At 68.3% G+C, this 82363-nt stretch carries 79 protein-coding genes and 1 tRNA gene (1 of these 80 cut by a window edge); 40 read left to right on the top strand and 40 right to left on the bottom strand.

The genetic code is table 11. From position 1 onward, the window contains the following. From GH681_RS24120 to GH681_RS10270, 3 genes are all read right to left on the bottom strand, one after another. Window positions 1-149, bottom strand: a 149-nt coding sequence (locus GH681_RS24120; protein ID WP_153161380.1) for a transposase, incomplete at its 3' end; no start/stop codon positions are given. A 44-nt stretch (window positions 150-193) separates the two neighbouring features. Then, a complete protein-coding gene (locus GH681_RS10275) occupies window positions 194-466 on the bottom strand; it encodes a rhodanese-like domain-containing protein (protein WP_153161379.1) in 273 nt (90 codons plus the stop codon). A 136-nt stretch (window positions 467-602) separates the two neighbouring features. Continuing rightward, window positions 603-1163: a flavodoxin gene (locus GH681_RS10270; RefSeq protein ID WP_153161378.1), complete on the bottom strand. Its 561-nt coding sequence runs from the start codon at window positions 1161-1163 to the stop codon at window positions 603-605. 124 nt (window positions 1164-1287) lie between these two features. Between GH681_RS10270 and GH681_RS10265 the strand changes: the two genes are divergently transcribed. After that, window positions 1288-1542 carry a hypothetical protein gene (locus GH681_RS10265; protein ID WP_153161377.1) on the top strand — a complete coding sequence of 85 codons (255 nt, stop codon included), beginning with the start codon at window positions 1288-1290 and terminating at the stop codon, window positions 1540-1542. Between the two features lie 56 nt (window positions 1543-1598). On the opposite strand, the gene GH681_RS10260 is transcribed toward GH681_RS10265, so the two are convergent. Then, window positions 1599-2333, bottom strand: a complete 735-nt coding sequence (locus GH681_RS10260; RefSeq protein WP_153161376.1) for a dinitrogenase iron-molybdenum cofactor biosynthesis protein — start codon at window positions 2331-2333, stop codon at window positions 1599-1601. Window positions 2334-2501: 168 nt separating this feature from the next. Between GH681_RS10260 and GH681_RS10255 the strand changes: the two genes are divergently transcribed. The 9 genes from GH681_RS10255 to GH681_RS10215 all read left to right on the top strand — a co-directional run bounded on the left by GH681_RS10255 (window position 2502) and on the right by GH681_RS10215 (window position 8472). Beyond that, window positions 2502-4145, top strand: coding sequence for a SagB/ThcOx family dehydrogenase (locus GH681_RS10255; RefSeq protein ID WP_228111858.1), 1644 nt, complete (start codon window positions 2502-2504; stop codon window positions 4143-4145). Further along, the gene (locus tag GH681_RS10250) at window positions 4142-4579 is read left to right on the top strand and encodes an ankyrin repeat domain-containing protein (protein ID WP_153161375.1); all 438 of its coding nucleotides are present in this window, start codon (window positions 4142-4144) and stop codon (window positions 4577-4579) included. The genes GH681_RS10255 and GH681_RS10250 overlap by 4 nt, the downstream gene beginning before the upstream one ends. Window positions 4580-4660: 81 nt before the next feature. Further along, a complete protein-coding gene (locus GH681_RS10245; RefSeq protein WP_153161374.1) occupies window positions 4661-5050 on the top strand; it encodes an ArsC family reductase in 390 nt (129 codons plus the stop codon). Continuing rightward, entirely contained in the window at window positions 5047-5922 is an 876-nt protein-coding gene (locus GH681_RS10240; RefSeq protein ID WP_153161373.1) for an Hsp33 family molecular chaperone HslO, read from the top strand. Before GH681_RS10245 ends, GH681_RS10240 begins: the two co-directional genes overlap by 4 nt. Before the next feature lie 90 nt (window positions 5923-6012). Next, complete coding sequence (gene minC, locus GH681_RS10235; RefSeq protein ID WP_153161372.1) at window positions 6013-6831, top strand: septum site-determining protein MinC; 819 nt, start codon at window positions 6013-6015, stop codon at window positions 6829-6831. Between the two features lie 26 nt (window positions 6832-6857). Beyond that, window positions 6858-7673 carry a septum site-determining protein MinD gene (gene minD, locus GH681_RS10230; protein ID WP_153161371.1) on the top strand — a complete coding sequence of 272 codons (816 nt, stop codon included), beginning with the start codon at window positions 6858-6860 and terminating at the stop codon, window positions 7671-7673. A 1-nt stretch (window position 7674) separates the two neighbouring features. Further along, entirely contained in the window at window positions 7675-7938 is a 264-nt protein-coding gene (minE, locus tag GH681_RS10225) for a cell division topological specificity factor MinE (protein ID WP_153161370.1), read from the top strand. A 10-nt stretch (window positions 7939-7948) separates the two neighbouring features. Continuing rightward, window positions 7949-8033, top strand: a tRNA-Leu gene (locus GH681_RS10220). 19 nt (window positions 8034-8052) lie between these two features. Continuing rightward, window positions 8053-8472 carry a DUF1178 family protein gene (locus GH681_RS10215; RefSeq protein ID WP_153161369.1) on the top strand — a complete coding sequence of 140 codons (420 nt, stop codon included), beginning with the start codon at window positions 8053-8055 and terminating at the stop codon, window positions 8470-8472. 79 nt (window positions 8473-8551) lie between these two features. On the opposite strand, the gene GH681_RS10210 is transcribed toward GH681_RS10215, so the two are convergent. After that, window positions 8552-9106, bottom strand: a complete 555-nt coding sequence (locus tag GH681_RS10210) for a flavodoxin family protein (RefSeq protein WP_153161368.1) — start codon at window positions 9104-9106, stop codon at window positions 8552-8554. A 43-nt stretch (window positions 9107-9149) separates the two neighbouring features. Next, the gene (locus GH681_RS10205; RefSeq protein WP_153161367.1) at window positions 9150-9851 is read right to left on the bottom strand and encodes a pirin family protein; all 702 of its coding nucleotides are present in this window, start codon (window positions 9849-9851) and stop codon (window positions 9150-9152) included. A gap of 104 nt (window positions 9852-9955) precedes the next feature. Between GH681_RS10205 and GH681_RS10200 the strand changes: the two genes are divergently transcribed. The 4 genes from GH681_RS10200 (at window position 9956) to GH681_RS10185 (ending at window position 15624) form a co-directional block, all read left to right on the top strand. Then, window positions 9956-10903, top strand: coding sequence for a LysR family transcriptional regulator (locus tag GH681_RS10200; RefSeq protein WP_153161366.1), 948 nt, complete (start codon window positions 9956-9958; stop codon window positions 10901-10903). Further along, window positions 10900-11712, top strand: a complete 813-nt coding sequence (locus GH681_RS10195) for a helix-turn-helix domain-containing protein (protein WP_153161365.1) — start codon at window positions 10900-10902, stop codon at window positions 11710-11712. The genes GH681_RS10200 and GH681_RS10195 overlap by 4 nt, the downstream gene beginning before the upstream one ends. Before the next feature lie 104 nt (window positions 11713-11816). Beyond that, window positions 11817-13577 (top strand): arylsulfatase, encoded by a 1761-nt coding sequence (locus GH681_RS10190; RefSeq protein WP_153161364.1) that lies wholly within the window; start codon window positions 11817-11819, stop codon window positions 13575-13577. Window positions 13578-13587: 10 nt separating this feature from the next. Further along, entirely contained in the window at window positions 13588-15624 is a 2037-nt protein-coding gene (locus GH681_RS10185) for a cytochrome c3 family protein (RefSeq protein ID WP_153161363.1), read from the top strand. A gap of 111 nt (window positions 15625-15735) precedes the next feature. Here the strand turns inward: GH681_RS10185 and GH681_RS10180 are convergent, their stop codons facing one another. The 13 genes from GH681_RS10180 to GH681_RS10120 all read right to left on the bottom strand — a co-directional run bounded on the left by GH681_RS10180 (window position 15736) and on the right by GH681_RS10120 (window position 32656). After that, window positions 15736-16599: a RimK family alpha-L-glutamate ligase gene (locus GH681_RS10180; protein ID WP_194271198.1), complete on the bottom strand. Its 864-nt coding sequence runs from the start codon at window positions 16597-16599 to the stop codon at window positions 15736-15738. A gap of 75 nt (window positions 16600-16674) precedes the next feature. Then, window positions 16675-17556: a hypothetical protein gene (locus tag GH681_RS10175; protein WP_153161362.1), complete on the bottom strand. Its 882-nt coding sequence runs from the start codon at window positions 17554-17556 to the stop codon at window positions 16675-16677. A 70-nt stretch (window positions 17557-17626) separates the two neighbouring features. Further along, window positions 17627-18640, bottom strand: a complete 1014-nt coding sequence (locus GH681_RS10170) for a dihydroorotate dehydrogenase-like protein (protein ID WP_153161361.1) — start codon at window positions 18638-18640, stop codon at window positions 17627-17629. 1 nt (window position 18641) lies between these two features. Further along, complete coding sequence (gene nifJ, locus GH681_RS10165) at window positions 18642-22214, bottom strand: pyruvate:ferredoxin (flavodoxin) oxidoreductase (RefSeq protein ID WP_153161360.1); 3573 nt, start codon at window positions 22212-22214, stop codon at window positions 18642-18644. A 425-nt stretch (window positions 22215-22639) separates the two neighbouring features. After that, window positions 22640-24019: a sigma-54 dependent transcriptional regulator gene (locus GH681_RS10160; RefSeq protein WP_153161359.1), complete on the bottom strand. Its 1380-nt coding sequence runs from the start codon at window positions 24017-24019 to the stop codon at window positions 22640-22642. Further along, complete coding sequence (locus GH681_RS10155; protein WP_153161358.1) at window positions 24016-25887, bottom strand: PAS domain-containing sensor histidine kinase; 1872 nt, start codon at window positions 25885-25887, stop codon at window positions 24016-24018. The genes GH681_RS10160 and GH681_RS10155 overlap by 4 nt, the downstream gene beginning before the upstream one ends. A 26-nt stretch (window positions 25888-25913) precedes the next feature. After that, complete coding sequence (locus tag GH681_RS10150) at window positions 25914-26882, bottom strand: 4Fe-4S binding protein (RefSeq protein ID WP_153161357.1); 969 nt, start codon at window positions 26880-26882, stop codon at window positions 25914-25916. 51 nt (window positions 26883-26933) lie between these two features. Continuing rightward, on the bottom strand, window positions 26934-27578 hold the full coding sequence (locus tag GH681_RS10145; protein ID WP_153161356.1) for a molecular chaperone: 645 nt from the start codon (window positions 27576-27578) through the stop codon (window positions 26934-26936). Continuing rightward, window positions 27578-28267, bottom strand: a complete 690-nt coding sequence (locus GH681_RS10140) for a 4Fe-4S dicluster domain-containing protein (protein ID WP_153161355.1) — start codon at window positions 28265-28267, stop codon at window positions 27578-27580. The genes GH681_RS10145 and GH681_RS10140 overlap by 1 nt, the downstream gene beginning before the upstream one ends. Before the next feature lie 25 nt (window positions 28268-28292). Next, window positions 28293-30866, bottom strand: a complete 2574-nt coding sequence (locus GH681_RS10135; RefSeq protein ID WP_153161354.1) for a molybdopterin-dependent oxidoreductase — start codon at window positions 30864-30866, stop codon at window positions 28293-28295. Continuing rightward, complete coding sequence (locus GH681_RS10130; protein ID WP_153161353.1) at window positions 30863-31711, bottom strand: hypothetical protein; 849 nt, start codon at window positions 31709-31711, stop codon at window positions 30863-30865. Before GH681_RS10130 ends, GH681_RS10135 begins: the two co-directional genes overlap by 4 nt. A 60-nt stretch (window positions 31712-31771) precedes the next feature. Next, entirely contained in the window at window positions 31772-32242 is a 471-nt protein-coding gene (locus tag GH681_RS10125; protein WP_153161352.1) for a hypothetical protein, read from the bottom strand. Between the two features lie 123 nt (window positions 32243-32365). Beyond that, complete coding sequence (locus tag GH681_RS10120) at window positions 32366-32656, bottom strand: hypothetical protein (protein ID WP_153161351.1); 291 nt, start codon at window positions 32654-32656, stop codon at window positions 32366-32368. A 217-nt stretch (window positions 32657-32873) separates the two neighbouring features. Here GH681_RS10120 and GH681_RS10115 point away from each other — a divergent pair, with 217 nt between their 5' ends. The 18 genes from GH681_RS10115 to GH681_RS10030 all read left to right on the top strand — a co-directional run bounded on the left by GH681_RS10115 (window position 32874) and on the right by GH681_RS10030 (window position 49737). Further along, complete coding sequence (locus GH681_RS10115) at window positions 32874-33374, top strand: flavodoxin family protein (RefSeq protein WP_153161350.1); 501 nt, start codon at window positions 32874-32876, stop codon at window positions 33372-33374. Between the two features lie 275 nt (window positions 33375-33649). Further along, on the top strand, window positions 33650-34765 hold the full coding sequence (locus tag GH681_RS10110) for an amidase (RefSeq protein WP_153161349.1): 1116 nt from the start codon (window positions 33650-33652) through the stop codon (window positions 34763-34765). A gap of 78 nt (window positions 34766-34843) precedes the next feature. Further along, window positions 34844-35950, top strand: coding sequence for an acyl-CoA dehydrogenase family protein (locus GH681_RS10105; RefSeq protein ID WP_228111857.1), 1107 nt, complete (start codon window positions 34844-34846; stop codon window positions 35948-35950). A 28-nt stretch (window positions 35951-35978) separates the two neighbouring features. Continuing rightward, on the top strand, window positions 35979-36338 hold the full coding sequence (locus tag GH681_RS10100) for an IacB protein (RefSeq protein WP_153161347.1): 360 nt from the start codon (window positions 35979-35981) through the stop codon (window positions 36336-36338). A gap of 31 nt (window positions 36339-36369) precedes the next feature. Then, window positions 36370-36897 carry a nuclear transport factor 2 family protein gene (locus GH681_RS10095; protein ID WP_153161346.1) on the top strand — a complete coding sequence of 176 codons (528 nt, stop codon included), beginning with the start codon at window positions 36370-36372 and terminating at the stop codon, window positions 36895-36897. A 48-nt stretch (window positions 36898-36945) separates the two neighbouring features. Then, on the top strand, window positions 36946-38220 hold the full coding sequence (locus tag GH681_RS10090) for an aromatic ring-hydroxylating dioxygenase subunit alpha (protein ID WP_153161345.1): 1275 nt from the start codon (window positions 36946-36948) through the stop codon (window positions 38218-38220). Between the two features lie 18 nt (window positions 38221-38238). Then, on the top strand, window positions 38239-38715 hold the full coding sequence (locus GH681_RS10085) for an aromatic-ring-hydroxylating dioxygenase subunit beta (RefSeq protein ID WP_153161344.1): 477 nt from the start codon (window positions 38239-38241) through the stop codon (window positions 38713-38715). 12 nt (window positions 38716-38727) lie between these two features. Continuing rightward, window positions 38728-39468 carry an SDR family NAD(P)-dependent oxidoreductase gene (locus tag GH681_RS10080; RefSeq protein ID WP_153161343.1) on the top strand — a complete coding sequence of 247 codons (741 nt, stop codon included), beginning with the start codon at window positions 38728-38730 and terminating at the stop codon, window positions 39466-39468. A gap of 41 nt (window positions 39469-39509) precedes the next feature. Next, window positions 39510-40469, top strand: coding sequence for a PDR/VanB family oxidoreductase (locus GH681_RS10075; RefSeq protein WP_153161342.1), 960 nt, complete (start codon window positions 39510-39512; stop codon window positions 40467-40469). 34 nt (window positions 40470-40503) lie between these two features. Continuing rightward, window positions 40504-41007: a flavin reductase gene (locus tag GH681_RS10070; protein WP_153161341.1), complete on the top strand. Its 504-nt coding sequence runs from the start codon at window positions 40504-40506 to the stop codon at window positions 41005-41007. A gap of 10 nt (window positions 41008-41017) precedes the next feature. After that, window positions 41018-41404, top strand: a complete 387-nt coding sequence (locus GH681_RS10065; protein ID WP_153161340.1) for a tautomerase family protein — start codon at window positions 41018-41020, stop codon at window positions 41402-41404. A 162-nt stretch (window positions 41405-41566) separates the two neighbouring features. Continuing rightward, window positions 41567-42712 (top strand): ABC transporter substrate-binding protein, encoded by a 1146-nt coding sequence (locus GH681_RS10060; protein ID WP_153161339.1) that lies wholly within the window; start codon window positions 41567-41569, stop codon window positions 42710-42712. Between the two features lie 85 nt (window positions 42713-42797). Further along, window positions 42798-43835 (top strand): branched-chain amino acid ABC transporter permease, encoded by a 1038-nt coding sequence (locus tag GH681_RS10055; RefSeq protein ID WP_153161338.1) that lies wholly within the window; start codon window positions 42798-42800, stop codon window positions 43833-43835. Further along, complete coding sequence (locus tag GH681_RS10050) at window positions 43832-45622, top strand: ATP-binding cassette domain-containing protein (RefSeq protein ID WP_153161337.1); 1791 nt, start codon at window positions 43832-43834, stop codon at window positions 45620-45622. The genes GH681_RS10055 and GH681_RS10050 overlap by 4 nt, the downstream gene beginning before the upstream one ends. 81 nt (window positions 45623-45703) lie before the next feature. Then, window positions 45704-46465, top strand: coding sequence for an ABC transporter ATP-binding protein (locus tag GH681_RS10045; RefSeq protein ID WP_153161336.1), 762 nt, complete (start codon window positions 45704-45706; stop codon window positions 46463-46465). 23 nt (window positions 46466-46488) lie between these two features. Beyond that, complete coding sequence (locus GH681_RS10040; protein WP_153161335.1) at window positions 46489-47088, top strand: hemerythrin domain-containing protein; 600 nt, start codon at window positions 46489-46491, stop codon at window positions 47086-47088. Window positions 47089-47207: 119 nt separating this feature from the next. Continuing rightward, window positions 47208-47681, top strand: a complete 474-nt coding sequence (locus GH681_RS10035; RefSeq protein WP_153161334.1) for a MarR family winged helix-turn-helix transcriptional regulator — start codon at window positions 47208-47210, stop codon at window positions 47679-47681. A 352-nt stretch (window positions 47682-48033) separates the two neighbouring features. Next, window positions 48034-49737 carry a cation:proton antiporter gene (locus GH681_RS10030; RefSeq protein ID WP_153161333.1) on the top strand — a complete coding sequence of 568 codons (1704 nt, stop codon included), beginning with the start codon at window positions 48034-48036 and terminating at the stop codon, window positions 49735-49737. 408 nt (window positions 49738-50145) lie between these two features. Here GH681_RS10030 and GH681_RS10025 read toward each other — a convergent pair whose 3' ends face one another. Further along, window positions 50146-50625, bottom strand: coding sequence for a cupin domain-containing protein (locus tag GH681_RS10025; RefSeq protein WP_153161332.1), 480 nt, complete (start codon window positions 50623-50625; stop codon window positions 50146-50148). 228 nt (window positions 50626-50853) lie between these two features. On the opposite strand from GH681_RS10025, the gene GH681_RS10020 reads away from it, so the two are divergent. From GH681_RS10020 to GH681_RS10010, 3 genes are all read left to right on the top strand, one after another. Beyond that, window positions 50854-51321, top strand: a complete 468-nt coding sequence (locus tag GH681_RS10020; protein WP_153161331.1) for a hypothetical protein — start codon at window positions 50854-50856, stop codon at window positions 51319-51321. Between the two features lie 663 nt (window positions 51322-51984). Further along, window positions 51985-53127: an ISAs1 family transposase gene (locus tag GH681_RS10015; protein WP_153161330.1), complete on the top strand. Its 1143-nt coding sequence runs from the start codon at window positions 51985-51987 to the stop codon at window positions 53125-53127. A 72-nt stretch (window positions 53128-53199) separates the two neighbouring features. Further along, on the top strand, window positions 53200-53745 hold the full coding sequence (locus GH681_RS10010; RefSeq protein ID WP_153161329.1) for a hypothetical protein: 546 nt from the start codon (window positions 53200-53202) through the stop codon (window positions 53743-53745). A 94-nt stretch (window positions 53746-53839) separates the two neighbouring features. Here GH681_RS10010 and GH681_RS10005 read toward each other — a convergent pair whose 3' ends face one another. From GH681_RS10005 to clpB, 13 genes are all read right to left on the bottom strand, one after another. Next, window positions 53840-55096, bottom strand: a complete 1257-nt coding sequence (locus GH681_RS10005) for an HD domain-containing phosphohydrolase (protein WP_153161328.1) — start codon at window positions 55094-55096, stop codon at window positions 53840-53842. 226 nt (window positions 55097-55322) lie between these two features. Then, window positions 55323-55763, bottom strand: coding sequence for a potassium channel family protein (locus GH681_RS10000; protein WP_153161327.1), 441 nt, complete (start codon window positions 55761-55763; stop codon window positions 55323-55325). A gap of 15 nt (window positions 55764-55778) precedes the next feature. After that, entirely contained in the window at window positions 55779-56849 is a 1071-nt protein-coding gene (locus GH681_RS09995) for an acyltransferase (RefSeq protein WP_194271197.1), read from the bottom strand. A gap of 38 nt (window positions 56850-56887) precedes the next feature. Beyond that, window positions 56888-57574 carry a GDSL-type esterase/lipase family protein gene (locus GH681_RS09990; RefSeq protein ID WP_153161325.1) on the bottom strand — a complete coding sequence of 229 codons (687 nt, stop codon included), beginning with the start codon at window positions 57572-57574 and terminating at the stop codon, window positions 56888-56890. Window positions 57575-57589: 15 nt separating this feature from the next. Further along, window positions 57590-59020: an aldehyde dehydrogenase family protein gene (locus GH681_RS09985; RefSeq protein WP_153161324.1), complete on the bottom strand. Its 1431-nt coding sequence runs from the start codon at window positions 59018-59020 to the stop codon at window positions 57590-57592. 414 nt (window positions 59021-59434) lie between these two features. Next, window positions 59435-60322, bottom strand: coding sequence for a transglycosylase SLT domain-containing protein (locus tag GH681_RS09980; RefSeq protein ID WP_153161323.1), 888 nt, complete (start codon window positions 60320-60322; stop codon window positions 59435-59437). A 136-nt stretch (window positions 60323-60458) separates the two neighbouring features. Then, window positions 60459-60887, bottom strand: a complete 429-nt coding sequence (locus GH681_RS09975) for a DUF934 domain-containing protein (RefSeq protein WP_153161322.1) — start codon at window positions 60885-60887, stop codon at window positions 60459-60461. Beyond that, the gene (locus tag GH681_RS09970) at window positions 60871-62526 is read right to left on the bottom strand and encodes a nitrite/sulfite reductase (RefSeq protein WP_153161321.1); all 1656 of its coding nucleotides are present in this window, start codon (window positions 62524-62526) and stop codon (window positions 60871-60873) included. The genes GH681_RS09975 and GH681_RS09970 overlap by 17 nt, the downstream gene beginning before the upstream one ends. A gap of 9 nt (window positions 62527-62535) precedes the next feature. Then, the gene (ccoG, locus tag GH681_RS09965; protein WP_153161320.1) at window positions 62536-63906 is read right to left on the bottom strand and encodes a cytochrome c oxidase accessory protein CcoG; all 1371 of its coding nucleotides are present in this window, start codon (window positions 63904-63906) and stop codon (window positions 62536-62538) included. Window positions 63907-64009: 103 nt separating this feature from the next. After that, window positions 64010-65422 carry a PLP-dependent aminotransferase family protein gene (locus tag GH681_RS09960; protein WP_153161319.1) on the bottom strand — a complete coding sequence of 471 codons (1413 nt, stop codon included), beginning with the start codon at window positions 65420-65422 and terminating at the stop codon, window positions 64010-64012. A gap of 97 nt (window positions 65423-65519) precedes the next feature. Beyond that, complete coding sequence (locus GH681_RS09955; protein WP_153161318.1) at window positions 65520-66002, bottom strand: OmpA family protein; 483 nt, start codon at window positions 66000-66002, stop codon at window positions 65520-65522. Between the two features lie 125 nt (window positions 66003-66127). Then, window positions 66128-66760 carry a hypothetical protein gene (locus GH681_RS09950; protein WP_153161317.1) on the bottom strand — a complete coding sequence of 211 codons (633 nt, stop codon included), beginning with the start codon at window positions 66758-66760 and terminating at the stop codon, window positions 66128-66130. 144 nt (window positions 66761-66904) lie between these two features. Further along, a complete protein-coding gene (clpB, locus tag GH681_RS09945) occupies window positions 66905-69484 on the bottom strand; it encodes an ATP-dependent chaperone ClpB (protein WP_153161316.1) in 2580 nt (859 codons plus the stop codon). A 233-nt stretch (window positions 69485-69717) separates the two neighbouring features. On the opposite strand from clpB, the gene GH681_RS09940 reads away from it, so the two are divergent. Next, on the top strand, window positions 69718-70764 hold the full coding sequence (locus GH681_RS09940) for a DUF4325 domain-containing protein (protein ID WP_153161315.1): 1047 nt from the start codon (window positions 69718-69720) through the stop codon (window positions 70762-70764). A gap of 39 nt (window positions 70765-70803) precedes the next feature. On the opposite strand, the gene GH681_RS09935 is transcribed toward GH681_RS09940, so the two are convergent. From GH681_RS09935 to GH681_RS09925, 3 genes are all read right to left on the bottom strand, one after another. After that, window positions 70804-71907 (bottom strand): lipocalin-like domain-containing protein, encoded by a 1104-nt coding sequence (locus GH681_RS09935; protein ID WP_228111856.1) that lies wholly within the window; start codon window positions 71905-71907, stop codon window positions 70804-70806. A 367-nt stretch (window positions 71908-72274) separates the two neighbouring features. Next, window positions 72275-74776 carry an FtsX-like permease family protein gene (locus GH681_RS09930; RefSeq protein WP_153161314.1) on the bottom strand — a complete coding sequence of 834 codons (2502 nt, stop codon included), beginning with the start codon at window positions 74774-74776 and terminating at the stop codon, window positions 72275-72277. Further along, window positions 74773-75426 (bottom strand): ABC transporter ATP-binding protein, encoded by a 654-nt coding sequence (locus GH681_RS09925; protein ID WP_153161393.1) that lies wholly within the window; start codon window positions 75424-75426, stop codon window positions 74773-74775. The genes GH681_RS09930 and GH681_RS09925 overlap by 4 nt, the downstream gene beginning before the upstream one ends. A gap of 178 nt (window positions 75427-75604) precedes the next feature. On the opposite strand from GH681_RS09925, the gene hpnC reads away from it, so the two are divergent. The 3 genes from hpnC to hpnE are packed head-to-tail and all read left to right on the top strand — an operon-like array spanning window position 75605 to window position 78611. Continuing rightward, complete coding sequence (gene hpnC / locus GH681_RS09920; protein WP_153161313.1) at window positions 75605-76426, top strand: squalene synthase HpnC; 822 nt, start codon at window positions 75605-75607, stop codon at window positions 76424-76426. 6 nt (window positions 76427-76432) lie between these two features. Then, window positions 76433-77269: a presqualene diphosphate synthase HpnD gene (hpnD, locus tag GH681_RS09915; protein ID WP_153161312.1), complete on the top strand. Its 837-nt coding sequence runs from the start codon at window positions 76433-76435 to the stop codon at window positions 77267-77269. A 13-nt stretch (window positions 77270-77282) separates the two neighbouring features. Beyond that, window positions 77283-78611 (top strand): hydroxysqualene dehydroxylase HpnE, encoded by a 1329-nt coding sequence (hpnE, locus tag GH681_RS09910; protein WP_153161311.1) that lies wholly within the window; start codon window positions 77283-77285, stop codon window positions 78609-78611. A 92-nt stretch (window positions 78612-78703) separates the two neighbouring features. Here the strand turns inward: hpnE and GH681_RS09905 are convergent, their stop codons facing one another. Further along, on the bottom strand, window positions 78704-79435 hold the full coding sequence (locus GH681_RS09905; protein WP_153161310.1) for an ABC transporter ATP-binding protein: 732 nt from the start codon (window positions 79433-79435) through the stop codon (window positions 78704-78706). A 135-nt stretch (window positions 79436-79570) separates the two neighbouring features. Next, window positions 79571-81031, bottom strand: coding sequence for an IMP dehydrogenase (gene guaB / locus GH681_RS09900; RefSeq protein ID WP_153161309.1), 1461 nt, complete (start codon window positions 81029-81031; stop codon window positions 79571-79573). 81 nt (window positions 81032-81112) lie between these two features. Here guaB and GH681_RS09895 point away from each other — a divergent pair, with 81 nt between their 5' ends. Then, the gene (locus GH681_RS09895) at window positions 81113-81601 is read left to right on the top strand and encodes a DUF4124 domain-containing protein (protein ID WP_153161308.1); all 489 of its coding nucleotides are present in this window, start codon (window positions 81113-81115) and stop codon (window positions 81599-81601) included. A 13-nt stretch (window positions 81602-81614) separates the two neighbouring features. Here the strand turns inward: GH681_RS09895 and GH681_RS09890 are convergent, their stop codons facing one another. Continuing rightward, window positions 81615-81956, bottom strand: a complete 342-nt coding sequence (locus GH681_RS09890) for an RnfH family protein (protein ID WP_153161307.1) — start codon at window positions 81954-81956, stop codon at window positions 81615-81617. Between the two features lie 2 nt (window positions 81957-81958). Further along, on the bottom strand, window positions 81959-82363 hold the 3' portion of the coding sequence (locus GH681_RS09885; protein WP_153161306.1) for a type II toxin-antitoxin system RatA family toxin. Its footprint extends 33 nt past the window's final position; the window shows 405 of its 438 coding nt (coding positions 34-438); its start codon lies off the right edge, out of view; its stop codon occupies window positions 81959-81961.

Below are 82363 nucleotides of genomic sequence, written 5' to 3'. Positions count from 1 at the left end.
AGGTTGGCATTGAGGCCGTTGGCCAGCGCAACCGCAGCCGTTGAAACGCCGGGTGCCTTGCACGCGGCCACGATCTCTGCCTTAAAGGTGTCGCTGTACCGACCACGACGCCGACCGGCGGTGGGAAGATTGACTGTTGAAGCGTCCATGTGTCCTCCAGAAGATGGTGTTGGAGGACATGATCGTCAGGGGATTACGAGCGACTGAGGAGATGACTTGGCTGGACGCTTACAAACATCTGGGCGTAGGTCTTGCTGGCGTTGCCGTGGTAGCAGTAGATGAGCACCGGCGCGGCCTTGTCGAGGCGGCGCGTCCAGGCAAAGAAGCGGTCTTCGGCCAGATGGGCGGCGCCGTCGATGTGGCCGCGCTGGTAGCTCGCCATGTCGCGCACGTCGATGAGCGCAACGCCCGGTTCGCTGCGGATCAGCGCCACGGCGTCGGCGGCGGGGATGCAGTGGTAGGTCATGGGTGGTTCCTCTTGCGAGTTCATCGGGAATAGTTGGAAAGCAAAGGCCGGGTTGGTCTGTAGGTCGGACTTCAGTCCGACAAGAGCACCCCCGAACCGGCCGTGTTGTCGGACTGAAGTCCGACCTACAGGGTGTTCAGGCGGCCGCGGTGGTCTTCTCCAGAAGCAGGGGCTTGACCTGCGCCAGCCAGGTGTCGATGCGCTCGTCGGTGAACATGCCTTGCGTGCGCTGGTCGATGACGAGGCCGACGAAGCGGCCATCCACCACCGCCGCCGAGTGGGCGAAGGTGTAGCCGTCGGTCGGCCAGTCGCCGACGATCTCGGCGCCCCAATCCTTGAAGACCTTGTAGAGCGCGAAGAGCGAGCTGCAGAAGCGCTCGGAGTAGCGCTCCTGGGCGCCGAGGCCGAAGAAGGCGACGCGCTTGCCGGTGAGATCCGGCGCGGTGTCGAACTGAGCGAGAAACTCCTCCCAGTTGGGCTCGAAGCAGCCGGACGCGCCCTTGCCGGGGATGTCGCCCTCGCCGTAGCTGGGCGTGCCGAGGATCAGCGCGTCGTACTGCAGCATCTCGGCGGGGGTGATGCGGTTGACATTGATCGGCTTGTCGCAGATGTCCTCGCCGATCTTCTTGTGCAGCTTCTTGGCCACCAGGCGGGTGGTGCCGGTTTCGGTGCCGAAGAAAAGGCCAATCTTGTTCATGTTCGCTCCCGAGCTTCGATCAGACGGGGTGGCACGCCGATTGCACGCCACCGTTCAAAACCCCGGCGGCTGTCGCTTTGCCGACATCGCCAGGCACATTCAAGCCAACCCCACGGAGCCAGCCATGCCAGCCACCACCATCGACCACAAGGGCACGCCCGTCGCCATTGGCGATCCGGTCCGCGTCCTCGAAATCAACCTCGACCCCGATCTGGACGAGGACGAGCTGATCATGTTCGAGGACATGATCGGCGCCGTCTGCGAGGTCGAACGCATCGACCCGGACGGCACCGCCTGGGTAGCCCTGTGGTGGAACGGCGACGAAGGCACGCTCACCACGCAGGTGGGGCTGTCGCCGGCGCAGATGGCGCGGGTGTAAAGCCGAGGCTGCTGGCCGGGCCAACACCCGGCCGGTGCCGCAAAGCGCCGGAGGGCTCATTCCTCTTCCTGGGCGCTGTAGTTCTTCAGGCGCTTTTCTGCCGCCACGCCCAGCACCTTGAGCAGCCAGGGCGGGGGGGAATCGACCATCGCCTTCTGGAACTGGGAGACGATCTCCAGCGCCGGGCCGCCGTCGGCGATCTTGATGGGGTAGATGTCGGCGCGGATCACCTTGGCCGCCGCCGGGCCGCCAATGGACACCACGTAGCACACGTGGCAATCGCCGATGAGCTGGGCGCGCCACAGGTTCTTGTCCTCGGCCAGGTCGGCGTCCATCGTGTCGCGGATGTCCACCAGGCGGATCTCGTCGGGCGACACCTGGTACACCAGAAAGCGCAGGCACGATCCGAAGTGGCCGGAGAGCGTGTCACCCTTGTCGGAGGCCACCGCCACCCGCACCGAGCCAGGCATGTCGCCTTCGTCGTAGGGTTCGATCTTGGGCAGCGAGTCGTCGCCCTGGGTGTCGCCCCACAGGATGCGCACCGCCAGCTTCATGGCTTCAAGGCCGATCCCGATGTCCTCGCCGTCCTCCTCGCCATCCGCGCTGGCGAAACCGGTCTTGAGCATCGTCACCGTGACCTGACGGAGCATCTCCTCGTCGATCTCGTCGCCCAGCCGACGCTGCAGCAGCTCGATCAGGCTCGACAAGGACGCGTTGGGCATGGCCCGGGCCGCCAGGGCGATGCGCAGGGCGGCTTCCCGGGTCACCGGGGGTTTGCTTCTGGTATCCATGGTTGGGTCTCTGCGAAGTGGGGGTTGTTGGGTGTTGTGGGTGTTTTCCCCTTCCCCTTGCAGAGATGGTGCCAGCCGCGCGCCAGCGCCCGCGCGTCGCTAACTGCTTGATTTCTCGCAGGCATGGCCTTTGCTAAAAGAAGCCCAAACCCACCGGAAACGCCAATCGTGTCGGATATCCCACAAAACCCCGTCGCCCCCGACAACCCCCTCGCCGCCTACCACGCCCGCACCCGCCACCGCTTCGAGGCCTTCGCCGAAGGCCCCGGTCAGCTCGACTGGGACGCCCAGCCCGCCGCCTTCCGGCACTACGCCGGTGCACCGGTTTCGCTGCTGCCGCTGGCTGCCGACCGCTTCGAGCGGCCCTTCGGCGATCTGGATGCGCCGCCGGCAACGCCCATCCCGGCGGACGCGACCAGCCTTGGCGCGCTGCTGGAGCTGGCCTTCGGCCTCTCCGCGTGGAAGAGCTGGGGCCCCAGCCGCTGGGCGCTGCGCTGCAACCCGTCGTCGGGCAACCTGCATCCGGTCGAGGCTTACGTATTGGCGTCGGGGGTGGAAGGGGTGGCCGACGGGCTGCATCACTACGACCCCGAGGAACACGCCCTCGAAGGCCGCGCGCTCGTCGCCCCTGATGGCGGCCGCTGGTTGGCGGTGGGGCTTTCCAGCGTGATGTGGCGCGAAGCATGGAAGTACGGCGAGCGGGCCTTCCGCTACTGCCAGCTCGACGTGGGCCACGCGGTAGCGGCGCTGGCCTACGCCGCGGCGCTGCTCGGCTGGAAGGTCGCGCCGCTGACGCTCCCCTCCGGCACCCTCGCCCGGCTGCTGGGGCTGGATCGGGAGGAGGACTTCCCCACCGGCCGCTTCTCTTTCACCGAAGACGAAGAGCCCGAGATCCTGCTGGCGATCCGCGCCCCCGGCATCCACGCCCTGCCCACCGGGCCGGCGCTGCTGGACTGGATCGCCCCCGCTAGCTGGCACGGCCGCCCGAGCGCCATCGACCCGTCGCCGGGCTACCGCTGGCCGATCGTCGACAAGGCCGCCCGCTTCAGCCGCCGCCCGGAGGATGCACTGCCGGCGCTGCACCCGGTGTTTCCGCCGCTGCCCGCGCTGCCGCCGCACCCGGCCATGATCGGCGCCTCAAGGCTGATCCGCCAGCGCCGCAGCGGCCAGCGCTTCGACCCGCGCCAGACCCTGCACCGGGCAGACTTCTACCGGATGCTCGACGCCCTGCTGCCCCGCCCCCGCGCACCCTTCACCGCCCAGGAGGCCGACCCGGCGATTCACCTGCTGCTCTTCGTGATGCGCGTGGACGGCCTGCCGACCGGCCTCTACCTGCTGCCCCGCACGCCGGACGCGGCGATCCCTGCCGACCTGGGCACGCCGCGCGCGGCGGCGGACTTCGCGCCGGATTGCCCGCCCCACCTGGGCCTCGTCCAGTTGGCGGCGCTGGGGCTGCAGGAAGTCCAGCGCCTCGCTCGATCCCTGTCGTGCCATCAGGACATCGCCTCCACCAGCGCCTTCTCGCTGGGCATGGTGGCGGATTTCGCCCGCCTGGGCAGCGACGGCCACGCCTACCGCAGCCTGCTCCGCGAGGCCGGCATCGTCGGGCAGGTGCTGTACCTCGAAGCCGAAGCCGCCGGCGTGCGCGGCACCGGCATCGGCTGCTTCTTCGACGAGCCGGTGCATCAGGCCTTCGGCCTCGCCGGCACCCGCTGGCAGAGCGTCTATCACTTCACCGTGGGCACGCCGGTGACGGATGCGCGCATCGAGACCAGCCCACCCTATCCTCAACGACAACAGGACAATTCATGACCCCAGCCCTCGCCGAATACTTCGCCACCCACGGCTTCGACCCCGCCAGGCCTTCGGCCCTGCAGCCGGACCGGCGCTTCACGCCGCTGATGCGCGCCGCCAAGGAAGGCCGGCTCGACGTGGTGGATGAGCTCCTCACCTGGGGCGTGGATGTGGCCGTGTCCAACGCCGACGGCTGCAACGCCCTGTGGCTGGCCTGCTACAACGGCAGCCACGCGATCATCGACCGCCTGCTCCAGGCCGGCATCGACATCGACCGCCAGAACGACACCGGCGCCACCTGCCTGATGTACGTGGCCTCCAACAGCAAGCCCGATCTGGTGCAGCTGCTGCTGGAGCGCGGCGCCAACCCACGGCTCGCCAACCACGACGACTTCACCGCGCTAGATCTGGCCGCGTCGCTGCCCTGCCTCAGGCTGCTCCAGGCCGCGTGAGGGGCGAGATTTGGGTCTGGCCCGGCTGTCGCTTAAACTAGCCGTCTTTGATTTACCTCCCGGCCGAACCCGGCCCGCTCCATGCAAGACAGCCTCCCCACGCCCGCCGTCACCTGCTACGGCATCAAGAACTGCGACACCATGAAGAAGGCCCTCGCCTGGCTCGACGAGCACGGCGTCGCCTACCAGTTCCACGACTACAAGAAATCCGGCATCGACTCCGGCCGGCTCCACGCCTGGAGCAAGGCCATCGGCTGGAAGACCCTCATCAACACCCGCGGCACCACCTGGCGCAAGCTCACCCCCGAACAGCAGGCCATCGACACCCAGAGCGCGGCCGTGCAGCTGATGCAGGCCAACCCCAGCCTGATCCGCCGCCCGGTGCTCGAAACCGCTGGCGGCCAGCTGCTGGTCGGCTTCGACCCCGCCCTCTACGCCAGCCTCGTCACCCCCGCCGGAGCCTCCGAATGAGCGAATCCCGCAGCTACGTCCAACGCTTCCTCCTCGACGACCTCGACATCCGCGGCGCCATCGTGCTGCTCGACGACGTCTGGCAGGACATGCAGCTCAACCGCGACTACCCCACCGCCGTACGCAACCTGCTCGGCGAGATGAGCGCCATTGGCTGCGTGATCGGCGGCAACCTCAAGCAGCCCGGCCGGCTCACCATGCAGCTGCAGGGCCACGGCCCGGTCAATCTGCTGGTGGTGGACATCACCGAAACCCTCAACCTGCGCGGGCACGCCAAGTCGTCCGACGAGGCCGTCGGCAAGACCGGCGTCGGCGAGCTGATCGGTGACGGCCAGCTCCTGCTGTCCCTCGACATGCCCGAACTGCGCCACCCCTACCAGAGCTACGTACCCATCGAAGGCGACACCATCGCCGCGATCTTCGAGCACTACCTCACCCAATCCGAACAGCAGCCCGCCGTGCTGCACACCGCCTGCTCCGGCAACCGCGCCGCCTGCCTCTTCCTGCAGAAGCTGCCCGACGCCGACAACAAAGACCCGGACGGCTGGGACCGGGTCACCCGCCTCGCCGCCACCCTGCGCAGCGACGAGCTGCTGGGCCTCGCCCCCGAGGAGATCCTCACCCGCCTGTTCCACCAGGAAACCGTGCGCCTGTTCGAAGCCCGCGAGGTCACCCACCACTGGCCGCTCGACTGGGAGAAGGTGCGCTCGATGCTGCGTTCCCTCGGCCGGGCCGAACTCGACGCCGTGCTCGCCGACCACGGCACGGTGCTGATCCACGACGACCTTTCCAACCACGAATACCGTCTCGACGCCGAAGACGTGGCCGCCCTGTTCGCCGAGGAGCCCGCCGAACCCCGCACCCTGCATTGATTCCGGGCCCGCGGCCCGGCGGACTTGCCCTAAACCTGTGTCAAAAGTAGACTTGGGCGGTTTTAGTCCGCGCATCCGCACCCAAAATCCATGGCCGAAGCATCATCCCTGCAGGGCAAACTGATCGAGTTCAAGGGCGCCAGCCTGGCAGTGATGACCGCCTACGTCCGTGACACGGACCCGGTGCGTCTCGCCGACGCCCTGCACATGATGCTTGGCGGCATGCCCGACTTCTTCGCCGGCGAACCGGCGATCCTCGATCTGGGCCAGCTCGCCGCCGATCCCGACCGCATCGACTGGACCGGCCTGCTGAGTCTGCTGCGCCGCTACCAGCTCCAGCCGGTGGGCGTGCGCCACCTGCCCGAGCACCTCTATGAAGGCGCCCGCCGCGCCGGCCTGGCGGTGCTCGGCAACGAAGGCTTCTCGGCCGAACGCACGGTCACCCCGCCGCCGCCGGCCCCTGTCGCGGCCCCCGCGCCTGCCCCCGAACCCGCGCCGGCGCCGGCCCCTGATGCCGAACCCGCGCCCCAGACCGCCGCCGGCAGCGAACCCGCCCACGCGCCCACCCTGGTGGTCGATCGCCCGCTGCGCTCCGGCCAGCAGGTTTACGCCAAGGGTGGCGACCTGGTGCTGCTCGCCGGCATGAGCCCCGGCTCCGAGATCATCGCCGACGGCAGCATCCACTGCTACGGCCCGCTGCGTGGCCGCGCCCTGGCCGGCGCCCGCGGCGACACCTCGGCGCGCATCTTCAGCACCAATTTCGGTCCCGAGCTCGTCTCCATCGCCGGCGTCTATCGCACCTTCGATCGCGGCATCCCGCAAGCCGTGGCCGGGCGTGGCGCCCAGGTCCGGCTGACCGGCTCGGACAATCTGCATACTCTCGAAATCAATCCGCTCCAGTACGACTGAAGCGAATCAACACCGAAGGGAACATCGTGGCACGCGTCATCGTAGTAACGTCCGGCAAGGGCGGCGTCGGCAAGACCACCACCAGCGCGAGCATCTCCAGCGGCCTGGCCCTGCGCGGCTACAAGACCGCCGTGATCGACTTCGACGTCGGCCTGCGCAACCTCGACCTCATCATGGGCTGCGAGCGCCGCGTGGTGTACGACCTCATCAACGTGGTCAATGGCGAAGCCAACCTGCACCAGGCCCTCATCAAGGACAAGCACTGCGAGAACCTCTTCATCCTTCCCGCGTCCCAGACCCGCGACAAGGATGCGCTGACCGAAGAAGGCGTCGAGAAGGTGCTCAAGGATCTCGAGCACATGGGCTTCGACTACGTGGTGTGCGATTCTCCCGCCGGCATCGAGCGTGGCGCCGTGATGGCCCTCACCTTCGCCGACGAAGCCATCGTCGTCACCAACCCGGAAGTCTCCTCGGTGCGTGACTCCGACCGCATCCTGGGCATCCTGCAAAGCAAGAGCCGCCGAGCCATCGAAGGCCGCGAGGCGGTGAAGGAGCACCTGCTCGTCACCCGCTACTCGCCCAAGCGCGTCGAAGACGGCGAGATGCTGTCCTACAAGGACGTGCAGGAGCTCCTGCGCATCCCGCTGATCGGCGCCATCCCCGAATCCGACGACGTGCTGCAGGCCTCCAACCAGGGCACGCCGGCCATCCACCTGAAGGACAGCGACGTCGCCACCGCGTATCAGGACGTGGTCGCGCGCTTCCTCGGCGAAGATCGCCCCCTGCGCTTCGTCGCCTACGAAAAACCGGGCCTGCTCAAGCGTCTGTTCGGAGGCAAGTGAGATGTCCCTCCTCTCCTACTTTTTCGGTTCCAAGCCCAAGACCGCCTCGGTGGCCAAGGAGCGTCTGTCGCTGCTCATCGCCCACGAGCGCAGCGCCAACCAGCCGACGCCGGATTTCCTCCCGGCCCTGCAGCGCGAGCTGATCGAGGTCATCTCCAAGTATGTCAACGTCTCCGCCGACGACATCAAGGTCCAGCTCGGCAAGCGCGACAACTACGAGATCCTCGAAGTGGACATCACGCTGCCCGAACAACAGCCCAAGTAAGCCGGCTGCCGCCCGGATGGTGAAATTGGTAAACACTGCGGACTTAAAATCCGCCGCCGTAAGGCTTACGGGTTCAAGTCCCGTTCCGGGCACCACTTACTGAAGGCAATTTTCGTGATCGTCCTCGACCTCATCTGCGACCAGGAGCACCGTTTCGAGGCGTGGTTCGCCTCGGGCGACGCCTTCGAGAAGCAGCGGGCCGCCGGGCTCGTCAACTGCCCCCACTGCGATTCCCGCGAAGTGCGCCGGCTGCCGTCGGCCCCCTACGTGCAGACCAGCGCCCATTCGGCGCCGGTGCTGCCCGAACCCGATCCGGCCGCCATCGCCGCGCGGCTGGTCGAAGCCCTGCGCAGCGCCGCCAGCCAGTCGGAAGACGTGGGCGAGCGCTTCCCCGAGGAAGCCCGCCGCATCCACCGGGGCGACGCCGAAGAGCGCGCGATCCGCGGCAAGGCCAACCGCAGCGACCTGCTCGAGCTGATGGACGAAGGCATCCCCGTGCTGCCGGTTCCGCCGGATAAAGAAGACCTGCACTGAGGCACGCTGCCGCACCCGGCAGAAAGCCGCCCGACTGGCATGGCCAGGGGCGGCTTTTTTGTTGCTCGCCGCGGCGCGATCAGCGCTTGAAGCGCTCCGTCACCTCGGCGACGCGCTGGCCGAACAGGCGGGCGGTTTCCAGATCGCCGGCGGGCATCTCGTCGGGGCTGGCGTCGGCCGGGGTCTGGGCCATCGCGCCGGCGAAGGAGCCCAGCACGTTGATGTCGTCGCGCTGGGCGGCCTTGGTGTTGGACGGCATCATCCCGGTGCCCACCCAGACGCCGCCATGCTGCATGGCCAGCGTGAAGAAGGCGTGCAGGGTAGCCAGCTTGTCCCCGTTCATCGACGCGCTGTTGGTGAAGCCGGCAAACACCTTGTCCTTCCAGGCCTGGGTGAACCAGGCCTTGCTGGAGGCGTCGGCGAACTTCTTGAACTGCCAGCTCACGGTGCCCATGTAGGTCGGGCTGCCCATCACGATGGCGTCGGCGGCGTTGAGGCTGGCCCACGCGGCCTCGGGCAGGTTGCCTTCGGCGTCGATGGCGACGAGATCAGCGCCCGCGCCCTTGGCGACGGCCTCGGCGAGGCGCTGGGTGTGGCCGTAGCCGGAATGGAAGACGACGACGATCCTGGACATGGTGGGGTTCCTTTTCTCTGGGGTTGGGGTGTGCAGTGGGAAATCAGGGGGCGAGATCGAAGACCAGCACTTCGGCATCCTCGCCGCCGGTGAGGGCCAGGCTGGCCTCGCCGGAGAGCAGCGCGGCGTCGCCGCCGGCAAGCGCCTGGCCATTCACCGTCAGCCGGCCGCGCACCAGATGTACGTAGGCCTTGCGGGCCGGGTCGAGAGCCAGCGTGGCGGCCTCGGCGCCGTCGAACAGCCCGGCGTAGAGGCGCGCGTCGGCGTGGATCGTCACCGAGCCGTCGGCGCCGTCGGGCGAGGCCACCAGACGCAGGCGGCCGCGCTTGTCGGCGTCGGCGAAGCGCTTCTGCTCGTAGCCCGGGTCGATGCCGGTCTCGCTCGGCTCGATCCAGATCTGCAGGAAGTGGGTCTGGCGGTTGGCGGCGTGGTTGAACTCGCTATGCCGCACGCCCCGGCCGGCGCTCATGCGCTGGACTTCGCCGGGGGTGATCGCGGTGCCGTTGCCCATGCTGTCCTTGTGGGCGAGCTCGCCGTCGAGCACGTAGCTGATGATCTCCATGTCCCGGTGGCCGTGGGTGCCGAAACCGGTGCCCGGGGCGATGCGATCCTCGTTGATGACCAGCAGGTTGCCCCAGCCCGTCCACGCCGGGTCGAAGTAGCCGGCGAAGCTGAAGGAGTGGTGGCTGGTCAGCCAGCCGTGGTCGGCGTAGCCTCGATCGTGGGAGCGGCGGATGTTCAGCATGGCGTTGTCTCCTGTTGGTGAAGCCATTGTGGTCGCCGCCGATGCCTTCGCGGTGCAGGGGCTTTGATGGCATCATTCAAAATATCTGAACGATCAAGCCACTCATGCCCCAAAACTCACCCACCCCGCGGGACGTCCTCACCCCCGAGGCCTTCGCCCTGCTCCAGCGCATCGCCGACACCGGCAGCTTCGCCGCGGCGGCCCGCGCGGTGAGCATGGTGCCCAGCGCCCTCACCTACCGGGTGCGCCAGATCGAGGACGCGCTGGATGTGCTGCTGTTCGACCGCAGCTCGCGCCAGGCCCGGCTCACCGAGGCCGGCCACGAACTGCTGCGCGAAGGCGGCCGGCTGCTGGGCGAGATCGACGCGGTCGCCAACCGGGTGCGACGCGTGGCCACCGGCTGGGAGCCGCAGTTCACCGTGGCGGTGGACGGGGTGATCAACCGCAGCACGCTGCTGGAGCTGTGCGCGCGCTTTCTGGCGATGGCGCCGCCCACCCGCCTGCGCCTGCGCGACGAGGTGCTCTCCGGCACCCTGGAGGCGCTCACCTCCGGCCAGGCCGATCTGGCCCTCGGGCTGGTCGTCCCGGCGGCGCCGGCGCTGGATCTGCTTGCCCGCCCGATGGGCGAGCTGCGCTTCATCTTCGCGGTGGCGCCCCACCACCCGCTCGCCCAGTCGACCGAGCCCATCAGCGACGCGGCGCTGCGCGCCCATCGCGCCGTGGCGGTGGCCGATTCCACCCAGCGCGGCGGCGGCGTCACCTACGGCCTGCTGGAAGGGCAGGACGTATTCACCGTGCCTGATCTGCCCACCAAGCTCGACGCCCAGCTGCGCGGCCTTGGCGTCGGCTTCCTGCCCGAGTGCATGGCCCGCCCCTTCCTCGACAGCGGCCGGCTGGTGGAGCGCCCGGTCGAGCGCCAGACCCGCAACTTCCAGCTGAGCTACGCGTGGCGCAAGTCCAAGGCGCCAGGCAAGGCGATCCAGTGGTGGCTGGAGCAACTGGACAACCCCGTCACCCGGGAAGCCCTGCTCACCCGCGGGCGCAGCGCATGAAGACCATCGACGCCCTCGCCCGCGGGCTGGAGGTGCTGCGCAGCCTCGAAGAACGCCGCGGCCAGTCGCTGGCCGAGCTGCACCGGGCCACCGGCATCCCCAAGGCCAGCCTGCTGCGCATCCTCGACACCCTGGAGCAGGGCGGCTTTGCCTGGCGCGCCATCGGCGACGGGCGCTACCGGCGCCGGGTGTCGCTGATCTTCCGGCCGGGCATCGACGACGAGCTGCTGCGCATCGGCGAGATCGCCGCACCCTTCCTCGAAGCCCTGCGCCGCAAGGTGATCTGGCCGTCGGACGTGCTGGTGCATCGCAACTTCAAGATGGAGATCGTCGAGACCTCCCGCCGCCAGAGCCACCTCAACGTGGCGGTGTACGCCATCGGATTCCGGGTCGAGATGATCCTGTCGGCCCCCGGGCGGGCCTACCTCGCCTTCTGCAGCGACGCCGAGCGCGCCGCCGTGCTGGCCGACGCCGCGGCCAACCCACCGGTGCTGGTGCGCGCCCGCCAGGTGCTGGCCGGCGAGCTGCCGGCGATCCTCGACGAGACCCGGCGCCTGGGCTACGCCTCCCGCGATCCGCTCTTTGGCGGCGACGGCGACAAGGAGATGAACGTCGCCGACGACGGCATCGACGCCATCGCGGTGCCGGTGATTCACGACGGCAAGCTGCTCGCCACGATGAATCTCGTGTGGCCGCGCAAGTACCGGCTGAAGGCCCAGATCGTCCGCAACCACCTGGCCGACCTGCAGGACACCGCCGCCGCCATCGCCGCGGCCGCCGCCGAAACGGAGAAACGTTCCACTGAGTGAAACGGGCATCACCTGGAAATGCAAATCTCGAGATACCGTGCAAGTATCGCGATACCCGACGAGCCCCATCAGCCGCCGGCAAAACAACAGCCAGGAGACACCCGATGAAACCCCTTCCGCTGCTTCTGTCGAAGCTGTGCCTGCCCGCCCTCGCCCTGCCGCTGGCCTTCACCGCCAGCGCCGCCGAGCCGGCCAAGCGCCCCAACATCCTCCTCATCGTCGCCGACGACCTGGGCTACACCGACATCGGCCCCTTCGGCGCCGAGATCGCCACACCCAACCTGGACAAGCTCGCCAGCACCGGCGTGAAGATGACCAGCTTCTACGCCTCGCCCTTCTGCTCGCCCACCCGGGCGATGCTGATGTCCGGCAGCGACAACCATCTGGTGGGCTTTGGCGACATGGCCGAGCTCATCACGCCCGAACAAAAGGGCAAGCCCGGCTACGAGGGCAACCTCAACGAGCGCGTGGTGCCCATGGCCCAGGTGCTGAAGGACGCCGGCTACCGCACCGCGATGGCCGGCAAGTGGCACCTGGGCGTGGCCGAGCAGTTCAGCCCGGCGGCCCGGGGCTTCGAGCAGTCGTACGCCATGGTGATGGGCGGCGCCAGCCACTGGGGCGACCAGACTGGCATCGTGGCGATGGACCCGGCCAAGCCGCCCAAGGCCATCTACCGCGAGAACGGCAAGGCCATCGACATCCCCCGTGACGGCTTCTACTCGTCCGAAGCCTTCACCAACAAGCTGCTGGAATACATCAAGAACGGCGAAGGCTCCGGCAAGCCCTTCTTCGGCTACCTCGCCTTCACCGCGCCCCACTGGCCCCTGCACGCCCCGGACGCCGACATCGCCAAGTACGAAGGCCGCTACAAGGAAGGCTACGACAAGCTCCGCAAGGAGCGCATCGAGCGCATGAAGAAGCTCGGCCTGATCGCCGCCGACACCCCGGTGTATGAAGGCCACCCCAACTGGCCGAAGTGGGACAGCCTCACCCCCGCCCAGAAGGAATCCGAAGCCCGCCGGATGACGGTTTACTCGGCGATGGTCGAGAACATGGACCGCCAGATCGGCCGTGTGCTCGCCTACCTCAAGGAAAAGGGCGAGCTCGACAACACCTTCATCTTCTTCATGTCCGACAACGGCGCCGACGGCAACTCGGTGTACGACGTGGGCCGCACCCGCGAGTGGATCCACAAGGACATGGACAACAGCACCGCCAACATCGGCAAGCCCGGCTCCTTCATCGAGTACGGCCCCGGCTGGGCCCAGGTGGGGATGAGCCCGTTCAAGCTGTACAAGTCGTTCATGTACGAAGGCGGCATCTCGGTGCCGGCCATCGCCTGGGGCCCCGGCATCCGCGGCGGCAGCGTGAAGCGCGAGTTCGCCCACGTGATGGACGTCGCCCCGACGATCTTCGAACTGGCCGGCGCGAAGCACCCGGGCACCGAGTACAACGGCCGCGAAGTGTTGCCCCTGCGTGGCAAGTCGATGCTGCCCTACCTGCAGGGCAAGGCGAAGCAGGTGCGCGGCAAGGACGACGCGGTGGGCTGGGAACTCGGCGGGCGCAAGGCCCTGCGCAAGGGCGACTGGAAGATCGTCTATGCCAACCAGCCCTGGGGCACCGGCGACTGGGAGCTCTACAACATCGCCCGCGACCGCACCGAAAGCCGCAACCTCGCCGCCAGCCAGCCGGCCAAGCTGAAGGAGATGCTGGCCGAGTGGAAGCGCTACGTAGCCGAGACCGGCACCCTCGAGATCGACAACCTCGCCAACCGGCCCGGCTACAGCAACGGCGCCAAGTACTACGAGGATCTGGAGGTCGAGGTGAACATGAAGCCGCGCAACCCGGCGCCCACCACCAACTGAGCCTCCCCGAATGCGCGGCCTCCTGGGCACTCTGGTTACAGTCGCCGCCCTGGCCTCCCTCCCCTCCCTGGCGGGGGCGGCGACGCCCCCAGGAGAGCCGCGCGCCCACTACGTGGCCGACACCCGGTGCACCGCCTGCCACCCCCGGCAGGCGGCGGCCTGGAAGGGCTCCAAGCACGATCTGGCGATGCAGCCCGCCTCCCCCGCCGCAGTGCTGGGCGACTTCAACGATGCGCAATTCAGCGCCCCCGGCGAGACGGCCCGTTTCTTCCGCCGGGATTCGCGGCTCTTCATCAATACCATCGGCGACGACGGCAAGGCGACGGACTTTCCGGTCAGCCACGCCTTCGGCCTGCGCCCGCTCCAGCAGGTGCTGATCCCCCAGGCCGGCGGACGCCTGCAGGCCTTCACCGTCGCCTGGGACACCCAGCGGAAGCGCTGGTTTTCCCTCCACCCGGAAGGCGCCCTGCCGCCCGGATCGCCGCTCCACTGGACCGGCCGCTTCCAGAACTGGAACCTGATGTGCGGCGAGTGCCACACCACGGCTTTCCGCAAAGGCTACGACGACGCCACCGACCGCTACCGCAGCACCTGGGCCGCCGGCCACGTGGGCTGCCAGGCCTGCCACGGGCCGGCCAAGGCGCACGCCGACAGCGCCCGCCGGCCCGGAAAGAAACCGACACCCACGCCGATACCGACGCCCAACGGCGCCCTCGCCAGCGCCCACGGCCAGGTGGACCAATGCGCCAGCTGCCACGCCCGGCGCACCCGCCTCGTGGAAGAAGCCGCCCCCGGCAAGCCGCTTTTCGACAACTTCATCCCCGACACCCTGCGCGCCGGCCTCTACCACCCGGACGGCCAGCAGCTGGACGAGGTGTTCGAGTACGGCGGTTTCCGCCAGAGCCGCATGTACCAGGCCGGCGTGGCCTGCGCCGACTGCCATGAACCCCACGGCGGCAGCTTGCGCGCCAGCGGCAACGCCCTGTGCGTGCGCTGCCACAGCCCCGCGCCGGACCCACGCTTCCCCGGCCTGGAGGCCAAAAACTACGACGCGCCCGCCCACCACGGCCACGCCGCCGGCCAGCCCGGCAGCCAGTGCGTCGATTGCCACATGCCCAGCCGCGACTACATGGTCGTCCACGGCCGCCGCGACCACGCGATCCGCATCCCGCGGCCGGATCTCACTCGGCGCATCGGCACCCCCAACGCCTGCCAGGGCTGCCACGCCGACAAGCCGCCGGAATGGTTGGAGGCCGCCATCGACAAACAGCACGGCCACCGCGAACGCCCGCCCCATTACGGCGAAGTGATCGCCGCCGCCCGCGCCCACCAGCCCGGCTCAACCGCCCGACTCGCCGCGCTGATCGACGACACTTCCCAGCCCGCCATCGTCCGCGCCACCGCCATCGAAACCCTCGCCGACCTGGGCGCCCCGCCGCCCGCCAGCGCCTTTGCCGATCCCGACCCGGCCGTGCGCACCGCTGCCGCCGCGGCGCTCTCGATCAGCCCCGCCACCGAGCGCCTCGACCGCCTGCCGGCGCTGCTGGCCGACCCGCTGCGGGCCGTGCGCATCACCGCCGCCCGGGGGCTCGCCGACATTCCGGCGGACCGGCTCGACGCCGACCAGCGCCGGCTGCGCGAGCAAGGCATCGCCGGCTTCATCACCGCCCAACAGGCCATGGCCGACATGCCCAGCGCCCAGGTGAATCTTGCCCAGCTGTACCTCGACCTGGGCAAGCCGACAGACGCCGAGCGCCACTACCGCCGCGCCATTGCCCAGCTGCCGTCCGGCAACGACGCCCGCCTCGCGCTGGCCCGGCTGCTGGTGGATCAGGGCCGCGGCGCGCAGGCCACGCAGCTGCTGCAGGACGGCGTTCCGGCATCCAGCCAGCCCGGCCCCCTGCACTTCGCCCTCGGCCTCATCGCCGGCAAGGCCGGCCGCTGGGCCGAGGCCGCCGCCGAACTGGAACGCGCCGCCAGCCTGATGCCCGACGATGCCCGCGTCCGTCGCAACCTGGACGCGGTGCGCCAGCGCATGGCTCGGTAGGGCGCGAACGACGGAGAGCCTCCGTCCTGTAGGTCGGACTTCAGTCCGACACCACGGCTTGGTCATGCACGATTTGTCGGACTGAAGTCCGACCTGCAGGGGACATCCGGCCTAGCCGGCGCAGCGCAGCAGCACCTCGGCGAAGCGTGCGGGGGCCTCGGGGGCGACGCCGAGGAAGAGCTCGGGCTCGATGAGTTCCAGTTCCATCACCGCCGGGCGGCCATCGGGCAGACGCACCATGTCCACCCGGGCGTAGGTGGTCGGGGCCGGGGTGGCGGAGAGGGCCAGGGTCGCCAGTTCCACCTCGTCGGCGGCCGGCTGGTAGGGGTGGTTGGTGCCGCCGTACATGTCCTGCACCCGGTAGTCGCCGGCGGCCGGCTGCTTGCGGATGGCGTGGGAGAAGGCGCCGCCGAAGTAGATCAGCGACACCTCGCCCTGGGCGGCGACGCTCTCGATGAAGGGCTGCACCAGCACGTCGCCCTCGGCCAGCAACGCGGCCAGGTGGGCTTGGCAGGCCGGGTCGGCGGCGTGGGCCTTGAGGGCGCCGATGGCACCGATGGAGACGGCCGGCTTCACCACCACCTCGCCCCAGCTGGTGGCGGCGAGCCGGGCGGCGCCGTCCGCCGCGCCGCGATCCAGCCACAGGGTGGGCACGGTGGGGATGCCCTTGGCGGCCAGCTCGCGCAGGTAGGCCTTGTGGCTGTTCCATTCGATCACCGAGACTGGATTGACGAAGGCGGTGAGCTGGTGGGTAGCCGCGGCCCAGGCGAGGAACTCGGGCAGACGGCGGAAGTAATCCCACGGGGTGCGCACCACCACCAGCGGATAGGCGGCCCAGTCTTCCGGGCTGTCCCACGGGGCGACGACGGCCTCGACGCCGATCTCGGCCAGCGCGGCGACGAGCAGGTGGGTTTCCGGGTCCGGCTTGGCCATGGTGGCGCCGGTGACGAGGACGATGCGGGTGGAGGCTTCCATGGGCGGGTCAGGCTAAGAAAATTCAGCGCGCCATTTTATCGCGGCGCCGGGCCATCGCCGGCCCTCGCTGAAGCGTCAGCGCAGGCTGAACCACACCCGCTCGGCGTAGCGCCCGTCCTTGCCACGGGTGCCGGGGCCGGGCTCGCGGCGTACCGAATGCACCCACGGGGCGGTGGAGAGTTCGTCCATAAAGGCATCCACGCCGGCTTCCTCGCCGGAGCGGATACGGGCCACGAAGCCGGCGCCCTGGGCGTCGATGCCGTCAAGCACAGTGCCGGGCGGCAGCGCCGTGGATACGCGGCGCCGGAGCTCGGACGTGCCGATCGCAGGGCCGGAACGATCCGACGGCAGCGCACCCATCGCCGACAGCCGGTGCCAGCGCACTTGCTCGCTGCGGGTGAAGGGAATCCGGATGTACTTGCAGCCGTCGCCGCACCACACCGGAAACTCCAGGTAGGTGGCGGTGACCTGCCGGGCCACCAGATTGCCGGCGGAATCGCGGGCCACGTAGAGCTCCTTGTAGCCCTCGCCCTGCACGTCACGGTAAAGCGGATCGTCCCGCTCGATGAGCATGTACGGCCAGCTGAGCTGCAGCCAGCCATCGTGGCAGGCCTCGGCGGCGGGCTGCAGGCGGATGGTGCTCGCCCCTTCGCTGCCGGGCGCGCCGAGCTGCAGCTGCAGGCCCGCCTCGACGGCGCCGCTCAGGGTCACGTCGTACCACGGCTGGCGCCGGGCCTCGTCGGGGAGATGCTGGGTGACCAGCGCCAGAAAGATCAGCGGGTCGTCGTTGCGATATTGCCCGGCAAGCTGCGGGCAGCCCTTGCCCTTGGGGATGTCGAGGGGCGTCCAGTCGGCGGGGGTGCGCCCTTCGTCGCCACAGCCCGCCAGCAGCAGCGCCGCCAGCCCGGCGGCAAGGCGGGCACGGAGCGCGGGCGGGGCATCGGGGAAGATCGGCATGGGCAGGCTGAAAGATCGACGGCCGCCCATGCTTGCGGCGGCCGTCGGGATTGTCAATGCACCTGCGCGGTCAGCGCCACACCCCCGACCGCGGGGTGAAGCTGTCGAGCACCCGGATGTAGCTCTGCCGGGCCAGGGCGCTTGCGTCGCGCAGGTTGGCCTGGCACATGCTGCCCTTCAGCTGGGCCACCGATTCGTATTCCCGCTCCATCATCCAGGCGCGCAGGTCGTGGAGGATCTGGGTGAGCCGGGCCGGGCCGTGCTCCAGCAGGCAGGACGCCAGATGCACCACGTCGGCCCCGGCCAGCAGCAGCTTGAGGGCTTCCTGGTAGCCATACACGCCGCCGGTGGCGGCCAGGGTCATGCGCGTCTGGGCGCGCAGGATGGCGATCCAGCGGATGCGCAGCAGGGCTTCGTCGGGGCTGGAGAGCTCCAGCCGATCCACCATCTGCAGGTCATCGAGATCGATGTCCGGCTGGAAGAAGCGATTGAACAGCGACACCCCCGCCGCGCCACCGGCCTCCAGACGCCGCACGAAGTTGGGCAGCGACGCGAAGAAGGGCGGCAGCTTCATCACCACCGGCACCGCCACCACGCGCTTCAGCTCGGTGAGCAGCGCCAGATAGCGGGCTTCGACGGCGTCGCCGGTCTCATCGGGATCAGCGGCGATGTGATAGACGTTGAGTTCCAGCGCGTCGGCGCCAGCGGCTTCCATCTCGCGGCCCAGATCAACCCAGCCCGAGGGCGTGACGCCGTTGAGGCTGGCGATCACCGGAATGCCCACCCGCGCCTTCACCCGGCGCAGGTGTTCGAGGTAGCGGTCGATGGCGCTCTCGTAGCTGCCGTGGCCGGGCAGGAAGCCGGCGGATTCGCCGTCGTGAAGTTCGGCGTGGAGCAGGAAGCGGTCGGCCATCGCGTCTTCGGCGATCAGCTCTTCCTCGTAGAACGAATGCAGCACGATGGCCGCGGCGCCGGCGTCTTCCAGCTGCAGCACGGTATCCAGGTGCTTGCACAGGGGCGATGAGGACGGCACCAGCGGGTTCTTTAGCGGCAGGCCCAGGTAGGTCGTGGACAGGTCGATCATTTCAGCTCTCCTTGGGCGCGGCGGGCGCGTGGCCGGCGGCGAGATCCTGGTAGGTCTTGAAGCGGCGGTCGGCTTCCTTCTGGGCTTCGGCCATCAGGCGTTCGGCGGCCTCCGGGTGGCTGCGGGCGAGCATCGCGAAGCGGGTCTCGCTATCCATGAAGGTCTTGATGGGCTGGCTGGGCGGGGCCGAATCGAGCTTGAACGGGTTGCTGCCGGCGGCCTCGAGACGCGGGTCGTAGCGGAACAGCGGCCAGTGGCCGGACTTCACCGCCATGTCCTGCTGGCGCTGGTTGTAGAGCATGTCCACGCCGTGGGCAATGCACGGGCTGTAGGCGACGATCAGCGAGGGGCCGTCGTGGCTCTCGGCCTCGTGGAAGACCTTGAGGGTGTGCACGTCCTTGGCGCCGTAGGCCACCGTCGCCACATACACGTGGCCGTAGTCCGAGGCGATGCGGGCCAGATCCTTCTTGGCGGTGGCCTTGCCGCCCGCCGAGAACTTGGCCACCGCGCCCACCGGGGTGGCCTTGGAGGTCTGGCCGCCGGTGTTGGAATACACCTCGGTGTCGAGCACCAGGATGTTCACGTCGTAGGACAGCGCCAGCACGTGGTCGAGCCCGCCGTAGCCGATGTCGTAGGCCCAGCCGTCACCGCCGATGATCCACACCGAACGGCGGATCAGCCACTCGGCGAGAGACGCGAGCTCCGCCGCCCGCGGGTGGCTGCCGGCGGCGAGTCTGCTCAGCAACGCGGCAACCCGCTCCCGCTGGGTGCGGATGCCCGGCTCGGTGCGCTGGTCGGCATTGACGATGGCGCTGGCGAGATCGCCGCCGATGTCGGCTTCCATCTCCTTCACCAGCTGCATGCCGTAGGCCATCAGCTGGTCGGCGGCGAGGCGCATGCCCAGGCCGAACTCGGCGTTGTCCTCGAACAGCGAGTTGGACCACGCCGGGCCGCGGCCGGCGCCATTCACCGTCCAGGGCGTGCTGGGCAGGTTGGCGCCGTAGATCGACGAGCAGCCGGTGGCGTTGGCCACCAGCATGCGGTCGCCGAAGAGCTGGGTGGCGAGGCGGATGTACGGCGTCTCGCCACAACCGGCACAGGCACCGGAAAACTCGAACAGCGGGTCGAGCAGCATCGCGCCGGGGATGGTGCCGTGCTTGAGCAGGCTGCGGTCGAAGTCCGGCAGCTTGAGGAAGAACTCGAAGTTCTCGCGCTCCGGATCGCGCAGGGGGCCGATGGGCGCCATGTTCACCGCCAGCCGGCTGATGTTCGACTTGTCGTGGATCGGGCAGGCTTCCACGCAGTCGCCACAGCCGGTGCAGTCTTCCGGCGCCACCTGGTAGCTGATGTGGGTGCCGGCCGGGAAATCCTTGCTCTTGGCGGGCACGTGCTTGAAGGTCGGCGGCGCATCGGCGGCGGCCTCCACCGGAAAAGCCCGGGCGCGGATCGCCGAGTGGGGGCAGACGAACACGCACTTGCCGCACTGGGTGCACAGGTCGGCCTCCCACACCGGGATCTCCAGCCCGATGTTGCGCTTCTCGAACTTGGCGGTGCCGGTCGGGAAGGTGCCGTCGATGGGCATCGCCGACACCGGCAGGCGGTTGCCCTCGCCCCGGTAGATGGGCAGGGTGAAATCCCGGACGAAGGCCGGCTGGGCCGCATCCGGCGGCAGCACGATGGGCGCCGCGCCCTCGCTGGCAGCGCCGATGGGCACCGCGTGGAGGTTGGCGAGGGTCACGTCGATGGCGCGGTGGTTGAGGTCCGCCAGGCGCTTGCTCTTGCGGCCGTAGGTCTTGTCCACCGCCTTCTTGATGGCGGCGATGGCTTCATCCCGGGGCAGGATGCCCGAGATGGCGAAGAAGCAGGTCTGCATGATGGTGTTGATGCGCCGCCCCATGCCGGCCTCCTGGGCCACCTTGTAGGCGTCGATCACCCACAGCTTGAGGCCCTTGGCGGCGATGCCGGCGCGCATCGCGGCGGGCAGGCCGGCCCACACCGCGTCCGGCGCATCCGGCGTGTTGAGCAGGAAGACCCCGCCCGGGGCCGCATGGGCAAGCAGGTCGTAACGCTCGACGAACACCGTCTGGTGACAGGCCACGAAGCCGGCCATGCCCTCCTCCACCAGATAGCTGGAGCGGATCGGCGCGTCGCCAAAGCGCAGGTGCGACACCGTGACGGCGCCGGACTTCTTCGAGTCATACACGAAGTAGCCCTGGGCCTGCAGCGCGGTGGATTCGCCGACGATCTTGATGGAGTTCTTGTTGGCCGACACGGTGCCGTCGGCGCCCAGGCCCCAGAACACCGCATGCTGCAGGCGGCGCGAGGCATCCGAGCGAAAGGCCTCATCCCAGGCCAGCGACAGGTGCGTCACATCATCCACGATGCCCACGGTGAATTGGCGCTTCGGCTTGTCGGCTGCCAGTTCGGCAAACACCGCGGCGACCATGCCCGGGGTGAATTCCTTGCTCGCCAGCCCGTAGCGGCCGCCGATCACCCGCGGCATGGTGCGCAGGCCATCGGCGGCGGCTTCGGCCAGGGCGGTGATGACGTCCTTGTAGAGCGGCTCGCCGTCGGCGCCGGGCTCCTTGCAGCGGTCGAGCACGGCGATGGATCGGGCGCTCTCCGGGATCGCCGCCAGCAGCGCGCGGGTGTCCAGCGGGCGGAACAGGCGCAGCTTGAGGAGGCCGACCTTCTCGCCGCGGGCGACCAGGTGCTCGACGGTCTCCTCGACGGTTTCGGCAGCCGAGCCCATCACCACGATGACGCGCTCGGCGTCCGGCGCGCCCACGTAGTCGAACAGCTTGTAATGCCGGCCGGTGAGTTCGCCGAAGCGATCCATCGCCGCCTGCACGAGGGCCGGGAAGGCGTCGTAGAACGGGTTGGCGCGCTCGCGGGACTGGAAGAACACGTCGGGGTTCTGGGCCGTGCCGCGCAGCACCGGGTGCTCCGGCGACAGGGCGCGGGCGCGGTGGGCGGCCACCAGGCTGTCGTCGATCATCGCCCGAACCGTTTCGGGCTCGACCGCGACGATCTTGGCGACTTCATGGGAGGTGCGAAAGCCGTCGAAGAAGTGGATAACCGGAATCCGCCCGGCCAGGGTGGCGGCCTGGGCGATCAACGCCATGTCCTGGGCTTCCTGCACCGAGTTGCTGGCGAGGAGCGCACAGCCGGTGGCCCGGCAGGCCATCACGTCGGAGTGGTCGCCGAAGATCGACAGGGCGTGGGTGGCCAGCGCCCGGGCCGCCACGTGCAGCACGAAGGGCGTGAGCTCGCCGGCCATCTTGTAGAGGTTGGGGATGAACAGCAGCAGGCCCTGGCTGGCGGTGAAGCTGGTGCCCAGCGCGCCAGAAGTGAGCGCCCCGTGCAGCGCGCCGGCGGCGCCGCCTTCGGACTGCATCTCGATGATCTTGGGTACGACGCCCCACAGGTTGGGCTTGCCCTGGGCCGCCCATTCGTCGGCCCACTCGCCCATGTTCGAGGATGGGGTGATCGGATAGATGGCAATCACCTCGCTGCCGAGGTAGGCCATCCGTGCGGCGGCTTCGTTGCCGTCGAGATTGAGATACGTCGTCATTGCGACCCCCTGTTGGTACGACTGGCAGACGCGGGCCGCCCCCACGGGTGGGGCGCCGCGTCCATTGAAATTTGAAGAGCGTTGATCGCGCATCCCGGGGCGGCCCCGGAATGCGGAAGCCGGCGCCCGCAGCGCAGCATCGGAGCGACGTCCAGCAGCCGCGACCGCACCCCTTGCGGGTGGGTATTACTTCAGCTTTCCCGCCCCCGGCATGGCGGGCAGGTGGAACGGCATTCGGCTTTCATGGCGGCCCGACCTGGATTCGGGCGTGTGCAGCGCAACAATGGGGCCATCATAAGGCCCCGGTGCAACGCCGGATTTTGACGTGGCGCAAGCTTTTGCGCGGTCAGGGCGGAGATGTGACGCGGCGCACAACCAAATTCACGCCGGACAGTACGCCGGATGATCGGGCCGGATGACGGCGCTCAGCCCTCGCCGCCGTCGCCGCGGCCCTTGAAACCGTGGCGCTCGAGCATCCGGTAGGCGGTGCGCTCCGAGACGCCCATCGCCTCGGCCACCCGGCGCCGGTTGCCCTGATGGCGATCGAGCAGCTCGGCCAGGTAGTGGCGCTCGATCTCGTCGAGGGTGGGTTCGCCGTGGATGGTCACCGGGCCGCTGGCCGCAGGTGCGGCGTCGAAGCCCGGATCGCGCAGGGGCGGCAGGTGTTCGGGGCCGACGAGGCCGGTGCGGCTGGCGAGGATCAGCGCCCGCTCGACCACGTTGCGCAGCTCGCGCACATTGCCCGGCCAGTCGTAGCTGAGGAGGCGCGCCAGGGCCTCGTCGGAGAACTCGACCTGACGGCCGTTGCGGGCCCGGGCGCGGGCAAAGTGATCCACCAGCCGGGGGATGTCGTCGCGCCGGTCGCGCAGCGGCGGCACGGTGATCTCGAAGGCCGACAGGCGGTAGTACAGATCGGCCCGGAAGCGGCCTTCGCGCACCATCTGGGCGAGGTCGCGGTTGGTGGCGACCACCACCCGGGCGTTGGCGCGCAGGTCGGTGGTGGCGCCGACCCGCCGGAAACGCCCGGTCTCGAGGACGCGCAGCAGCTTGGCCTGGATCGACGGGCCGATCTCGCCGATCTCGTCGAGGAAAAGCGTGCCCTCGGTGGCGGCTTCGATGAGGCCGGGCTTGCGCCGATCGGCCCCGGTGAAGGCGCCCCGCTCGTGGCCGAAGAGTTCGGTCTCGAAGAGGGTTTCCTGCAGGGTGCAGCAATCCACCGCCACAAAGTGCCCGTCGCGCCGCTGGCCGGCGTCGTGCACCGCGCGGGCCACCAGCTCCTTGCCGGCGCCGCTTTCGCCGCGCACCAGCACGGTCACGTCGTCGTCGGCCACCGCCTCGATGAGGCTGCGCACCTGGCGCATGGGTTCACTTCCGCCCACCATCGGGTCGTCCACCAGGCCCCGCATGGCGGCCTTGAGGGCGTCGCCAGCGCGCAGCCTGGAGCCCTCCAGCGCCCGCTGGATGACCAGCTCCAGCTCGGCCAGGTTGACCGGCTTGACCAGGTAATCCACCGCCCCCAGGCGCATCGCCTCGACGGCCTGATTGATCGAGCCGTAGGCGGTGAGCATGATGACCGGGCGGGTCTGGGCGATGTCGGTGAGGGGCCCGAAATCCCGCGCGTCGGGCAGGTTCATGTCGAGCAGCACCAGATCCGGCGCCACCTCGTCGATGCGCGCCCGGGCCTCGGCCCAGGTCTGGGCGCTGTGCATGTCGAAGCCGCTGCGGGCGAGGGTCTTGAGGAGCAGGCGGTTGAGCACCGCGTCGTCCTCGATCACCAGGATCGAATGGGTGACCGGTGCGTTCATGGGTTTTCTCCGTCGGCACAAGCCAGGAAGACATGGAAGGTGCTGCCCTGCCCCGCCTGGCTCTCGACGCTGATCCGCCCGCCGTGGCGTTCGAGGATGGCCTTGCAGATGGCGAGGCCGAGGCCGGAGCCGCGGCGGCCATCGGCCCGGCGGCTGAAGAAGGGCATGAAGATCAGGGGCTGCTCCTCGACCGGAATGCCGACCCCGCTGTCACGCACGGTCAGGTGATGGAAATCGCCCTCGCGGCGCAGGCGGATGTCCAGCAGGCCGCCGTCGGGCATGGCGTGAAAGGCGTTCTGGAGCAGGTTGAGGGCCACCTGGCGCATCTCCGCCTCGTCGCCCCGCACCCGCGCGTCGGCGGGCTGGAGATCGAGATTCACCTTCACCCGGGCGCTGCGGGCCTCCTCGGCGAGCAGCGCCACCATGTCGTCGATGGCGGCCCCGACGAGCACCGGGCGGGTTGGCCCGGGCGGGTGGCTGAGGGTCATCAGGCGCTGGGTGATGAGCACGCAGCGGTCGATCTCGGCGTCCACCAGCTCGAGGTATTCGGTGACTTCGGCGGCGCCCATCGAGCCATCCCGCAGCCCGCGCAGGCTGGATTGCAGCGCCAGGCGGATCGACGCCAGCGGGTTGTGGATCTCGTGGGCCACGCCGTTGGCCAGCAGCCCCACCGCCGACAGCCGCTGCTCCTGGGAGAAGCGCACCTGATCGTCGAGGGAGCGGATCGCCTCGACCACCAGCCGGCGCCCGTCCGGCCCCACCAGGGGGGCGGCGTGGATCTCGACGCTCACCGGGCTGCCGTCGGGCCGCTTGAAGCTCATCACGGTGCGCAGGGCGTCCGGCCGGGCGCGCAGCTCGGCGAGCGGACAGGTGACCAGCGTGACCGGACAGGGCTCATCCAGCTGGCGGCCGATGCGGTGACACCGCTCGCCGCGGATCGCGTCGAGCGGCAGCTGGACGAGTTCGGAATAGGCCCGGTTGGCGAGCACGATGCGGTAGTCGTCGCCGATCACCACCATCGGGTCGGGCGCCGCGTCCACCAGCCCCTGCAGGAAGGCGCCCTGCTGGCCGGCCTGGTCGAGCATCTCGCCGAGGCGTCGGGTCATCGCGTCCACTTCGTCGCCCAGGCGGCCCAGTTCGCCGCCAGAGAGGCTGCCCACCCGCGCCGAGAGATCGCCATCGGCGAGCCGCCCGGCCACGCCGGCGAGCGTGCCCACCGGCGTAAGCACCTCCCGCCGCACCACCCACCAGATGGCCAAGGCCAGCAGGCACAGGGCCGCCAGCCCCAGGGGCAGCAGACGCTGCAACTGGGCCGCGCCGCTGCCTTCGGAGGGCGGCACGAACTCGACCACCAGCACGCCATTGACCGGATGGGTGTCGACGGCGCCGTGGCAGCCGCCGCAACGCGGCTGGTTGCGGATCGGGTAGGCAATGCGCAGCAGGCCGGCCTTGCCGGCATCCAGGGTATCCAGCCGCGGCGGCGACACCATGCAGCCCGCGGTGAGGCAGAGATCGCGCACCCATTCCGGGTGGAGACTGCCCTGATCGGCGTCGCGGGAGGCGAAGCGCACCTCGCCAGCCGGATTGAGCAGCGCCGCAAACTGCACGCCGGGCAGGCCGCCCAGCTGGACAAGGATCTCGGCCAGCCCCGACAGATCACGGCGCAGCATGGCCGATTGCAGGCTGGCTTCAAACAGGCCGGCGAGGCGGCGGGCGGAGCTTTCGTGCTCCACCTGCAGGGCCGTGCCCGAAATCCACAGGGCGCCCCCGACGAGCATGCCCGAGGCGCACAGCAGGGCCAGCATCAGGACCAGCATCAGGCGTCGCGCGAGGGGCGTGGCAAACCACAGTCGGGATAGCAGATTCATGCGTCAGGGGAAGTCAGCGGTAATTTTCAGTCTACCACCAGCCTGTCCGGGCGCCGGGCGCCTGTCCGGCAGACCGGGCACAGGGGCGGCGCCCGATGGCCGGCGGGATGGCGGAAGGTGGCGGAGCAGCGGCTACAGGTGGTGTCATGAAAGAACGCGACGACCACCCCGCCAGCGGCCCGCCCGGGCCGGAGGGCGCCCTGGTCGCAGGCGTCGACGCACAGGTTGCAGCCGGTACAGCGCTCCATGCGCAGGCGCAGCCCGGCCTCCGCACCCGCCTCCAGCCAGTCGATGGCGCCCTCGGGGCACAGCCGGGCGCACACCGCGCAGCCCGTGCAGCGGGCGACGTCCAGGCTCACCGCCCACGGGCCACCACCTCTGCCGATGGATGCCAGCAGCCGGAGCGCCGCCGGACGGGTATCGGGGCCGGCCGTGCGGGCTGCCGGACGCAGCAGGCCGAAGAAGCCGCGCCGCCGGGAGGGCGCGGCTTCGCCGGGCATCGCCGTCGGCAGCAGCTCGATTGCTGGCGCACCAGCCGCCCGCAGCGCGTCGTTCAAGGCGTCGAGCCGCTCCACCAGCGGCATGACACGGCCCCGCGGGCAGGTGGCGCAGGTGCCGCTCACCACCCCCAACCGGCGCAGCCCGGCCAGGTACAGGGCCAGCAGCCGCGCTTCGGAGATGGCATGCAGGCAGGGCACGCGGGTGAGCGGCCCGGCTGCCAGCGGGGCGTGCTCGCAGGCCAGGCTGAGGGTGTCGCCCGACAGCGGCAGGGCGGGCGGCGCGGCGAGCGCCAGCGCCCCCGGCGGACAGGCCGGCACGCACAGGCCGCAGCCGTCGCAGCGGGCCGGATCGAAATCGAGCCCGTCCGGCTGCATCGTCCAGGCGCCAGTGGGGCAGGCGTCCACGCAGGCGCGGCAGCGCGCCACGGCCGCGAGCCGGTGGACGCAGCGGGTTTCGTCGACGGTCAGCATGGCCAAGGCAAAAAGGCCGGGCATCCCCAGGGGATGTCCGGCAAGACGCACGAGGACCTTTGCCGCCGCCTCACGTCAGTGGATGGCCCGGAGCTGCCGGTGCAGGTTCTCGATGACATGCAGCGTGAGCGAGGCGAGGGCGGCGTAGAAGCGGGTGGAGGCGCGGGCCGTTACCCGTTCTGCAAAATCCGGGAGCCACTGCAGCAGGTGTTCCTCGATGAAGTGGCGGGCCTCCAGCCCCTCCCCGCGGGACAGCAGGTACGAAAGGAAGGCCAGCTCGTTGGAGACGTGGTCGTCGGCCGTGCGCCGCCAGTCGACCGCCATCAGCCCGTGGGCCCGGTAGCGCTCGCGCACCGCAAAGGCCGGGCCCTGCATCATCAGCTTCTCCTCGTCGCGCCAGACCGACTCGCAGGGCGAGGCGCGCAGGGCGTGGGTGAGATAGATGCCGGCGTAGTCGGCGGCGAGGTCGTCGGCCAGCGACGGGCGGTCGTGCTCGGGCACGCGGCCGATCACCCTGAGGGCGTCGCCCATCGCCACCCGGGGCTGGGCCTCGGGACCGGCCAGGGTGAGCCCGTCGGGAAAGCCGGCGGAGTGCAGCCGGATCAGGGTGTCCACGTCGCGCTCGGCTTCGTGGAGCCAGGCCAGCGCAGCCAGATCCTCGGCGGCGGCGCGCAGGCTCATGCGCGCGCCCATCGGAGTGCGGAATACGGCGTCACCCATCACTCAACCCTCCCCTTGGGATGCGCGATGAACACGATGGAGGGATTGGTCAGCTCGGGGCTGGTCATGTGCTGCACCTGCCGCACGGGCTGCTCGCCCTTGGCCATCGCCTTGGTGGGATAGGTGCCAGCGCGCAGCTGGTCGATGGGGCCCACGTCGAGCACACGCATCATGCAGGCCATCACGCAGTAGGGTTTGCGGCCGGCGTCGATCTCGTCCACGCACATGTTGCACTTCTTGACGAGGTTGTCGATCGGGTCGAACTGGGGCGCACCGTAGGGGCAGGCGGCCTCGCAGCGGCGGCAGCCGATGCACAGGGTGGAGTCGATGTCGACGATGCCGTTGTCGGCGCGCTTCCAGATGGCGCCGGTCGGGCAGGTGGGCAGGCAGGCGGGTTCGGCGCAGTGGTTGCACGACATGTTCACCTTGTAGGCGAACACCTCGGGAAACTGCCCGCCCTCCACGTACATCACGCGGCGGAAGCGCGGCCCGGGAGCGAGGCCGTTCTTGTCCTTGCAGGCGATCTCGCAGGCGCGGCAGCCGATGCAGTCCATGTTGTTGTGGATGAAGCCGAGCTGCTTCGCCGGCTTGACCGGCTCGTAGGTGGCGGCGTCGCGACGGGCCTGGGCGGCGGGCACTTCGGCGCGGGCCTCGGCGCCCAGCTTGCGGATGGTCTTCTTGTCAGCCATGGTGGTTCTCTCCTGGGGCCGGGCGTCAGTAGTCGCGCCGGAACACGCTGGAGCGTGCGGTGGCGAGCTGGTCCCAGCCAGGGCGGTGGGCGAGGTCCGTCTTCTGCACGTTGACGAGGGCGGTGTTGTAGGCAAAGGCACCGGCCGGGCTGGGCTCGTCGAGGGTCAGGAAATCCGGGTTGCCGGCCCGATCCACGCCCTTCTCGTCCAGATCCATCCACGCGCCTTCAAACAGCACCACCACGCCGGGCAGACAGCGCTCGGTGACGTAGGCCGGCACCACGCACTTGCCGCGACCGTTCCACACCTCGACGGTGTCGCCGGTCTGGATGCCGAGGCGGCGGGCGTCGGCGGCGTTGATGGTGAGCTCCTGGTCGTAGGTCTCGCGCAGCCACGGGATGTTGTGGAAGATCGAGTGGGTCCGCCAGCGCGGGTGGGGGCTGATGAGGTGGAAGGGGTAGTCCTTCGTCAGCGGGCTGTTGAGGGATTCGAAGGGCTCGATCCACTTGGGAATGGCGGGGATCGGGTAGCCGTACTGGGTCTTGGTCCAGTCGTCAATGCCGGCCAGATACGGCGAGAAGATCTCGATCTTGCCGGAGCCGGTCTCGAAGGGCTCGCCCTTCACGATCTGCTCGCGGAAGGCCACCAGCGGACGCTTGAAGGTGAACTTGTACACCCCGTGCCGCTTGAACTCGTCCCAGCTCATCGTCACGCCCTGATGGGGGCGCACCTTGCCGTTCCACCAGGCGGCCAGATAGGCCTCGTCCACCGGGTCGGGGTTGTGGAAGTAGTCGCGGGTGGCGCGGGGGTTGTAGCGCTTGCCGAAGTCCTTCACCGTCGGGTCGAGGGCCTCGAGGCGGTAGGCGAGCTCGGTGAAGATCTGGAAGTCGGAGCGCGATTCGCCGAGGGGCTGGATCACCTTCGGGCGGTGGATGTAGTAGTGGCCCTTGTACCAGGGCAACGCCACGTCGTGCCGCTCGAAATGGGTGGCCACCGGCAGCAGCACGTCGGCCCAGATGCCCGACGGGGTGATGGTCGAATCCAGGCACACCACCAGATCCAGCTTCTCGATGGCCTGGATTTCCTTGTTGATGTTGGTGAGCTGGTTGAACCAGTCCGAACCCTGCCAGAAGATGCCGCGAATGTTGGGAATCTGCCCGTCGGTCTCGTCTTCCCGCGGCCACAGGCCGACTTCCTCGCGCCGGAGGTTGGGGTAGTTGAGCACGCAGTGGGCCCAGCGGTCGGATTTGATCGACGCAAACCACACGTTGGCGAATTCGTCGTAGGGATAGGCCACCGATTCGGAATGCCAGGCCTTGCCCACGCCTTCGGCGCAGCCGCCGAGCTTACCGATGTTGCCGGTCATGGCCTGCACCGCGGCGGCCATCCGGTTGTACTGCTCGCCGTAGGCGGCGCGGCCGGGCGCCCAGGAGGCCTTGAGCGCGGCGGGCTTGGTGGTGGCGTAGAGGCGCGCGAGCTTGCGGATGTCGTCCGCCGAAACGCCGCAGATCGCCTCGGCCCACTCGGCCGTCTTGGGCGTGCCGTCGCGGGTGCCCATGATGTAGTCCTTGAAGCTCTCGGCGTCCTGGTAGTCGGCGGGCATGGTGCCCTTGTCCATGCCGAGCACGAAGCGGTCGATGAACTTCTGGTCGTGCAGGTTCTCGCTGAAGATCACGTGGGCCATGCCGGCCAGCATCGCCGCGTCGGTGTTGGGGCGGATGGGAATCCACCAGGCGTCGTAGGCGGCGGCCGAATCCGTGTATTGCGGGTCCACCAGCACGAACTTGCAGCCGCGCTGCTTGGCCATCCGCATGTAATAGAAGGTGTTGCCGCCGTGGAAGGTGTAGGCCGGGTTCCAGCCCCACATGATGATGAGCTTGCTGTGGGCGTAGGCGTCGTCCTCGTTGCCGTCCTCGATGGTGCCGAAGGTGATGCGGCTGGAGAACGTGGTGCCCTGGTAGCTGGGCACGCTCCAGCTGTTGGTGCGGCAGCCGAACATCCCCAGAAAACGCCCGAGCAGGCCTTCGATCTGGTCCGACTTGTGGAGCACGCCGTAAGACGCGCCGGCATAGCTCTGGTCGAGGAGCGCGGTGGGGCCGTAGGTCTTCTTCAGCTCGACCATCTTCTGGGCGACGAAATCCAGCGCCTCGTCCCACGACACGCGCTTGAACTTGCCCTCGCCGCGCTTGCCGACCCGCATCATCGGGTAGAGCAGACGCTCCGGCGAGTACAGCCGCGAGCGGTAGCTGCGCCCGCGCAGACAGGCCCGCAGCTGGGGCTCGTCGGTGGTGTCCTTGCCGAAGAAACCGCCCTTCTGGTAGCGGCCGTCGTCGGACGACAGGCGCACGATCACGTCGCCCTTCTTGTGGGCCACCAGCATGTGGCGCGAGCCGCAGTTGTGGGCGCAGGAGGTGACCACCGTGGTGAGCTGGTCGTCGGTGTAATACGGTTCGTAGGCGAAGGCCGAGGCCTCCTTCGGCGCCACCACCAGGCCACCCAGCCCGGCAAGGCCGGCGCCCACGCCCATCACCTTGAGGAAGTCCCGTCGCCCGGGTTCAGCCGGCGCGGCAGGCGTGCCGCCATCGAAGTCGATCTTCATTTTTCTTGTCCTTGTGCCGTCGTGCCGATCTGGAAGCGGGCTTCGGATTGGGTCGGACGACCCTTGGCCCAGTCAGGTGTCTCCTCCGCCATCCCCGGCCAGGCGTGGCGTGGGTAGGGGTAGGTGATGCGATACCAGGCCCGGCCGCCGTGGCAGCCGTAGCACACGTCACCGTTGCCCTTGCCGGCCGCTTCGATGGCGTCCGGCTTGAGGTAGCTCACCTGATGGCGGGTCGTGCGGATCGCCGCGTGGCAGGTGAGGCAGTCGTTCTGGAACATCTCGCGGGTTTCGCGCCACGGGCCGGGCAGGCCCATCACGGCGGTGTTCATCTGGCCATGGCACTTGAGGCAGGTGGTCTCGGGCACCACGCTCTTGCGCAGGCGGAAGCCGCCGTCGCGCTGGGATGTGACCGAACTCAGCGGATGCTCGTCGCGGGGATCATGGCCTTCGTGGCAGGTGGTACAGCTCAGTGCCATCACCGACTTGGCGAAATCGCTGGTCAGATGGCGCCGGTGGAAGGTGTCCTGGGTGCCGCTGTAGGTGCTGGTGCGCTGGTACCAGGCTTTCGCGTCGGCAGCCCGGACGCCGGCAGGCGAGGTTTCGCGCACGGAAGGCTTGAGCACCTCGGCGTGACAGGCGAGGCAGTCGGCGTCGGTCGCCTTGCTGATCGCGGGCTTGAAGTGCAGGGCGCTGTAGCGGGCGCGCTGGTAATCGGGAGTGGGAGTGGATTTCGGGTCGGCTGCATGCGCATCGGACAGCGCCGCACCAAACACCAGGGACAACAGGAGTGCTGCGTGGACACGTAGTTTTCTTGGAATGACCACCATGACAACCTCTCGGCTCATGCCAGACCGGCCGGACAGGCCAGTAAAAAGGCGGCCCCTTGCGGGGCCGCAAGGAAAGCCTTACTTGCCTTCCATACCCGACATGCCGGACATACCGGACATGCCGCTCATGCCTTGCTGCTTGGCCTTGTGCGCCTTCTTGGCCTTGTTGCCGGACATGCCCGACATGCCGCTCATGCCCTTCTGACCCTGCATGCCGCTCATGCCGGCCATACCCTTCTGGCCCTGCATGCCGGACATGCCAGCCATACCCTTCTGGCCTTCCATGCCGGACATGCCGGCCATACCCTTCTGGCCTTCCATGCCCGACATGCCGGCCATACCCTTCTGGCCTTCCATGCCCGACATGCCGGCCATACCCTTCTGGCCTTCCATGCCCGACATGCCGCTCATGCCCTTCTGGCCCTGCATGCCACTCATGCCACTCATGCCGGACATACCCTTCTGGTCATCCTTGGCGGCCGCGGGCAGTGCCGCACAGAGAGCCAGAGCGATGGCGGAACAGCTGACGAGCTTGCCGAAAGACTTCATAGAGTTTCTCCTTGATTGACAGACTTGCTGGTTGAAGCCGGGCGCCCTTCCCACGGAAGGCCACCCGGAGATTTCGTTGCGGCCAGCGCGAACGCATCGGCCACCACGAGGATTCATACGCGGCTAGCGAACGTGCAGGCCTCGCAGGTCGTAGGGCCCGGGCATCCCGGGCCGGAACATCGGGGAATACCAGTTGCCCTGGGCGGCGATCGTCTCCAGGTTGCCCGGCCAGGGCTTGTCGATGCCCTGCAGCCGTTGCAGCTTGAGCGACTCATCCACCGGCGTTGCGGCGACGGTTGGTGCCGACGCGGGCCGCCGATCAGGTTGCAGGCCAGCCACAAAGCCCTCGGCCATCCCCTGTGCGGGGATCTGCAGCAGCAGCGCCAGCCCCAGTGCCTTCATCCTTTGGCTCATCGGTGATTCCTCCTTGCCACTCACTCAGCAGGTTGCGTGCCTGCCTGGCAGGAGAAGACACACCTTTGTTTTGTTGATGTTTTTCCTGAAGCCGCCGCCCGATGAGAACGGGCTACCTGCCAGATTGACAGCTCAGCCAAGCCAATCTGGCAGGCGCCGAAATCCGGCGCCGGACACCTGGCCATGCACGCCGCCGCCGGCGTGCTAGGGTGAAGGCATGAACACCGCCAAGACCCTCCTCCTCGTCTATCAATCCACCACCGGCGCCACCGAGCAGATGATCCGCGCCGTGGCCCGGGGCGCCGCCGACGAGCCGGACGTCACCGTGCGCCTCCTCGCCGCCCGCGACGCCGGCCCCGACGACCTGCTCGCCGCCGACGGCTACGTGTTCGCCTGCCCCGAGAACCTCGCCGCCATCGCCGGACTGATGAAGGATTTCTTCGACCGCAGCTACTACGGCGCCCTCGACCACATCAACGGCCGGCCCTACGCCACCGTGGTGTGCGCCGGCAGCGACGGCAGCAACGCGGTGCGCCAGATCGCCCGCATCGCCACCGGCTGGCGCCTGCGGGAGATCGCCCCGCCGCTCATCGTGTGCACCCGCGCCCAGACCACCGAGGCGATCCTCGCCCCCAAGGTCGTGCCCGAGGCCGATCTTGAAAAGGGCGTCGAGCTGGGAGCCGCCTTCGCCGCCGGGCTGGCGATGGGCGCGTTCTGACGCGCCATCCGGGGTTCGTCCATCTACAGCAACAATCCGGCATCGATTGTTGCTGTAATTGAACAAATCGCCGCTCTACCGCCACCGCCAGCCCTCCCCCGCTGAAACCTTCGCCTCCACGCGCCGCCGCGGCCGATTTTTCATTCCATTTATCGCGTGAAAAATCAGTTGACTTTGCAAGTATTGAAATCTACATTTGAACCAACTTCAGCGGCTTTCCTTCCAGCCCGGACAGGCCAGCCGCCGCAACAGCAACCTCACCAGGAGACGGATCAATGAGCGTTTTCGTCGAGCCCCTCGACATCGGTGGCAACGGCCCGCAGGTCGGCATCAAGGACACCATCGACGTGGTCGGCGTGCGCACCCGCGCCGGCTGCCGGGCCCTCGAATCCGTCGCCGCCGCCCGCGCCAACGCCGACGTGGTCGAGGGCCTGCTGGCCGCCGGCTACCACCTCGCCGGCAAGACCAACCTGCACGAACTCGCCTTCGGCACCACCGGCATCAACCGCTGGACCGGCACCCCGACCAACCCGCAGTTCCCGGCCTATGTGCCCGGCGGCTCGTCGAGCGGCTCGGCGGTGGCGGTGGCCGAGGGCAGCGTGGACGTGGCGCTCGGCACCGACACCGGCGGCTCGATCCGCATCCCCGCCGCCTGCTGCGGCGTGTTCGGCCTCAAGCCCAGCTTCGGCCGGATCAGCCGCCGGGGCGTGATGCCCGCCCACACCAGCCTCGACTGCGTCGGCCCCTTCGTCCGCGACATGGACAGCCTCATCGCCGTGATGCGCGCCATCGACCCGAGCTTCGGCCCGCTGCCCGACATCGCCGGCGTACGCATCGGACTGGTGGATGCCCAAGCCACCCCGACGATCCTCGACGCCGTCACCGCTGCGGTGGCCGCCAGCGGCCTGCCCGCCGGCAACGTGACGCTGCCCGACTTCGGCGCCGCCTACGCCGCCGGGCTCACCGTGATCAACGCCGAAACCTGGGCCGCCTGTGGCGAGCTGGTGGGCACCGGGCTGGTGGGCGAGGACGTGGCCCGCCGCCTGCAGGCCGCCTCCCTCACCACGCCGGACGACGTGGCCGCCGCCAACCTCGTGCGCGAACGCTTCGCCGCCCAGGTGGATGCCGCCCTGCTGGATTTCCCCATCCTCGCCCTGCCGACCATGGCCGACGCCCCGCCGCGCCTCGAGGACGCCGCCGACACCAGCAAGCTCGTCGCGATGACCTCGCTGGTGCGCCCCTTCAACCTTTCCGGCCACCCGGCCATCGCCATTCCGCTGCCCGCCATCGACGGCTACCCCGTGAGCCTTCAGCTGGTGGCGGCCCGGCACGACGACGAGCGCCTGTGCGCCGTCGCCGCCCATTTCGCCCGTCACATCAATCGACCCTAACCTGGACTGGAGACACCGATGTTGGCTAATTTGCAGGAACCAAGGGCTGGCGCCGACGTAGCGCCGGAGGTCGCCGGAATGGACGCGCTGCTGCGCGACATCCGCCAGCGCCGCAAGGAATTCGAAGCCCAGAAATACATCTCGCCGGACATCATCGAGCGCTTCAAAGCGGTCGGCGTGTATCGCGCGCTGGTGGCCAAGCGCTTCGGCGGCGACGAGAAATCGCCCGCCGAGTTCTGCGAGCTGGTCGAGACCATCGCCCGCGCCGACGGCTCGGCCGGCTGGGTGGCGAGCTTCGGGATCGGCGGCGTCTATCTGGCCGCGCTGCCCGTCGAGACCCTCACCAAGCTCTACGCCAAGGGCCCGGATGTGGTGTTTGCCGGCGGCATCTTCCCGCCGCAGCCGGCCGAGCTGGTCGACGGCGGCTACCGCGTGAGTGGCCGCTGGAGCTGGGGCAGCGGCAGCATGGGCGCCGAGGTGATCGGCGCCGGCATCCTGCCCAAAAATGGCGACAACTCCGGCCTGCCGCGCATGGCGGTGATGCCCCGCGACAAGGTGCAGATCGAGCCCAACTGGGACGTGATGGGCCTGCTCGGCACCGGCAGCCACGACATCGTGGTGAGGGACGTGATCGTTCCGCCCGAATGGACCTTCGTCCGCGGCGGCGCCTCGTCCCTCGACACCCCGCTGTACCGTTACCCGACGTTGTCGTTCGCCGCCCAGGTGCTCACCGTCGTCGGCCTCGGCATCGCCCGGGCGGCCATCGACGAAGTGCTGGGCATGGCCGCCGGCCGGGCGTCCGTCACCGGCGCGCCCAACCTGGGCGAGCGCGTCTATGTGCAGCTGGAGATCGCCAAGATCGAAGCCGAGCTGCGCGCCGCCCGCGCCTGGTTCTACCAGGCCATCGACGACGTGTGGCAGGTGCTGCTGGCCGGCGACAAGCCCAGCGATCACCTGGTGAGCATGCTGCGCCTGTCCACCACCCACGCCTCCCGCGTCAGCGCCGACGTGACGCGCCGTGCCCAGATGGTCTCGGGCGGCACCGGCGTGTATGAATCCTGCCCCCTCGCCGCCCAGGTGCGCGACGTGCAGATGATCACCCAGCACGCCTTCATGGGCGACATCACCTACCAGAACGCCGGCGCCATGCTGTTCGGCCTCAAGCCCCTGCCGGGCTACCTCTGAACCCGCCAACCCCACGGAGATAAAAACGATGAGCGACAAGACCCCGCTGCGCGTGCTGTTCTGCATGGGCGTGAACCAGAACTTCATGGACGGCACCGCCGACGAGATGAAGGACGTCTGGGCCGCCTTCGTCTCGATGATGCAGGGCATCGCCCGCCTGCCCGGCGTACGCGTGCTGGGCAACCTGGACGACGACCGGATCATGGTCGGCCCGTCGGTGGCCTTCCCCTGGACGACCTATGTGCTGGCCGACGTGCCCGACTACGACACCGTCACCGCCGCCTGCAACCTGTTCCGCGTCACCCCGGTGGGCGACGGCACCTACAAGCTGTGGAAGTACATGCGCGTCGAGGCCCGCATCGGCCGCGAGCTGGTGATCCCCGACTGAGTCCCGACTGATCGCCGACCCAGAGCCAGCCATGCCCGCCTCCGCCCAACCCCGCCGCCAGCTCGAAGCCCGGCTCGCCCGCTTCGAGGCCGAACACGCCGTGCGCGCCTGCATGAACCGCTACATGGTGTTGTGCGACGCGCTCGACGCCAGCAGCCCGCTGGACGAGCTCGCCGGGCTCTTCACCCGCGACGCGGTGTGGGAAGGCATCGGCGAGAAGTACGCGGCGAGCTTCGGGCGCATCGAGGGGCGCAAGGCGATCCGGGCGATGTTCGCCAGGTACATGACCGAACCGGCCCACTTCGCGATCAACGTCCATTTCCTCACCTCCGAGCTCATCGACGTGACCGGCAGCAGCGCCGCCACCGGCAGCTGGGTGATGCTCCAGACCTCCACCTTCGCCACCGGCGCCTCGCACCTCAACGCGGCGCGGCTCTCCGTCGATTTCCGGCGCGGCAAGGCGGGCGTCTGGCGGATGGCCCACTTCCGCACCGAAAACCTCTTCAGCCGGCCGGTGGACGCCTGGAACAAGGCCGACCCGCTGCCCGTGCCGGACTGAGCCCCGACCCCATTCGAGAACACGCAGACCAAGCCAAAGGAATCAACCATGACGAGCAAGCACGACACCGCCGACCAGGCGCTCACCCTCGCCGACCGGGTCCAGGCCGACCGGGTGCACACCTCCCTCTACACCGACCCGGCCATCTTCGAGACCGAGATGGACAAGATCTTCGCCAGCACCTGGGTGTGGGTTGCCCACGCCAGCGAAGTGCCCGAGGCCGGCAGCTACAAGAACACCTACATCGGCCGCCAGCCGGTGATCGTGGTGCGCGACCGCAAGCAGAAGGTGCATGTGCTCCTCAACCGCTGCCGCCACCGCGCCGCCACCGTGTGCGAAGGCAAGAAGGGCAAGACCAACAGCTTCGTGTGCCCCTACCACGGCTGGAGCTACTCGCTGGACGGGGCGCTCCGCGGCGTGCCGCACCCCGAGAGCTACGCCGACCAGCTCGAGAAGGGCGAGCTGGGCCTTGTCAGCCTGCGCGTCGAGGAATACGCCGGGATGCTCTTCGCCACCTTCAAGGACGACATCGAGCCGCTGGTGGATTACCTCGGCCCCGCCAGGAAGTGGATGGATCTCTTCATGAAGCAGGGCGGCGGCTTCCCCATCAAGGTGGCCGGCGAGCACCGCTTCCGCTTCCCCGGCAACTGGAAGATCCAGCTCGAGAACACCACCGACGCCTATCACTTCCCCCTCGTCCATAAATCCTTCCTGTCGTCGGTGGATCAGCAGACCGTCGAGATGCTCGACTTCGTCGGCGGCCCCGGCTACGTGGAAGAGCTCGGCAACGGCCACAGCGTGATGGTGATGATTCCCCAGCTGATCGACCTGGAAGCCAACCTCGACGCGCCGATCCCCGAGCGCTTCGCCGAGCTTGCCCAGGCGCTGCGCGACGAGGGTTACGAGGATCTGGAAGTGCGCCGCATCGTGCGCGCCGTGGGTGGCTCGGGCTTCAACCTCAACATCTTCCCCAACATCGCCTGCTCGATGGCCTTCTTCCGCGTGCTGCAGCCGATCTCGGTGACCGAGACCGAGATCCACCACGCGGTGATCACCATGGACGGCGGCCCGGCCGTCGCCAACCAGGCCCGCCTGCGCATGCACGAGCACTTCCAGGGCCCGATGGGCTTCGGCACGCCGGACGACTCGGAAGCCTGGGAGCGCGTCCAGAAGGGCGCCAGCGCTGGCAAGGACCTGTGGATCATGCTCAACCGCGGCCTCGCCGGCGAGAAGCCGACCGCCGACGGCAAGGTGAGCGACGTGAGCGCCGAGACCGGCATGCGCGCCGCCTACCAGCAGTGGAAAAAACTGATGACCGCCTGACCCCGGAGACGACACCCCATGAACACCGCACTCATCACCCAAGTGGCCGCCTTCCTGTGGCAGGAGGCCGACATGCTCGACCACGGCGAATACCCCCAGTGGCTCGAATCCTGGACCACCGACGGCCTCTACATCGTGCCGATCAACCCGGACGAGACCGACTTCGAGAACACCCTCAACTACGCCTGCGACAACGCCGCGATGCGCGCCAAGCGCGTGGCCCGGCTGGGCAGCGGCGAATCCATCAGCACCTCGCCGGTGCCGCGCACCATCCGCTCGGTGTCGCGCTTCCGCGTGCTGGCCGACGACGGCGAGGTGGTCACGGTGCGCTGCGCCCAGAACCTGCGCGAGTTCCGCAAGGACGTGCAGAAGCACTACAGCGCCGACGTCACCTTCGAGCTGGTGCGCACCGCGGGCAGCTTCCTGATCCGCCGCAAGATCATCCGCCTCATCAACGCCACCGATACCCTCCAGGGCATCGGCTACATCCTGTAAGGAGCGCCGGCCATGTCGCAGGTCGCACTGGTCACCGGGGCCGCCCAGGGCCTTGGCCACATCATCGCCGGGCAGCTGCTGGCCGCCGGTTTCCGGGTGGCCGTCACGGATCGCACCGACGCCCTCGCCCTTGATGCCGCCGCCAGCCTCGGCGGTGGCGCCGACGTGCTGCCCCTCAAGCTCGACGTGAAGCACAAGGGCGACTTCGAGGCCGCCCTCGCCGCCACGCTCGACCGCTGGGGCGGCCTGCAGGTGGCGGTGAACAACGCCGCGATGACGCCCACCACGCCGGTCATGAAGATCACCCCGGAAGAGTTCGACGAAGTGATCGCGGTGAACCTGCGCGGCACGCTGTTCGGCTGCCAGGTGTTCGGCGCCCACATGGCGAAGGCCGGCTACGGGCGGATCATCAACCTGGCGTCGCTGGCCGGCCAGAACGGCGGCACGGCGTCGGGCGCCCACTACGCCTCGTCGAAGGGCGCGATCCTCACCCTCACCAAGATCTTCGCCCGGGAGCTGGCGGCGGCCGGCGTCACGGTGAACGCCGTCGCCCCCGGCCCGATGGAGCTGCCCTCGGTACGCGCCGCGGTGCCGCCGGAACGCCTTGAAAAGCTCATCAACGAGATGATCCCGGTGAAGCGCCTGGGCAACCCCAAGTTCGTCGCCGATCTGGTCGTCACCCTCGCCTCCCCGGACGCCGACTTCACCACCGGCGCCACCTGGGATGTGAACGGCGGCATCTTCATGCGCTGATCGCCCGACAACCCCAACCCCGAAGAACGCAGGCAGAGATCATGTCCGAAGAAACCCTCACCGTCGTCGTCCAGCGCCGCCAGGAACAAGGCAATGGCGTGCTGGTGCTCGATCTGGCCAGCGCCGACGGGCGCGCGCTGCCGCCCTTCGAGGCCGGCGCCCACGTGGATGTGCACCTCGCCGACGGGCTGGTGCGCCAGTATTCCCTGGCCGGCAGCCCGGCCGAGCGCGGCACCTACCGCCTCGGCATCCTGCGCGACCCGGCATCCCGCGGCGGCTCGGAGGCGGCCCACGCGCAGCTGCACGAAGGCACCACGCTCCGCATCGGCCTGCCGCGCAACCACTTCCCGCTCGCCATGGACGCCCGCCACACGGTGCTCCTGGGCGGCGGCATCGGCGTCACGCCGATGATCGCGATGGCCTGGGCGCTGTTCGGCGCCGGCAAGGATTTCGAGCTGCACTACTGCGGCCGCAGCCGCGGTGCCACCGCCTTCATCGACGAGCTCGCCGCCAGCCCCTTTGCCGACCGGGTGCACCTGCACTTCGACGACGAAGCGCCCGAGCAGCGCCTCGACCTCGCCACCGTACTGGGCGGGCCGAAGGCCGGCACCCACGTCTACACCTGCGGCCCGTCGGGCTTCATGGAGTGGGTGATCGGCGAGGCCAAGCGGCTCGGCGTGCCCGAGGCGCAGATCCACAAGGAGTATTTCCAGGCCACCACCGACACCGCCGGCGCCGCCTTCGAGGTGGTCGCCAAGAAGAGCGGCAAGACGGTTCAGGTGGCCGACGGCCAGAGCATCGTCGATGCCCTCGCCACGGTGGGCATCAAGGTCACCGTGTCCTGCGAGCAGGGCGTGTGCGGCACCTGCCTGTGCACCGTGCTGGAGGGCGAACCCGACCACCGGGACGTCTTCCTCACCGACGACGAAAAGGCCGACAACGACCAGATCCTGCTGTGCTGCTCCCGCGCCCGGAGCCACAAGCTGGTGCTGGACATCTGAGCCCCACCCCAAGACAGAGAACGAGGAGAACACCATGACCGACACCGCCGCCTTCCGCGATGGCATGGCCCTGCTGGCCGGCGCCGTCAACGTCATCACCACCGACGGCCCCAACGGCCGGGCCGGCTTCACCGCCACCGCGGTGTGCAGCGTCACCGACCAGCCGCCGACGCTGCTGGTGTGCATGAACCGCGGCTCCTGGGCCCACCCGGCCTTCGAGGGCAACGGCGTGCTGTGCGTCAATGTGCTGGGCGCCGCCCGGCAGGACGTCTCGGGCCTGTTTGCCGACCGCAACGTGACCATGGACGAGCGCTTCGCCCGGGTCGGCGCCCGCCGCCTCGCCACCGGCAGCCCGGTGATCGACGGCGCGCTGGTGAGCTTCGACTGCCGCATCGTCGACACCCACACCGTCGGCTCCCACAGCGTCTTCTACTGTCAGGTGGAAGATGTGGCGCGGGGCGAGGCCGCGCGCAGCGGGCTGGTGTATTTCAACCGCGGCTACCACGACGTCGGCGACGCTGTGGCCGCCCACGCCTGAGCGCCCCACGATGCCCAACCTCAACGTCTATGTGGTCGAAGGCTTTGCCGCCGAGCAGAAGACCGCGCTCCTCAAGGGGATGACCGACGCCGTCGTCGAGACCATCGGCGCCCCGCGGGAGAGCGTGCGCATCTTTCTCATCGAACTGGCCCGGGCCCACGTGTGCGTCGGCGGCACCCTGCTCAGCGAGGCCGAGCTGCCCGGCGGCCCGACAGTACATGCCCTGCTGATCGCCGGCCGCACCGATGCCCAGAAGGCGGCGCTGATCGCCGGGCTGACCCGTGTGATCGAGGAAACCCTGCAGGTGCCGGCTGCGCCGGTGCGCATCATGATCCTCGACGTGCCCAACACCGACTTTGGCCTGGGCGGCCTGACGGCCCTCGCCCGGGGCCGCTGAGAACACCCTAAACGACGTGAAAAAAATGGCTGGTATTCACGTCGCGCTGTGTGTATAAACGTGAACATTCACGTGAAAAACAAATTAAAACCAAAAAAAGAGATCCGCTTAAGCGGAGATTGCCTGATCCCATTTGGAGCAATTTTTCTGGAGGATACACCCATGAAACTCAAGCACGTGGCAGGTTCGTTGTTGATCGGAGCGTTGTCGCTGGGCGTCGCCCATGCAGACATCAAGATCGGGGTGGTGTCTTCCTCCACCGGCCCGATCGCCATGGTCGGCATCCCTCAGAAGAACACCGTCCCGCTGATGCCCACCAAGGCCGGCGGCCAGACCATCCGCTACATCCCCCTCGACGACGGCAGCGACCCCACCGCTTCCGTGGTGGCGGTGAAGAAGCTCATCAGCGAAGAGAAGGTGGACGCCATCATCGGCCCCTCCGGATCGCCCAACGCGATGGGCGTGATCCAGTTCGTCGCCGAGGCCGGCGTGCCGCTGCTGGCGCCGGTGGGCACCGCCGCGGTGGTGCTGCCGATGAACGACCAGAAGAAGTGGGTCTTCAAGACCACCCAGAACGACAGCCTGATCGCCACGGCGCTCCTCGACCACATGGCGAAGACCGGCATCAAGACCCTTGGCTTCATCGGCACCGCCGACCCGTATGGCGAGAACTGGGGCAAGGTCGTCGCCGACGGCGCCGCCAAGAAGGGCATCAAGATCGTCGCCGACGAGCGCTTCCAGCGTCAGGACACCTCGGTCACCGCCCAGGCCCTCAAGGTGATGGCGGCCCGCCCCGACGCGGTGCTGATCGCCGCCCCCGGCACCCCGGCCGTGCTGCCCCAGCTGGCGCTGGTGGATCGCGGCTACAAGGGCAAGTTCTACCAGACCCACGGCGCCGCGCTGCCTGATTTCCTCAAGCTCGGCGGCAAGAAGGTGGAAGGCACGATCCTCGCCGCCAGCCTGATGCTGGTGCTCGACCAGGTGCCCGACACCCACCCGTCCAAGAAGATCGCCAAGAACTACGTGGCGACCTACGAGAAGGCCTACGGCGCGGCCCCGGCCACCTTTGGCGGCAACATGTTCGACGCCGGCCTGCTGCTGGAGCGCGCAATCCCCACCGCGCTCGCCAAGGGCAAGCCGGGCACGCCGGAGTTCCGCTCGGCGCTGCGTGACGCCCTCGAGCAGACCCACGAGATGCCCGCCACCCAGGGCGTCTACAACATGACGCCAGCCGACCACAGCGGCTTCGACGAACGGGGCCGCGAGCTGATCACCGTCACCAACGGCACCTGGACCCTCCTGAAGTAAATCCGCACCGATCCGGGGCCGCAGCGCCCCGGATCCTTTGCAACTGCAAGTCGGCGGCCTTGCGCTGTCGCCGACGGGGAAACTCATGGACGTTCAGATTGCATTGATGCTCGCCCAGGACGGCCTGACCAACGGAGCGATCTACGCCCTGCTGGCCCTGGCCCTGGTGCTGGTGTTCGCGGTGACGCGGGTGATCTTCATCCCCCAGGGCGAGTTCGTGGCCTACGGCGCCCTTACCCTGGCGATGATGCAGGCCGGCACGGTGCCGGCCACGGTGTGGCTGCTCGCCGGCATGGGCGCCACCGCGGCGCTCATCGACGGCGGCCTCGCCCTGCGCGCCGGCCAGACGCGCCGGCTGGTGGGCGTGCTCGGCTGGAACCTCGGCTACCCGCTCGGCCTCGCCGCCCTACTCGCCGCGCTGCCGGTGAAGGACATGCCGCTCGCCGCCCAGGTGCTGCTGTCGCTCGCCGTGGTGGTGCCGATGGGCCCGCTGATGTATCGGCTGGTGTTCCAGCCCATCGCCGCGGCGCCGATCCTGATCCTGCTCATCGTGTCGGTGGCGGTGCATGTGGCGATGGTCGGCCTCGGCCTGCTGTTCTTCGGCGCCGAAGGCCAGCGCACCCCGGCCTTCAGCGACGCCAACCTGGAGCTCGGCCCGCTGATGGTCTCCGGCCAGACGATCTGGGTGGTGATGTCGTCGGTGGTGCTGATCGTCGCGCTCTACCAGTTCTTCGAGCGCACGCTGTACGGCAAGGCGCTGCGGGCCACCGCGATCAACCGGGCTGGCGCGCGGCTGATGGGCATCTCGCCGTCACTGGCGGGCAAGCTCACCTTCTTCCTGGCGGCGCTGATCGGCGCGCTCTCGGGCGTGCTGATCGCACCGATCACCACCATCTACTACGACACGGGCTTTCTCATCGGCCTCAAGGGCTTTGTCGCCGCCATCATCGGCGGGCTGGCGAGCTACCCGCTGGCCGCCGTGGGCGCGGTACTTGTGGGCCTGCTGGAATCCTTCTCATCCTTCTGGGCCAGCGCCTTCAAGGAAGTCATCGTGTTCACCCTGATCATCCCCGTGCTGCTGTGGCGCTCCCTCACCAGCCGCCACGTGGAGGAGGAAGAATGAGAACCGACCGTCTCGTGCAGGGCCTGTTCGTCGCCCTGCTGCTCGTCCTGCCGGCCGTGCTCGCGCCGTTCTATGTGACGCTGCTCAACTACATCGGGCTGTACGCGCTGGTGGCGCTGGGACTGGTGCTGCTCACCGGCGTGGGCGGGCTGACCAGCTTCGGCCAGGCCGCCTTCGTGGGGCTAGGCGCCTACACCACGGCGGTGCTCAGCACCACGCCGGAACTGCCGGGCTGGATCGCCTGGGCCGGCGCCTCGCCGTGGCTCACCCTGCTGGTGGGGCTGGTGTTCACCGCCACGGTGGCGGTGGTGGTCGGCTCGCTGACCCTCAAGCTGTCAGGCCACTTCCTGCCGCTGGGCACCATCGCCTGGGGGATCAGCCTGTACTTTCTGTTCGGCACGCTGGAGAGCCTGGGCGGCCACACAGGCATCACCGGCATCTCGCCGATCACCCTGTTCGGCGTGGTGCTGGATGCCGGCGAGAAGATCTACTACCTGATCTGGGCCTTCGTGATGGTGGCGGTGTTCACCACCCAGAACCTGCTCGATTCCCGCGAGGGCCGGGCGATCCGGGCGCTGAAGGGCGGCATGGTGATGGCCGAGGCGATGGGCGTGGATACCTCCCGCTCGCGGATGATCATCTTCGTGATCGCCGCGCTGCACGCCTGTGCGTCGGGCTGGCTGTACGCCCACATGCAGCGCTTCGTGAATCCCACGCCCTTCGGGCTGCACATCGGCATCGAATACCTGTTCATGGCGGTGATCGGCGGCGCCGGCCACGTGTGGGGCGCGCTGGTAGGCGCCGGGCTCATCACCGTGCTCAAGCAGTGGCTGCAGGACATCCTGCCCCGGCTGCTGGGTTCCGCCGGCAACTTCGAGGCCATCGTCTTCGGGGTCATGATGGTGCTGGTGCTCCAGCGCGCCCGCGAAGGCCTGTGGCCGGTGCTGAAGAAGCTGGTGCCGGTGAAGGCCCCGCAGAAGACCATCGACCCGGCCGCCGACACCCTGCCCCGCCGCGACCTGCCGACGGCCGGCGAGGTGATCCTCGAAGCCCGCAACGTGACCCGCAAGTTCGGCGGCCTTGTGGCCAACAACGACATGAACCTCACGGTGAAAGCCGGCGAGATCCTGGCGCTGATCGGCCCCAACGGCGCCGGCAAGAGCACGATGTTCAACCAGCTCTCGGGCGTGGATACGCCGACATCGGGCGAGGTGCTGTTCCTTGGCAAGCCGGTGGCCGGGCGCGACTCCCGCGAGATCGCCCGGATGGGCATGAGCCGCACCTTCCAGCACGTGCGCCTGCTGCCGACGATGACCGTGCTCGAGAACGTCGCCATCGGCGCCCACCTGCGCGGCGGCAAGGGCGTGTTCCACGCTGCCTGGCGTCAGGACCGCGCCGAGGAAGCCCGCCTGCTGAAGGAAGCCGCCCGCCAGATCGAGCGCGTCGGCCTTGGCAGCCACATGTACGAAGAAGCCGGCAGCCTCGCCCTGGGCCAGCAGCGCATCCTCGAGATCGCCCGCGCCCTGTGTTCCGACCCGTGCCTGCTGCTGCTCGATGAGCCCGCCGCCGGCCTGCGCCTCAAGGAAAAGGAAGCCCTCGGCGACCTGCTCCGCAAGCTGCGCGCCGAAGGCATGGCGATCCTGATCGTCGAGCACGACATGGACTTCGTGATGGGCCTGGTTGATCGCGTGGTGGTGATGGAGTTCGGCCAGAAGATCGCCGAAGGCCTGCCCGACGAAGTCCAGCGCGACCCGGCCGTGCTCGAAGCCTATCTGGGAGGAGTATGAGATGACCCCCACGCTCACTCTGTTCGCTGCCCCCCACGGGGGCGCAGGCCTCCCTTGGGGCGGCCCGGCAGGAGGCCTGTGATGACCAACCAAGCCAAGAACCCCGTACTCCAGATCGACCGCCTGTGCGTCTCCTACGGCAAGGTCGAGGCGCTTACCAACGCCAGCCTCACCGTGGGCGAAGGGCAGATCGTCACGGTGATCGGCCCCAACGGCGCCGGCAAGACCACCATGCTGTCGGCCATCATGGGCGTGCTCGGCTCGAAGGGCACGGTGCATTTCGACGGCAGCATCGAGGCCGTGCCGGAAGTCGAGCGCCTCGTCGCCCGGGGCATGAACCTCGTGCCCGAGAAGCGCGAGCTCTTCGGCGAGATGAGCGTCGAGGACAACCTCGTCCTCGGCGCCTTCCAGCGCTACCGCATGGGCCACCGCGACCACCCGAAGACGCTGGACGAGATCTACGACCTCTTCCCGCGCCTCAAGGAACGCCGCACCCAGCTGGCCGGCACGCTCTCCGGCGGCGAGCGCCAGATGCTCGCCGTGGGCCGCGCGCTGATGGCCAAGCCCAAGCTGCTGATGCTCGACGAACCCAGCCTGGGCCTCGCCCCGCTGATCGTGCGGGAGATCTTCCGCATCGTCACCGAGCTGCGCCGGCGCGGCGTGTCGATCCTGCTCGTCGAGCAGAACGCCCGCGCCGCCCTGCAGGTGGCCGACTACGCCTACGTGCTCGAAACCGGCCAGATCGCCATGCACGGCCCGGCCACCCAGCTTGCCGACGACCCGCGGGTCGTCGAGGCCTACCTGGGCCTGGGCGGCAAGCACCAGGCCATGCTGTCCACCTGAAACCCACTCAAGGAAACCACGTGATGGAAGCGATGCGCATCATCATGGACGAACACCAGTCGCTCGCCGCGATCATCCACGCCATCCGGCTGATGATCCACGAGATCGGCGCCGGCAAGCTGCAGCCCGACTTCAAGCTCTTCGCCGCGATGGTGAGATACCTGGACGCCTACCCCGAGAAGCGCCACCACCCCAAGGAAGACGCCTTCCTCTTCGCGCCCCTCAAGGCCCGTACGAATGAGGGCGACGAAGCGCTGGCCCGGCTGGAGGCCGAACACGCCCAGGCCGAAGGCCGCATCGCCACCCTGCAGGCCGCCCTCGCCCGCTACACCGACGGCGCGCCCGACGGCTTTGCCGGCTTCTCGGCGGCCTTCGACGCCTACGCCGACTTCTACCGCAACCACATGCTGCTGGAAGAGCGCGAGATCCTGCCGCTGGTGAAGAAGCACTTCACCGCCGAAGACTGGGCCGCCGCCGACGCCGGCTTCGCCGCCACGCCCGACCCGATGGGCGGCACCCGGACCACCGGCTCGGACGACGACTTCCGGCGAATCTTCTCGAAGCTCGTCGCCGCGGCGCCCGCGCCCATCGGCCTGGGCGCCGGGCCGTACCAGGACGACTGACGGACAGCCGCCGGCGGCCATCGCCGGTTCCTGAACGTCATCGCCGTCATGTATCCTTCCGCACCGGCTTTTCCGCGCCGCAACCAGCCGGCGCGCAGCCCGTTCACCTGTCCCAAGCCATGAGCACCACCAAGAAAACCAGCCGCTTCCTGCCCGAGCACGAAGAATTCAGCTACGAGGAGTTTCCCTTCTACTGGCTCGCCCGCGTCCACGCGATCTACTCGCTGGAAATGGAGAAAGTCCTCAAGAAGCTCGGCACCGACATCCCCACCCGGCGCGTGCTGCTGATGCTGCGCCTGCACGGCACGGTGAGCGTCTCGGAGCTCGCCACCCACGCCATCATCAAGCTGTCGACGCTCACCCGCATCGTCCAGCGCATGCGCGAGGAAGGCCTCGTCGAGACCCGCACCAACGCCGACGACGCCCGCATCACCGACGTGCTCGTCACCCCCAAGGGCGAGGAGCTCACCGACCGCATCCAGCAGGCCACCAAGAAGATCTACGTGAAGGGTTACGCCAACCTCACCGACGCCCAGCTCGCCAAGCTCACCCAGACCCTGCAGGTGATGTTCCACAACTTCAGCGACGGCTGAGCGGTACCTGCAACACCCGGGCGACATGCCGCAGCGCAGCTGGCGGCCCGGTTTTCCGCCTCTTCCCTGCCTCCTCCCCGGCACTGCCGCGGCACCAGCCCGGCAGGCCGCGCATCCCAAGCCTCCCCGCCTACAACTCGCCGACCGGGCTACCCACGGCCATCACGGCCGCCGCAATCGCTGAAACGCTTTTCAGCAGCGGATTTTCCAGTTAAAAGACCGGCCTCTGGCACGCCGCCGTCGAAATCCGCCGGCAATGCCCGGAAAAATTGCCGCGCAGGCGAACCCACCCCGGCGATTCGCGTCGAACAGTCTCAACCTGCCCACAACGTCACACAAACGCCCGCTTCCGATGCCTCACAACGTCTCCCTGATCGCCCTCATCGCCGCCGGTCTCGGCCTTGCCATGCTGCTCGGCCTCATCGCCTCCCGCCTGCGGGTGCCGCCGCTGGTCGGCTATCTGCTCGCCGGCGTGATGATCGGGCCGGGCACCCCCGGCTTCGTGGCCGACGTGGCGCTGGCCGGCCAGCTGGCCGAGATCGGAGTGATGCTGCTGATGTTCGGCGTCGGCCTGCACTTCTCGCTGGATGATCTGCTCGCCGTGCGCAAGATCGCCGCACCCGGCGCCGTGGTACAGATCGCGGCGGCCACCGTGCTGGGCGGGGCGGCGGCGGTGAGCTGGGGCTGGCCGGTGGGCGAGGCGGTGGTGTTCGGCCTCGCGCTGTCGGTGGCGAGCACGGTGGTGCTGCTGCGGGCGCTGGAATCCAAGGGCATCCTCGATTCCACCAACGGGCGCATCGCGGTGGGCTGGCTGGTGGTGGAAGACCTGGCGATGGTGCTGGTGCTGGTGCTGCTGCCGGCCCTCGCCCCGCTGCTGGGCGCGAAGGACGCCGCGCCGATGGCCGACGCCTCCACCCTCGCCCTCACCGTGGGGATCACCCTCGCCAAGGTGGCGGCCTTCATCGCCACCATGCTGGTGGTGGGCCGCCGGGCGTTTCCGCGCCTGCTGTGGCTGGTGGCCAAGACCGGCTCGCGGGAGCTGTTCACCCTCTGCGTGGTGGCCGCGGCGGTGGGCGTGGCCTATGCGTCGGCGCTGCTCTTCGACGTGTCCTTCGCGCTGGGCGCCTTTTTTGCCGGCATGATGATGCGCGAGTCGGAGTTCAGCCACCGGGCGGCCGAGGATTCGCTGCCGCTCCGCGATGCCTTCTCGGTGCTGTTCTTCGTGTCGGTGGGGATGCTGTTCGACCCGGCCGTGCTGATGGAATCGCCCCTCAAGGTGGTGGTGGTGGTGGCGATCATCCTGATCGGCAAGACGCTGGCCGCGGTGGCGCTGGTGCTGGCCTTTCGCTACCCCCTCAACACGGCCCTCACGGTGGGTGCGAGCCTTGCCCAGATCGGCGAGTTCTCGTTCATCCTGGCCGGGCTGGGGCAGGCCCTGGGGCTGATGAGCGCCGAGGGGCAGAACCTGATCCTCGCCGGGGCGATCATCACCATCGCCCTCAACGCCGCGCTGTTTGCCGCCATCGAGCCCGCCCAGGTGTGGGCGCGGGCCCATTCGGCGTGGGCGCGTCGGCTCGACCTGCGGGACGACCCGCTGGCCGCGCTGCCCATGACCACCGACCGCAAGCTGCTCTCGGGGCAGGTGGTGGTGGTGGGTTTCGGCCGCATCGGCAAGCACATTGCGTCGGTGCTGGAGGAGCGCCACATCCACTACATCATCGCCGACAGCAACCGCGAGGTGGTCGAGGCGGTGCGCCGCTCCGGCAAGCCGGCGGTGAGCGGCGACGCCTCCGACCCCATCGTGCTGGTGCAGGCCCACATCACCAAGGCCGCGATGCTGGTGGTCACCATCCCCGACCCCATCGCCAGCCGGCAGATGGTGGATATCGCCCGCAAGCTCAACCCGCACATCGAAACCGTGCTCCGCGCCGACACCGAAGACGGCGCCGAACTGCTGCGGCGCGACAAGATGGGCGAAGTCTTTGTGGGCGAGCAGGAACTCGCCCGCGGCATGGCCCGCTACATCTCCGGCCGGCTGGCGGTGCGCGAAGGCTGACGCCCCCCGCCCTGCAGGTCGGACTTGAGTCCAACATACCGCACCCGCTCAACCCATACGGTCGGACTCGTGCCCTGTAGGTCGGACTTCAGTCCGACAAACCCTGCCTGCTTGACCCACGCTGTCGGACTGAAGTCCGACCTACGGGGTGTGCGGTGATCGGCACGCCGCAGACAACATCCGGCCCCGATCGAACATCGCCTCAATCCTTGCGTGCCGGGCAGACCCCGCCGCGGAGACCATCGGCATGCACCACCCTGCACACCTCTCACGCCCCCAGCGAAGCCGCTACCTGTAGGTCGGACTTCAGTCCGACAAACCCTGCCCGCTCAACCCGCGCTGTCGGACTGAAGTCCGACCTACGGGGTGTGCGGTGATCGGCACGCCCGGCCGCCAACGCTCCGCCCTTCAATACGGACGGCCGTCCTTGTGCAGGAAGCGCCAGCCGCCCTCACCCATCACCGCCTGCAGGTCTTCGTCCGGGTAGCTCGCGCTGTCGCCCGGCGTGCGGTCACCCACTTCCAGATACACCGCTTCATCCGCGCCGTCGTTGCGCAGCTGGTGCGCGTCGCCCGTGCCGGCCTTGAAGCCGGCGCACATGCCCGGCGCCAGGCGCGTCTCGCCGGCATCGGTGACCAGCGTCGGGTTGCCTTCCAGCACCAGGATGAACTCATCCTGGCGGGTGTGGGCGTGGCGCAGGGCCGACACCGCCCCCGGCGCCAGCCGGGTGAGATTGACCCCGAAGTTGGTCAGCCCGAACAGATCGCCCAGCGGATGCTTCACCCGCCCCGCCATGCGCAAGGCGAAGGGCTCGGGATAGATCGACGGCCGGACGCGCGGCGGCGCCTCGGCGGCCACGATGGCGACGGGATGCGTGGGTTCGGTCATGGATGCCACCTGCGATGAAAAGGAAAACCCCGAGTGTCCGGACGCAAGCGGCCACGTCAAGGCCCGGCCCGCAGGCCACACGCCGCTACGCTCCGCGCAAGGACTCAGCGGCCAAACCAATGCCATAAGCACAATCTGAAGGTAATATCCGGATGTTGCCATGGGCATTTACGGAGAAGCAGCCCGTCACGCCCTGGCCACATCCCTTCCAACTTCAGGAGCCCATCCATGACCCAGAACCTCGTCTCCATCACCTTCGCCCCCGCCGATCTCGAGGCCATCGACGGCGCCCTCGCGGTGCTCGAAGCCAAGCTCGACGCTCTCATCACCCTCTCGGCCGAAGAGCGCCGCAAGGCCATCAAGATGGGCGACAGGTCCGAAGTCTTCTGCCACCAGACCGAGCTGGTGCTGCGCCAGAACCCCGGCATCGTCCCCGGCAACTTCGACCTCGCCGAATATCAGCAGGACATCGCCGCCCTGGACGCCCTGCGCCCCCGCCTGCAGCGCCTGCGCACGCTCACCGACCGGGCCGAGGACACCGAGCTCGCGCTGGGCAGCGACATCATGAGCGCCTCCTACGACGGCTACGCGCTGGCCAAGATCGGCGGCAAGGGCACCGCCCTGGAAACCCTCAAGAACGCCATGCAGACCCGCCTCTCCCGCAAGCCCCGTCGCAACGGCAAGCCGGAAACCTGAGCGCGCTCCCCGACAACCCGCCGGCCCGGCCTTTGCGGCCCTCCGGCGGCCTTCCGCCCCCCTGCCCCGCCCCGGCGACATCCCCTCGCCCACCGCCACGCCGCTGCACTCCAGCAATCTGACCCTGCGGACATTCCCGAAGGCCGCCCCGAGCACCACCGAAGCCCTCCCGACCCTCCGCGATCTCCTCGCGACGAGCTTTGCGAGTGTCCTGCCCTATCCCGGAGTCTCTCGCGAGCACCTCCGGGACACACCCTCCCTATCCCGCCGACACACCCGCCCTGTCCGCGAGCTCCTCGCGAGGAGCCCGGAGCTGCTCGCGAGCAGCTCGCGGATAGGGGTGGCCTGTCCGGGATACGGACCGAAGGAGCTCCGGGATAGGGCAGCCCTATCCGATTCGTTCAATCGAGGGCTTCCGGTATAGGACGGAGTACTTCGGAGGGGGTCGGGAGTTTCGTAGGTCGGGTTAGCGCAGCGTAACCCGACACCCCCCGCCCCAATCCCGTCACGAAACGCAGCCCGCCGCAGGCTGTGCTCACCAGGGCTGCCGCAGCTACCCTAATAGCATTGCCCGAGCCCAAATAACGTTCACGGTCAGCCACTTGCCGGCCCACTGTTCACAGCCCCCGCTTTTGTGTAGTTTTCTGCGTTTTTGGGCGAACGATGGAAGCGGGCAAGTTGATGGACATGGTCGAGGTTTTCGAAGGGCTCGAAGACTGGCGCAACGCGCAGCAGACACGGCATCGCCTGAGCGAACTGCTGACCATTGCGGTCTGCGCGGTGCTCAGTGGCGCGGACGACTTCGAGGACATCAGCCAATGGGGACGCATGAAGTTGTCGTGGCTGCGTGGTTTTCTGAGCCTGGACTATGGCATCGCCTCGCCCGACACGTTCGAACGCGTCTTCGCGGTGCTGGACCCGAAGAGCTTCGAGCGGGCGTTTCGTGAATGGGTGGCTGGGGTGATTCCGGCGCTGCGGCAGGAGCAGGTGGTCGCCATCGACGGCAAGACGAGCCGGCGCACGACGAGCAAGGCGGCCGCGGCGCCGCTGCACATGGTCAGTGCCTTTGCGGCCGAAGTGGGTCTGGTGCTCGGGCAGGTCGCCACCGATCAGAAATCCAACGAAATCACCGCTATTCCGCAGTTGTTGCGCACGCTGGACGTGGCCGGCTGCATCGTCACCATCGATGCGATGGGCACCCAGACGGCCATCGCCAGTGAGATTCGCGAGCGCGGTGCGGATTACGTCCTGTGCGTGAAGGACAACCATCCGAAGCTGCTCGATTCGATCCTGCTGGCTCAGGCCGGTGTGGGCGGTGCGCTGCAGGCAGTCTCGACCTGGGAGAGCCACAACCACGGGCATGGCCGGGACGAGTGGCGGCGCTGCTGGGCCTTCGAGGCCGGTGATCGGCTCTACAAGGGTGAGCAGTGGTGTGACCTGAAGAGTTTTGCCCTGGTCGAGCGCACCCGCACCGTCGGTGAGAAGACCAGCGTCGAGCGGCGTTACTACATCAGCAGCTTTGCCCCCGATGCCGAGAAATTCATGCACGCCGTGAGAAGCCATTGGGAAGTGGAAAACCGGCTTCACTGGTGCCTGGACGTTCAATTCGGCGACGACTATGCCCGTGCCCGCGCAGGCCATGTGGCCCACAACCTCGCACTGGTCCGCCACATCGCCCTGAACCTCATCCGGCTCAACACCTCCGTCAAGACCAGCATCAAGACCAAGCGCCTGCTGGCTGCCACCTCCGATGAGTTTCGGGCAACTCTGCTGGGGTTTGAAGTCAATGAGGATGATGACGATTGATGTCGATAGGGTAGCTGCGGGAGCCCTGCTGTGCTCACTCCACATCGGACGCCCGATTCACAAGGATCTTTCATGCACAGACTTGCCACCGCATTACTCGCGCTCACCCTCACGCCCGGCTTGTCCATTGCCAGCGAGGGAGAGGATCAGGCCAAATCGTTTGCCAACATCTACGCCTCGCTCTGCATGAGAAACCTGTCGGATCTCGAGGCGCTCAGGGAAAAGCTGAAGTCCTTGCCCAAGTTGCCGCCGGATAAGGCCGCGCATTTCCTGGCTGGCAACCCAGGGGACGCGTGGCCTGTTCCGAACAAGCACGGAACCTTCGTGCTCGCGCTTCCGAGTGGCAAGCATCTCTGCGCGGTGCATGGGCGCAAGGCAGACACCGAGGCGGCCAGAAAACTGTTTGCGGGGCTGGTTTCAAATGCACCGTCGCCGCTCGTCGCAAGGCAGGTGCGGAACGACCAGACGCAGACCACCGCGAGCGGCCAGACAAAGACGCTTGCCTACGAGTGGTCGGCGCCCAACGCGTCCCGCAAGATGTTGTTCACACTCACCACGGCGGCGTCGGAAAGCGCACCACTGCAGGTGCTTGCTTCGGCCGCAATCATCAGCCCGTGAAAGATGGCCGGCCGTCAGGCCGGTTTTTCATGCCTGCCCACCGCGTCTCCTCCCGGGCTCCCGACACGCGCGAGGGTTCGGCGGATCGCCTTCCTCACGCACCCAGGCTGGCCTCCGGCAGCTCATCCAACGCCGGACACGCCGCCAGCCGAGCCGCGGGCACATCCTCCAGCAGCACTTCGGCCACCCGGCTGTCGATGCGGCCGTCGTCGGCCATGCGGCGGATGAATGCGCTCACTTCGGCGTTGCCCAGCCCTTGCCGGTAGGGGCGCTCCTGGACCATGGCCTGGAAGATGTCGGCGACGCGCAGGATGGCGGCTTCGAAGGGCATCTCGGCGGCGGTGAGGTGGAAGGGGTAGCCGCTGCCGTCGGGTTCTTCGTGGTGGTAGGCGGCCCAGCGGGTGATCTCGTCGAAGCCGCGGATGCCGTGGAGGATCTGGAAGGTTTCGTAGCTGTGGGTGTTGATGATCTTGCGCTCGGCGGCGTCGAGGCGGCCGGGTTTGTCGAGGATCTCGTCGGGGATGCGCAGCTTGCCCAGGTCGTGGAGCATGCCGGCGATCTCTAGCTTGTCGCAGTTCTCGGGCGACACGCCAAGGCGCTCGGCCAGATGGCGGGCCAGGCGGGCGACGCCCAGGGAGTGCTCGGCGGTGAAGGGGCTCTTGGCGTCGACGATGCGGGCAAAGATGCCCGCCAGATGCTTGAGCTCGTCGGTGTTGGCCGGGTAGTCGCGGGCGGTGGCGAGGGATTCGACCATCCGGGCCTGGATGGAGCGGGGTTCGAGGTCGAGCCAGAAGGCTTCGGTGTGGGAGGCGTCGAGGAAGAGCTCGACCAGCTCGGGCGAAAAGAAGGTGCCGGCGTGCTCGGCGATGCGGGCGCGGATGTCGTCGGTGAACAGCAGCAGCGAGTTGTCGGCGTAGTGGCTGGCGGCGAGCGCATCGACGCGATCGACCAGGTAGATGAGATTGGCCGCGCGCAGGGTGTCGGGATCGACGTCGCCGGTGGGCAGCGCGTCCCAGCGGGTGTGGTGGTAGCGCACCGGCTCGGCCATGGCTTCGAGGGGGCCGAAGCCCTTGAGCAGCGCGTGGCCGACCTCGCAATGCACCTGGGAGCCGTCCCAGTCGAACTTCTCGACCAGATGGCAGTGGGCCCGGGTGGAGGAGACGCCGATGTCGTGGAGCATGCCCAGATCGAGCAGGAAGGCGGTTTCGGTTTCCGGCAGGCCGGCCACCCGGCCACACTCGGCGGCCATGATGCCCACCCGCTTGCCGTGGGCGACGTCATCCACGCCCACCAGGTCGAGGGCGTCGGAAAGCGCATAGATGACGTGGCGCAGGTCGGCGAACAGGGTCATGGCGGCGCCTCACGGGGTGACGGGGATGTGTGCTTTAACGTCGGACAGACGCCGGACTGAAGTGGTTCGCCCCTGATGCCCCTCAAGCTCACATCACGTGGCAGCGCCCCATCTGGCGCAGCATTGCCAACCGTGAACAAAAAAGGGGCCCCCGGATCGGTTGCCCCTTTCCTGCGCGGAAAGAACGATATCAGTGGAGCGTGGCGATGCAGGCCCGCCCCGTTCGTCAGTCGCTGCTTCGGGATGCCCCGTTCCAGAATCGCTCCATCGCGATGTAGGCGTAGGACGCCGACCAGCCGATGAGCAGCAGGCCGTTGAGCGCCTCGGCGCCCGCCAGCAGGCGCATGTCGCCGCTGGGCACCACGTCGCCGTAGCCAAGCGACGTAAAGGTCTCGGCCGAGAAATACAGCGCCACGTCGAAACCGAAGCGCGCCGGATCGCCCAGCATGCCAAGCCCGCCGACGCGCACCAGCACCACGATCGCCAGCGCGTAAAGGCCGATCTCCGCCACGTGGGCGAGGAAGGCGGCGATGATCACCACCACCAGCTTGGCCCGCGGCCGGATGCCCAGCGCCGGCAGGCCCGCGGAGAGCCAGCGCAGCACCTCGTAGTGCAGCACCGTGGTGAGCACCAGCAGGACGAGGCAGATGAGGGCGACGACGAGCATGGCGGGCGGCCGGGTTCAGCCGACCGACGACATCCGCGCTTCGAGCCGCGGGGTGTCGAGCAGGCGGCGCAGGCGCTTGCCCAGCGGGCGCTCGACGCCCACGTGGATCGCCCAGGCCAGCACCGCCACCGCCGCGACCACCAGCGCCATCGCCAGCGGCACGCTGCCGAGGGCCATGCGCAGCTGCTCGAAGAGCATCGCGCCGAAGAACTGGTGGATCACATACACCGGATAGGTGAGCGCGCCGGCGTAGAAGGTGATCGCCGAGGCGCGCATCGTGAAGCGCCCGGTGGCGATCATCCAGAACACGCCGAAGATCGCCGTCACCACCGCGCCCACCACCACCGGACGCAGCACCACGGCCTCGGGGCCGGTGCCCTGGGTGGCGGCGTCACCCAGGGCGTAGATCAGCGCCAGCACGAAGGACGCGGCCAGCAGCGCGTAGCGCCCGAGGGTCTCGCCCTGGGTGCGGATCAGGTAGAACACCCCGCCCGCCACGAAGAACGGCGCCCACTTGGCGTTGAGCCAGAACTGCAACGGCCACATGGGTTTGACCGCGTTGATGGCGCTGATCGCCAGCCAGCCCACCAGCAGCCACGGCAGGCGGTGCATCAGTCCCAGGCGCAGGGCCACCCACACGAAGATGTAGAAGTGCAGCTCGTAACCCAGCGACCAGTAGGCCCCATCCACGTAGGGCGCGTCGAACCAGTGGGCGAGCATGGTGAGGTTGATGAGCCAGTCGCGCATCGACACCATGAACTGCCCCTCGCCCAGCAGCCACGCCGTGCCGGCGGTGAGCGTGGCGCCCACCCACAGGGTCGGGTAGAGCCGCGCCACGCGGGACGCGACGAAGGCCCGGGGTGTGGCGTCGTGGGCCGACATGAGGATCACGAAGCCGCTGATCACGAAGAACAGATGCACCCCCAGGTAGCCGTAGCGGGCCACGAGCTCGATGGCCGGGTAATCCACGCCCTGCATCCACCCGGCCCGCGGCGCCCGCGAGAAATAGTGGAACACCAGCACCGCCAGACAGGCGATGCCGCGCAGGAAATCGATTTCGTTGAAGCGGAGGGATTGCGACTTCATGGGGTGAGGCGACGGGGCAACGGCGATTGGGTTGGACTTCAGGGCTGGGTGGCCGCGGCGATCAGCGCAGCCAGCTCGGCATAGCCGGCGGGATTGAGATGCACGCCGTCGGCGCTGGCAAAGCGGGCGTCGAGGGCACCGCTCGCGTCGGCCAGGGTTTCGGTGCTCACGAAGCGGCATCCGGGCCGCGCGGCGCAAACGTCAACCAGCAGACGGTTCGCTTCGCGGGTGGAGTGTACGGCATTGCCGCCAGAACGCACGGTAGGAATACCCAATAGGACTACGACAGTCCGTTGCGGGATGTAACCGAGAATCCGCCCGACCGCCGCCGCCACCGCCTCCGGCGCGCGCCCCTGAGCCAGATCGTTGCGCCCGGTGAGCAGCACCACCTGCCGCACCCGGAGCGGCGCGGTGTAGTCAGCCACCCGCTCGGCCAGATGGGCGGCTGTCTCGCCGCCGATCGAGAAGTTGACCGACCCCGGCAGCAGCGAGGTGGGAAAGCCGTGGAGGTGGCTGTCGCCCAGCAGCAGCGTGGCGTCGCTGCCGATCAGCGCATCGCCACGCCGGTAGAGCGTGTGCAGGGTGTCTTCGAGCCGGGTCTGGCCCGGCGCCGGGGTGCCCATCCGCCAGGCCACCCGATCCGCCAGCGAAAAATAACGGGCCGGATTGGCGGCGAGGAAGCCCGCCGCCAGCACCGCGCCCGCCAGAATCGCAGCCAGCCTCATGCCGCGCCCCGAGGCTCAGTCGGCGCCATGGCCGATGATCGCCTTGGTCTCGAGGTATTCCTCGATGCCCCAGGCGCCCCACTCCCGCCCGAGGCCCGACTGCTTGTAGCCGCCGAAGGGCGCCGTGGTATCCACCGGCGCGCCGTTGAGATGCACGTTGCCGGTGCGCAGGCGCCGGGCCACGCGGCGGGCGCGGGCGAGGTCCGACGACGACACGTAGCCCGACAGGCCATAGGGCGTGTCGTTGGCGATGCGCACCGCGTCGTCTTCGTCCTGGTAGGCGATGATCGACAACACCGGGCCGAAGATCTCCTCCCGGGCGATGGTCATCGCCGGCGTGACGCGGCTGAAGATCGTCGGCCGCACGAAGTAACCCCGGGCGATGCCTTCCGGCCGTCCCGGCCCGCCGGCCACCAGCTTGGCGCCCTCGGCGATGCCGCTGTCGATCATCTGCTGCACCCGGGCGAACTGGGCGCCGTTGGCCACCGGGCCAAGGGTGGTCGTGTCGTCAGAGGGATCACCCACCACCAGCTTGCCGAGGGTCGCCGCGGCGATGGCTTCGACCTCCTCCAGCCGGCTTTCGGGCACCAGCAGGCGCGAGGGGGCGTTGCAGTTCTGGCCGCTGTTGAGCATCAGGGTCAGCACGCCCTGCTTCACCGCGCGGGGGAAATCCGCGTCGTCCAGCAGAATGTTGGCGGACTTGCCGCCCAGCTCCAGCGCCACCTTCTTCACCGTATCGGCGGCGGTCTTCATCACCAGCTTGCCGGCGCGGGTGGAGCCCGTGAAGGACACCATGTCCACGTCCGGATGGGCTGTGAGCGGCGCGCCCACGCCTTCCCCGTCGCCCTGCACCAGGTTGAACACGCCCGGCGGCACGCCCGCGTCGTCGAGGATCTCGGCCAGCACCACGGCAGACAGGGGCGCCAGCTCGCTGGGTTTGAGCACCATCGTGCAGCCCGCCGCCAGCGCCGGGGCGATCTTGCAGGCCATCTGGTTGGCCGGCCAGTTCCAGGGGGTGATGAGGGCGCACACGCCGGCCGCCTCCTTCACGATCAGCGTGGAGCCCTGCAGGCGCTCGAACTCCATCTCCTTCAGCGCCGCCGCCACCGCCCGGAAGTGCCCGAGGCCCGACGCCGCCTGGGCGCCGCTGGCCAGCATCTTGAAGGGCGCGCCCATCTCGGCGGTGATGGCCTTCGCCATGTCGTCGAAGCGCTTCTTGTAGGCCACGCCGATGCGCGCGATGAGATCCAGCCGCTCCTCGCGGGTGGTGGCCGAGAACGCCGGAAAGGCCGCCTTCGCCGCCGCCACCGCGCGATCCACGTCGGCCGCCGCGCCCATGGCGATCATGCCGGCGGGCGCTTCGGTGGCGGGGTTGATGACCTCGCGCCGAGCGGCGGAGGAAGGTTCGACCCACTGGCCGCCAATGTAAAACTGCTGCTGATGCATGCTGTCCCCTGCTGTTGTTCTTTCGAGGAGCATAACTTAGCCGGGACTGGCCGGCATGGGAAGGGCGGGGGCAAAGCAGACGTAGGTCGGGATAGCGCAGCGTATCCCGACAGCCCGGCGGATCGTCGAGCGCGATCGGACGAGGCAACCGGCATTGACGTCGGGTTACGCTGCGCTAACCCGATCTACGCGAGCCGCGATCGTTCATGCAGCCCCCGTATTCCTTCAACACCCTGGTGAATATGATCTACAGGGCGTGCGATATCGAATACACGAGGGTGTAGATCGAATACACCCCGTGAACATCGATCTACACTCGGGTGTAGATCATCAACGCGCGCCTGTTGATGATCTACAGGGGCTGATAATCGATCTACACCCGCGCGTTGATGACCAACACCCCGTGTATATCGATCAACCGCGCAGGGTTTCGGCGTGGCGCGGGGCGCGGTAGAAGGCGAGGATGCGGCGGACGTATTCCTGGGTTTCGGCAAACGGGGGCACGCCCTTGTAGCGCATCACGTTGCCTTCGCCGGCGTTGTAGGCGGCGGCGGCCAGGGCCACGTCGCCCTTGAACTGGGACAGCAGCACGCGCAGGTAGGCGAGGCCGCCGCGGACGTTCTGCTCCGGGTCGAGGGCGTCGCGCACGCCGAAGCGTTCGGCGGTGTCGGGGATGAGCTGCATCAGGCCCAGGGCGTTCTTGGGCGAGCGGGCGGCGGCGTCGAAGTTGGATTCGGTGCGCACGATGGCCAGCGCGAGGCGCGGGTCCACCTTGAACCGCGGGGCGAGCTTCTGGATCAGCTGGGCGTGGCGGCGCTTGTCGGCGGGCAGCGCCTTCACAAAACGATCGACCACTTCCTGGGGCACCACTTCGTCGGCGGCAACGGCGGCCATCATCAGCGCCGGCGGCGCGCCGGTGACGAGGCAGTCGGGCAGGCGCTCGGCGCCGGGCAGCGGCACCACCAGGCTGCGGGCCTTCTCGTGGCCGCGCTGGGCGGCGATGGAGAGGAGCGTGGTGGCGATCTGGTTGTCGCGGGCGACGCCCTGCCCCATCAGGTAGAGCCGGCCGAGGCGGTACTGGCCCTCGACGCTGCCGTCGCGGGCGGCGGCGCAGTAGTGGGCGGCGGCCACGCCGGGCTGGCGCAGGCTCTCGGCCTTGAAGCCGCTCTCCAGCAACCGGGCGAGGGCCGGCGGCTCGTCGCTCCACTCGGGCGCCTCGTCCTGGACGGCCGCCGACGCGCCGAAGGCGGCGAGGCTGAACAGGGCGGACAAGGCGAAGCGGGCAAACTTGGCAGCGGACATCGGCAGGCAGTGGGTTGAAGCGGTGCGCGCATGATGCCGCCGGCAATGCTGCACCGCCGTGACCAACTTGGGCATGCCGCCCGGAAAGCCGCGCTAATGACCGGCGGTTGCGATGAAATTCACAAATCCGGCGGTTTCAGCGCTGCCCGAGGGGCTGCCAGCGGTAGTCGGCCAGGGCGTCCACCGCTTCGGCCGGCGGCTGGTCGGCGCGCAGGCTGAAGGCGTCGAAGCCGCAGGCGTGCAGAAAGTAGAGCTGATCCCGCAGTACGTCGCCAAAGGCGCGGAGCTCGCCCCGGTAGCCGTGGCGCTGGCGCAGCAGGCGGGCCAGGGAATAGCCGCGGCCGTCGGTGAATACCGGAAAGTGGATGGCGACGAGCGCGAGGCGGTCGAGATGCGGGAGCAGCGCGTCCGGGGTTTCGTCCGGCGCGAGCCACACCGCCGGGTGATCGGGGCGGGCCTGCCAGTCGGCGAGGGGAAGGATCACCCGCGCCGGGTTGGCGGGGGCGCTGGTGACGAGCGTCCAGTCGTCGGCGACGAGCAGGCCGTGCTTAATGACGTGGGGCATGGCTGTCTCCATAAACCGCCTGACGGAAGGGGTCGAGGCCGAGGCGCTCCACCGCGTCGATGAAGGGCTCGCCCTCCAGCCGACGGGCGACGTAGGTTTCGAGCAGGCGGGCGATCACGTCGGGCACCTGGGCGGCGGCGAAGCTGGGGCCGATCACCTTGCCCAGCGCGGCCTGCGTGCCTTCGCGCCCGCCGATGGTGATCTGGAACCACTCCTGGTTGTTCTTATCGACGCCGAGGATGCCGATGTGGCCGATGTGGTGGTGGCCGCAGGCATTGACGCAGCCGGACAGGTTGAGCTCCAGCGGGCCCAGGTCGAAGAGGTAGTCGAGGTCGTCGAAACGCTGCTGGATGGCCGCCGCGACGGGCAGCGAGCGGGCGTTGGCGAGGGAGCAGAAATCGCCGCCGGGGCAGCACACCAGATCGGGCAGGAGGCCGATGGTGGGCGTGGCGAGGCCCAGGGCGCGGGCGGCGGCCCACACCGCCGGCAGGTCGGCACGGGCCACATGGGGCAGCACGAGGTTCTGCTCGTGGCTCACGCGGATCTCGCCGTGGCTGTAGCGCTCGGCCAGATCGGCGATGCCGTCCATCTGGTCGGCGGTGGCGTCGCCCGGCGCCTGGCCGGGGGCCTTCAGGGACAGGGTGACGATGGCGCGGCCGGGCTGGCGGTGGGCGGCGACGTTGCGAGCCAGCCAGCGGGTGTAGGCGACGGGCTGGTCGGGCATCTCGGCGGGCGGCGCGGGCGCATCGGCCGGGCCGGCGAAGAAGGCTTCCATCCGCGCGAAGTGGTCGGCGTCGATGGTGTTGGGGCCGCCGCGGCTCCACGCCCATTCGTCCTCCACCTCGGCGGCAAAGCCGTCGAGGGTCAGGTCTTTCACCAGGATCTTGATGCGCGCCTTGTACTTGTTGTCGCGCCGGCCGTGGCGGTTGTACACGCGCAGGATGGCCTCGAAGTAGTTGAGGAGCTCCGCCTGGGGCAGAAAGGCCTTGAGGCTGTGGCCGACCATCGGCGTGCGCCCGAGGCCGCCGCCGACGAAGACTTCGAAGCCCCGCTGGCCATCGTCGCCAATGCGCGCGGCGGCGCCGATGTCGTGGAAGCGCAGCGCGGCGCGGTCCTCGGCGCCACCCGCAAAGGCGATCTTGAACTTGCGCGGGAGGAACTGGAACTCCGGCGCCAGCGCGGACCACTGGCGGACGATCTCGCAGGCCGGGCGCGGGTCGAACAGCTCATCCGCGGCCACGCCGGCGAAGGGGTCGGTGGTGATGTTGCGGATGCAGTTGCCGGAAGTCTGGATCGCGTGCATCTGCACCGTGGCGAGCTCGGCGAGGATCTCCGGCGCGTCCTCCAGCCGCACCCAGTTGAACTGGATGTTGCTGCGGGTGGTGAAGTGGCCGTAGCCCCGGTCGTGGTGGCGGGCGATGTGGGCGAGCTGGCGCAGCTGCCGGGCGGCCAGCGTGCCGTAGGGGATCGCGACCCGCAGCATGGGCGCGTGGCGCTGGATGTAGAGGCCGTTCTGGAGGCGCAGCGGGCGGAACTCGTCCTCGCCCAGCCGGCCATCAAGGAAGCGGCCCATCTGGTCGCGGAAGCGCGCGACGCGGTCGTCCACCAGTTGCTGGTCGGTTTCGTCGTAGTGGTACATGGGGTTTGCTCAGGGGAGGACGAAGGTGCTCTTTTCGACGACGCGGGTGGCGGCGTCCTGTTCGGCGGCGATCTCGAAGGCGATCGGGCGTACGGCCGCCCCGCCCTCGCCCGCCGGCACGGCCACCGTGAGCTGCACGGTGCGGATGCCGCCGGGCACGCCGGCAAAGCGCGCCGAGCCGACGATCTCGGCGCCGTCAATGCCGCTCACCGCGACGCGGAAATCCCGCGGGACTTCGGCGAGGTTCATGATCTTGAGGGTGTAGGCATTTTCGATGCGGCCATCCGCAGCTTCCCGCGCCAGGCTGCCCCGGTCGCGCAGCACATCGACAAGCAGCAGCGAGCGGTCGGCGAGGGTCCATGCCCCGAGCCCGATGAACACCGCCAGCAGCCCGCCATACACCGCCAGCCGGGGCCGGGCGGACGAGGGCTTGCCGGAAAGTTCCAGCTCGGAGGCGAAGCGGATCAGCCCGGCGGGCTTGCCGATGCGCCCCATCACCGTGTCGCAGGCGTCGGCGCACAGGCCGCAGTTGATGCACTGGTATTGCAGGCCGTCGCGGATGTCGATGCCGGTGGGACACACCTGCACGCAGATGCCGCAATCCACGCAGTCGCCGGCACCCGTGCCGCCCTTGGCCCGGCGGGGTTCGCCGCGGGCGGTGTCGTAGGCCACCGTGCGGGTGGTCGGGTCGAACATCACGCCCTGGAAGCGCGAGTACGGGCACATGTGCTGGCATACGGCCTCACGGGCGAAGCCGGCCTGCACGTACAGGAAGAGGGCGTAGAAGACGACCCAGAAGCCTTCCCACGGCCCCAGCTGCCAGCTGGCCACGGCCGGGAGCAGCTCGCGGATCGGCGTGAAGTAGCCGACGAAGGTGATCCCGGTCCACGCCGCCAGCGCCAGCCACAGGCCATGCTTGGTGGCACGCAGGGCGAGCTTGCGGGCAGACCACGGGGCGTCGTCGAGGCGGCGCCGGGCCAGGTGGTCGCCTTCGACCTTCTCCTCGATCCACATGAAGATCGAGGTGTAAACCGTTTGCGGACAGGCGAAGCCGCAGAACAGCCGGCCGGCCATCGCGGTGACGAGGAACAGCCCGGTGGCGGCGAGGATCAGCACGATCGCCAGGAGCAGCGCGTCCTGGGGCCACAGCACGAGGCCGAAGAGGTAGAACTTCTCGTGGGCGATGTCGAACAGCAGCGCCTGGCGCGTGGCGCCACCATCGTCGGTCCAGCCGAGCCAGCAGGCGCCGTAGAACACCAGCTGGGTGAGCCACACCATGGCCCAGCGCATGCTGTTGAAACGTCCGCGGGTGGAACGGGCGTGGATCTTTCCCTTGTTGCGGTACAGCGTCACCCGCGCTGTGTGGGCCTTGCCTTGCATCGTGTGCCTCCGGACGGGGCGAATCCCCGATGGGCGAAGTAGACCACCCGGCGCCGGATAGGCACAGATTCAGAGAATCAGAAAAACAATAGGTACAGATGCGCTACAACTGGGCGGCCACCAGCTTGCCGAGGGTTTCCACCGCCGCCCGCTGGCGAGCAGGATCGGGGTGGCCGAAGTTGAGGCGGATGCAGTGGCCGAATTCCCGCGTGGCCGAGAAAATCGGCCCCGGCGCGAGGCTGATCCCCGCCGCCAGCGCGGCCTGATGCAGGCGCAGGGCATCCACCTGGGGCGGCAGTTCCAGCCACAGGAAGTAACCGCCCTCGGGCCGGGCGAGGCGCGTGCCATCCGGGAAGTGCGCCTCCACCGCGGCCACCAGCGCCGCCTCCTGGCTGGCGAGGCGCTGGCGCAGGCCGCGCAGGTGTTTGTCGAAGCCGCCCTGCTTGAGGTAATCCGCCAGGGCGATCTGCACCGGCACGGTGGTGGCGATGCTGCTCGCCAGCTTCTGGCGCTGGACGGCGTCGGCGTAGCGCCCGGCCGCCACCCAGCCGATCCGGTAACCCGGCGCGAGGCACTTCGAGAAGGACGACACGTGCATCACGATGCCGGCCGGGTCCACGGCCTTGGAGCACAGGGGCGCGGTATCGCCGAAGTACAGCTCGGCGTACACGTCATCCTCGATCAGCGGCACCTGGTGGCGGGTGAGGAGCTCGACCAGCTCACGCCGCCGCGCGTCGGGCATCCGCGCGCCGGTGGGGTTGGCAAAGTTGAGCATGAACAGGCAGGCGCTCACCCGGTGGTGGCGCAGCAGCTCGGCCAGCGCCTCGATGCTGACGCCCTCCCGCGGGTGCGACGGGATCTCCGCCACCCGCAGCCCACGCCGCTCGGCCGCCTGCAGGCCGGCGTAGAAGGTGGGCGACTCGACGGCGATCAGATCGCCGGGGCGCGTGACCGCCTGCAGGCACAGGTTGAGCCCTTCCATCGCGCCCGAGGTGATGACGATCTCCCGCGGCGACACCTGGGCGCCGTGGCCCAGATAGCGCAGTGCCAGCTGGCGGCGCAGCTCCTCGTTGCCCGGCGGCAGGTCGGTGATGGTGGCGCGCGGATCGAGATGCCGGGCCGCGTGGGCGAGGCAGCGGCCCAGCCGGTCAAGGGGGAAGAGTTCGGGCGCCGGAAAGCTGGAGCCCAGCGGCACCACCGCCGGGTCCTTCACGCTGTCGAGGATCTGGAAGATGAAGTCGCTCACCTGCAGCTCGGTGAAATCCGGCTGCGGGCGGCTCATCGCCGGCTCGGGCAGGCGCTGGGCCCGCCGCACACGCACGAAGTAGCCGGAGCGCGGCCGCGCCTCGACGAGCCCGCGGCTTTCCAGCAGCGCGTAGGCCTGGGTGACGGTCACCGGGCTCACGTCGTGGATGCGGCAGGCCTGGCGCACCGAGGGCAGGCGCTCGCCCGGGCGCAGCACGCCGCTCTCGATGAGTTGCCCGGTCTGCTCGGCGAGGGTCTGGTAGCGGATCATGGGCGGATGGTAGCCGAGCCCGGCGTCGATCTGCCCCGGCCGTGAACGAAAAAAAGCCGGGCGGACCCGGCTTTCTTCTGGCTGCGCGGTGCGGCGATTACTGCACGCGCACTTCCACGCGACGCGCTTCGGCAGCGTCGCCACCACCCAGGGTGATGGCCGGCTTGCGCAGGTTCACCTTGTCGGCGGGGATGCCGGCGGCGATCAGAACGTCCTTGACGGCCAGGGCGCGGGCCTTGGCGACTTCGGCGTTGACGGCGGCACCACCGGTTTCATCGTGGTAGCCGGAGATCAGCACCAGCTTGGCGGGTTCTTCTTGCAGCTTGGCGACGACCTTGGCGACTTCCTCGGCGGCGTTGGCGGGCAACTCGGCCTTGCCGGAATCGAAGTACAGCTTGATCAGGGGCTCGCCCACTTCGGCGATCTCGGGGGCCTCGACGGCGGCCACGGCAGCCGGTGCGGCTTCACGGGTCTGGCCGGTGACGTAGGAGGCAAGACCGATCACCAAGCCGATGACCAGCGCAATGACGCCAAAGAGAATGCCGAGCACGAGGTTCTGGTTGTCGTCGTCTTCCTGCATGAAAAATCCTTTCCAAATGATGGTTTAAATCAAACCTTGCAAGTATATAGGCTTATCGGTGCCCGCCCCACCTGCAGCATGCGGAAAAAGTTAAATAGGGTGTCATGCAGAGGGCGCCTAGTGCGTCATCTAAGTGCCTTGCTACCGCTCACGAGCATCGCCGCTGTACCGACGACTAACACCAGGGCGACGCCGCCGACGATCAGCGCGCCGTCGGCTGCCACGGTGACCGGCGTCGCCAGAAGCTTGGCGGCAAACATTTCCGGCGGCGTCACCTCCAGGACGTACACCTCGTAGGGATGCGCGAAAGCGATGTCGTCAGGCACATGCACACCCGCCGCACTGTAGCGACGGCCTTCCAGATCAAAGCGTTTGTACAGCGTCGTTCGGGAGGATTCCGACTCCCTGAAGCCCGCCTGAAGCAGGAACGCCCGCTGCGCGTCGTCGAGTCTGGCGATCCTGGCCGACAGATAGAGCGTCCCTTTGACCTTGTCCCGGTCGGCAGAGAATGAATGGTCGAGGTCCGCCTCCAGCACCGCCCGCCTTTCCCAGGTCAGAACCTTCAGGAGCGGAGCGGACGACGGAAAGAAATAGTGGTACTTGTCGCCCAGCACGACCAACTCGCTGCCATCGCCGGTGACCGTGAAGCTCCGGATGGTGTCCTTGGAGTATTTGTCCCGCATCCAGTACGAGGTGACGCAGCCCAGCTGGGCAAAACACAACAGCAGCGCGATCAGGCGCTGGACGACGACAGGCATGAAGATATCCAGAACAGTTGTCTTGATTTTATCTGAATATAATTTCAGCGATATTGAAAGTCAATCCGCATTCAGCTTCCTGACCACCAAAGCAGAAGGCCCGCATCGCTGCGGGCCTTCCGGGCAAACACGGTCAGACGGTCATCATGCCTTCACGAAAGTGATCTTCCGGTCGATGCAATCCACCTTGATGGTGTCCTTGGCGGCAAACTGCCCTTCGAGGATGCGCTTGGCGAGCGGGTTCTCGATGTGCTCCTGGATCGCCCGCTTGAGCGGCCGGGCGCCGAACACCGGGTCGAAGCCGGCGCTGGCGAGTTCCATCAGCGCCGCGTCGCTCACGTCCAGGTGCATGTCGAGCCGCGCCAGGCGCTTCTCGAGATAGGCCAGCTGGATGCGGGCGATGGATGCGATGTGCTTCTCGTCGAGCGCATGGAAGACCACCACCTCGTCGATCCGGTTGATGAACTCCGGCCGGAAGTAGGTCTTCACCTCGGCCATCACCGCCAGCTTGATGACCTGATAGTCGTCGCCGGACATCTGCTGGATCATCTGGCTGCCCAGGTTGCTGGTCATCACGATCACGGTGTTCTTGAAGTCCACCGTGCGGCCCTGGCCGTCGGTCATGCGGCCGTCGTCGAGCACCTGCAGCAGCACGTTGAAGACGTCCGGGTGAGCCTTCTCCACTTCATCGAAGAGGATCACCGAATACGGCTTGCGACGCACCTGCTCGGTGAGATAACCGCCTTCCTCGTAGCCCACGTAGCCCGGAGGCGCGCCGATCAGGCGGGCCACCGAATGCTTCTCCATGAACTCGCTCATGTCGATGCGGATGAGGTGATCCTCGGCATCGAACATGAACTCGGCCAGCGCCTTGCACAGCTCGGTCTTGCCCACGCCCGTGGGGCCGAGGAACAGGAAGGAGCCATAGGGCCGGTTCTCGTCCGACAGCCCGGCGCGGGAGCGGCGGATCGCATCGGCCACCAGGCGCACGGCCTCGTCCTGGCCGACCACGCGCTGGTGCAGCTTGTCTTCCATGTGCAGCAGCTTCTCGCGCTCGCCCTGCATCATCTTCGACACCGGGATGCCGGTGGCGCGGCTCACCACCTCGGCGATCTCCTCGGCGCCCACCTGGGTGCGCAGCAGCTTGTTGGCGGGCCTGGCGTCGCCGCCGGCCTCGGCCTTCTTGAGTTGCGCCTCGAGCTGGGGCAGCTTGCCGTACTGCAGCTCGGCCACCTTCTCGAGCTTGCCTTCGCGCTGCAGGCGGGCGATGTCGGCCTTCAGGTGGTCGATCTCTTCCTTGATCTGGGCCGAGCCCTGCACCGCGGATTTCTCGGCCTTCCAGATTTCTTCCAGATCCGAGTATTCCTTCTTGATGCGGGCGATCTCTTCCTCGATCAGGCCGAGGCGCTTCAGCGAGGCTTCGTCCTTCTCCTTCTGCACCGCCAGCTGCTCGATCTCCAACTGGATGCGGCGGCGCTCGAGCTTGTCCATCACCTCGGGCTTGGAGTCGATCTCCATCTTGATGCGCGCCGCGGCCTCGTCGATCAGGTCGATGGCCTTGTCGGGCAGGAAGCGGTCGGTGATGTAGCGGTGCGAAAGCTCCGCCGCGGCGACGATGGCCGGGTCGGTGATGTCCACGCCGTGGTGGAGTTCGTACTTCTCCTGCAGGCCGCGCAGGATGGCGATGGTCGATTCCACGCTCGGCTCATCGACGAGCACCTTCTGGAAGCGGCGCTCCAGCGCAGCGTCCTTCTCGATGTACTTGCGGTATTCGTCCAGGGTGGTGGCGCCGATGCAGTGGAGTTCGCCGCGGGCCAGCGCGGGCTTGAGCATGTTGCCGGCGTCGATGGCGCCCTCGGCCTTGCCGGCGCCCACCATGGTGTGGATCTCGTCGATGAACAGGATGATCCGGCCTTCGTCCTTGGCGATGTCGTTGAGCACCGCCTTCAGGCGCTCCTCGAACTCGCCACGGTACTTGGCGCCGGCCAGCAGCCCGGCCATGTCGAGCACCAGCACGCGCTTGCCCTTCAGGGTCTCGGGCACTTCGCCATTGATGATGCGCTGGGCCAGGCCCTCGACGATGGCCGTCTTGCCCACGCCGGGCTCGCCGATCAGCACCGGGTTGTTCTTGGTGCGGCGCTGGAGGATCTGGATCGCCCGGCGAATCTCGTCGTCGCGGCCGATCACCGGGTCGAGCTTGCCTTGGCGGGCGCGGTCGGTCAGATCGACGCAATACTTCTTCAGGGCCTCGCGTTGGCTCTCGGCGTCGGCGCTACCCACGTTCTGGCCGCCGCGCACGGCGTCGATGGCCTGCTCCAGCGCCTTCTTGGTCAGGCCGTGTTCCTTCAGCAGGCGGCCGGTCTCGCCCTTGTCGTCGGCCAGGGCCAGCAGGAACATCTCGCTGGCGATGAACTCGTCGCCGCGCTGCTGGGCAGCCTTGTCGGTGAGGTTGAGCAGGTTGCCCAGATCACGCCCGACGGACACCTCGCCGCCGTGGCCCTGCACCTTGGGCAGACGATCGAGCGCCTTCACGAGCGCCGCCTTGAGCCCGGCGCCATTCACGCCGGCCCGCTGCAGCAGCGAAGCGGTGCTGCCGTCGTCCTGATTGAGGAGCGCCAGCAGCAGGTGCTGGGGCTCGATGAACTGCTGGTCGTTGCCCACCGCGAGGCTCTGGGCATCGGCGAGGGCTTGCTGGAATTTGGTGGTGAACTTGTCGTAGCGCATAGGGCCTCCGGATTTCTGTCTGCGGCATAGATGAGGCACAAAATGAGACTTTCAAGTTCACGTCGTTTAGCCACGCTTCACAAGCGGGCGCTCCATCACTCGTACCGCACGTTACCCGAGGGACCCAATGCAGCTCAGCACACAACTATGCAATTCTGGGCGATTTAAACTTCACAGATCTCAGTTGACAAGACGACAGAAACGTTGACAATACAACAAAAGGAGGTTGACAAATGCCCGCAGTCCGAACCGGCGGAGAACCCGTACGTAAATTTCTTATCGAGAACATTGATGCGCATCCATCAGATGTTGTACGCATCGCGGCAGAGAAATTCGCCTGCTCAAGGCAGGCCGTCCACAAGCACCTAAAGCGCTTGGTTGACGAAGGGGCTGTTGTGGTCAGCGGGAATACGCGAAGTAAGCTCTATCGTCTTGCTCCATTGCTGCAATGGAGTCATCAATACGAGCTTACACCATCACTGACCGAAGACTCAGTTTGGCGTAACGACGTTGCGCCACGGCTAGAAAAGCTGCCAAGAAACGTCCTGAACATTTGGCACTATGGTTTCACCGAGATGCTTAACAACGTGATCGACCACTCGGATGCCAGTGACGTTCTCATATCTGTGAAAAAGACCGCGGCATCTACGACCGTGACTATCTACGACAACGGTGTCGGCATCTTCAAGAAGATTCGAAGCGCGCTCGATTTGGTTGATGAGCGGCACGCGGTACTAGAACTGGCCAAAGGCAAGCTAACGACTGATCCGGCCAACCACTCGGGCGAAGGCATCTTTTTTTCGTCACGAATGTTTGATGAGTTTGACATTCTCTCTGGAGAAGTATTTTTCTCACATCAGTTTGACAAGAAAGAGGATTGGATTCTCCAACGAAACCGTCCGCAAGAAGGTACCTTGGTAACAATGACGCTACACAACCATACTGCGCGGACCACCAAGAAAGTCTTTGACAAGTTCTCTTCGGGAGAGGACTACGGCTTCAACAAGACGGTAGTCCCCGTCAGACTGATGCAATATGGGGACGACAATTTAGTCTCTCGATCGCAAGCCAAGCGGCTACTGTCGAGAATCGACCGATTCAAGGTCGTCATGCTTGATTTCACCGGAGTGACATCCATCGGTCAAGCTTTCGCTGACGAAGTATTCCGCGTCTTCAGCGCAAAGCACCCCAATATCGAGTTAACTCCAATAAATGCCTCCTCTGACGTTCGTCGAATGATCTCTCGAGCCAAGTCACTTGCTGCCTCATCCGGTGTGTAGACACCAGTTAAATTTGCTTACACAGCACCGGGGGAACTCTCACCCCACCCTAATCCGCTCCCCATACCCCGTCATCTCCAGATACCCCCGCCCCACCTCGCGGCCGGGGGGGCTGCCTTCCAGCAGGCGCACCGCGCCCTCCCAGTACACCGCGCCGGTGGAGCGGCGGCTGTCGAGTTCCTGGTCGTCGATGAGGGGTTGCAGTTCGAACATCCGGCCCGCCACCGTCAGCCGCCAGGCCACGGGGTAGCGGATGCCGGTGCGGGGGGAGCGCCACTCCCGCAGCGGTTCGAAGCGCACATCCGCAGGCGTGAGGATGCGCGCCGTGCCATCGGCCGCCCGCCAGCTGGCCGCGGCCCACATCGGATTGCCGTCCTGCCCACGCATCCGGAAGGCCATCAGGCCGCTGCCGTCGTCGAGGTTGGCGCCCAGCCAGTCCCAGCCCTGGGCGCCCTCGGGCATCAGTTCGCTGGACCACTCGTGATCCAGCCAGGCCTTGCCGGTGACTGGCTGGCTGCTGCCGTCCAGCGTCACCGTGCCGCTCACCGCCAGCTGGGGCCGGCTGTAGTAGTAGCTGGCGTGGCGCGGGTCGGGCGCCTTGGCCGAGAAGCCGGCCTTGCCGTTGAGGAGCGGCGGGCCATCGGGCGTCAGATCCAGTGCGTAGGCGAAATCCGCCGCGCGCACCTCCGCCCGGTAGCGCCCACCATCCAGCGCAAAGCGCCAGTCGCCACACCACACCGCGGTACGCTCCGTCTCGAAACCGGCGCGGCCGAAGCCCACCCGGGCCGAGCGCTCGTCATGGCGCAGGCGCCCCAGTTGCGGGTCGGCGATCGCCGCGTGGGCCATCACCAGCTGACGCGGTGCGAAGGCGCTGGGGCTGCCCTCGCCGACGCCGGTGCGCACCCGGAAGAAGGTCACCTGAAAGCCCAGCGGACGCCCGTCCGGCAACGCAAGCCAGCCGGTGGCATACCACCACTCGGTGCGGAAATCCGGATGGGCGCCGTGATCCGCCGGAAACACCAGCCGCCGGCCGGGCAGCACTGGGGCAAAATCCGCGGCCCGCGCCGTGCCCCAGCCAGGCAGGGCCGCCAGCGCCAGCAGCAGGCGGCGGCGCATCGGATTCGGACTTGCACCGTGCTTCATGCCACGCCTCCAGCGTCGGGCAGGCCTGTTGCAGCGGGGCAGACAGACCGGCCCCATCCCGGGCGTGGGTGCCGGGCATCAACCTGCGTCACCGCAGGGCATCGCGCTGCGATTGCAGCTCCGAACTGCACCGTCGCAGTTCCAAGCTTCACCATTGCTGCAAAAAGCATCAATGCCGGAGCTCGAAGCTCCGCAAATGCACTTGATAAGTGCATCGTTGCAGCAAAAAGCAGCAATGGTCGAGTTCCGGACTCCGGCGCCGATGCTTTTTTCAGCATCGTTGAAGTTCCGAACTCGGGTGTTGCACTTGAAAGGTGCACCCATGCAGCGCTGCGCTGCATGGCCCCCGTTTTGCACTGCAGTCCCATCACCAGTCCTCACGCACCGCCAGCACCGCGTCCTGACGCATCGCCTGCCGCCCGGCGAGCACCGCCGCGCCGGCCCCGAGGGCCACCAGCCCCGCGCCGAACACCGCCAGCGACAGCCAGGGCACGTGCAGGTCCATGCTCCAGTGGAAGCTCTGCCGATTGACCACCTCGATCAGCACCAGCCCGATGGCGCCGCCCACCGCCAGCCCGGCCAGCACGCCCACGCCGGCCGCCAGCGCGCCTTCCTGGGCCAGCATCCAGCCGATCTGGCGGCGCGTCAGGCCCAGGTGGCGCAGCATCCCGAACTCCCGCCGTCGTGCCGCCGCCAGCGCCGCAAAGCTCGCCGCCACACCGGCAAGACCGATCGCCACGGCCACCGCCTCCAGCAGATAAGTGACCGCAAAGGTGCGGTCGAAGATGCGCAGAGTGATGGCGCGGATCTCCCCGGGCCGGGCCACCTCCAGTGCCCCGGCCGGCGCGGTGGCGAGCAGCGCCGCCTCCACCACCGCCGGAGCCGCGTCGGGCTTCAGGAAGATCGCCGCGTCGCTCGCCAGCGGGTCGCCGGTGAGGCGCCGGTAATCGGCCAGGTCGATCATCACCGCGCCGGTCTGGCGGGCGTAATCCCGCCACACGCCGGCCACCCGCACCGCCACGCTGCGCCCGGCGAGGGGCAGCGTCACCGCATCACCCGGGCGCCAGCCCAGCATGTCCTGCACGGCTTCGGAGATCCAGATCGTCACCCCGCCCTGCCCCGGCCGCGCCGCGCCCACCAGCGGCAGGCCGGCACCGTCGGGCGGCAGGGGGCGCGCCAGCAGCGCCACCGGTGGATGTCCCGGCGCCAGGCGCAGGCTGTCCATCCGCGTGAAGCGCAGCTCCGCCACGCCGGGCACCGCGGCAATGCGCGCCTGCTGGGCGGGGTCGAGAAAACCGCTGGAGGCGCTGCGGCTGGTGCGCAGGTAAAGATCGGCCGGCAACAGCTGGGTGAGCCACTCATCCACCGAATCCCGGAAGGACGCCACCATGATCGCCATCGCAGCCGCCAGCGCCACGCTCGCCAGCACCCCGGCCGCCGCCACCACCGCGTGGCCGGGGGCCGCGCCCAGGCGGGCCGCCGCCAGCCGGGCCGGCACCGGGCCGTGATCGGGCAGCAGCCGCGCCAGCCCCGCCGCCACAGCCGGCAACAGCAGCACACCCCCGGCCAGCAGGCAGGCCACGGCCAGATAGCCGCCCACGGGCAGGCCATCCAGCGGCGGAATCCAGCACGCCGCCGCGCTCGCCCCCAGCAGCGCCAGCCCGACCAGCGGCTGACCATGGCCCGACAGCAGCGCCGCCTCGTCGCCGGCCTTGAGGGCCCGGGCCGGCGCCACCGTCGCCGCCTCCCGCGCCGGCAGCCACGCCCCGGCCACGCCCGCCAGCACGCCCAAGCCCACATAAGCCGCCGTCAGCCCCGGCTGAAAGACCAGCGCGGGCTTGAGCCCCGCAAAATATCCCGCCCCCAGATCGCCCCCCAGCAGCGCCAGCGCACCCCAGGCCAGCCCATAACCCACACCCACGCCCACCACGCCGCCGGCCAGCCCCACCGCCGCCCCTTCGGCCAGCAGCCAGCCAAAGAGCTGCCGCCGGGCAAGGCCGATGGCGCGCAGAAAGGCAAACTCGGTGCGCCGCCGCACCACCGACAGGGCCTGGGCCGAGAAGACCAGAAAGCCCCCCGTCACCAACGCAATCGCCGCCAGCATGGTGAGATTCACGCGGTAGGCACGGGAGAGGTTGGCCGCTTCGTCCTCGGCGGCCTCAGGCGCGGTCACCACCACGCCCGCCGGCAGCAGCGGCTGCAGCCGGGCGATGGCCGCTTCCGGCGACACGCCCTCGGCCAGTTTCAGGTCGATCCGCGTGAGGCGCCCGACGCGGCCGAAGCGCGTCTGCACCGCGGCGATGTCCATCACCGCCAGACGGCGGCCGTCCTCCACGCCGGGCAGATCGCCGGCAATCTTGAGATCCACCTCCGCCGCACCGGCCAGCACCCGCAGGCTTTTGCCGGGCGGTGCGCCCAGGGCGTCCGCCGCCGCGTGGCTGAGGAACAGCGCGTCGTCTTCCAGCACCGCAAAGCGCGCAGATTCGTCCCGGGGCCGGGGTAGCAGCCGGGGCGCGACCCGGGCCAGGGCAAAGATATCCACGCCCAGCAGGTGCAGGGTTTCGTCGCGGCCAACGAGCTTGAGATCCAGCTCCACCAGCGGGCTCGCCTCGGCCACTTCCGGCCGCGCGGCGAGAATCGCGTAAAGGGCTTCGTCGAAACCGCCCTTTGGCCCCGCCACCTGCAGATCAGCCTGACCCGCCAGGCTGCGCATGCCGCGGCCAAACTCGCTCAGCGCCGCCTCATGCACCACCTGCACCGCCATCCCCAGCGCCACCCCCAGCACGATGGCGACGAAGGAGAACAGCGTGGCGACCCGCCGCCGCCCGAGCGAGCCGAGGAAGACCGGCGCCAGCACCCGCGCCTTCATCCGTGCAGGCCGGTGGCGTCGAGGCGCAGCACCCGGTCGGCGGTGGCGGCCGCCTCCAGCGAATGGGTGACCAGGATGCCGATCGCCCCCGCCTCGCGGATGCGCGTGGCGAGCAGATCCAGCACCCGCGCGCCGTTGGCCGGGTCCAGGTTGCCGGTGGGCTCGTCGGCCAGCACCAGTCGCGGCCGATGCACCAGCGCCCGGGCGATGGCGACCCGCTGCATCTCGCCACCGGAAAGCTCCCGCGGCCAGCTGCCGGCCCGGTCGCCCAGGCCCACGGCGTTGAGGAGCTGCTGCGCGGGCGCGTCGGCCGCATCGCCATCCACGCCTTGCAGCCATAGCGGCAGCGCCACGTTCTGGCGCACGGTGAGATGGGGCAGCACGTGAAAGGCCTGGAAGACGAAGCCCAGCTTGTCCCGGCGCAGGCGGGTGAGCGCGTCTTCATCGAGCCCGGCGTACGCGCAGCCGTCGAGAGACAGCGTGCCGCCATCGGGCCGGTCGAGGCCGGCGATCAGGTTGAGCAGCGTGGATTTGCCGACGCCGGATTCACCGACGATCGCCACATATTCGCCGGGCGAGAGGGAGAGGTTGATCCCGGCCAGCACCGGGCGGCCGTTGAAGTGGCGGGAGAGGCCGTGGATTTCGAGCATTGCGGCGATGAGGAGTGAGGGGGAGCGGTGAGCGGGGGCCATTCCTGCAGGTCGGACTTCAGTCCGACAGCACTGCTTCAGCAATCCTTGTCTGTCGGACTGAAGTCCGACCTACAGTAGGCGCTACAGTTCTGCGCGCCCCTCACGCCGCACCGAGCCCGGTATACTCCGCCCGCCCATGTCCGTCGACCACTACGAGAACTTCCCGGTTGCGTCCTTCCTGCTGCCCGCGCATCTGCGCGAGCCGGTAGAGGCCATCTACGCCTTCGCGCGCTCGGCCGACGACATCGCCGACGAGGGCGACGCGCCGCCGATGGTGCGCCTCGCCCACCTCAACGATTACCGCCGGGCGCTGTTCTGCATCGAGCAGGGCAAGCCCATCGACGATCCGAAGCTCGCGCCGATCTTCAACCGCCTGGCCGACAACGTCCGGCAATTCAAGCTGCCGATCAGCCTGTTCCTCGACCTGCTCGACGCCTTCAGCCAGGACGTCGTGAAGACCCGCTACGCCGATTTCGCCGATCTGGCCGACTACTGTCGGCGCTCCGCCAACCCGGTGGGCCGGCTGCTCTTGCACCTCTACAAGGCCGCCACGCCCGCCAATCTGGCCATGTCCGACCAGATCTGCACCAGCCTGCAGCTCATCAACTTCTGGCAGGACGTGGCCATCGACTGGCAGAAGCAGCGCATCTACCTGCCCCAGGCCGACATGGAGCGCTTCGGCGTCACCGAAGCCTGCATCGCCGGGGGCGAGGTCACCCGCCAGTTCTCGGCGCTGATGGATTTCGAGATCCAGCGCGCCCGCACCATGATGCTCCACGGCGCACCCCTGGCCCGTCGCCTGCCCGGCCGCATCGGCTGGGAACTGCGCCTCATCGTGCAGGGCGGCCTCGGCGTGCTCGACAAGATCGAGGCCAACGCCTACGACGTCTTCAACCACCGCCCGATCCTCGGCAAAGCCGATTGGCTGCGCCTCGCCTGGCGCGCACTCACCCGCTAGCCCCCCATGACCGATCCCCACGCCTACTGCCAGGAGAAAGCCGCCGCCAGCGGCTCCAGCTTCTACTACAGCTTCATGTTCCTGCCCCCCGAGCGGCGCCAGGCGATCATCGCCCTGTACGCCTTCTGCCGCGAGGTGGACGACGTGGTGGACGAATGCCAGGACCCGCAGATCGCCCACACCACCCTCGACTGGTGGCGCCATCAGGTCGGGCTGATCTACGAAGGCACGCCCCAGCACCCGGTCGGCCAGGCCCTGAAGGACGTCATCCAGCGCTTCAACCTGCCCCGCGAGCTGCTCCTCGAAGTCATCGACGGCATGCAGATGGATCTCCAGCAGACCCGCTACCTCGACTGGAAGGCGCTCAACCTCTACTGCTACCGGGTGGCCAGCGTGGTGGGCCTGCTGTCGGCCGAGATCTTCGGCTACACCAACCGCCAGACGCTCAAGTACGCCCACGATCTGGGCCTCGCCTTCCAGCTCACCAACATCATCCGCGACGTGGGTGAGGACGCCCGCCGGGGCCGCATCTACCTGCCGATCAACGAGCTCCAGCAGTTTGGCGTGCCGGCCAAGCAGATCCTCGACGGCCAGTATTCCGACGGTTTCCGCGAGCTGATGGCCTTCCAGGCGAAGCGCGCCCGCCAGCTCTACGAGCAGGCCTTCGCCCAGCTGCCGGCCGAAGACCGCAAGGCCCAGCGCCCGGGCCTCATCATGGCCGCCATCTACCGCACCCTCCTCGACGAGATCGAGGCCGACGGCTTCCAGGTGCTCGACCGCCGCACCTCCCTCACCCCGCTGCGCAAGATCTGGCTCGCCGGCAAGACGTGGTTCGGGGCATGAGCGGTATCGCCCGATGAGCCTCACGCCCCAGGTCGCCGTCGTCGGCGGCGGCTACGCAGGGTTTGCGGCAGCCGTCACCCTCGCCCGCGGCGGCGCCCGGGTCACGCTGTTCGAAGCCTCGCGCACCCTCGGCGGCCGGGCGCGGGTGGTCGAGAAAGATGGCTACCGGGTCGATAACGGCCAGCACATCCTCCTCGGCGCCTACGCCGAAACCCTGCGCATGCTGCGGCTGGTGGGCGTAAAACCCAGCGTGCTCGAAACCCGCCGGCTGGCGCTGGTCTATCCCGGCCTGTGCGAGCTGCGCGCCGCGCCGCTGCCGGCGCCGCTGCATCTGGCGCTGGGCCTCCTCACCGCCCGCGGCCTCGGCCTTGCCGACAAGCTGGCGATGGCCCGGCTGATGCGTGTCCTAAAAAGCCGCAAGTTCGTCGTCGAACCGGACCGCCCGGTCTCGTCGCTGCTCGCCGAAACCCGCCAGACCAGCACCCTCAACCGCCTGATCTGGGAGCCCCTGTGCGTCGCGGCGCTCAACACGCCGGTCGACCAGGCCTCGGCCCAGGTCTTCGCCAACGTGCTGCGCGACAGCCTCGCCGCCAGCGCGTCAGCCTCGGATCTCCTGCTGCCGAAGGTCGATCTGTCGGAGCTCTTTCCGGTGCCGGCTTCCCGCTGGCTGGCGATGCGCGGCCACACGGTGCGCACCGCCGAGCCGATCAAGACGATCCAGCCCGAGGGCGAGTATTTCCGCCTGGACGGCGACCCGTGGAGCACTCGCTACGACCACGTGGTCGTCGCCACCGCGCCGTACCACGTGGCCGCGCTGGTCGAGCCCTTGCCGGCGCTGGCGCCGGTGGTCGCGCAGATCGACGCCCTGCGCCACGAGCCCATCGTCACCGCATGGCTGGCCTTCGACGGGCCGGTGAACTTCCCCGAGCCAATGATCGGCATGAGCGGCGGCTACGGCCAGTGGGCCTTCGACCGCGCCGCGCTGGGCGGGCCGGAGGGGATGGTGAGCGTGGTCATCAGCGCCAGCGGCGCCCATCAGGAAATCGGCAAGGAGGCGCTGGAGATCGCCCTGCTGCAGGAGCTCCAGGCCATCCTCGGCCCGCTGCCGGCGCTCAAATGGGCCCAGGTCATCACCGAAAAGCGCGCCACCTTTGCCTGCACGCCGGGCATCGAGCGCCCCCGCTGCGCCACGCCCCATCCCGGCCTGTGGCTGGCTGGCGACTACGTGGCGTCGGAATACCCGGCGACCATCGAAGCCGCGGTGCACAGCGGCGTGATCGCGGCCCGCAGCATCCTCAAGCGCTGCGGGCTGCGGGAGCAGAACCTGCTGAGCGTGCCGTAAGCGCCGCACTCCGGCGGGAGCGTCCCTGTAGGTCGGACTTCAGTCCGACAAACCCTGCCTGATCAACCCGCGCTGTCGGACTGAAGTCCGACCTACAAGGCCGCTGTCGACGACTCCAGCCGCCCCGCCGCCAGCCGCAAGGTGCGGCTACAACGGGCCGCGAGCGCGTTGTCGTGGGTCACCAGCACCAGCGTGGTGCCGGACTCGGCGTTGAGGGAGAACATCAGCTCGATGACCGCCTCGCCGGTGGCCACGTCGAGGTTGCCGGTGGGCTCGTCGGCCAGCACCAGCGCCGGCCGCGGCGCAAAGGCGCGGGCCACGGCGACGCGCTGCTGCTCACCGCCCGAGAGCTGGCGCGGGTAGTGCCCCAGCCGCCCCGACAGCCCGACCCGACCGAGCCAGCTTTCGGCCTCCTGGCGTGCATCGCGGCGGCCGGCCAGTTCCAGCGGCAGCATCACGTTTTCCAGCGCGGTGAGCGCCGGCAGCAGCTGGAAGGATTGGAACACGAAGCCCACGCAGGCCCCACGCAGCTCGGCCCGGCCGTCCTCATCAAGGACAAACAGATCCTGCCCGCGGATGCGCACGCTGCCGCCGCTGGGCGAATCCAGCCCGGCCAGCAAACCCAGCAAGGTGGATTTGCCCGAACCGGACGCGCCGACGATGGCGATCGCCTCGCCGGCGGCGATGGTGAAGGAGACGTCGTCGAGAATGGAAAGCCTGGCGCCGTCGTCGGACGTCACCGCGCGGGAAAGATGGCTGACTTCCACCACGGGTTCGAGCAGGTTGGCGGTCGTCGAGGTTTCGGTGCGGGTTCGATTGAGCATGACGGATGGAGTGCGCAAACGCGGAGAGGTTCAGCCGGAAGGGGATTATCCACCGGCCGCCCACTGGTGACACCGGCGCCCAAACGAAAGAAGGCAGCCTCTCGGCTGCCTTCTCTCAGGGACGATAGCGGGCGATCAATCCACGTGGTAGTTCGGCGCTTCCTTGGTGATCTGCACGTCGTGGACGTGGGATTCGCGGATGCCGGCCGAGGTGATCTCGACGAACTCGGCGCGGGTGCGCATCTCGTCGATGCTGGCGCAGCCCACGTAGCCCATGGAGGCGCGCAGGCCGCCCATCAGCTGGTGGATCACCGCGGTCACCGCGCCCTTGTAGGGCACACGGCCTTCGATGCCTTCCGGCACGAGCTTGTCGACGTTACCTTCGTTGTCCTGGAAGTAACGGTCGGCGGCGCCCTGCTGCATCGCGCCCAGCGAACCCATGCCCCGGTAGGACTTGTAGGAACGGCCCTGGAACAGCACGGTCTCGCCCGGCGCTTCTTCGGTGCCGGCGAACAGGCCGCCCAGCATCACCACGTTGGCACCGGCGGCGATGGCCTTGGAGATGTCACCGGAGTAGCGGATGCCACCGTCGGCGATCAGCGGCACGCCGGAACCGGCCAGCGCGGTGGCGACGTTGTCGACCGCGGTGATCTGCGGCACGCCGACGCCGGCGACGATGCGGGTGGTGCAGATGGAGCCCGGGCCGATGCCGACCTTGACGCCGTCGGCGCCGGCTTCGACCAGCGCCAGTGCGGCGGCGGCGGTGGCGATGTTGCCGCCGATGACCTCGACCTGCGGGAAGTTCTTCTTGACCCAATTGACCCGGTCGAGCACGCCTTGCGAGTGGCCGTGGGCGGTATCGACGACGATCACGTCCACACCGGCCTCGGCCAGCAGCGCGGCACGCTCTTCGGTGCCGGCACCGACGCCGATGGCGGCACCCACGCGCAGGCGGCCGAGGCTATCCTTGGCGGCGAGCGGGTGCTCGGTGGACTTCATCATGTCCTTGACGGTGATGAGGCCGGCCAGTTCGCCAGCGTCATTCAGGACCAGCACGCGCTCGAGGCGGTGCTTGTGCATCAGCGCGCGGGCGTCTTCGAGGCTGGTGCCTTCCTTGACGGTGACGAGGCGCGCGTGGGGCGTCATGATGGCGGACACGGGCTGGTCGAGATTGGTCTCGAAGCGGGTGTCGCGGTTGGTGACGATACCGATGACCTTGCCGTTCTCGACCACCGGCAGGCCGGAGATCTTGTGGCTGCGGGTCAGGGTCAGCACTTCGCGGACCGTCATGGTCGGCGGAATGGTGATCGGATCCTTGAGGATGCCCGATTCGAAGCGCTTTACCTTGGCCACTTCGGCGGCCTGCTGCTGGGCGGTAAGGTTCTTGTGAACGATACCGATCCCGCCTTCCTGGGCGAGAGCAATGGCAAGACGCGCTTCGGTGACGGTGTCCATGGCTGCGGACACCAGCGGAATATTCAGGGTAATGTTGCGCGTGAGTTTCGTCTGGAGGTTGACGTCGCGCGGGAGAACGCTGGAATGGGCCGGGATGAGAAGGACGTCATCGAACGTCAGCGCCTTCTGAATCACTCGCATGGCTTTAATCCCTTGAATCAAATCCGTATTATACGTAGGTCGCCGCTTCCCGGCAAAAGCTTTGTCTGACTGGAGTTTCTGATGTTCCGCAAATTTTTCCTTGTTCTGCTGCTTTGCACCGGATCGGCAGCCTTCGGACAGGGTATTTACAGCTGGAAAGACGCCGGCGGGCAGGTGCACTACTCCGACATGCCGCCGCCAGACGCCAAGGTCCGCACGGTCCGTCAGGGCTCGATTGCGCCCCAGCCTCCAGCCAGAACGGCCGAAGGTGGCGAGGCCGCCGCAGCAGCGTCCCCCTCCTCCCAGCAAAGCTACGCCGAAAAGGAGCTGGCCTTCCGCAAGCGCCGCGCCGAAGCCGCGGAAGCCGAGGAGAAAGCCCGCAAGGCCCAGGCCAACGACCAGGCACGGCAGCGCGAATGCGCTGAAAACCGCGCCCAGCTCACCGCGCTGGAGAGCGGCCAGCGGATGAGCCGCTTCGACGAAAACGGCGAACGGGTTTTCCTGGACGACGACGGGCGCAGCGCCGCGATCGAGCGCACCCGCCGGGCCGTCGACAAGACCTGCCGCTGAGCGGCGGCAGCCCTCAGGCGGCCTCTTCGGCGGGGCCGCCGCCCTTCTTCATGACCTTCCCCTCTTCGGCGCGCTTGCGACGCACTTCCTTCGGGTCGGCGATCAGCGGGCGGTAGATCTCGATCCGGTCCCGGTCGCGCAGCACGGTGTCGGCCTTCACCAGCTTGGCGAAGATGCCCAGCTTGTTGGTCTTGACGATGTCGATCTCCGGATGCTTCTGGAGCAGACCGGAAGCGTCGATGGCCCGCTGCACCGTGGCGCCGGCCGGCAACTTGAGCCGGACGATCTCCTGACGGTCGCGCAGGGCATAGCAGACGTCGACGTTGATGGAATCCTGGCTGGCGTCAGCGGACATGGTCATTTCCGTCCATAAATTTGCTCGGCACGCTTCACGAAGGAATCGACGAAGGTGTTGGCGATGTGGTTGAACACCGGCCCGACGGCCTTCTCGATGAGGCGGCTGGAGAACTCATAGCGCAGGTTGAACTCGACCTTGCAGGCGGCGTCACCCAGCGGGGTGAAATCCCACGAGCCGTCGAGATGGGTGAAGGGCCCGTCGGTCAGGCGGATCAGCATGTGCGAGGGGTAGACCTTCTCGTTCTCGGTGCTGAAATGGGATTTGATGCCGTGGTAGTTGATGTGCAGGGTTGCCCGGGTGATCTTCTCATCCCGGCCATGCACCTCGCTGCCACCACACCAGGGCAGGAACTTGGGGTAATCCTCGCAGCGGTCCACCAGATCGAACATCTGGACCGGCGTAAA

Origin of the sequence: Zoogloea sp. 1C4 (genome assembly GCF_009469605.1) — a bacterium.
Classification (GTDB): Bacteria; Pseudomonadota; Gammaproteobacteria; order Burkholderiales; family Rhodocyclaceae; genus Zoogloea; species Zoogloea oryzae.
Note: the sequence above shows the minus strand (reverse complement) of the source record. Positions and strands in the feature narration are given on the sequence as shown.

What these genes read in the sequence shown, in the direction of transcription:
- GH681_RS10275 (WP_153161379.1), bottom strand. Translation starts at nt 466, where the DNA reads ATGACCTACCACTGCATCCCCGCCGCCGACGCCGTGGCGCTGATCCGC.
- GH681_RS10270 (WP_153161378.1), bottom strand. Translation starts at nt 1,163, where the DNA reads ATGAACAAGATTGGCCTTTTCTTCGGCACCGAAACCGGCACCACCCGC.
- GH681_RS10265 (WP_153161377.1), top strand. Translation starts at nt 1,288, where the DNA reads ATGCCAGCCACCACCATCGACCACAAGGGCACGCCCGTCGCCATTGGC.
- GH681_RS10260 (WP_153161376.1), bottom strand. Translation starts at nt 2,333, where the DNA reads ATGGATACCAGAAGCAAACCCCCGGTGACCCGGGAAGCCGCCCTGCGC.
- GH681_RS10250 (WP_153161375.1), top strand. Translation starts at nt 4,142, where the DNA reads ATGACCCCAGCCCTCGCCGAATACTTCGCCACCCACGGCTTCGACCCC.
- GH681_RS10245 (WP_153161374.1), top strand. Translation starts at nt 4,661, where the DNA reads ATGCAAGACAGCCTCCCCACGCCCGCCGTCACCTGCTACGGCATCAAG.
- GH681_RS10240 (WP_153161373.1), top strand. Translation starts at nt 5,047, where the DNA reads ATGAGCGAATCCCGCAGCTACGTCCAACGCTTCCTCCTCGACGACCTC.
- minC (WP_153161372.1), top strand. Translation starts at nt 6,013, where the DNA reads ATGGCCGAAGCATCATCCCTGCAGGGCAAACTGATCGAGTTCAAGGGC.
- minE (WP_153161370.1), top strand. Translation starts at nt 7,675, where the DNA reads ATGTCCCTCCTCTCCTACTTTTTCGGTTCCAAGCCCAAGACCGCCTCG.
- GH681_RS10210 (WP_153161368.1), bottom strand. Translation starts at nt 9,106, where the DNA reads ATGTCCAGGATCGTCGTCGTCTTCCATTCCGGCTACGGCCACACCCAG.
- GH681_RS10205 (WP_153161367.1), bottom strand. Translation starts at nt 9,851, where the DNA reads ATGCTGAACATCCGCCGCTCCCACGATCGAGGCTACGCCGACCACGGC.
- GH681_RS10200 (WP_153161366.1), top strand. Translation starts at nt 9,956, where the DNA reads ATGCCCCAAAACTCACCCACCCCGCGGGACGTCCTCACCCCCGAGGCC.
- GH681_RS10195 (WP_153161365.1), top strand. Translation starts at nt 10,900, where the DNA reads ATGAAGACCATCGACGCCCTCGCCCGCGGGCTGGAGGTGCTGCGCAGC.
- GH681_RS10190 (WP_153161364.1), top strand. Translation starts at nt 11,817, where the DNA reads ATGAAACCCCTTCCGCTGCTTCTGTCGAAGCTGTGCCTGCCCGCCCTC.
- GH681_RS10185 (WP_153161363.1), top strand. Translation starts at nt 13,588, where the DNA reads ATGCGCGGCCTCCTGGGCACTCTGGTTACAGTCGCCGCCCTGGCCTCC.
- GH681_RS10180 (WP_194271198.1), bottom strand. Translation starts at nt 16,599, where the DNA reads ATGGAAGCCTCCACCCGCATCGTCCTCGTCACCGGCGCCACCATGGCC.
- GH681_RS10175 (WP_153161362.1), bottom strand. Translation starts at nt 17,556, where the DNA reads ATGCCGATCTTCCCCGATGCCCCGCCCGCGCTCCGTGCCCGCCTTGCC.
- GH681_RS10170 (WP_153161361.1), bottom strand. Translation starts at nt 18,640, where the DNA reads ATGATCGACCTGTCCACGACCTACCTGGGCCTGCCGCTAAAGAACCCG.
- nifJ (WP_153161360.1), bottom strand. Translation starts at nt 22,214, where the DNA reads ATGACGACGTATCTCAATCTCGACGGCAACGAAGCCGCCGCACGGATG.
- GH681_RS10160 (WP_153161359.1), bottom strand. Translation starts at nt 24,019, where the DNA reads ATGAACGCACCGGTCACCCATTCGATCCTGGTGATCGAGGACGACGCG.
- GH681_RS10155 (WP_153161358.1), bottom strand. Translation starts at nt 25,887, where the DNA reads ATGAATCTGCTATCCCGACTGTGGTTTGCCACGCCCCTCGCGCGACGC.
- GH681_RS10150 (WP_153161357.1), bottom strand. Translation starts at nt 26,882, where the DNA reads ATGCCCGGCCTTTTTGCCTTGGCCATGCTGACCGTCGACGAAACCCGC.
- GH681_RS10145 (WP_153161356.1), bottom strand. Translation starts at nt 27,578, where the DNA reads ATGGGTGACGCCGTATTCCGCACTCCGATGGGCGCGCGCATGAGCCTG.
- GH681_RS10140 (WP_153161355.1), bottom strand. Translation starts at nt 28,267, where the DNA reads ATGGCTGACAAGAAGACCATCCGCAAGCTGGGCGCCGAGGCCCGCGCC.
- GH681_RS10135 (WP_153161354.1), bottom strand. Translation starts at nt 30,866, where the DNA reads ATGAAGATCGACTTCGATGGCGGCACGCCTGCCGCGCCGGCTGAACCC.
- GH681_RS10130 (WP_153161353.1), bottom strand. Translation starts at nt 31,711, where the DNA reads ATGAGCCGAGAGGTTGTCATGGTGGTCATTCCAAGAAAACTACGTGTC.
- GH681_RS10125 (WP_153161352.1), bottom strand. Translation starts at nt 32,242, where the DNA reads ATGAAGTCTTTCGGCAAGCTCGTCAGCTGTTCCGCCATCGCTCTGGCT.
- GH681_RS10120 (WP_153161351.1), bottom strand. Translation starts at nt 32,656, where the DNA reads ATGAGCCAAAGGATGAAGGCACTGGGGCTGGCGCTGCTGCTGCAGATC.
- GH681_RS10115 (WP_153161350.1), top strand. Translation starts at nt 32,874, where the DNA reads ATGAACACCGCCAAGACCCTCCTCCTCGTCTATCAATCCACCACCGGC.
- GH681_RS10110 (WP_153161349.1), top strand. Translation starts at nt 33,650, where the DNA reads ATGAGCGTTTTCGTCGAGCCCCTCGACATCGGTGGCAACGGCCCGCAG.
- GH681_RS10105 (WP_228111857.1), top strand. Translation starts at nt 34,844, where the DNA reads ATGGACGCGCTGCTGCGCGACATCCGCCAGCGCCGCAAGGAATTCGAA.
- GH681_RS10100 (WP_153161347.1), top strand. Translation starts at nt 35,979, where the DNA reads ATGAGCGACAAGACCCCGCTGCGCGTGCTGTTCTGCATGGGCGTGAAC.
- GH681_RS10095 (WP_153161346.1), top strand. Translation starts at nt 36,370, where the DNA reads ATGCCCGCCTCCGCCCAACCCCGCCGCCAGCTCGAAGCCCGGCTCGCC.
- GH681_RS10090 (WP_153161345.1), top strand. Translation starts at nt 36,946, where the DNA reads ATGACGAGCAAGCACGACACCGCCGACCAGGCGCTCACCCTCGCCGAC.
- GH681_RS10085 (WP_153161344.1), top strand. Translation starts at nt 38,239, where the DNA reads ATGAACACCGCACTCATCACCCAAGTGGCCGCCTTCCTGTGGCAGGAG.
- GH681_RS10080 (WP_153161343.1), top strand. Translation starts at nt 38,728, where the DNA reads ATGTCGCAGGTCGCACTGGTCACCGGGGCCGCCCAGGGCCTTGGCCAC.
- GH681_RS10075 (WP_153161342.1), top strand. Translation starts at nt 39,510, where the DNA reads ATGTCCGAAGAAACCCTCACCGTCGTCGTCCAGCGCCGCCAGGAACAA.
- GH681_RS10070 (WP_153161341.1), top strand. Translation starts at nt 40,504, where the DNA reads ATGACCGACACCGCCGCCTTCCGCGATGGCATGGCCCTGCTGGCCGGC.
- GH681_RS10065 (WP_153161340.1), top strand. Translation starts at nt 41,018, where the DNA reads ATGCCCAACCTCAACGTCTATGTGGTCGAAGGCTTTGCCGCCGAGCAG.
- GH681_RS10060 (WP_153161339.1), top strand. Translation starts at nt 41,567, where the DNA reads ATGAAACTCAAGCACGTGGCAGGTTCGTTGTTGATCGGAGCGTTGTCG.
- GH681_RS10055 (WP_153161338.1), top strand. Translation starts at nt 42,798, where the DNA reads ATGGACGTTCAGATTGCATTGATGCTCGCCCAGGACGGCCTGACCAAC.
- GH681_RS10050 (WP_153161337.1), top strand. Translation starts at nt 43,832, where the DNA reads ATGAGAACCGACCGTCTCGTGCAGGGCCTGTTCGTCGCCCTGCTGCTC.
- GH681_RS10045 (WP_153161336.1), top strand. Translation starts at nt 45,704, where the DNA reads ATGACCAACCAAGCCAAGAACCCCGTACTCCAGATCGACCGCCTGTGC.
- GH681_RS10040 (WP_153161335.1), top strand. Translation starts at nt 46,489, where the DNA reads ATGGAAGCGATGCGCATCATCATGGACGAACACCAGTCGCTCGCCGCG.
- GH681_RS10035 (WP_153161334.1), top strand. Translation starts at nt 47,208, where the DNA reads ATGAGCACCACCAAGAAAACCAGCCGCTTCCTGCCCGAGCACGAAGAA.
- GH681_RS10030 (WP_153161333.1), top strand. Translation starts at nt 48,034, where the DNA reads ATGCCTCACAACGTCTCCCTGATCGCCCTCATCGCCGCCGGTCTCGGC.
- GH681_RS10025 (WP_153161332.1), bottom strand. Translation starts at nt 50,625, where the DNA reads ATGACCGAACCCACGCATCCCGTCGCCATCGTGGCCGCCGAGGCGCCG.
- GH681_RS10020 (WP_153161331.1), top strand. Translation starts at nt 50,854, where the DNA reads ATGACCCAGAACCTCGTCTCCATCACCTTCGCCCCCGCCGATCTCGAG.
- GH681_RS10015 (WP_153161330.1), top strand. Translation starts at nt 51,985, where the DNA reads ATGGAAGCGGGCAAGTTGATGGACATGGTCGAGGTTTTCGAAGGGCTC.
- GH681_RS10010 (WP_153161329.1), top strand. Translation starts at nt 53,200, where the DNA reads ATGCACAGACTTGCCACCGCATTACTCGCGCTCACCCTCACGCCCGGC.
- GH681_RS10005 (WP_153161328.1), bottom strand. Translation starts at nt 55,096, where the DNA reads ATGACCCTGTTCGCCGACCTGCGCCACGTCATCTATGCGCTTTCCGAC.
- GH681_RS10000 (WP_153161327.1), bottom strand. Translation starts at nt 55,763, where the DNA reads ATGCTCGTCGTCGCCCTCATCTGCCTCGTCCTGCTGGTGCTCACCACG.
- GH681_RS09995 (WP_194271197.1), bottom strand. Translation starts at nt 56,849, where the DNA reads ATGAAGTCGCAATCCCTCCGCTTCAACGAAATCGATTTCCTGCGCGGC.
- GH681_RS09990 (WP_153161325.1), bottom strand. Translation starts at nt 57,574, where the DNA reads ATGAGGCTGGCTGCGATTCTGGCGGGCGCGGTGCTGGCGGCGGGCTTC.
- GH681_RS09985 (WP_153161324.1), bottom strand. Translation starts at nt 59,020, where the DNA reads ATGCATCAGCAGCAGTTTTACATTGGCGGCCAGTGGGTCGAACCTTCC.
- GH681_RS09980 (WP_153161323.1), bottom strand. Translation starts at nt 60,322, where the DNA reads ATGTCCGCTGCCAAGTTTGCCCGCTTCGCCTTGTCCGCCCTGTTCAGC.
- GH681_RS09975 (WP_153161322.1), bottom strand. Translation starts at nt 60,887, where the DNA reads ATGCCCCACGTCATTAAGCACGGCCTGCTCGTCGCCGACGACTGGACG.
- GH681_RS09970 (WP_153161321.1), bottom strand. Translation starts at nt 62,526, where the DNA reads ATGTACCACTACGACGAAACCGACCAGCAACTGGTGGACGACCGCGTC.
- ccoG (WP_153161320.1), bottom strand. Translation starts at nt 63,906, where the DNA reads ATGCAAGGCAAGGCCCACACAGCGCGGGTGACGCTGTACCGCAACAAG.
- GH681_RS09960 (WP_153161319.1), bottom strand. Translation starts at nt 65,422, where the DNA reads ATGATCCGCTACCAGACCCTCGCCGAGCAGACCGGGCAACTCATCGAG.
- GH681_RS09955 (WP_153161318.1), bottom strand. Translation starts at nt 66,002, where the DNA reads ATGCAGGAAGACGACGACAACCAGAACCTCGTGCTCGGCATTCTCTTT.
- GH681_RS09950 (WP_153161317.1), bottom strand. Translation starts at nt 66,760, where the DNA reads ATGCCTGTCGTCGTCCAGCGCCTGATCGCGCTGCTGTTGTGTTTTGCC.
- clpB (WP_153161316.1), bottom strand. Translation starts at nt 69,484, where the DNA reads ATGCGCTACGACAAGTTCACCACCAAATTCCAGCAAGCCCTCGCCGAT.
- GH681_RS09940 (WP_153161315.1), top strand. Translation starts at nt 69,718, where the DNA reads ATGCCCGCAGTCCGAACCGGCGGAGAACCCGTACGTAAATTTCTTATC.
- GH681_RS09935 (WP_228111856.1), bottom strand. Translation starts at nt 71,907, where the DNA reads ATGAAGCACGGTGCAAGTCCGAATCCGATGCGCCGCCGCCTGCTGCTG.
- GH681_RS09930 (WP_153161314.1), bottom strand. Translation starts at nt 74,776, where the DNA reads ATGAAGGCGCGGGTGCTGGCGCCGGTCTTCCTCGGCTCGCTCGGGCGG.
- GH681_RS09925 (WP_153161393.1), bottom strand. Translation starts at nt 75,426, where the DNA reads ATGCTCGAAATCCACGGCCTCTCCCGCCACTTCAACGGCCGCCCGGTG.
- hpnC (WP_153161313.1), top strand. Translation starts at nt 75,605, where the DNA reads ATGTCCGTCGACCACTACGAGAACTTCCCGGTTGCGTCCTTCCTGCTG.
- hpnD (WP_153161312.1), top strand. Translation starts at nt 76,433, where the DNA reads ATGACCGATCCCCACGCCTACTGCCAGGAGAAAGCCGCCGCCAGCGGC.
- hpnE (WP_153161311.1), top strand. Translation starts at nt 77,283, where the DNA reads ATGAGCCTCACGCCCCAGGTCGCCGTCGTCGGCGGCGGCTACGCAGGG.
- GH681_RS09905 (WP_153161310.1), bottom strand. Translation starts at nt 79,435, where the DNA reads ATGCTCAATCGAACCCGCACCGAAACCTCGACGACCGCCAACCTGCTC.
- guaB (WP_153161309.1), bottom strand. Translation starts at nt 81,031, where the DNA reads ATGCGAGTGATTCAGAAGGCGCTGACGTTCGATGACGTCCTTCTCATC.
- GH681_RS09895 (WP_153161308.1), top strand. Translation starts at nt 81,113, where the DNA reads ATGTTCCGCAAATTTTTCCTTGTTCTGCTGCTTTGCACCGGATCGGCA.
- GH681_RS09890 (WP_153161307.1), bottom strand. Translation starts at nt 81,956, where the DNA reads ATGTCCGCTGACGCCAGCCAGGATTCCATCAACGTCGACGTCTGCTAT.